This is a genomic window from Phytoactinopolyspora limicola, from assembly GCF_011320225.1.
GTDB classification, from domain to species: Bacteria; Actinomycetota; Actinomycetes; order Jiangellales; family Jiangellaceae; genus Phytoactinopolyspora; species Phytoactinopolyspora limicola.
Window position 1 is genome coordinate 486,644 of record NZ_JAAOEN010000004.1, and the last position, 86,027, is coordinate 572,670.

An 86,027-nucleotide genomic window follows, 5' to 3' on the forward strand; every position below is an offset into this window, starting at 1 on the left:
ATCCTCGGCTGGGCGCAACAAGCTTCCTTACGGCACGCTGCTGTGTGCAGTAGGCCTCCTTGTTGTTGCCCTGGCGACAGTAAGCGTCCTTGTGCCCGGGGCGAGTGCCGCAGTAAGCCTCCTTGTTGTTGCCTTGACGGCGCCACGCTCCCCCCTCAGCGAGAACGGTGCTGCCTAGCCCCGCACTTCGCTACCGCCAGATGGCGTTAAGCGCCAGTTTCGGGCGTGAACACCATCTGGCGGTAGCGAAGTGCGCGATGTCGCACCAGGACCTGGCAATCATCCGGTTCAACATCGCGCACTGTGTGGCTCTCGGCCGTCGTCGGCACCCCTGAACGGGTGACGGGGCAGCTCGCCCACCCTGAGGAGTGACAACGGGCGACGCGGTACATGTCACACAGCGCGACGCATGTATTTCACCTGACGGCTGTCCCAGCCCGCATCACCAATCCCACGCTCACAGATCGTTTCGGTGGCAACGATCAGATGCACAACGCAGCACAAACCGCAGATGAATGCATCTGATCGTCCGACGTTCACATACCGAGACGCGATCAGATGCACCCCGGTAGGCCGTCGCCCACGCTCAGCACACCTGATCGTCCCCACGCAAACGATCAGGTGCACAAACGGAGATCAGGTGCACAACGGGGGAGCTGCGTGGGGCTGAACCGTTGTGGACGCCGCCGGGAGAGGAGGATCAGGCGTCCGGCGGACTGTCCGGGCCGGGCGAGCTGCTCGACGGCGCAGCCTTCTTCACCGGCGCAGCCTTCTTCACCGGCGCAGCCTTCTTCACCGGCGCAGCCTTCTTCACCGGCGCAGCCTTCTTCACCGGCGCAGCCTTCTTCACCGGCGCACTCTTCTTCACCGGCGCACTCTTCTTCACCGGCGCACTCTTCTTCACCGGCGCACTCTTCTTCACCGGCGCACTCTTCTTCACCGGCGCACTCTTCTTCACCGGCGCACTCTTCTTCACCGGCGCAGCCTTCTTCACCGGCGCAGCCTTCTTCACCGGCGCAGCCTTCTTCACCGGCGCAGCCTTCTTTACCGGCGCAGCCTGGACGTCGGCATCGGTCGGCGAGAGCTCGGGCGATCGGTCGGATTCACCGGCACCCCGGACGGCATCGGCGGCGGCCCGCGCCGCTGACGACGCCGCGCGGGTGGCGGTTTCGGCGACATGGGCGGCCTGGGCCGGAATTACCGCCAGCGACTTCACCGCACGCTTCCGCGCCTTGGCCACCCCAGCAACAACATCGCGCAACTCGTCCGTGGGATCGAACGTCGGCACACTGACTTTCCGGGTCTTCTTACTCTTGCCTTTACCTTTGTTCTTGCTTTTGCTTTTGCCTTTGTCTTTGCTCTTCTGCTCGACCTCGGCGGTGGCCTGTTTGAAGACCCCGAAGCCTTTGATAGCGACCTTCTCACCGGCCGCCAACGATCGGGTGATGCCGTCGACGACGGAGTCGAGCGCGTGCTGCGCTACTTCGCGGTTGCCGTCGAACCGTTCGGCAACCCGATCGACCAGCTTCTTCTTGCCCACCGTAGCTCCCTCGTGACGTCCGGTTTGATGGCTATCCGGGCCGCGCCGAATACACCCACGGTTCCGTGTCGGCTCCGCGTCTCCCCCGACAATACGCACCCCTGCCTGCCGGTTCCACACGCTCGGCCGGATCCGCGACCGCCGAGATCAGACGAGGGTGCGTGGTTTGTGGGACGGGCGGCTGGTCTCGAAGTCGTCGATGTCGTCCGTGTGCCGGAGGGTGAGCGCGATGTCGTCGAGGCCCTCCATCAGCCGCCACCGGGTGTACTCGTCGACCTCCATGGGGGCAACGATGTCGGCGCAGCGGACCTGGCGTTGTTCAAGATCGACGGTCACCTCGGTGCCAGGCTCGTTTTCGAGCACCTTCCAGATCTGCTCGATGTCGTCCTGCGCGAGTTGTCCTGTGACGAGCCCCTGTTTACCCGAGTTGCCGCGGAAGATGTCGGCGAATCGGGCCGACAGCACAGCTTTGAAGCCGTAGTCCTTCAGCGCCCACACGGCGTGTTCGCGCGACGAGCCGGTGCCGAAGTCGGGGCCGGCGACCAGGACCGAACCGGACCGGTAAGGCTCCTGGTTGAGGATGAACGACTCGTCGTTGCGCCACGCGGCGAACAGGGCATCCTCGAATCCGGTACGGGACACCCGCTTGAGGTAGACCGCGGGGATGATCTGGTCGGTGTCGACGTTGCTGTGCCGCATGGGCACTCCGACGCCGGTGTGCCGGATGAACTTCTCCATGGGTGGGTTCCTCTGTTGGTTGGCTCGATCCACTGATCATGAACACTTTTCCGGGCGATAGCCCGGAAAAGTGTTCATGATCATCGGGTGGGGGTGGCGGGCTCGAGGTCCGCGGGTGACGACAGCGTGCCGCGCACACCGGTGGCGGCGGCGACGAGGGGGCTGACCAGGTGGGTACGGCCTCCCTTGCCTTGGCGGCCCTCGAAGTTCCGGTTGGACGTCGACGCGCTGCGTTCCCCTGGCGCGAGCTGGTCCGGGTTCATCCCGAGGCACATCGAACAGCCGGCGTGCCGCCATTCGGCACCGAACTCGGTGAAGATCGCATCAAGGCCTTCGCGCTCGGCTTGCTCACGTACCCGGTGGGATCCGGGGACGACGAGGACCCGCACGCCATCGGCTTTGCGACGACCCTTGACAACGGCGGCGGCCGCCCGGAGGTCTTCGATCCGCCCGTTGGTGCACGAGCCGATGAACACCGTGTCTACCGGGATGTCGCGCAGCGGTGTGCCCGGCTCCAGGTCCATGTACTGCAACGCGCGCCGCGCGGCGGCCCGGGCGGACTCGTCGGCGAAGCTGTCCGGATCGGGCACCGCTGCCGACAGCGGCAGCCCCTGGCCGGGGTTGGTGCCCCACGTGACGAAGGGTTCCAGCGCACCGGCGTCGATGGTGACTTCGGCGTCGAACTCGGCGTCGTCGTCGGTACGCAGGCTCTTCCAGTCCTCCAGGGCGGCGTCCCATTCTTTGCCCTCGGGCGCGTGTGGCCGGCCTTTGATGTACTCGAAAGTGGTCTCGTCCGGGGCGATCATGCCTGCCCGGGCGCCGGCCTCGATCGACATGTTGCAGATGGTCATTCGGGCTTCCATCGACAGGGACCGGATGGCTTCGCCGCGGTACTCCAGCACGTAGCCCTGCCCGCCGCCGGTGCCGATCTTGGCGATGACGGCCAGGATGATGTCCTTGGCGCTGGTGCCGGGCCTGAGCTGACCTTCGACGTTGATGGCCATCGTCTTGAAGGGCCGCAGCGGCAGCGTCTGGGTGGCCAGTACGTGTTCAACCTCAGAGGTGCCGATGCCGAAGGCGAGCGCACCGAAAGCGCCGTGGGTCGATGTGTGCGAGTCGCCACAGACGACGGTGAGCCCGGGTTGGGTCAGGCCGAGCTGCGGGCCGACGACGTGCACGATTCCCTGCTCGACGTCGCCGAGCGGATGGAGCCGGATCCCGAACTCGGCGCAGTTGCGGCGCAGCGTTTCGATCTGGGTGCGACTGGTGAGGTCGGCGATCGGCTTGTCGATGTCCAGCGTCGGCGTGTTGTGGTCTTCGGTGGCCAGGGTGAGGTCTGGGCGGCGCACCGGGCGCCCGGCGAGCCGCAACCCCTCGAACGCCTGCGGGCTGGTCACTTCGTGTACGAGGTGGAGATCGATGTAGAGAAGGTCCGGCTCGCCCTCGGCTCGGCGCACGACGTGTGCGTCCCATACCTTCTCAGCCAGGGTCTTCCCCATTGCCGTCTCCTCTAGTCCATGGTTATGTGTTTGATGTCGCTGGAGATCTCGGACGGGCGTGAGAGATCTCGGGGGCGGCTCACTTGCATCTCGCATTTTGAGATGGCAATATCGAGTCATGGACAACTCTAGCGGAGTTGGCGTCCTTGACAAGGCCGCCTTGGTGTTGTCGGCACTCGAGGCCGGCCCAGCGACATTGGCCAACCTGGTCGCCTCCACCGGCCTAGCCCGGCCGACGGCCCACCGCCTAGCGGTAGCGCTAGAGCACCACCGCCTCGTCTCCCGCGACCTGCACGGCCGGTTCGTCCTCGGCCCCAGGCTCGGTGAACTGGCCACCGCGGCCGGCGAAGACCGCCTGCTCGCCGCCGCCGGCCCAGTGCTGGCCCGGTTGCGGGAAGCCACCGGCGAGAGCACACAACTGTTCCGCCGCCAGGGTGACCAACGTATCTGCGTCGCCGCCGCGGAGCGGCCAAGCGGCCTGCGCGACACCATTCCGGTGGGTGCAACGGTCACCATGCTCGCCGGCTCCGCGGCCCAAGTCCTGCTCGCCTGGGAAGAACCCGAACGGATGCACCGCGGACTGCAGGGTGCCCGCTTCACCGCGACGATGCTCGCCGCCGTCCGCCGCCGCGGCTGGGCGCAGAGCGTCGGCGAACGCGAACCGGGCGTCGCGTCGGTGTCCGCCCCGGTCCGCTCCTCCAGTGGCCGCGTCGTCGCCTCGGTGTCGGTCTCCGGCCCCATCGAGCGGCTCACCCGCCAGCCTGGACGGGTACACGCACCGGCCGTACTCGCCGCCGCCGAGCACCTCACCGGAGTGTTGAAGAACGCCGAAGAAGGCTAAGAACCCGCGGCGACACCACTCTTCCGATCAGTCGGCCGTCAAGCCCACGATAGGCACGGTGTTGTATGTCGGCACGGCCAGCTCCCCCACGTAGATCACCCGCTCGCCACTGACCCCACCCCAGGTTCGATGGCGTTCGCGCTCGACGACGAGGATCCGCAGCGGCCGCCCAGCGCTGACCGCACCGGACAGATCCATCGTGCCGCTCCAGTACCCGTCGTCTCCGGTCAGCGCCGTTTCGTCACCCCCGTCCACCGGCTTCCAGATGTCGGCATCGGATGAGTCCGCGGTGAACAGGCGACACCCGACGTACGGCTTCCGGTCCTCGTTCGCCGTCCAGTACGACGCGCCGTGGAGGCTCACGGTGATGCTGGGTTCGTCCCCGTTGCGAAGGATCATCAGCGTACGGCCCGGTAGTGGTTGCACGATGTCGACGGTCGACACAGGAGAGAGGCTGAGGTCCACACCCAACGAGTTCGGCTGATAACGAGCGACGGCGAGTCGGACGAACGGCATATAGGCCGCTCCGACCCATTGCACGTCGACGTACCAACACTGGCTCGCCTCGTCGTACCGCGGTTCGTAGCCCAGCACTGTCACCGGCACCGACGCCGCGCCCGTGCCCTCACCGACGGCCGCCACCGGCAGCACCGAGAACGACTCCCGATGGTGTGCTCCGGCCAGGAATTCGCGGGTCAGCGGGCGGACTCCATGGGTCTGATGGATCGGATCCTGCCCGGCCTGCGAGCACCACGGCGGCAGCGAGGTGAGCCGCCACGCGTTGTCCTTCAACGTTCCAGCGGGCGGCTCCGAGTCTGCGACGACGACGCCCAGCAGTTCACCTTCACCGGTGAGATGCCAGGGCCGTTCCAGGTACACCCGCAGCCAGCCGCCATGGCGCACCCGTTTGGCCCGCAGCCAGCCGGGACCCGGCAGCGGCTCGGTGGTGAGATCGCCGACGGTCATCGGACCTGGGTCGTGATCCATGTCGATGACCGGCGGATCGACCACCTGGAGGGGCTCGACCGCCCGGACGACAGGTGGCGGTGGGACCTCGGTGTTCGGCAACACCACCTCGACACCGTCGCCCACCGCCTGCTCGAGTGCACCGTCCGGGTAACAGTCGCCGAACCGGCCCGTCGCCACCAGCGCGTACGTCACCCGGCGTGCACCCGTGGAGGCGAACTCGTGTGCGGGTAGATCGTCGGTGCCGGTGTCCAGGTCGAAGAGCCGGCGGCCTTGATCGTCAGTGCCTGCGCGGATACACGTCACGGCCTGGTGCCTGATGTCGGCCAGCCGGGCCGGTCCGATCCCGGGGATACGTTCGAGGTCATCGATGGATCCGAACGGGCGGCGACGGCGGATCTCGAAGGCGCGTTGATACCCGACGTGGATGATTCTAAAGAGCTGGCCGACGTCGCCGGTGTTGACGTTGACCTGTCCGGGGGCACAAACCTCGGCCGCATCGGCGAGCGACTCGGCCGCGTCGTCAGCTGGCAGGTGCCAGGTGAAAACCTCCGCGCTACGGGTCACCTCGCCGGGCCAGCTCTCGGTTGTGTCGTCGACGTGTTCGCGCCAGGTGGCACGCAACGTCACCGACTCCGTCGTGGCGGGATCCGCCGCGACGTCGATCCGGCACCTGGCGGCACTCTCCCCAGGCTGTCGGGTGATCTCCGGTGGGCTGGTGAAGTCAGCGGTCACCGGCCGGTGGGTGGCATACACGAGCTCCAGTTCCTGCGCCGGTGTCACCATGGGATGCAGGCCTTGGGCGGCCAGGGCCGCGACCTGCGCGCCCTCGCCGGCGGCACGTCGCCGCGCACAGTCGTCCACGACGGCCATCAGGTCGACGTCGCGCGGGACCGACGACGCCCACACCGTGCATCGCTGCCCCTCCTTCAGATACACGGTGAGAGTGTTCGAGCCCGCGTCGTACTGTGGGGCTCGTTCGCCGGCGCCGCGCTGGTCAGCGGATTCCAGCCGGAACCGAACCGGCCGTGGTGTATCCCACGAGTCGCCCTCGAACCGCACGGTGTACACCTCCCCCGCCGGAAGACCGGGCAGGCCGACGAGCGCCACCCCGGCCGCCATCGAATCCGGCAGATACGGCACGACGTCTCCGACGGGGTAGATGAGGTCCACCGTCGAACGGTGCGCCAGCTCCAGCGTGGCCGCGCGCGCATCATTCTTGCCGTTGCCCATCGCTGCGTCGAACATGCCGTGCTGCTCCGCCAGAGCCGCGGTGCCTCGTGGGGGTAGCAGCAACCGCTCGCTCGGCACGACGTCGACGCGGGGAGCCGACGAGTCCGACCCGGCGGGTGCTCGGAGCACGAGCCGATGGGTGGTTTCACCTTCGGCGAAGACGTCGGTGTCTCCGACGGGCGCCACCACGGGCGGCGGGACGGGCTCATAGCGCAGACAACGCAGCGGCGCGGTAGAGATGTCAGGTGCGTGGCCGAGGTCGACGCCGTGCCCAGCCAGGTCGACGGTACGCATCCGCAGCCGGTACGAACGCCCGTATCGAAGCTTCGGCAACGTCCCCGGCCGAACCTGGTTCTCCACGTGGGTATGGAGAGCGTCGAACGGACTCGTGGCCGGTTCGTCAGTCTCCGTCGGGTCGAGTATCGCCGCATACGGCGGTGGTACCGACAGGCTCCAGCCCCGCCAGGTGACCACCCGCTCGTCGACGTAGAGCTCGCCGTCGCCGGCTACGCATTCGGTGATCCAGCCTTCGTCCTCGATGAACTCGCCGGCCGCCGGCACCGGGCCGAAACCGTCGACGTCGTAGCGCACCCGGCGGGCGTGCAACGAGTGGAAGCTGTTGGTCTCGTCATCCCAGACGTCCACCCGGTGCCCGCGGGTGATGTCCTCGGCCCACAACGTCAGTTCGTCGTCGCTCATGCCGTTGCGCATCTCTCCGCGGCCACGCGACGCATGAACCATCCGCTCATGTACCTCTCGGGCTCGCCCGCTCTGCATCAGTGCGATGCCATCGTTGCGGAGAGACGGGACCCGTTGTTCGGCCTCGCGGACGGCCGGCTGGCTGGCGAGGGCGACACCTTTGTGGACCGCGCCGTCCACGTCGAGTTGATCGAGCCGGAAGGCCGGATGGTCCAGGGGCAGCACGCCGTGTGTCAAGGCTGGGTCCCGCGCCGTGGCCACGAATTGTCCCTGTTCCCGGTCCAGGGTCGCCTGCGTCCACGGGTGACCGTGGACGAACTCGTCGGGCAGAACGGACTCCGGGGACAGCCGGATCCGGGTGATACCGTCGTCCACCGCGTCGAGCGGGACGGTGAGGTCGACCAGCAGCCCCAGCCGGCGCAGCATGGCCGGATGTTCGCCGAGCAGGGTGAACATCTGGTGCAGGTCGAGGCCTTCCGCGGCCCGAAGTCGCATGCTGTCTCCAGCGCGCTCCCCCGCTCCTCGCTGGAGCTGTTGCATGGCGTACGCACGCCGGATCGGACCGTCGCGCCCGTCCGGCATAACCTCGACGAGAGACCGGTCGTCGGGGCCGTGGGCGGCACACAGCGCCCGCGACCGCGCCAGCCGGCTCGACAGGTCGCCCTGGAAGTCCGCCAGCGGACCGACGTCGAACGCCCGGCACAAGGTCTGCACCGCCGGGTCCGCCCCGGGTGGGCCAACCGCACCGTTGCTGGGTACGGTCATGGCGACGTCGGCGTAGACGTCGCGCACGGCCTCGGCTGCCTCCGCCGCGGGGTAGGAGACCACTGGGATGTTCGTCTGGTCCGGTACGGCGTCGAAACTCCGCACCGGGGTGCCCGAGGTGAAAACCGCCCGCCACAGGTCGGGGTCGGGGTCCGGCCCGGCTACCTCGGCCGGGGTTCCACCGCCGGGGCCGATCTCCACCACCCAGCGCACGTGGCGCAGCCGCGCGGGCCAATCACCGAGGCCGGTGTTGTTCTCGACGGTGGCGTCGATCCGATCCGGAAGGACCCTCGGCGCCACCAGCACCGTCACCATCAGATCGGTGGCCGTGACACCGGCCGGGCAGCACACCCAGACGATCTCCTCGACACTCATGCCGCTCACGCTCCTCATCAGGCGAAGGCGTCGCACAGCTGGTTCCAGGCGGTCTCATCGACCCCAGTGGCCTGGTTCCGGGCAGTGCTCCGAGTAGAGAACGACTTTTCGACACCGAAGCTGACCGACTTGCTCACGAAAGCGATCGAGACCCCAACGGTGACCGTGGCGCGACCGTAGATCCGTCCGCCGGACTCGTCGTGGGTGTAGCCGAGAGCGATCAAGAACTCGACGCTCACTCCGATGATGCCGCCCAACACCTCGATCAGTCCGCCGCACCGCAGGTACCCCTCGATAGTGACGGTGTCGCCCCGGACCAGGGACACCCCACCCATCGCGTGGACCTGTCCCCTGGCCGCCACCAGGGAGATCGAGAAGAAGCCACCGAACTCCAGTGACGCCTCGATCCGGGTCAACTCCTTGGTCGTCGCTGTTATGGCGACGAACCCACCACCACCGAAGATGGCGACACCAACGGTGAAAGGTGCGTGCCGCTCGGCGAAGTTGAACCGGACCGACGCCGGCTCATCGGTGAACGGGACCGACACCTGGGCGCCGAGCGCAAGGTTGGTGATGCTGAACACGCCGAAACCCACCGGCGGCAGCGGCAGCGAATACCGCAGTGAGACCCCGTTGGCGTCGGCGTCCACCGGGCTACCGTCGGGGAAGTCCCCGATCAGCTTCGCGAGCGCGGCCAGGGCGCGCAGATCCCCCTGGAAGCCCACCGTCACCCCGGTCGCGGTCAAGGATGGCGGCCGACCGGTAGCCGTGTGGAACTCGAGCCGTCCTATCTCCACGGTGATCACGTTGAGGAACGCCAACGTCGCCCCCGTCAGCACCCCCCTGACCTCGGTGGTCGCCGCCGGGGCGGTAGCCAGTGCGTCGACCGATTGGAGTGGCTGCGTCACCGTGGCCGACAGGTCCAACGTCGCCCCCGGTGTCAGGCGTAGCTGCCCGGACGGGCTCTCGCGGAGTTTGGGCCGCCAGGTGTAGGTGGTGACGACGGCGTCGGCCCGATGTTCGGTGCGGAGCACGGGATCGGTGGACTGCTGATCGGCGAGGAGTTCGGTCAACGAGACACCGAGCAGCTTCGCGCCGGCGAAAGCCGCTTCGGGTGGCTGCGTTGGTACAGCCCCATTCTCGATGTTGAGCGCGCCCAGTTGCATCGTGGGGGCGGCCAAACCACCAGCCTGTTCGGCCCCAATGCTCGCGGTGAACTCCGGCTGGAGGGTGAGAAAGTTGCCGTCGGCGGAGATGCCCGCCGCATCCACGGTGCAGCGCGCCAACGCGGGCCGATCCGTCAACCGCCCCACTGCCTCCAGCGACACCGTCACCGCCTCCGGTGCGATGGCGGCGTGCCCGCCCCGCGTTGTCCCGGTCAAGGCCAGGTCGATGGCGTGGACCGGCACGGTCACGTCGGCAGCTGAGATACCCGGCCGTTCAGACCGATCGGCCAGCGCCATCCGCACCCCGGGGAGCCGGACGTGTCGCCGGCTCCCGTCCCCGCCGTTGAACACGCGGTCGATTTCATCGCGGCCCGTGGTATCGAGCAGGAACATCAGCGGGACCGAGAAGCTGGTCTCCCTGCCCTCCCAGTCGGTCGCGACCAGGGTGAAGTGGACGTCCTGCCCATCGCGGGTGACCCAGGACGGTGCGTCGCCGTGGTCGATCCTGTGGATCGTCTCGTCGACGAGCCGCAGCGTTCGGAACGGCGATTCTCGCCCGGCCATCGTCACCACGGGGTCCAGAACGGTCAGCGTCCGGGTCTCGATCAAATGTGCGGCCACATAGGTCGTGCCGCCCATGTACGGGTCACGCGCACTGTCGCCAGCGCCGATCGCGATGTCGGTGATGACAGGGGCCGCGGACGTGCGCACGTGGCGTTTCGAGGTGAACTCACGGGTGGTCTCCGAGTCCAACCGGACCGGATGCCCGGAGGATAGCCGGCCCACCACCTGCCACCGAGCCTCGGTGGTCCGACCGAACCGACTGGCATGAGAGAACGACGTGATCGCGGGCATCGTCGGCTGAAACGCATCCGGGCGCCAGTGCGGACCGTTGCCCCACCCGGATGCGCCGAGCATCGACAGGCGCATCCGGGTTTCGAACAACGAGCCCCGCATCGACCGGTACTCGGTGTACGGGAGCATGGCGAACCCCCACGGCTCGAACCCCCGTTCCTCGGTCCAGTTGACCCGCATGAGGGGCCTGTCCAACCCGTCGAATTCGCCGCTCGTCGCCGCGAGTTCCGCACCCCAGACGGCCGTCCGGCCACCCGTCGAACCGGGTGGCGGACTGAAGGTCCACCTACCTGTGTCGTACGGTGCGAGCTGGATCAAAGCCGGAAACTCGATGGACCCCGTCGCCCACTTCTCCTCGAGCCATCCGAGCAGGTCTCCCATTCGTCGCCGGGCTTCGTCCACGGGGACGGTGTAGCTGAGTGAGTCACCACCGATACCTCCGGACGACCACGACTCCGCCGAGGCCCCGACCGATGCCCAGAACCCGCCCACAGGTGGAGGCAGGTAGCCGTCGGCATCCACCTGGAAGGTCTGTTCCAAGACGTGCTGTGCGGGGAACACCAGCTGGAGCATTCCCTGATCGGGATGGAGGCTCACCCGCAGGTACAGCAGATCCTCGGATCGCGCCAGCAGGTAGCGATCCGGCCCGATCTCGTAGACGGTCACGTCCGGCTCCTAGAATCCGGCGCCCAGGCGAGACAGCGCGGTGCCGAACAACCGGTTCGCGGCGTCGTGGAACGGCTCGTGCAGGGCTGGATCGTCGGCGTTGGCGAAATGATTACCCAACCGCTGCAGTTCCGCCCCGACGATAAATAGCTCTACCACTCGGCCGGGTTCGGCGACGAGGTCGTCGACGACGGTACCGAGGTCCGGCTGCGTATCCGGGGTCGTGGGGACCGTGATCGAGTGAGCTGCGTTCCGGCCGAACCAGTGTGGCTCGATATCCGGTTCTACCCATTTCAGATACCAAACCCCCGTGACCGGATCCTGCACAGGCACCGGAACAAGTTCACCCGTTGTTTCCAGCGCCAGATTCGTGATCTCCATCAGGTCGTCAGCAGTGACGTCGAACTTCATCGTGGTGGCGAATTCTTCTGGCATGAGAGTCCCTCTTCTCGTCAGCCGAGATCGAAATGCATGATGTCGCCGCTGGCGCGGGCGCCGAAGTCACTGGCCCCCCACCGCATACGTCCGGTCCGAACGAGCTCGCAGACCACCTCACCGCGCAAATCGAGAAAGCCGCGCGCCGGGTTTCGGGTCTCCGTGATGGGGCGTCTCGGATCGCCGCGCAGCATGGGGATACGGACCATCTCGTAGTCCCGCAACATCTGCCAGTACTGTTCTTCCGCCGACATCCAGCCGGGGTGCGCTTCTTGCCAGTGCGGATCGGAGAACAACGTCTCGAACTGAAACACCGCGTGGTCTTTATCGACGCTGATCTCATTGGCCCTGATCTGCTGGAATGCGGGATCACCATCGAACAGAGTGTGTACCCGCGGGATCGGTGGCCGCCTGATGGTGGTCAGATGATCGCTGAAGATGTAGGCGAAGTAGTCCACAAGGCAGTTCGATACCGTCGCGAACCGGTTATAGGTGGTCTCGATACTGTCGTTGACTCGGATGCTGAGATCCGCCCGATCCGATGAGGTAAACGCCAATCGCACGGCCCGGTCACACACCTCGATCGCCCGCTGCCGCATCTCCGGCTGATCGTGCGCGGCTGCTTCACCGCCCAACGTCTGGCCCGTCCTGGTCACGATGTACGGGTTGGTGTCGTAGTTGAAATCGATGGCCCGCCCGGTTCCGTGGTGTCCGCCGCCACGCCGATATCCACGGTGTGGCTCATGAAAGCCGCACCATTTCTCGAACGGCTCGATGGTGTCATCGGCCGCGTGGATTTCGCGCAACCTCACCTCGACCTCGGCGAGTCTGGAGGCCATCTCCGGGCTTACACCTCGCCCGGGAAGGAATCGTTGGCCCCCGAATTCGGGATAAACAAGTTCCGGCGACATCGTCCTCACCTCGGTCCAGCCGGAGACAGTTCTCTTCTCGAAGTCTCGCCGCCCGGTTCCCGTGGTTGACATCAGTTGACAGAAAAGGACAGAAGAATCCACCGGCGGCGGTGCCATACTTGTGACGGGATCGTTTGCCCGGTGGGCTCCGGGAGGGGGGACGATGGGCGAGCTTCCGAGGCCTACCGTCGCTGACACCGCGTTGGCGGCGCTGTTCGACGCCCTGCACCGGCTCCATCACGAGGCTGGCTGGCCGAGCCTGCGCACCATGGCGCGTGAGGTCGGATGCAGCCACACGACGGTCGCGGCCGCCTTTTCCGAGCCCAGGGCGCCTCGGTGGGGTCTCCTGGAGCTCATCGTCGAAACCTTGGGCGGCGACACCAGCTACTTCCATCGGCTGTGGCTCGACGCCACCACACCACCGCATCACGTGGCCGACCTCCAGGCATCCGGAAGCGGTGGCGTCGTGGGCGGCTCGCCTCCCCCACACGACCTACCGGCCGACGTGTCCGCGTTTACCGGCCGCGCGGATCAGCTCCAAGGGCTCGATCGCCTCCTCGAGCCCGACGGCGCGGCCGCGTCGGTTGGGGTCTGCGCTATCTCTGGGACCGCTGGCGTCGGCAAGACGGCGCTGGCGGTGCACTGGGCGCACCGGGTAGTTGATCGCTTTCCCGATGGCCAGCTGTACATCAACCTGCGTGGCTACGATCTCGACCGGCCGGTGCCGCCCGGCGAGGCACTCGGCGCGTTCCTGCGGGAACTGGGCCTGGCCGATTCTGCGGTGCCGTACGACGTCGCCGAGCGGGCGGCGAAGTACCGGACCCTGCTGGCCGGGCGCAAAGTGCTCGTCGTGCTCGACAACGCCTCATCGGTCCAGCAGGTCGCGGATCTGCTACCCGGCGCATCCAGCTGCTTTACCGTCGTGACCAGCCGCGACACCCTGCCTTCGCTGATCGCCCGCTACGGCGCGGTGCGGCTCAACCTGGATCTACTCACACTGGGTGAATCGATCGACCTGTTGCACCGGCTGGTCGGCGACCGGGTCACCTCCGACCCTGAACGCGCCATCCGGCTAGCGGCCTTATGCGTCCGGCTGCCGCTGGCGCTGCGGATCGTCGCCGAGTACGCCATCACCCGCCCGAGAGCCGCGCTCGCCGACCTGGTCACCGAGTTGGAGGACGAGACACACCAGCTCGACATGCTCGCCGCCGGCGACGACGACCGCACGTCGGTCCGGTCGGTGTTCTCCTGGTCGTTGCGCTCGTTGCGCCCGTCCAGCGCCCACACCTTCGCGTTGCTCGGCCTGCACCCGGGCCGCACGTTCGACGTCGGTGCGGTGGCCGCCCTCACCGCGGGCACCGCGGGCGATGCCCGCGACGTCGTCGCCGAACTCGTCCGCGCCCACCTCGTCAACGAACTCTCCCCGCATCGGTTCGGCCTACACGATCTTCTCCGTGTTTACGCAGCCGAACGTGCGGCCGGGCTGTCCGACAACGAACGCCAAGCCGCCACCATCCGGCTGTTCGACCACTACACCTCGACCGCGGCGGCCGCGATGACAGTCGCGTATCCGCAGGGCAACGCACATCGCCCGGTCGTCGACACCGGTGGGCACCCGGGGGTGTCGTTCGATCGGCCGGACTCCGCGCGCGGATGGCTCGACGTCGAGCGGCAGAATCTCCTGGCCACCGCCCGGGCCGGCGTCGACCGCAGCCCGAGCCATCCCGGCCAGCTCGCCGCGGTGCTGCCGGACTATCTCGACGCGCGAGCTCATTTCGGTGAGGCGCTCGAGCTGCAGAACGTGGCGATCGAAGCCGCGCGGAAGCTGGACGACCGGCCCGGCGAGGCCACCGCCCTCGATGCCAAGGGACACGTCCTGCGGCGAATCGGTCGGTATCACGACGCCCGGGAACACCATCAACGGGCGTTGTCGCTGTTCGAGGAGCTTGGTGACACGGTGCGGGCCGGGCATGCGGAACACGGCCTGGGTATCGTCAGCTGGCGCCTCGGGCACTACGAGTCGGCCCGTCATCACCTCGGACGAGCGCTGGCCACCTACCGTGAAACCGGCGATCACGCGGGAGAGGGCAACGTGTTGCAGGGGCTCGGCGTCGTCTATCGGCGGCTGGGAAGGCTCGACGACGCCGTCGACCACTACACGCGGTCCATCGACGTCCACCGTCGCATCGGCGATCGGCAAGGCGAGTGCCGAGCCACCAACAACCTTGGCATCGTCATGCTCCGGCTGGGCCGGTACGACGATGCACACGAGCTGTACCAGGGCACGCTGGCCACCTACCGAGAGCTGGGCGACCTGGTGGGCGAGGGGGTGGTGCTCACCAACATCGGCCTCACACTGGAACGGCTCGGACGGTTCGAAGCGGCCATCGAACGGCATCGGGAGGCCATCTCGATCTATCAGAAGGCCGGATATCGAGTTGGACTCGGTGACGGGTATCAGGGCATCGGCGTGGCGTTCGCCGGCCTCGGCGACTACACGCGGGCGGAGGAGCATCTCCGCAAGGCGCTCGCGATCAGCCATGAGCTCGGCGAAGCGAGCCTGGAGGCGGGCACACTCAATGAACTCGGCCGGGTGTTCCAGGCAACCGAGCGACCGGAAGAGGCCCGCGAGCACCACACCATGGCCCTCGACATCGCCATCGACAACGGCGACCAGTATGAGCATGCCCGCGCCCTCGACGGGCTCGCCCGGCTCTCCGCCGCCGGCGGCGACCCGGCCGAAGCACGGCGGCAATGGCAGCTGGCGGTCGAGATCTTCGCCTCGCTGGGTCTTCCGGAAGCCGACGCGCTCCGCCCACTCGTCCAGTGATCAGGCCAGGCCCAGCGCACGCAAGGACAGCCACACCGTGGCCGCCGCATCGGGGTCGCGGAGGTCAACGCCGAGGAGCCGTTCGGCGGTGCCGACCCGGTAGCGCACGGTGTTGCGGTGCAGCCCCAGCTCGCGCGCCGCGGCCTCCCAATGTCCACGCTGGCGCAGGTAGGCGGCCACGGCGGCCACAACCTTCGGCCGGTCGAGCTCGACGAGAGGTGCGACGAGCCGGTGCGCTCCGCCAGCATCCACCAGGCCGTCGCCGCCGGCCTCGCCGATCCACGGCACGGGCCGGCGGCTGAGTTCAGCGGCCAGCCGGGTCCGCATCGACGCCAGGTCGTCGAGTTCGAGCGGCGCCCCGACCACACAGCGGACGTCGCTACCGAGCGAGCTCAGCGAACGTTGCAACTCCGGCCAGGCCAGCCCATCGGCGGCCACGACACACCACGTCACCTCCCGTTCTTGGGTCCGGTCCGGGGGCGGGTCGTCGGATACTCCGAGCACGGTGCCCCGGCATGCCGCTGCGATCACGTCGAGGCCGGTGTCCGCCGGCACACCGTCGAACACGACGAGGCGGGCCAACCCGTCGGGCACGTCGATCCCCAGCCGCTGGCCCAGCCGGCGCGCCGCCTCGGCCTGGCCGAGGTCGATGAGCTGGGCGATCGACGCGCGGGCGGCGCGGACCGCGGCGGTGGCCCGCCGGCTGCGCACGGCGTCGAGGCTGAGGAGTGCGGCCGCCATGAGCACGACGTGGCGATGGGCACCGGAAATCGTGCTCCGCGCACTCCTATGCTGGCCCGGGCTGGCGTCTGCGGCCACCGGCGGGGCACCGGTGGCGAGATAGCCGACGACGCGGGCCCCGTCGGCTAGAGGGTGGACGACGACGTCGTCGCCGTCGACGGGGAACGTCGCCGCGGCCCGCATACCCGCCATCCGCAGCCGTGCCGTCTCGGCGGCGAGCCGCCGAGCGGTGCTCAGCCGGTCGTCCGGCCATACGTCAACCGCCGTACCGAGCGGGTCCAGCAGCGCCGCCCAGCCGGAGACCGTCTCGGCCAAGGCGCGCAGCAACCCCGGCACTGGCCGTGGTCCGGTAGCCGCCCGGGCGAGCTGTTGATACGCGCTCAGCGCGGCCGAGAGTTCGTGCCGGTCAGCCCGGGAGACCGCCGACCAGAACGCTCGGCTGATAGTGAGGAACGGAGTTGGCTCCGGGACCTCCAGCAGGCCCAATCCAGCCTGCCGGCACGCATCCACCAGACGCGGAGGAATCGCCGGATGCACCGGGCCGACCCCGAAGGCCAGGGCGGCCACACCTCCACGCACCAGCCGGTCGACGTACCGGCGGCATTCCTCGGCCCGGCGCGGCAGGGCAAGGCCGGTGGTGAGCAGAAGTTCGCCGCCGTCGAGATACACAACCGGATCGAGCAGCTCGCTGACGTGGACAGCGCTGATCGCCGCCGCGGGCGGTACGGGTGGATGAACCGGGCGGAGGTCGTCGGGCAGGGTGCGGCACAACTCGGCGACGGTGACCGCCGTCATTCCACGTTCACCTCCACACTCCAGCTCTAGCAGCTTCACGGTTTGGTCATATTATCCACGACTCGACGTTTTGTTTGGATGAATCATCCCACGACCGTTCCCTCACCCGCCGCTACCGTAGCCACGCGACGCCTGACACGTCGCAACAAGCGGTGGGTGGAGCGCGCACCACGACGTCCGTCAGCAGAAAAGGGGAACGACGATGCCTGAGCAGCGACGAATACTCCGTACGGCGATCCCGGGGCCACAATCGAAGGCGTGGCACGACCGTCGCCAACACAGCGTCGCCACCGGATTCGCGGCAACCCTGCCCGTCTACGTCGAACATGCTGGCGGCGGCATCATCGTCGACGCCGACGGCAACCACCTCATCGACTTCGCTTCCGGCATCGCCGTCACCAGCGTCGGCGCCAGCGCACCCGCGGTTGTCTCCCGAGTACAGGAGCAAGCGGCTCGATTCACCCACACCTGCTTCATGGTCACCGGCTATGACGGCTTCGTCGAGGTCGCCGAGGCTCTGAACCGGCTCACGCCGGGCGATCACGCCAAGAAGACCGCACTGTTCACCACCGGCGCCGAAGCCGTCGAGAACGCGGTCAAAATCGCCCGAGTGGCCACCCGTCGCCCGGCCATCGTGGTCCTCGACCACGCCTACCATGGCCGCACCCTGCTCACGATGAGCATGACCGCGAAGAACGTGCCGTACAAGGACGGCTTCGGCCCGTTCGCGCCGGAGGTATACCGGGCGCCGTTCCCCTACCCCTACCGTTGGCCGGGCGGTCCCGAACAGGCCGCCGAACAGGCGCTTGACCGGCTGCGGGACATCGTCACCAGTCAGCTCGGCCCGGACCGGGTCGCCGCGGTGGTGGTCGAACCCATCCAGGGCGAAGGTGGATTCATCGTGCCGCCAGCCGGGTACCTCCCGGGCCTTCGTGAGTTCACCGAACACCACGGGATCCTCCTGATCGCCGACGAAGTACAAACCGGGCTGGCCCGCACCGGCGACCTGTTCGCCTGCGACGACGAGTCCGTCGTCCCCGACCTGATCTGCACCGCCAAGGCCCTCGGCGGCGGGTTGCCGATCTCCGCCGTCACCGGCCGGGCGAGCCTGATGGATGCGGTCCCACCTGGCGGCATCGGCGGTACCTACGCCGGCAATCCTCTGGCCTGCGCAGCCGCCCTCGGCGTCCTGGAGACCATCGAGCAGCAGGACCTCACCGGCCGGGCCCGCGCCATCCAAGCCGCAGCCCTCCCCCGGCTTCGAGACCTCGCCAACCGGCGCCCGGCCATTGGTGAGGCGCGTGGCCGCGGCGCGATGCTCGCCGTGGAGTTCGTCCAGCCCGGCACCACCGCCCCAGCCCCAGAGCTAGCCCGGCAGGTGGCTGAACGCTGCCACGCCGAGGGTGTTCTGGTGCTGGTGTGTGGCACCTACGGCAACGTCATCCGACTCCTGCCACCACTGGTGATCGACGACGATCTCCTCGCCGACGGATTGTCGGTCCTCGAAGCCGCCGTGGCCGCGACGGACGGCTGACTCCTTCCCGCCGCCTGCCCCGTTCGGGCGACAACGGCTTTGAGACGCTATCCCTCGGACCCACGGGGCCATCCCATCCGGGCCACTCCCCCTCCGGGCCACTGATCGTGGAGGTATCCATGTCCGACACCGCCGTGCACAACACCCTGGTCAGCATCAACCCGCGCACCGGTGAGTCCAACGGCGCCACGTCCGTCACCCCGTCCGAAGGCGTTGACGACGCGGTGGCCCGGGCCGCCGAGGTCGCAGAGTCCGTCGGTGACCTCCAGCCGCGGGTGCGTGCCGACTGGTTACGGGCGATCGCCCACGCCGTCGACACCGAGCCCGGCCTCGTCGAGCTCGCCGACCGGGAGACCGCCAAAGGCACCGACCGGCTGACGGCGGAGCTCACCCGGGCCACCGACCAGCTGCGCTTCTACGCCGACGTCGCCGCCGAAGGTTCGTGGCTCGGCGCAGTGGTGGAAACCACCCAGGTCGGAGGCAGCTTGGCCCGGATGCGCCAACCACTCGGACCGGTGGCCGTGTTCGGCGCCAGCAACTTCCCGTTCGCCTACGGGGTCCTCGGCAACGACACCGGTTCGGCACTCGCCGCCGGCTGCCCGGTGGTCGCCAAAGCCCACCCGGCCCATCCGCTGCTCAGCGAGCGGCTCGGGCGGCTCGCCCGGGAGGCGCTCCAGCGCAGTGGAGCCCCGGACGGGGTGTTCGCCGTGGTAGCTGGCTTCGACACGGGGCCGCGGCTGGTGACCGCCCCGGACATAGCGGCGGTCGGGTTCACCGGCTCACAGGCCGGCGGCCTCGCGTTGTGGCGGCTCGCCGCGGAACGGCCGGTGGCTATCCCGGTCTTCGCCGAGATGGGCACGGTCAACCCGGTGGTGGTCACCCCGGCGGCTGGGGCACGGTTCACCGACGTCGCCGACGGACTAGCCGGCGCGTTCACCCTAGGAATGGGCCAGTACTGCACGAAACCCGGGCTGGTCCTCGCCCCCCGCGGATACGACGTCGCCGTGCTCGCCGGTCAGGCCCTGCTCGCGAAGGCACCCGCCGGCTGGCTGCTGACACCAGCTATCGCCGAGGCGTACCACTCCGGGCTGCGCGACCTGGGCGAGGCCGGAGCGGTCACCGTGGCCACCGTGCCCGGTCCGGGTGGTGGGGCATCCGTGCCGGCCGCGGTGCTGTCGGTCGACGCCGACCGGCTGCGTCGTGGTTCGCGGCTGCTGGAGGAGTGTTTCGGGCCGGTCCTGCTGGTAGCCGAGTACAACGACGACGCCCACCTCGAGGCGATCATCGGCGAGCTGCAGGGCGCACTGGCCGCGAGCGTCATCACGTCGGGCGCGGACGACCCCGACGTCAGCGGGCTGGTTCGGCGGTTGTCGCGGATCGTCGGCCGGGTCGTCGTCGACGGGTGGACTCCGGGCGTGTCGCTGGCATGGGGGCAGCAGCACGGCGGACCGTGGCCGTCGACCACCGCCCCGTCCACCACGTCCGTGGGTGCGGCCGCTCTGGACCGGTTCACCCGGCCGGTGGCCTACGAGGGAGCGCCGGACGGCGCCCTGCCACCGGCGCTACGCGCCGCCAACCCGTGGCGGATACCGCGTCGGGTCGTGGCACCGGCGGCCCAACGATGACGGCCCCGCTCGACGGGGTGTTGGTGGCGGATTTCAGCCGGGTCCTGGCCGGCCCGCTCGCCACCATGACCCTCGCTGACCTCGGCGCCACCGTGGTCAAGGTGGAACGTCCGGGCACCGGAGACGACACCCGCGCCTGGGGGCCACCGTGGACGACGTCGGCCAGCTCCTACTTCGAAGCGGTCAACCGGTCCAAGTACAGCGTCGCCCTCGATCTCACCATCGACGACGACCGCCGCGCCGCTGTAGAGCTGGCCCGTCGCGCCGACGTCCTGATCGAGAACTTCCGCACCGGCACCATGGAACGGCACGGCCTCGGTTATGCCGACGTGGCCCGGGGCAACCCCGGCATCGTGTACTGCTCGATCACCGGGTTCGGGAGCGGCGTCGGCGCCGACCTGCCAGGTTATGACTTCGTCGTGCAGGCCGTCGGGGGGCTCATGAGCATCACCGGGGAGCCCGATGCCGAGCCGCAGAAGGTCGGTGTGGCCGTCGTCGACGTCCTCACCGGCAAAGACGCGGTCATCGGGATCTTGGCCGCGCTGGAGTCGCGGCGGCGCAACGGCCACGGCCAGCACGTCGCCGTGACCCTGCTCAACAGCCTGCTCGGTGCCCTGGCCAACCAGGCGTCCAGCTATCTCACCACCGGTGCGGCGCCCGGACGGATGGGCAACCAGCACCCGTCCATCGCCCCGTATGAGGTGTTGCGCTGCCGGGCCAGCCACCTCGCCGTAGCGTGCGGCAACGACACCCAGTTCCGCCGCCTCACCGGTGTCCTCGGGGTGCCCGGACTGGCCGACGACGCCAAGTTCGCCACCAACGCCGACCGCGTCGCCAACCGGAACGCCCTCGTCTCCGCCTTGGAGGCCGCCCTGGCCAGCGACGACGCCGCCGGTTGGGAACCGAAACTCCTTGCCGCCGGGGTGTCGGCGGGACAGGTCGGTGACATCGCGGCCGGTATCGACCGGGCCGCCGAACTGGGGCTGCGGCCGACGATGTCCGTCGGTGGCGATCACCCGGAGCAGATCACCCATCCGGTTCGTTACTCCGCTCCACCCGGCCACGGCGACAGTGGCAGTGCGTCGTCTGGGTCGGTCCCGTCGGCCCCGTTGGTCCCCGGCCCGCGGTCCGTACCCGAACCGGTACCCGTGCCGCCGTCGGCTCCGCCCACACTCGACCAGCACGCCACGCTGATCCGGTCCTGGCTCGCCCGCGACGGTACCGAACCGCTGCCACATCCGGGCCGACCCACCTGACCTGTCTCAACGGGCCGATCATCTGCGCGGGCAGATCCGCGCCGCCCGACAGATCCGCGCCGCCCGACAGATCCGCGTCGCCCGACAGATCCGGTATCTCGCAGAAAGGCACCACATGACGCTCAGCTCGACGGCCGAGGCCAACGTTCCGGCTCTCAGCCCCCTCGATCTCGCCGGCCTCGACGACCTCCTCACCGATGACGAGCTCGCCGTCCGCACCGCCGTGCGGCGACTATGCACCCACCGGATCGCGCCCCACGTCACCGACTGGTTCGACACCGGAACGGCACCCGACGTCCGGGAACTCGCCCGGGAGCTGGGCACCCTGGGAGTGCTCGGCATGCACCTAGACGGCTACGGCTGTCCCGGCATGTCCGCCACCGAGTACGGCCTGGCCTGCTTGGAGCTGGAAGCGTGTGACTCGGGGGTACGCTCACTCGTCTCAGTGCAGGGCTCACTCGCGATGTACGCAATCTGGCGGTTCGGATCCGAGGCACAGAAGGAGCAGTGGCTCCCAGAGATGGCGGCGGGCACCGCGATCGGCTGTTTCGGACTGACCGAACCCGACCACGGCTCCGACCCGGGTAGCCTCCGAACCCGAGCCCGCCGGGACGGCACCGACTGGGTGATCGACGGACGCAAAATGTGGATCACCAATGGCTCGATCGCCGACGTCGCCATTGTCTGGGCGCAGACCGACGACGGACTCCGGGGCTTCGTCGTCGATACCACCACACCCGGCTTCTCGGCCCCGGAGATCACCAAGAAGATGTCGCTGCGGGCATCGGTCACCAGCGAGTTGGTGCTCGACGGCGTTCGGGTTCCCGACGCCGCGGCGCTGCCGGAGGTGACCGGCCTGGGTGGCCCGCTGTCCTGCCTGAACGAGGCCCGGTTCGGCATCGTCTGGGGCGCGATGGGAGCTGCCCGCGCGGCGTGGGAAGCGGCGCTGAGCTACGCGGCCGAACGCGAACAGTTCGGCCGGCCGATCGCGGGTTTCCAGCTGACCCAGGCCAAACTCGCCGGCATGGCCGCCGAACTGGTCAAGGGACAGCTGCTGGCTCTTCATCTGGGCCGACGCAAGGACGCGGGAACGCTGCGGCATGAGCAGGTCAGCCTGGGCAAACTGGCCAACGTGCGGGCGGCGCTCGACATCTGCCGGACGGCCCGCACGGTGCTGGGCGCGAACGGCATCTCACTGGAGTATCCGGTGATCCGCCACATGACCAACCTCGAGTCGGTGCTGACGTACGAGGGCACTGAGGAAATGCACGCCCTCGTCGTCGGTCAGGCTCTCACCGGTCATGCCGCGTTCCGCTAACCCGTGTGCACCTGATCTCCGTTTTGTCACCTGATCTTTTTCCCCGGGGCGATCAGGTGTGCGAACGGCGTGTGGCGGCGCGGTGGGTGCATCTGATCGTGTCTTGGAGTGTGGACGCTCGGCGATCAGATGCACGGTCAGCCGCTTAGGGGCGAGTTGTGCATCTGATCGATCAGGGTCCGACAGGCCTGCCGGTCAACTTGTGGCGAAGGACGACTTGAGGGGCGTACGCCGCACCGCGTGTTTACCCGACGTTATTCGACGCCAGACCCTGTCGATCAGATGCATCAACCGACCAACACGCCCTGTTCATGCATCTGATCGCCACGCGTCCACATCTCGGGATGCGATCAGATGCACCCAACTGCGCCGTCACGCGCTTTCAGCACACCTGATCGCCCCGGGGAAAAAGATCAGGTGACAAAACGGAGATCAGGTGCACACGGGGGTTAGATCGTTTGCCAGGTGTCCGGGGTGATGTCACACGGCCCGCCCCGGTGCACCGCCATGCGGCGAGCGGCTACGTCGAGACTGACCGTGGCCAGCGTGACCGAACGGGTGGGCAGCGGTTCGTCCGGCGCGGCATGGCAACACACCGGTGCCTGGCCGTCGGCGGAGTGGCCCAGCATGGCGCTCGCGCGCTCCATCACCCCCGGTGATGCCAGCTCGTCGCGCCGGTCCTGGAGATGCCGCAACCGGTCATAGGTGCCGGGTCGTTCGAGGCCAAGCCGTTCGCCGCCGCTCAGTTCCGGCGCAAGGAAGTGGTTGGTGTGTGCGTAGAAGCCGTCGGCGGCCCGCACCACACCAACGCCGGCGGGTGAGAGCTCGAGTCCGGCCACGTCGCCCAGCCCGTCGCGGTAGGTCACTACTGTGACCACCGACGAGGCGGACAGCCGGGCGGATCGGGCGATCTCGATGGCCTCGTCGATGGTGGTGGCCTCGTCGAGGATCCGCCGGGCGACGGCGTGCACCGGCACACCGATCCCGGAGTGGTCGCTCGCATGCCACAGGATGTTGAAGTGCACCCCGAGTCCGGCGCTGTTCAGGCCGATCTTGCCCAGTACGCCGAATTCGGTGAAGCCGCGTACCTCGTGGTCGGGCCGGGGGTGGTACGTCCAGACCACCGGGACATCGCGTAGCGTCTCGTTCCAGTCCCACGTCTGGATTGTGCGCGGCCCACCGCCGTCATCAGGTAAAACAACAGCTGTTGAGCATTCCGTGGGGCCCGCGATTCGGGCCGCGGCGAGCACCTCGGTGCGGGTGTTGACCGCTGCTACCTGCCAGGCTTCCAGGGCAGCACCGTCGGCTAGGCCGGTGATCTCAGCGGCCAGCCGCGGAGCCCATTCACCGAGTTGGTCGAGGGCCCGGGCACCGGAGTCCTGAACCTGCTGGTCGCTGACGCCGACGGCGTGAAACAGTGCTTGATATCCGGCGTACGCCGCCTCGACACGTGGCCGCCACGCCGTACCGAACTCCCGGCCCCGCGCCGCCGCATCCGACACGTTGGAGGCGAACACCGGGACTCCCACCATCTCTGTCTCCTTCGCCGTGCCGCCGTGGTCTTCGACTTCAGCCATGCCCCTACTCCATCACAAGCGGCCATCCCGTCGCCGGCCCGCCGTAGACCGTGCGAATTGCCCTGCCGACCGTCACACCGCGGCGCTGAGCACGGCATCCCACGCCACCTCGGAGGCGATGGTGCCCAGCCCGGTCGGTACCGTGCCGGGCAGCTCGATCTGGTCGGTGGTCAGCGCGAACAAGACGTCGCCGTCGTTCTCGGTGTGGAACGGCTGGATACCCCGATGCATCGAGCTATGCACCTGCCGGGCGAGCTGGTTGAGGCTGTAATCGGACAGCTTCACGTTGGTGACCAGCACGGTCAGCGTCGTGTTTCCGCCGACCGGAGCGGCCGGCCCACCGGCTCGAAGCGCGGCTTCATAGTCGGTCGCCGGGTGGCGTCGCTCGGCGCGTTCAGCATCGTAGTTGCCACGGACGACGGTTCCGGCGCGGTCGACCACCACCCCGATCGCGTTGGGCACGGTGACGACCAGGACTCTGACGTCGCCGACGGCCGCGAACGCGGCACCCTGCCCCGCGAACTCGGCCCGGCCGAAGTTGACCTTCCCCACGGTGGCGCTGCGACCGGCGCCGCACCGGCCCACCGGCACCACACCAGGGACGGCCTGGCGGACGGCGGCGCGCCCCAACGTCGCATCGGGCACGATGGCGTTGTCTCGGCAGGAGAAGTCGTAGATGACGGCGCCGGACACCAGGCGCAGCTCCGTCCATCGGGTCTGTCGCTGGTGCCGTTCCATCAGCTCGTCGGTGACCCCGGCCGCCGCCCCCAGACCGTGCACCGATCCTCCGGCCAGGCAGATCGCGTGGTTGACGTCGTAGCCTCCACCGAGCCCGACTGCGCCGCCTCGGGCGTCGACCGCGGTGCGTGCCCCGTCCGGCACCAGGACCACGGTGCAGCCGGTGGGGCCTTCGGCGTATTCGGCGGTGCCAACCAACACGCCGGGCAGGTCGAACTCGACGTTACCTCGCCCGGGGCTCACCTGCGGCGCCAGCGCCGTGTCGGTGTTGGTCAGGCCACCCGCGGCGAATGCCGATACGGGACTCAGCCGCACGTCGCCGTTCAGAGGGGCGGTTCCGCTGGTCACAGTGCCTCCAGGAGTTGTCGCGAATACTCGTGTTCCGGGGTTCGGTAAAACGTCTCGGTGTCCGCGGTTTCGACGACGCAGCCGTGCCGCATCACCGCGATGCGATGTGCGACGTACCGCACCGCACCGAGATCGTGGGAGATGAACAGTGCGCCGAAGCCGTATTCGGCTTGTACGTCGACGACGAGGTTGAGGATCTGGGCCTGGACCGACACGTCGAGGGCGCTGACCGCCTCGTCGAACACGACGAACCGCGGCCGAGTGATGAGCGCTCTGGCGATGGCGACCCGTTGCCGCTGACCTCCGGAGAGTTCATGCGGGTGACGTTTGGCCACACTGGCGTCGAGGCCCACCTTCTCCAGCATCACGGCCACCGCGTCGGTGATAGAACCGCTGCTGGACCCGTTGATAGCGCCCGAGGTTGTGTTGGCGGCACGACGGGCCAGCCGCTCAGCCACTACGAGGGGTTCGGCGACGCTTCGACCCACCCGCATCCGTGGATCCAGCGACCACTGCGGGTGCTGAAGCACCACCTGCATCCGCCCGGCGAGCGCCCGACGGCGGCGTGGCATCGACGCCCCCTCGAACCGCACCACACCGGTGGTGGGCCGGCGTAGGCCGAGAGCCACCATCGCGGTGGTGGTTTTCCCCGAACCGGACTCTCCCACCACACCAAGGGTCTCCCCGGCGGAGACCTGCAGGGTCACCTCGCGCATCGCTGGAACCCGCCGCCGTCGCCACGGTGGGCCGGACGGGAAGACGACGCTGGCCCGATCGAGCTCGAGCACCGGCGTCGGCGTCGGCGTCGGCGTCGGCGGCTCCACGCTCCCATCGCGGTGAATGGACATCTGATTCATCGGCCGCCACCTATCTCTGCCGGTATGTCCGTCGGCCGGGCTGGTAGTGGCAGGGCGGCCGTCGACCGCAGCTCTTCGGCCCGGTGGCACAACACTGCCTGCCCGTTCACCCGTGCCAGCGGCGGCCGTTCGGTAGCGCATCGGTCGACGACGAACCGGCACCGTTCGGCGAACGCACAGCCCGGCGCCGGACCAGCCAACAGTGGCGGCCGCCCCGGGATCGGCGTGAGCCGCTCCCCGGGCCGGGCATGGCTCGGCGCTGACGAGGCCAGCGCGTGGGTGTAGGGGTGCGCGGGCCGGGCGAGTACAGCGTGGGCGGGACCGTCTTCGACGACGCGTCCGCCGTACATCACCACCACCCGCGCACAGCGCCGAGCCACCGCGTTGAGGTCGTGGCTGAGCCAGAGGACGGTGGTGCCTGCTGCCCGGGTCAGGGCGAGGATGGTGTCGAGCACCTCGTCGCGGACCTGGCTGTCGAGCGCAGCGGTAGGTTCATCGGCCACCAGGACCCGCGGCTGCACGGCCATCGCCATGGCGAGCGCCACCCGCTGGGCCATTCCTCCGGAAAGCTGGTGTGGGTAAGCCCGGGCGACCCGGGCCGGATCGCGTAGCCGGACCTGATCCAGCAGGGCCGCCACGGCGTCTCGGGTGGACCGCCGTGGACTCGGCTGGCGGCCACGCAGCGCCCGTCGTACCTGTGCCCCGACCCGCATGGTGGGGTCGAGTGCACCGATCGGGTCTTGGAAGACGAAGCCGAGTTGGTCCCGTCGCAGCTGCCGGAGCGGCTGCGGGGCCAGATCGAACACCGAGTGACCTGCGACGTGCATCGAACCATGCCGCCGCTCGGCCCTGCTGGGCAGCAGCCGGCCGAGGGCCGCTCCCAGGGTCGACTTGCCGGATCCGCTCTCGCCGACCACACCAACCGTCTCGCCCGCGTCAACGGCCAGGTCGACGCCGTCGAGCGCCCGTACCGGCCCATGGGCGGCCAGGTAGTCGACCACGAGGTCGCGGGCGACGACCACCGGCTCCGCCGGCGTCAGCTGGTTCATGTCAACGACCTCGCTTCCCGTGGTTCGAGCCGATCTCGCAGCCCGTCACCCAGCACGTTGATCGACAGGATGGCCAGGACCAGCACCACCCCCGGCGCGATGACCAGCCACGGCGCCGCCACCATATAAATGCCGCCCTGGGCGATGAGCACGCCGAGCGACGCCTGAGGTGGTTGCACACCGAGGCCGAGGAAACTCAACCCGCCTTCCACCAGGATGCCGATGGACAACGCGTACGTCCCCTGCACCGCGATGGTGCCCCCGACGTTCGGAAGCACGTGTCGCACCAGCATGGTGGGCATTCCGACCCCGCTGACAACGGCCGACGTGATGTAGTCGCGGCTAGCCACGGTGGCGGCCGCGGCCCGGACCAGCCGGGTCATCAGCGGAATGGTGACGAGCACGATGGCGGCCATCGCGGCCGGCCGGCCGGGTCCAACAACAGCTGCCACCAGGATCGCCAGCACGATGGACGGAAAGGCGTAGAGGACCTCCACCAACCGCAGCACCGCCTCATTGACCGCACCGCCGACGTACCCAGCCACGATGCCCAACGCCGTACTAACTACCGCCGTGACCAGCACCGCGAGCGATGACAGCAGCAGCGTCGCCCCAATCCCTTCCAGCAGCCGCGGCAGCAACGATCGGCCCAGGTCGTCGGTGCCGAGCCAAGCGGCGGCGCCGGGGGGCCGCAGCCGGTCGCCGTCGATGGCCGCCGGATCGCCCGCCAGCCCAAACCAGCCGGCGACGGCGGCGGCGACCAGCACCATCAGGCAGATCAGCCCGCATCGGGACAACCAGTCGAGCCGCTTCATGTGCGCCTCCCCGCGGTGGTGACGCCAAGGCGTGGATCGATCAGCCCGACGACGAGGTCAACAACGACGTTGAGCACGATGAACAGGGCGGCTGCCAGCAGCACCCCGGCCTGGACCACCGCGTAGTCGCGCCGGCCGACCGCATGCACGACGTAGGAGCCCACACCGGGCAAGTTGAACAGGTACTCGACGATGATGGCTCCCCCCAGCAGGTAAGCACTCACCGTGGTGAGCAAGACGAGTACCGGCGGCGCAGCGTTGCGCAGGATGTGCTGGCGGATGACCGCCCACGGTGTCTCTCCTCTGGCTACCGCCGCCGTCACATACGGCTCGACCAACACGTTCAGCACGGCGTCGCGGGTGGTCCGGGCGGTCGCCGAGATGGCGAAGACGGACAACACGGCGGCCGGCAGCAGCATGGCGCGCAGGTTGCCCACGGGGTCATCACCGAGCGGCACGTAGCCCCCTACCGAGAGGCCCAGCGCATACCGCGAGAACAGGTACACCACGATGCTGCCGAGAACGAACTCCGGAAGGCTCACCCCGAGCCCGCCGGCCAGCCGGCCCACCACCGCGCCGCGTCCGCCCGCGCCAGGCCCGCCGGCCCGCACCGCCGCCAGCACCCCCAGGGGCACTCCGATGAATGCCGCGGCCAGGATCGCCATCACGGTCAGCTGAGCGGTGACGGGGAAACGGCTGGCCAGTTCAGCGCCGACCGGCTGCTGACTGACCATCGACGTGCCGAAGTCGCCGCTTAGCGCCGCGGTGAACCAGTTCCAGTACTGCACGAGCACGGATTGGTCCAGGCCGTACCGCTCGGCCAACTCGGCCCGCTGTTCCTCGGTGGCGAAGGGGCCGAGAATCGTCTCGGCGAAGCCGCCCGGCATGGCCCGCACCGCGATGAAGATCAGGATCGAGACCCCGACCAGCGTGCCCGCACCGCTCAGCGCCCGCCGCAGCCACCAGGTGAACAGTCTCATCGTCTCCCCGCCGCCCCCGGACCTACTGTTGCCCGGACCGGGTCTCGGCGAGCCGCCGCAGCGGGTTGCCGTACCCCTCGGTGGCATACACCGTCGGGCTGATGGCGTCGGCCCGGTAGCCGACCGCGATCGGCCGGGTCACCAGCGGCAGCATCTGAGCGTCGGCCTCGACGGCCGCACACAGGTCGGCCATGAGCTGCTCCCGGTCCGGGCCCGGAGGTGCGGTGTTGACCGCGTCGATCAGGCTGCTCAGCTCGTCGTCGGCCGCCATGAAGCCAAGGTTGAACCCAGCGACGTCCGGGTTCCACCATTTGGTGACCATGCCCGGGTCGGCATAGCCGGCGAACCACGACAACGCGGCGTCGAACTCGGCCGGGGCGGCGCCGTAGACCTTACCCGCCCAGCTCGCCTCCTCCAGCTGTTCGATCTCCACCGACACCCCGATCTCGCGCAAACTCTGCTCGATGACCTGGGCCACAGCCGGCGCCGGCTCGGTCGAGAAGATACTCAGCTGGAACGTGAGGTCGTCCGCGCCCGCCTCGCTGAGCAGCGCACGTGCGGCGTCGAGATCGCCGGTGGCGGACGGGAGGTCGCCGGGTTCGCAGGCACCGGGCAGTCCCACGGGGGTAACTCCAGTGGGGTTGACCAGACCGCCGAGCGCGGCGTCGGCGATCCGCTGCCGGTCGACGGCGAGGTTGATCGCTTGGCGGACCCGCGGGTCGGCGAATGGTGAATCCGGAGCCTGCGAGTTCAGCATCAGGTAGTAGTAGTCAGTGCTGGCCTGGGATAGAACCTCCACCTGGGGTACACCACCCAGTACCTGCGGGGCGTCGACGTTGCCCAACGTGATCATCGACGCGCTACCGTCGCGCAGGGCCGCGATCCGGGACCCTTCCTGCGGGACGATCGAGATGTCGATACCGTCCAGGGCCGGCTGGTCCGGGTGCCAATACCCCTCGTTGCGGGCGAACCGCCACGACACGTCCGGGCGATGATCCTCCACCACGAACGGGCCGGTGCCCAGCATCGTGGTGTCGAGGTCGACTGTGCCGTCGGCCACTTCCCGCATAGGCAGGATGGCGGCTGGCACGTTCGCCAGCGCAGCCAGGAACGGAGTGTACGGCTCGGCGAGCACCACCTCCACCGTCGCGTCGTCGGTTGCGCTGACCGATTCGACCGGCCCGAGCTGACCGGTCCACACCGAGCCGAGTTCCAAGAGCCGTTCGAGGCTGCCAACGACGTCGTCGGCCGTCATCTCCCGCCCGTTGGAGAACTCCACTCCCGACCGCAGATGGAAGACGTAGGTGGTGTCGTCGGGCTGCTCCCAGCTCTCCGCCAGCATCGGCTCGACCTCGAAGTCCGGTCCAACGGTCACCAGAGTTTCGTATACCAAGCCCATGACCTGCCACGACGATGCCAGGTCGGCCCACTGCGGGTCGAGGCCGGTGGCGCCTACGGCATCAATGTGCACCTGTAGGTCCAAGGTTCCGCCCGGTGCGAGCGACTCGTCGACCGTGGACAACAGCCCGGGCGCGGCCTCCGCGGCCGGGACTTCTGGATCCGCTTCGGATGTCGGATCGTCGGCGCCGGATCCACCACCGGCGGACCCGCACGCGGCGACGACCAGGGCGGTACATGCCACCCCGCAGGTCATCCACGCGCGCCGTCCCACCGCCACTGTGTTTCGGGTTAAGAGCTTCCGCCAATAGATCGGTGGAGCTGAGCCAGTGGAGGAGCGAGTATGGCGAGGCGGAGGAGGAGGTCGATACGGAGCCATCGATCGACGACGACAGCGAAGCCAGGCGATGCTCATCCGCTGGCTCAGCCCGCCAGCATCTATTGGCGGAAGCTCTAAGCCCATGGTTCTCTCCTCGAACGGATCGGGTCCGGGCCCCGGCGGGCCGGGACGGTCAGGAACAGGAGCAGTGATGCGAAGGCGACCTATGGCCGGTAGAACGGTCGGATGCCGGATGTGTGGTGTGCGGCGTGCGGTGAGCCGTGGGGTGAGCGGCGGTGCTACTGGTGTGGCACGCCGCACCTGATCCGATGCTGGGTGGTACGTCGAGAGTCGGGTTGCGGTCGAAGAAACCTACCGGGCGGAGGGTGAAGCCACACCGGTCCACCGGCATGATCGGCCAGTCCTCCGGTCTTGGAACATGGGTGAGGCCGAAGGTGTGCCACAACACGACGTCCTGACCGTTCAGGCTCCGATCGGCCGCCGTGTAGGCGGGTAGTCCGGCGCCACCGGGATGCTGGTTCACCAGATCACCGGCGGGATACCGTTCGGCCGGGTGGTATTGGGTGACCCACAGATGGTGGGTGGCGAAGGTGGCCCGTCGGCGAATCGACGAACCCTCCGCTGCCATGAGGGTGGGGCTACTCTCCGGGTACAGCGTGTACCCGACAGGCTGACCGAACCGGTTGGGTGCGGTCGGATTGCTCACCCGCCACGTTCGGCCGGTGCTCCCGTCGGCATCCCTGACCGCCTCCGTCTCGGTCTCCAGCCGGGTGATCACCTGCTGGAAGGCGGTGCCGAACGGGTTGTCCGGGCCGGCCGCACGGGGCACCATGTCGACCTCGTCGACCGCGTTGGGCACCCCGTCCACCATCATGTCCAGCCGCGCGCCGAACAGGTGCTGATGGTATGGAGCCGCGAGTCCTGGTGCCAGCTCGGAAGCGTACGGCTGGGCTCGCTCGTCGTACACCCCGGTGAACACGATGCCGGTGGCTTTGACCTCCAGTTCGATGGTGCCGTCCAGGTAGAGGTACCAGTAGAACCCGTAGTCGTAGTTGCCGACGGTCACGAAGAAGGAGATCACCAGCCGGCGCTGACGGCGGGTCTCGGCCGAACCGTTGGCCGGGTCGGTATGTTTCCAGAGGACGCCGTAGTCCTCCTCGTGCATACATACGGCATTGCGGATGGTGCGGGGCGAACCGTCGTCGTTGGCGACGGTTACGTCGAAGTACGTAATCTCGCCCAGGCAGTCGCAGCCCAGCTCGAGTGAGTTCGCGAGCTTGCCGAGCTGGTACTCGCCGGTGTCGAAGTAGTTCTGCCAGAACCGGACCGGGCTGGGGTCCGCGTACGGGACCAGCATCTCCGCCACCGACGCGCGGTACACGATCGGCCGGATGCGGCCTGCGTCGTCGAAACCGATCTGGTGTAGCACCAGCCCCTCGCGCATGTCGTATCCGAGCCGGACGCTCCACTTCTCCCAGGTGACGACGTTGCCGTCGATGTGGAAGCTCGGCCCGTCCGGCTGGCTGATCTCGATCGGACGCTGTGTCGTCCGGTAAGGGCCGAACGTGCCGGGCAAGTGGTAGTCGCCGGTCTCCTGCGGCACGGGGAGAACGCCGCTGTCGATGATCTCCAGCACCCGCTCCTCGATCAGATCGACATAAGCCACCAATCCGTCGACCGGATGTGCCCACGGCAGGCTCGTCGGTGTGGGCTGGTGATGCGCCAGCACCCGGGCGAGCCGGCGGCCGTGCTCGTTCGGGTGGTCGAAGTGGCCGGCGGTCAGCGCCGCCATGTAGACCGTGTCCATGTCGGTGATTCCCCGCTCGGCCAACGCCTTCATCCACTGCGGGTGTTCCTTGAGCACCCGTCGCACCAGCGCGTGGTCACCGTCGAGCAGTGGAACCTGACCTTCCGTCGACGGGTCGATGACCCGGCGCGACTCCACGCGCCGGTCGGTCAGTGAGACCACGACGTCGTGTGCCGTCCCCAAGCTCAGATCCAGCAGGAATACCCGAGCCCGCCGGGCCGGCGCGGTGCCCCGGCCCGTGTCGAAATCCAGGACCGCACATTTCGCCGGTTCCTCGAGGCCGAGGTACGCCACCCGGGTTGTGTCACCGACCTCTAGCAGCGCCGCCACGTCGGTGATCTCGGCCGGGGACAGCGGGTCGAGCGGGTGCCGGACGGCCGCGGGGCCAAGGCGACGGGCGTCCGCGCTGTTGGTGCTGTCCACGTCCCGGACGTTGTCGGGCTGTACGGTCACAACACTCCTCTGCTCGACTGGGCGAACCGGCGATGCCGGAACGTTCCGGCATTGCCGGACAACGTACCGGGGCGATCCGTCGTACACAACCCCTCGCCGCAATCCGATACCGGCCGTTAACAAACCCACCGTCACCGACTCCGCTACCGCCACATGGCACTCACCGCCTCCCGAGCCGCCTTAACACCACCTGGCGGTAGCGGAGTCGAGCGGCCACCTATGATCGAGACGTGCGCACGGAGCAGCCGGTCACCATCGTCACCGTGGCTCGGCACGCCGGCGTATCCAAGACCACGGCGTCAGACGCCCTTCGTGGATCCGGCCGGGTCTCCGAACAGACCCGCCGACGCATCGAAGACGCCGCCCGCAAGCTCGGCTATGCCCCCAACAACTCCGCCCGGCACCTACGCCAGGCCCGCACGGGCACCATCGGCCTCCACCTACCCGAGGTGCTCCCCCGGTCCGATTACTACATGTCCTTCGTCTTCGGCGTCGTCCAGGCCGCCACCGGCCATGACTACGACGTCACCCTCATGACGTCCCGACATGGCCGCGGCAGCACCCTGGCATCCAAGGTCGACGGACTGATCATCGGCGACCCACTGGCCGGCGACCCCACCGTCGAAACCCTGATGACATCGAACGTTCCGGTCGTCACCTGCGAGCGATATCCAGGTGACAAGACCCCCGACGGCGTCGTCCGCTCGGAGCACCGCGGCGCGGTCCGCGAGTTGCTCGATCACCTCCGCACCGCCGGCGCCCGACAACCCGGACTCATCGTCGCCGGCGACGAGAGCGACTGGGCCGGCAGCGTCCACAGCGCCTATCGGGAATGGTGTGCCGAGCACGGCCTCGAAGCAGCCAGCTCCACCGTGCCGTTCGACTCCACCACCGACGTCATCCGCACCGCGGCGACCAACCTCCTACGGGGAGAACCGGCCATCGACGCGCTGGTCTGCGCACCCGCGGGCGCCGCGGCCGAACTGGGCCCGGTGTTGCGTGGTGCCGCTTCTACACTCCGGCCGGGTTTTCTGGTGGCCTCGTGTGTGGACACCCCAGCCACCAAATACGCGGACCCACCGATCACCGCTCTCGACCTAGCCCCCCAAACTGCCGGGGCGAGCTGCGCGGACCTGCTGTTCGACTTACTCACCGGTGCCGCGGAGCCGGGCACGGAGCGCCTTCACCCAGTGCGCCTGACGATCCGCGCATCAACCCAGCCCTGACCGTGTTGTCCGCGGGTTCGGCCGGAAGCACGCTGGCGCCACCAAGACCCCACTCACGGCGAGCCTGGTGGGCGAGTACGTCGTGTTCCTCCCTCTGGGCTGGGTGCTCAGCCGGTGTACGACCTCGCCATCACCGGGCTGTCCATCGCCCACCACGCCGACCGGTTCACGTTCTTGATCATCGGGGCCTGGTACATCTACGACGCACCACGGCCGAGCTGTCCGACGCCGCGGCCCATCCGCTCGCCGGGAACAAGCCCACCACGGGTTCTGGTTAACCCAGACATGCCACTAACCGGAGAATACGCACCAAGCACCTCTGACTGGGCCCGCGAACAGGCCGAACTCTATGAACGCACCGGCGGCGCCGAGGGCGGCTCCCTGCGCGGGCGCCCGGTCATCGTCTTGACCTCGGTCGGCGCCAAGACCGGAAAACTGCGCAAAACCGCCTTGATGCGGGTGGAGCACGACGGCGAGTACGCCGCGGTGGCCTCGCTCGGCGGCGCTCCCCAGCACCCCGTCTGGTATCACAACCTGGTGGCCAATCCGCACGTGGAGGTGCAGGACGGCCCGGTCAAGCGAGACTACATCGCCCGAGAGGTGTCCGGCGAAGAACGGGAGACGTGGTGGAAACGTGCCGCCGCCGTCTGGCCGGACTATGACGAATACACGAAGAAGACCGACCGAGTGATCCCGGTCTTCGTCCTCTCCCCCGTCCCCGACGCAGCCCACTAACCTGCCCGTTCAACCTCAAACCAGGCCGAGTGATCGGTGCCGGATCACTGAGATGCGGGCGGGTTGACCGGGCAGGTTTTGGGCGCCGACGGATGCTCCAGTGCGGTTACGACGAGTCCGCGGCCTTCTCGGCACGGCGGCTCATCAGGCATCCGACGATCAATATGGCGCCGACGAGCAACGCCCCGACGCGCAAGGCGGTCAGTGCGCCACCGTCGGCCACGTGCACGAACAGGCCGAAGCCGTCCGAGACCAGCCCGCCCAGGCCGTTGATGACCAGGATGATACCGATCACCTCCAACGTGGTTCGCATTGTCTCTCCCTCCTCTCCATGGTTCGGTCGTCACCGGCCGTCACAACAGCTCCGGCAACGCGTTGAGCAGCAAGAGCGCCCCGATGATGCCGGCCATCCACGCCACCGTCTCGGCAGACCCGCCGCGCAGCCGTTCCCGCCACCGCAGCATGCGGGGCTCGATCCACCCGTGCAGCAGCCGGTGGGCGGCGTACAACAGCAACGGCGGGGCCACCATGATCACGTTGTAGGTGGCCATCAGCGGCACCCACTCCGTCGCCGGCAGATCGGCGACCGTCATGATCCCGATCGCCGCCATGTAAGGCAGGACCATCCCCACCTCGAGCACGCCGGCGCCAAGGCCGAGCCCGATCATCACCGGTGCTCGCAACTCACGATCGGTGCCAGGCTCCCGGCGCCGCGCAGACCCACGTGTCCGATACCGCTTGGGTAGGAAGCTGAACGCCAGCAACGCGGCCCCCACCACCGCCTGCCCCCAGGTGACCGCCCGATTCTCCAGGATGTCGTCGACCCGGCCGAGCAACACGTCCAGGCCAAGCATCAGGGCTACCCCGACGGCGAAGTAGAAGAGCGCCACCGTCGTGAGGAACACCAGCAACGGCGCCGCGATCCGGCGCCGCCCACTGAGCAGCACGAAGAGGCTCACTCCGATCACCGCTGGGCTCAACGTGTCGAGCAACGCGAGGCCAAGCACCGGAAGCACGACGTCCAGCGGCACCGGTACCCTCCGTTCTCCGTTGACCTGGTGCGCCCCGCCGGAGCACTAGTGCGCTCCGCGTGGACCTTCCACGCCAGGCTTGGGCTACCCGACCACTGTCGCCGGCGGCGGCAGCTCACGACGTCGGCCAGACGACTGATCCTGGCCGTTCGGAGCCAGCGGGCGGGTACAACTTTCGAATGACGTGACCGCTGCGCGGGTTGTGCTGAGATGATGTCGTGGTGGTCGACGATCCCGGCCGCGTGGCCCGCTCCGGCACCGGCGCCCGTAGCGCCGCCCGCCGGCCCTGGGCGGGCCTCGTAGACGTGATTTCCGTTGGCATTGCCGGGGCGTCGAACCAGCGCGCGGTTGCCAAGGGGGCACTCACGCTGTTCGGCATCGGAGCCCTGCTGTGGGGCATGGGCATCACCACTATCTGGCCGGCGGCCGCCAACTGGTTGTGGCCCGAGCGCCCGGACGGCTGGTGGCACCTCGTCACGCTGGCGATCGCCTGTGCCGCGGTCCTCCTGTACCGCACCCGTCTCTGGCTGGCCCTCAGCGTCGCGGTCGCCGTTGCGGCCGTCGACCTCACGCTGGGCGGCAGCCTCGGTGTGGTCATCGTGTTGTGGGAGTTGCTGTTCGCCGTCGGGCTGTCTGGCTCGGTCCGGCTCCGCCAGGTTGTCATCCGCACCGTGTTCGTCATCATCAGTGCTGCGACGATCGCCGCCGGCATCGCAACATCGGATCTCCGGATCGGTGTCTACACCGCTCTGCAAGTCGGTGCGGTGCTCGCGTTGCCGCTGTGGTGGGCGTCGAACGTCCGGCAGAAGAGTGAGCTGGCCGAACTGGAGTCGCGCCGGGCGGCTGACCTGGAACGTATCGGCGAGCTACGGCGCAGCGAGGCCGTGCAAACCGAACGCAACGCCATCGCCCGCGACCTCCACGACGCCATCGCCTCCCGGCTGTCCACCGTGGCCATTCAGTCAGCAGCCGCCCTGGCGACGCCGACAAGTGATCACTCCGCCGCCCTGAACACCATCCGTTCCGAAGCCGTCGGCGCGTTGCAGGAGATGCGGTCCATGATCGTCGTTCTCCGCTCCGCCCCGCCATCGACGGCGAGCCACATCACCGATACCGGTACCGGCACCGAAGTGGTGGTGCGCGGTATCGAGCAGATCGACGAACTCGTCGCGGCTGCCCGGCGGGCTGGCCTGCGGGTTGACCTCCACTCCACGGTGGATCCGGCCGACGACGGACCCGATCCGGCCGACGACGAAACTGATCCAGCCGACGAGGGATCCATGAACACGCCGATCCCGGTCGCGGTCGCTCAAGCGTGTTACCGCATCGTGCAGGAGGCCCTCGTCAACGCTGCCAAACATGCCCCCACATCGGACGTTCAGGTCCGGCTGAGCCGCGAGCCCGGCGAAGTCCACGTCGTCGTCGAGAACACTCTCACCGGTGCGGCCGAGCTGATCGATCCGGCGTTGAGCGCAGGCACCGGGCTGGTCACCATGCGGGAACGGGCAGAGGCCCTCGGTGGATGGTTCACGGCCGGGCCGCCCGTGCGCGCCGGAGACCACCCCGCCGACGTCTCCACCTGGCGGGTCGAGGCTAGGCTCGCGGTGCCCGCGGACAGTTCGACACCTGGAGGCCGGCCGTGATCAGGGTCCTGCTCGCCGACGACCACGAGCCGATCCGGACCGCTCTACGCTTCGTCCTCGATGCCGCCGACGACGTCACTGTTGTTGGTGAGGCGGCCGACGGTGATGCGGCCATCACCAATGCCCGGGCGCTGCGCCCGGATGTCGTCCTGATGGACGTCCGGATGCCCCGCGTCGACGGTATCGAAGCTACCCGCCGGATCACCGCTGAGCGGCTCGCCGACGTGCTCGTGTTGACCACCTTCGACCTCGACGAGTATGTGTTCGGCGCGTTGCGTTCAGGGGCGGCGGGATTCCTGCTCAAGACCGCCGAGCCGGCCGAGATCCTCACTGCCGTGCGTCGGGTCGCGGCCGGCGACGGCGTCGTCGCACCCGAGGTCACCCGGCGCGTACTGGCGCACTTCGTCGCCCCGGCGACACCCGCCGACGCCGACGCTGCCAGCGCCGACGCCGCCAGCACCAACGCCCGGGCGCTGGTGGCCGCGCTGACTCCCCGGGAGCGCGACGTGCTCGCCGCCCTCGGTGCCGGCATGTCCAACCACCAGATCGCCGCAGACCTGGTCATCACCGAGGCCACCGCCAAGACCCACGTGTCGCGGATCTTGGCCAAACTCGGGTGTGCCAGCCGGGTTCAGGCGGCGATCATCGCCCGTGAGGCCGGCGCCTGATCAGCAGGCAGTAGCCGCTCGATACGGGGCGAGGATAAATCCGTTGCGCGAGTCGCGCCGAGCCGGCACAATCGTCCGCGTGTGATCGTGATCCAGTCTCGAGCCGATGACGTGACACCACTGGTGTCGCGCCGGCCCGCCGTCTCCGATCTCACCCAAAGGACTGGATCATGGTCGTGCACCACTTGCCCAACCCGCCCCCACGTTCGCGGTATCACGCCGTGGCTGACGCCATAGCCGACGCAGGATTTCCCGCCTACCGGTACCGCCAACTACTTCATGCCGTGTTCCACCGCGCAGTCCTCGACTTCGCCAGCATGCACGAGCTGCCGATCCGGCTCCGTGACCTTCTCACCGCCCGGTTCGGTCCCCGGATCACCGCCGTGGAGCCGCTCGCTACTCAACGGTCGCCCCGCGCGACCAAGACGCTGCTCGCCGCTCCTCGCGGCGGCCGCATCGAATCGGTCCTACTGTCCTACCCCGCCGGATGGTCGTCGCTGTGTCTGTCGTCGCAGGTGGGCTGCGGACTGGGCTGTACGTTCTGTGCCACCGGGACCATGGGTCTGCGCCGCAATCTCGACGCCGACGAGATCACCGACCAAGTCCTGCTCGCCGGAGCCCGGCCAGACAGCGTGGCGTTCATGGGTATGGGGGAACCCCTGGCCAACCCGCACACCCTGACCGCTATCGACCTGCTCGTCGACCCGGCCTACTTCGGATTCTCGCCGCGCCGGATCACTGTCTCCACGGTCGGCTTCCTACCCGGGATGCGCCGGCTCCTCGACCGGCATCCCGGCGTGGTGCCAACGGTCTCGGTTCATTCCCCCTACCCGGACCAGCGCCGGGAGCTGATTCCCCTTGAGGACCGCTATCCCTTGGCCGAGTGCCTGGACGTGCTGGATGAGCACGCCGCACACAGCAACCGCCGGGTCTACCTGGCCTATCTTCTGATCGACGGGGTCAACGACTCCACGGCACACGCCGACGCATTGGCCCGGCAGATTCTCGGCTACCGCCGGCCCGACCTCCTGGTGCTCAGCGTCATCCCGTTCAACCCGGCCCCCGGGCTGCCCGCGGACTACTCCACGCCGAGTGCCGAGGCCACGACGGCCTTCCTGCGCCGGGTCCGATCCCGCGGCATCCGCGCGGTACGGCGCAATCAGTTCGGCGCCGACATCGACGCGGCCTGTGGCCAGCTGGCGGCACGCCGCCCTGGGTTCGTCGGTGTCGAGGAGATACTGCGGGCCGACGGTGACCCACGTCGACGTCGAGGCGATGCGGCCAGCTCTGGGTGAGGCCACCCGTGGTCAACTTCCCGCGGGCAACACCGCGGGCCGGCACGCCGGGCCCCGCACACGCCGTTCATTCCTCGATGGCGCCACCGATCGCCCGCAAATGCTCGCGGAACGTCAGCGACGGTTGTTCGCGCCGCTTGGCGAGGTATTCGTCGAACCGGACCTGTTCCCGCAAGGAGGTCCCCGCCCGGATCAGCTCGGCCTGGCGTCGTTCGGTGTCGCGGATCCCCTCGGCCAGTGTGAGCACCTCGTCGACCCGATCCGCGGGGACGAACAACACACCGTCGTCGTCGCCGACGACGATGTCGTCGGGCCCGATCCGCCATTCCCCGACGACGGCCGTCACCAGCGCGTCCGCGGGCAGCGGATTGAGCCGGAGTGGACCCGTCGGTGTCGCCCCAAGGCTGAACACCGGCAGCCCGATACCGTCGATATCGGCGGTGTCGCGGTGCAGGCCCCAGATCACGATGCCCACGACCCCGGCCGCCGCGGCCTCCAAGACCACCAGGTCACCGACACAGGCCTCGTCGACGCGCCCGCCGTTGTCGACCACCAGCACACCACCGTCGGCGCCGCGATCGAACACTTCGAGGAAGACGTCGACACTGCCGGTGTGGCGCGCCGGGCGGGCCGGACCCACCAGCCGGCTGCCGGGTGTCATCGGGCGGACCGCGGCCGGGGCACACCGTACCGGGAGGTTGGCGCGGATACACCCGTCAGCCATGTGTGCGGTGGTCAGTGCCGCGAACCGGGCGCGGAGATCGTCATGGTCCATAGGTGTCCTTTCCTCGTCAGGACGAATTCTGCCCGCCCGGATCCGCCCGCGCCGCCATGTTCCGGCCGGATGCCCCACCATTCCGGACACCACGCGGCACCACCTCGGGAGGACCGCGTCGACCTATGATCGGTAGTCCGGCCTTCAAGAGGTGAAAAATCGCCCCCACCGCCGATACCTTTCCGCACCCCGACACGTCTCACCCTGCAGGAGACGCCGTCCGGCGTTCGCCGACGTTGTCACCGGCATCGGCCATGATGCCGGTGGAGACCAGCAACTCGACCCACCAGCAACTCGACCCACCAGCAAGGAGATTTCCATGACCTCCGCCGCTCCCGGCACCGAACCTTCGTCTTCGGAGGTCGACACCACGGTCCAGCGTCGGCACCTCGCGGACAGCCACGAAGTCATCGAGGTCCGGGGAGCCCGCGAGAACAACCTGACCGACATCTCGCTCGACATCCCCAAGCGGCGGCTGACCGTGTTCACCGGCGTGTCCGGGTCTGGCAAGTCGTCGCTGGTGTTCGGCACCATCGCCGCTGAATCGCAACGGCTCATCAACGAGACGTATACCGCCTTCATCCAGTCCTTTATGGCTCCGGTCAACCGGCCGGACGTCGATCGGCTGCGTAATCTCAGCGCCGCCATCGTCGTCGATCAGGAGCGGATGGGGGCCAATGCCCGTTCTACCGTGGGCACCGCCACCGACGCACACGCCATGCTGCGGATCGTCTTCAGCCGCGCCGGCAGCCCGCACGTCGGCACCTCATCGGCGTTCAGCTTCAACAAGGCCGAAGGTATGTGCACCGAGTGCGAGGGCCTGGGGCAGGTGTCCGACGTCGATGTGTCGGAGCTCGTCGACGTCGAGAAGTCGCTGAACGATGGTGCGATCACCGTACCCGGCTTCGGTGTGGGCACCTGGTACTGGGAGACCATCGCTCGTTCCGGTTTCGTCGACCCGGATATCAAGGTCCAGGACTACACCCCACAGCAGTGGGAAGATTTCCTCCACAAGCCGTCGACGAAGGTGAAACAAGGCACCTTCAACGTCACCTACGAGGGGCTGCTGGTCAAGGTCCGACGGCTCTACTTGAGCAAGGATCGCGAGTCGATGCAGCGGCACATCCGCGAGTTCGTCGACCGCGCGGTCACCTTCACCGCCTGCCCGGCGTGCGGCGGTAGCCGCCTCAACTCCGCGGCACTCTCCTCCAAGATCAACGGGCGTAATATCGCCGAATGCGCGTCCATGCAGATCAGCGATCTCGTCGAGTTCGTTCGGGCCATCGACGATGCTTCGGTTGCCCCCATGGTCCGCGCGCTAGGAGAGATCCTCGATTCGCTGGTGGAGATCGGCCTGGGGTACCTCAGCCTCGATCGGGAGTCCGGCACGCTGTCCGGAGGTGAAGCTCAACGGGTCAAGATGATCAGGCACCTGGGCTCGAGCCTCACCGACGTCACCTACGTGTTCGACGAGCCTACCGTCGGCCTGCACCCCCACGACATCCAACGGATGAACGACCTGCTGAGCCGGCTGCGCGACAAAGGCAACACCGTACTCGTGGTGGAGCACAAACCCGAAGTGATCCAGATCGCCGACCACGTCGTCGACCTCGGGCCGGGGGCGGGCACCAACGGCGGTCAGCTGTGTTTCGCCGGGTCGCTGGACGGGCTGCGCGCGTCCGGAACACTCACCGGCCGCTACCTCGATCACCGGATCACCCTTCGGGAGAAGGTCCGTGAGCCCAGCGGGCACCTGTCGGTCACCGGTGCCACGCTGCACAACCTCAAAGACGTCGGCGTCGACATCCCCCTGGGTGTGCTGACCGTGGTCACCGGCGTGGCCGGCTCGGGCAAGAGTTCTTTGATCCACGGCTCGGTGGCCGGCCTGGACGGGGTCATCGCGGTCGACCAATCACCCATCCGTGGGTCGCGGCGCAGCAACCCGGCCACGTACACGGGTCTGCTGGATCCGATCCGCGCGGCCTTCGCCAAAACCAACGGCGTCAAGCCAGCCCTGTTCAGCGCCAACTCCGCCGGCGCCTGCGCCAACTGCAAGGGCAACGGAGTCATCTATACGGACCTGGCCATGATGGCCGGGGTCGCCACCGTGTGTGAAGAATGTGAGGGCCGTCGATACACCCCCGACGTCCTCACATACCAGCTGCGCGGCAAGAACATCAGTGAGGTCCTCGACATGTCGGTGGCCGAAGCCGGCGAGTTCTTCACCGAACGCGCTGCTCGCACCATCCTGACCAGGCTCAACGACGTCGGCCTTGGGTATATACGCCTCGGGCAGCCGTTGAATACGTTGTCCGGCGGTGAGCGGCAACGCCTCAAGCTGGCCATTCACATGGGTGAGAAGGCGTCCACCTACGTGCTCGACGAACCCACCAACGGCCTACACCTGGCCGACGTCGACCAACTGCTGGCGCTGCTCGATCGGCTCGTCGACGACGGAGGCACCGCCATCGTCATCGAACATCACCAGGCGGTGATGGCCCATGCCGACTGGATCATCGATCTCGGACCCGGCGCTGGACACGACGGCGGGCAGATCGTGTTCACCGGAACACCAGCCGAGTTGATCGAGCGGGGCGATACCCTCACCGCGCACCATCTACGGCAATACCTCGGTGGCTGACCCGTCGGCACCTGGGTGAGTAGGGACCCTCGACGCAGCGGCGGACGCTGGGGTCTGTGCGTCGACTGACGATCAACGTAGGTAGTTTCGATCAGCCGGCATGGCCGATTCCGCGAGCCCAACGACTTCCTACTCGCGCGGCCGCTGAGGGTGCTGCCTGCCCCTACCCTCCCCGGTGATCGTTGCCAGGTCTGTGCCCTTACCTCCCGGTGATCGTTGCCAGGTCTGCGCCCTACCTCCCGGTGATCGTTGCCAGGTCTGCGCCCTACCTCCCGGTGATCGAACCCCACATTGGGTCGCTATGGCGACACAAAGGCGGCAACGATCACCTGGGGTGAAGGCAGGGATCCGGCAACGATCACTTGGCATGGCTGGTGGCCGACACCGGTAGTGCCGCACCTGTGAAGGCAGCGTGGCACGCGCCAGAGTGTCCACCTTGGCGGCACGACCCCAGCGAATTGCATGAACATGCGAAGGCGTGCATAATATTGCATGTGTCTAAGGTGATCACCTCTCTGCCCTCCGGTGAACGGATCGGCATCGCCTTCTCCGGAGGCCTCGATACGTCGGTCGCGGTGGCGTGGATGCGCGACAAGGGTGCGGTGCCGTGCACCTACACCGCGGACCTCGGACAGTACGACGAAGCCGACATCGGCACCGTCCCGGAACGCGCCATGACCTACGGGGCCGAGATCGCCCGCCTGGTCGACTGCCGCTCCGCCCTCGTCGAGGAGGGGCTGGCCGCCCTGGCCTGCGGGGCTTTCCACATCCGCTCCGGCGGGCGCACCTACTTCAACACCACGCCGCTGGGCCGGGCCGTCACTGGCACGCTGCTCGTCCGAGCCATGCTCGAGGACGACGTCCAGATCTGGGGCGACGGTTCGACGTTCAAAGGCAACGACATCGAGCGGTTCTACCGCTACGGGTTGCTGGCCAACCCCAACCTGCGCATCTACAAGCCGTGGCTCGACCCGGCCTTCGTCGGTGAGCTAGGCGGCCGGCGAGAGATGAGTGCCTGGCTGCTCGCACACGACCTGCCCTATCGTGACAGCGAGGAGAAGGCCTACTCCACCGACGCGAACATCTGGGGAGCCACTCACGAGGCCAAGACCCTCGAGCACCTGGACACCGGTATCGAGACGGTCGAGCCGATCATGGGAGTCCGGTTCTGGGACCCGGCCGTCGAGATCACCCCGGAGGACGTCACCATCGGCTTCGAGCGAGGCCGGCCGGTGACCATCAACGGCGAGAAGTTCAGCTCGGCCGTCCACCTCGTGCTGGCCGCCAACGCCATCGGGGGCCGCCATGGCCTCGGGATGTCCGACCAGATCGAGAACCGGATCATCGAGGCGAAGAGCCGAGGTATCTACGAGGCACCCGGCATGGCCCTGCTATACGCGGCCTATGAGCGCCTCGTCAACGCCATCCACAATGAGGACACCGTCGCCACCTATCATGCCGCCGGCCGCCAATTGGGGCGGTTGATGTACGAGGGACGCTGGCTCGACCCCCAGGCTCTGATGCTGCGTGAATCATTGCAACGCTGGGTCGGTGCCGCGATCACCGGCGAGGTGACCCTCCGGCTGCGCCGCGGCGAGGACTACTCGATCCTCGACACCACCGGCCCCGCCCTGAGCTATCACCCCGACAAATTGTCGATGGAGCGTACCGACGACTCCGCCTTCGGCCCGGTGGATCGCATCGGCCAACTCACCATGCGCAACCTCGACATCGCCGATTCCCGCGCCAGGCTCGAACAGTACGCGGGCCTCGGCATGGTGGGTACCACCCATGCCGAACTCCTCGGCACCACACCCACCGAGCTGATCGGCGAGGTCCACCAAGGCGGCGCCGAAGCCATCGCCTCCCGCGGTGAGGTCGACCCGGCTGAGCTGCTTGACCGGGCCGCGATGGAGTCCGGCAACGACTAAGCCACCACTCCATTCACCTTCGACGTATCGATCTTCGAGCTGTTCTTTCCCTTGGCTACGGGTGGCACCCTCATCCTCGCCGACGACGAACAGCGGGCCGACCCCGACGCGGTGGCGGCGCTGATGCACCATCACGGCGTCGGCTGGATCACCGAGACTCCGACCTGGTTGCGGCTGTTGACCTCGACCAACTCCCACAGTCTGCGCGACGTGTTGGTGATCACCATCGGCGAGGCGCTCGACGCCGACCTCGCACGTGTGCTGCTGTCCGGGGGCGCGATTCTTTGGAACGCCTACGGACCTACGGAGACCACCATCTACTCGACGATGTACAAGGTCACGGATGTCGGCGGGATCAGCGGGATCGGCGTCGCCATCGGCTCGCCGCTGCCCGGTGAGCAGGCCTACGTGCGCCACGACGACGGCCATGAATGCCGGGCCGGTGAACCCGGCATGTTGTGGATCGGCGGGAGCGGGGTGGCCGAAGGGTACGTCGACGCGCCCGGGCTGACCGCCGCCGCGTTCGTCGACGATCCGGTGGCCGGCAGGATCTATCGCACCGGCGATCGGGTGGTGCGGGACACCACGGGTGTTGTATTTCCTCGGCCGGGACGACGATCAGGTGAAGGTGCGCGGGTTCCGGATCGAACTCGGCGAGATCGAGTCCTGGGCCCGGGAACACCCGGGAATCCTGCATGCCGCCGCATGGGTGGACGACCATGCCGTCTTGGGCGCACACATCACGTTGGCGGTGCCCGGCCGACCCGGCGACGATCTCACCGCGGCGGTCCGCGAGTTCCTGTCCGCGCACATCCCGAGTTACATGCAGCCGAACCGCGTGGTCCAGGTGACGGACTGGCCGCTGAACAGCAACGGGAAGACGGACAAACGTGCGCTCCGCGCCCGGCTCCGGGTCGAGCCGGCCGAACCTTCCCGATCACCGTAGATCCCGAGGTCCCCTGGAGGTCGCATGAACGAGATCGGCGACATCCGCTACACCGCCGTGGTCAATGGCGAGGACCAACACTCGCTGTGGACCGAGGGGCGGCCTCTGCCGGCGGGTTGGGCGGAGGTCGGGTTCACCGGCACCCGTGACGAGTGTCTGGCCGAGATCGACCGTATCTGGCCCGACATCCTCCCGCGTAGCGTCCGGGACGCCCTCTCCCCCTGCCCCCTGCCCCCTCCCTCCTCTCCTCTCTCCTCTCTCCCCTCTCCCTCCAAGCCCGGGGGGGGGTAGGGGGGTGGGGGGGGGGGGGGGGGGGCCACCCCCGCCGTCGCTGTTTCGTTGTTGGTGTTGGGGGCCCCTCTGCCCCCCCCAACCCGCTAACGATCACCGGGAGAGGGGAGAGGGATCACCGGGGACCACCGAGCACGTCGAAACGGGTCTTGCGAAAGAGTTCCTTCAAAAGATATCCTTCGAGACATGATCGACGACGGTCCCCAAGAGGCGAGCGCCACCACCACGGCCGAGCCAGACCCGGCTCCAGCCACCCTCGCGGAACCGCGTGAACTCCGGGATCCGGCGGAGCTTCGAGCCCTGGCCCACCCCGTCCGCCTGGCGATCCTCGAACTACTCATCACCAACGGCCCGTCCACCGCTACCGAGTTGGCCGAGCAGCTCGGCGACGAGTCACCCGCCAATTGTTCATGGCACCTGCGGCAACTCAACCGGTACGGATTCATCGAAGAGGCCGGCACGGGGCCGGGTCGGCAGCGCCGCTGGCGCGTCATCCCACAACCCACCTCGTTTGGCCCAACCTCCGACGACACCCCGGAGCTCACGCATGCCATCGACGCCGCCGACGAAGTCATGCTGGGCCGGGAGATCGCCGTCCTCCGCGCCTGGCAGAGCACCCGGCGAGACGAACCGGAGCAATGGCGGGACGCGAGTTTCGCCCTCAACAGTCACGCCTGGTTGACGGCAGACGAGATGGCAGCCTTCCAGACCGAGTTCAAAGAACTTCTCGCTCGGCACTCGATCCCCCAGGCTGATCGGCTCGATCCGGCCACCCGTCCCGCCGGCGCCCGGCACGTACGACTCGTCACCTGGCTCATCCCCCACCAGCCGGTTCACTCACCGGGCCCGGACCCGGACCACCCAGAACGGGTCACCCCCAGGAACACGGAGGACAGATGAGCGCCGCACCCGTTCTGGACGTCGAGAACGTCACGAAGATCTATCACAAGAAGGTCTGGGCTAATGATCATGTCTCGCTGACCATCTCCGCCGGCGACGTCTACGGCCTACTAGGGCACAACGGGGCCGGCAAAACTACCCTGCTCAACCAGGTGGTCGGCCTGGCCAAACCCACCGAAGGAAAAATCACCCTCAACGGTCGGGACGCCGTCGCCGACCCAGCGTATGCCCGCAAGATGTGCGCGATGCAGCCACAGTCTCAAGCACCTCTGGACGGCGTCACACCAAAAGAGGCCATCGAGCTGATGGCCCGGATCCGCGGCGCCAGCCGCCGAGACGCACGTCGGCGCACTGCCGACCTGATGGCCGCACTCGACATCGAGCCGTGGGCCGACACCAAAGGCGAGAAGCTGTCCGGCGGAGTACAACGTCTGACGGCCTTCGCCATGGCCGCCGCCGAACCTGGCCGGCTGGCGATGTTCGACGAACCAACCAACGACGTCGACCCCGTCCGTCGCCGCCTGCTCTGGGCGCAGGTGCGCGAACTGGCCGACCAGGGATGTGCGGTCCTCTTGGTCACCCACAACGTCATCGAAGCCGAACGCACCGTCGACCGGTTGGCGATCCTCGACCACGGAAGAGTGGTGGTCCACGGCACCCCGACCGAACTGCGCGGTGAACACGCTCACCAACTCCGCCTCGAGGCGGCCGCGATCAGCCACGCCGTGGCACAAGACCTGGCGCACGAGTTCGACAACGCCCGCTCCGCCGTCGCGATCGGCCGGCGGATGATCGCCCCCGTCGCCGCCGACGACTGCGCGACGGCACTGCAATGGGCGCAGCGCCACCAGCAAACCGGCCGGATCGACGAGTTCTCGTTCAATCCGGTCAGCCTCGAAGACATCTATATACGCCTCGTCGGGTCTCCCGACGACAACGTGGACGAGAGTGACGATGCGCTCCTGGCTACATAGCTACAAGCTCCTGCTGAAGTGGAACGCCCTACGGATGCGGGCCGAGATTCCCGTGTTCCTGGCCTTGCAGACGGTGATCGCATCGGGCATCGTCATCGGTTTCTCACTGCTGATCCCGGAGATCGACGCCGTCTCCGCGCTCTACTTGACGACCGGAGCCATGACCGTCTCCCTGATCACCGTCGGAACGGTGCTCGCCCCCCAGATCGTCGCGCAGCAGAAGGAGCGTGGACTGCTGGACTACCAGCGGTCGATGCCGGTCCCCAGGCTGGCCATGCTCGCCGCCGATGCCACCATCTGGATCTTGGTCGCCCTGCCCGGCTTGGTGGCGACCCTCTTCGTCGCCATCCTCCGGTTCGACCTCCAGGTATCGATGAGCCCATGGCTAGTGCTGGCCGTCCCGCTGGTCAGCGCCGGTAGCGTGGCGGTGGGGTACTGCATCGCGTACACCGTCAAGCCGGTGCTCGTCGGGCTGGTGACGAACATCGTCATGATCGCGGCGCTGATGTTCGCCCCGGTCAACTACCCGGCCGAGCGGCTGCCCGAATGGGCCAGAACGGTCCACGACTGGTTGCCGTTCCAATACATGGCGCAAGCCATCCGCGACACCATCGACGTGCCCGCTGGCGGGACGCCACTGCTCCCGTTCGTCGTGCTCGTCGCCTGGGCGATTATCGGCCTGGCGATCACCTCCCGCGTTATGACGCGACGCATCTGAGGCCCGCCGCCTCACTCCCCGCTTGCCAACCTTCCGGTGAGGGTGCGGTATGCCCCAAGCAAGAGGCCAGGCGCCAACCGCCGATGCACCGCGGACATCGGCCTCCACAACAGCGCGGCCGGGATGCGGTCGTAATACACAAACGTCGCCAGCGAGATGTCGTCGGCGCCGACCCGGACCACCAGCTGCGAACGTATGAACCACGACTCCGCTTCAAGCCGAAGCCAATCGTCACCGCGGTCGGCGATAGCCCACCCAGCCACATGATCAGCCGAGACGCCGCTGGCTAGTTGGAGACGGAGCAGGACCCGCCAGATGAAGATCTCAGCCCGATCCGGAACGTCGCCCAACATCGCGCGCGCCCATTGTTCGGGTGACCAGCTATTCATACGCGGCCAGCTGAGCGTGAAGACATCAACATAGTCGACCTTCGCCAGAGTGCACAGGCTGCTGATCTCCTCGGGGATCGGTTGCTGACGGCGCACGGCGAAACGGGTGGCGCCGCGGTCCGCATCGGCCGGGCCCGCCTTGTCCTGTGTACCCATCCGTGGCTCCCTTCGTGTGCCGCATCGTGTCGCGGTGATCGCTACACGTCTAACATACAGACACGAATGCATGTATCTAGAGCGGACCCCCCTTCGTGAGGCAATACCCGCCGCCGCCGTTAGTGGATGACGACTACCGACCGGCCGCCAACTCATCCGCGAGACGCACCTCGACACTGTCGAGAATCAGCCCGAGCCCGTACTCGAACTCGTCGCCGAACGAGTACCCCTGCCCTTGAACGTGGTCGGTGATCAGCTCGACGAGATGTGGGTATGTATCGCGCGGCAGCGTGGGCTGGACCTCGTCGACGAACTCCTCGAAACCGCCACTCACATCGAAAGGTAGGCTCAACTCGGTCAATACGAAGCCGTAGATGTAGGCATCGACGGCCGAGAAAGCGTGTACTGCCAGCGCCGGCGAGAACCCGTTGTGCCGCAGACATCCCAGCATGGTGTCGTGATGTCGCAACAGGGCAGCTCCGGGCGCCCGTCGCGATTCGATGAGCCCCAGCGCCCACGGATGCTGCCCCAAAGCTTGACGGGCCGAAGCGGCCCGCTCGGTCATGGCAGGTCGCCACGGCTGTTGCAGCCCGGGCAGCTCGATCTGGGTGAAGACCCAGTCCGCGAGGCCGTCGAGGAGTGCATCCTTGTTGGCGACGTGGTGATAGAGCGACATCGCCTCGACGCCGAGCTCCTTGCCGACGTTGCGCATGCTGACCTGGGTCAGGCCGCCGTCGTCGGCCACCCGGACCGCAGCCTCGATGATGCGGTCGTGAGTGAGCGCTGGTCGTCTCGGCATCGTGATCCTTTCTCGTGCGAGCCTTGTCAGCTTACAGATGTAAGGCTACCGTTGTCTCGATAGCCATACACCTGTAAGGAGATTCTCGTGCGGGCAGCAATCGCGGACCACTACGGCGCCCCCGACGTCATCCGTATCGTTGACCTGCCGGACCCCACACCACGCAAGGACGAGGTGCTGGTCCGGGTCTCCGCGGCAGCCGTGACCTCCGCCGACTCACGCATCCGCGCCGCCCGCTTCCCCACCGGATTCGCCATATTCGCCCGGCTGATGTTCGGCATGTTCCGGCCTCGACGAACCATTCTCGGCGGCGCATTCTCTGGCCAGGTAGCCGCGGCGGGCACCAGCGTGCACACCTTCGCCCCTGGTGACGACGTGTGCGGCATGACCGGGACGAAGCTCGGCGCACATGCCGAATACGTCACCGTCCCCGCCACGAAGCTTGCGCGGAAGCCGGCTGCGGTCACCCATGAGGATGCCGCCGGACTGTTGTTCGGCGGCACGACGGCGTTGTTCTTCCTCCGCGACAAGGTGTCCGTCGAGCCCGGCATGTCCGTCTTGGTCAACGGCGCCTCCGGGGCGATCGGCACGAACGCCGTCCAACTGGCCGCCCACTTCGGCGCGACGGTTACCGGCGTCACCAGCACCTCGAACGCCGATCTCGTCGCCGATCTCGGGGCGGCGAGAGTCATCGACTACACCCAACATGACCTTGCCTCCGTCACCGACCGATTCGACGTCGTCCTCGACACCGTCGGCAACCTCACCATCCAGTCCGGCCGACGGCTACTCGCGCCTGGAGGGAAGCTGCTGCTCGTCGTCGCGGGCCTGGCCGACATGATCCGAGCCCGCGGCAACGTCGTCACCGGTACCGCACCCGAACGCGTCGCCGACATCGAACATCTCCTCGGGCTCGTCGCGGGCGGACAGCTCACCGTAGTACTGGAACAGGTCTATGGCCTCGACGACATCACCACTGCGCACCGCCGAGTCGACAGCGGCCGCAAGGTTGGCAACATCGTCGTCCACCCCTAACCTCCCCCACCCCCACCCCTCCCATGATCATTGGCTTTTGACTACCGGATCCGGGAGGCAAAATCCAAATATCCAGGGACGATCGGCGAGATGCGAGCGGTCTACCTCCGGCCAGTCGGAGTGCAGAGCTGGTCGGCGCGGGAACTCATGGACCGGCTAGACACCTTCGCAGACTCCGGCATCGACACGATCGTGACGAAATTGCGGGCATCCACAGGTCGATTCGCCGCGGAGTGCCGGGCCAGAAACATCCGCCTCGTAGGTTCGTTCGGCTGCTTCATCGATCACGCCCTACCCTCCGACGTGCCACCGGAGCTGCGGCCGGTGGACGACCATGGCCGGGTGTTCGAGCCGATGCGCTGGTATCACGGCGTGATCCCGACGAGCGAACGCTACCTAGAAGCGCTGGCCGCGGAGCTGTCCGCCGTCCTCGATCACACCGACACCGACGGCGTACTCCTCGACTTCATCCGCTGGCCATGTCACTGGGAGCGGGAACTACGCCCGGGAGCCACCTGGCGGCGATCGTCGTTCGACCCGATCACCCTGGCCCGGTTCAACACGTACCTCGACGGGCGCGACGACAGCCCGCACCTCGCCGTCGATCCAGGCGACCCAGTTCAGGCCGCCGCGGCCGTCCGCGATCACCTCGCCGAGCAGTGGATCGAATTCCGGTGCGACGTCGTCAACGACGCCTGCCGACGGCTGGGCGACGTGGTGGCCGCGGCGGGACGCTGGACCGGTGCGTTCGTTGTGCCAACGACGGACCGCCTGCGACGCGAGGTCGTCGGCCAAGACACTCGAGCGCTGGCCGAGATCGTCGACCTACTCCTGCCCATGACCTATCACGCCGCCCTGCAACGGCCGGTGAGCTGGCTGGATTCGGTCAGTGCGGACGTTAAGGCGACGACGACCGGGACACCAGGCGGCGCGCCGGTTGTCGCCATGGTGCAGGGTCCCGCCACCGAAGACGGCTGGGGAATCTCCCCGGGCTCACCACAATTCCGGGACGCACTCACCGCGGCCACGACCTGGCCCGGCTCCGGCGCCGGCTTCTGCGTGTTTCCCGGCGACGAGTTCGGCCCCGACGAGTTCGTCGCCCTCAGGGACGCTCCACAACCGACCCCCTGACCAGCGGCGCACCCATCCTCGACCGCCTCGGGAGTGCACGTCGGCATGCCAGGAACCCGCGTCGACCCGCGACGCCACCACGGCCCACCACCATTGGGAACCCGAGTGCTACAGTTACATACATATCTGTACGTATCTATTTCTTGGGACAGTGCGACATGACAACCCAGCAGCACACCCGGCTGACTCAGGCCGAGCGCCGCATACGCAGCCGCAACGCCCTGCTCGAGTCCGCCGCGCGGGGCATCGCCCAACACGGGTACGCCAACCTGTCACTCGAGCGCGTGGCTACGCAGGCCGGATACACCCGCGGCGCCCTCTATCACCAGTTCGCCGGGAAAGACGAGCTGGTGCTGGCGGTTGTCGGATGGGTGAAGGAGACCTGGGCGGCCGAGGTCGGACAGGTCTTGACCGATCACGGCAATCCCGCCGACGCGCTGCTGGCTCTCGCCCGCAACCACGCTATCTACTGCCGGCGCGACGTCGCCGCCGTTCTGCTCAACCTGCGGATCGAGTTCGATAGCCAGGACCATCCGGTCGGCCGACTCATCGCCGAGAGCATCGATCACATCGTCACCGACTGTGCACGCCTCATCGAGGCCGGCCGGACCGACGGCTCCATCCCCCAGGGACCGCCGGCCCGAACCACCGCCGACGCCTTACTCACCGCGCTCGAGGCCGTCGCCATCGAACTAGCCGGCCAGGCACCCCACGACATCGACCTCGCCGAGCGGGCGGTTCGCGGCGTTCTCGGCCTTCCGCCGCACTGACATCCGCCTCGAGGAGCACAACCATGAAACTGCCCGCCACCGCCCACACCACACATCCGTGGCGCATCCATCAGATCGCCCCCGACTTCCGGGTCGAAGACGTGTGGGCACTGCCCACCCCCGGGGGACCGGACGATTTTCACCGGCTCATCGCCAACTTCGCGTCCTTGTCCTTTCCCGACGGTGCCCCGTTGATCGTGCGCGCTCTGTGGGCCGCGCGCTGGAGGCTCGGCACCTGGTTCGGTTGGGACGAACCCAGCACCGGCACGGCCGCACGGGTCGACTCCCTGCGCGACCGGCTGCCGGCCGACATGAGTGCCACACCCCGCCCCGATCTCGGCGACGACCACCCGTTCGCATCGGTGTACCTGACCGGCAACGAGTACGCGGCCGAACTGGCCAACAAGACCGTCCACACCATCCTCCACCTCTCCTGGGTACCGGACGGTGCTGGCGGACATCGCGGTCAAATGGCGGCCTTGGTCAAACCGAATGGAGCCCTCGGGTCGGTCTACATGGCAGCCATCAAACCCATCCGGTATCTGATCGTCTACCCGGCGCTCCTCCGCGCCTTCCAGCGTGACTGGTCGGCTCCCGGTTCCCCTTCCCCATGATCATTGGCTTTTGACCACCGAATTCGGTGGTCAAAAGCCAATGATCATGGGGAAGGGGAACCGGGGAGTCAGCGGTGGTGAAGATGGTTGAGCAGGTCCGGTGTGAGCGCCCCGAATCCGGTCGACGCCCACGGCTCCGCGCCGGAGTCCATGTAGTGCACCACCGTGTCCTCGGTGGGCAGGTCGAGGATCTCGGGTTCGCGGCGGCGACCGATATGGCGGCGACACGCGCGGCAGCACGGCACCTCCCGGCTTCCCGCACTCGTCTCCCACGGCGCTGTGGTGGTGGCCGGACCGTGCAACGGATTGAAGAAGCAGGCAACCGTCGGTGTCCACTGCCGACCGGCCACGGCGTGTTCGAGGGCATCGTCGCCCCGGCGGCTGAGCACCATCGCCCCGATCGAGTCGGCCGCCTCCTCGGACCGGTCCAGGATGGCGGTCGCGGCCTGGTAGTGGTCTAACGCGGCACCCCACGCGGTGCTGTCCGAGCGTTGGTCGATCTCCAGCTCCCGGATCCGCTCGCCGAGCGCCGCACACTCGGCCTCGGCGCGGCGTCGCCATTCCAGAGTCTGCGCCGACGAGATCCGCTGCAACGCCCTCCGCTTCAGCCGGACGCCTAGCCGGCGGCGACGACGCCGATGTAGGCCAACCAGGACCGCGACGAGCACCGCCGCAACCCCGATGGCAACGGGCACGTCCATACCGAGAACCTGGGTGGGCTCACCGTCCCCGGAGCTCTGCGCCGTGCCCGACTCGGCCCGATCCGGGAAATGCTCGAAGTACACAGCCTCTGCCTCGCCGCTGGTATAGATCTCCAGCGTGTCGCGCACCTGCAAGCCGAGGTCACTCGGGTAACGGTCGGCCGCCACCGATCGCGCGAACAGGTCCGAATTGTCGGAACGCACACCGTAGCTGGTGGACTCCAGCGACCAGTTGTACTCGACCGAGCCACGAGACACGAAGAACGTCCCGTCTTCTTGGAGCTCCCGGTTCACCAGGGTGACAAGCTGGTTCGGCGACAGATCGGCGCCGTGCGCCAATGGCACCGCGACGACGAAGATCGGTGAGTCCGCGTCGGCCACCAGAGCTGTGATCTGGGCCAGTTGGTCATCGGTGATCACACCGTCCAACGCCGGGTCTACGTGGACCCCGTCGTCGGCGAGGTCAGCCGCGATGACCGCCGGATCCGGCTCGAACACGTCAGCATCACTCACCGTGCCGCCCTCCGTCGCCGCGCGAGGAACCAGCCGGCGAGGCCGACGCCTCCAACCAACCCTCCGCCGAACAGTCCAAGGAGCAGACCCGCCGAGACGACACCTGCGGTACCTCCCCAGTCGCTGCTTTCGGTGCTCTCACCGAGTGTGTAATTACGTCCGTCGTTTTCCTCGATCTTGTCGAGCAGGAGCGTCGTTTCGCGGCGGCTCGACCATTCGTCGTCTGGGGTTTCGTAGACGGAGAAGCGTTCCCCGTCGATCCCGACATCCACACTGTCCAACGCACTACCTGGACTGACCTGGAAGTACACCCCGGGCCGAGCCAATCGCAAGCCGATCTGCCGCAGCACTTCGCTGCTGGACCGGTAACCGGCCTGCCGGCTCTCCGGCCAGACCACCACGAACACCTCCGGGTCCGACGAGGCAGCTGCCGCCTCGATCCGGGCTAACTCGTCGTCGGTGAAAGCGCCGTCAAGACCGGGGTCGACGTAGACGTTGGACTCCCCCAACGCGTCGGCGGCGGTCCGAGCGCGCTCTGTCGTCGCCGTCTCATCCGGAAGGTTCGACGACATCACCCCCCAGGCGGCAGCTCCACCCAGGACCGCACACACCAGAGTGGCCACCGTCCCAATGATCATTTTCCTCATCGGCGCACGCTCCGATCCGCCAAGACCTGCTCGGTCAGATCTCCCACCAATGCGCCGTAGCCGGTGCGTGCCCAGACAGTAGAGGTGTCGACGTAGGGCTCCCACCCCCGCATCCGCTTACGGGTGGACAGGAACGCTCCTTGCCGCCGGCCGCACGCCGAACAGACCGGTGCGTCGATCGAGGAGCCGTCCAGCCGGACGGTGTCGCTCGCCTCGCCATGCAGTGGATTGATGAAACATGGCTGGTAACGGCGGCGCTCGGGGTCGTGCAGCCGGTCGATCTCGCGGTCCGCGATCCGCGTGAGCACGTCGGCTCCGACGAGGTCCAGCTCGTCGCCCGTGTCGATCACCCGCTCCGCCGCTTCGATCGCCGACGTCGCCCGCTCACCGGCCGGCGAGGTTAGCTCGTCACCAGACAACGCGTCACGACGGCGCCGCACGCCACCGAGGCGTTTGTGGACCCGGCGGTCCAGGCCGTCCGGCACCGCCTCGTAGGCGGGAGGCCGCGCTGCCGAGCGGCCCCGCGCGAGCGGTTTGGCCCGGGCTATCCCCGCCGTGATGATGAGGCCGGCGACCAGCACCCCCGTCACCACGATGAGGGTCGCCACCCAGCGGTCGGCTCTGGCGTCGGCGATGGGTTTGAGGCGTTCGGGGAGGAACGCCCACGGCTGGCTGGCGTATTCGTCGACAACGGACGACGGCAGCTCCGCCCCGGGGGTGACGGCCGCCTGCACCACGAGGACCGCCTCGAACAGCGCCGACGGCCGCGGGTATTCACCCGAAGCGCGCTGCTCGGCGGCTCTCAAGGCGATGTACGCGGGGCGGAAATCGAGCTCGTCCGGGACTCCCCAGGCACCCGTATACGACGACCCCTCAAGGAAATCCACGTGGTAGATGCCGTCGCCCAATGCTTCCCGGAAGAGGACGGCTACCTGCTCGGCGGGCCGCTCCATCCTGGCGAGTTCCTCCGGCATCTCCGCGAGCACGACGTAGACCGGCACCCCGGCGTCCGCTACGGCCTGGCTCAGCACCTCATGGGCTAGCCGGGTGTCGCCCATACCCATCGACGGCTGAACGAGGACGGGGTCGGCGCGCAGCTGCTCGACCATCTCGTCCACGGTCGCGGCGTGGGGTGGCGGCTCGTCGCTGGCCGGCGTCGCCGCCGCACCGGGGGCGACGAGGGCGGCCAGCACAGCTGCGAACACGCATCCAACAACCAGGGTGGTCGCCGATGGAAGGAGGCGACGGGCCACCGATCCAGTTCGTGCGGTGAGGGCTACGGTCACCAGCAGAGCCTAAGGGCAGCGCGGCCATCTCGCACGACGGGACCACCCCCGCCCCCGCTCGCCCCCCTTCCCATGATCATTGGCTTTTGACTACCGGATCCGGTAGTCAAAAGCCAATGATCATGGGGAGGGGGTTATCGGCGCTGGCCGCTGAGGAAGTCGTCCCGAGCCATCATGGCGGTGTCCGGGTTGTCCGCCCACACACCTTCGACACCGGCCTCGAAGAACGCCTGGAACTCGGCGAACGCATCACCGTAGTCGCCGGGGTTGTCGCCCCAGCGCAGATCGGTGGGCAGGTACTGGTTCTCGTTGCGGAACGTCCACGCCATGACGTCCAGACCTGCCGCTTTGGCATCGGCCACCAGCGACGTGGGTTCGCCGAGGGTGCCGTCGCTGGTCCGCGGAATGACCAGGTTCTTGTTCGGCCCGATCCAGTCGGCGTAGGTGGCGATCTCGCGCAGGCCGTCCGGTGTGACCATGTCGGCGTAGGTGGGACCTTCGCCGTTGGCGATCGTGTCATACGGTGCACCCGATGTGGTGATGGCCTGCACCACCGGCACCTTTAGGGCATCGTCGAGAATACGCAGACTCGTCGGCTCGAACGACTGGACGAGCACCGGCCCGTTGGCCCGATTCAGTCCGTTGCGCTTGATCGCCTGGATGAGCGGCTCTTCGAGCGGCAGGCCGATCGACCTGAAGTACGTCGGGTGTTTGGTCTCCGGGAACACGCCGATCTGTCGCCCACCCCGGCTCGCCCGCTTGGCCAGGTCGATGATCTCCTGGAACGTCGCGATCTCGAAGCGGCCGTCATAAATGGTGTTGTGCTGGCGGATGTCCTGCAGCGGCTCCACCGCACGCAACGTCTTCAACTCGGCGAGGGTGAAGTCTTCGGCAAACCACTCGTCCTGGATGAGCCGTCCGCTGACGGTCTTCGTGGTCTGCCGGTCGGCGAACTCGGGGCGCTCCGACACGTCGGTAGTGTGCCCCAGCCATGGTTCGTGCCGAGCGACCAGCACACCGTCCTTGGTGGACACGAGGTCGGGTTCGATACCGTCGGATCCCATCTGGATCGCGAATTCGTAGGCCTCCAGAGTGTGCTCGGGGCGGTAGCCGGAGGCGCCGCGGTGAGCGAAGACGATAGGACGTACGTCCATCGCTGCCCCGCTGGATGACGCCTGCTTCGATGTGACGGCGGCGCTGGCCGGGTCGGTGCCGGTATTTGCCAGTGGTGCGGCCAGTGCGATCACCGCGGCACCCGCGATGACGGCATGGACTGGTCGGCTGAAGGGCATTGTGTGCTCCTCTCCGGCGGCGCCGTTCGGGGAAGGATGACGTCGGGCCGCCGATGTTCGTGAACGTACTCAATCGATTTAGTCGCCGTCAATGGATCACGGATGTCGAATCGACGAACGGCTGATGACGCGTCCCGGCGCCGCCACAAGGATCCTTCCTGCCCGCCCCGCGCGCCACAAGGAAGCGCACTGTCGCCATAGCCACCACAAGCCTCCTTATGGCGCCCACCGCAGCACGCCCCGACGCCCGCCGCGGCGTGCCCACGCACGCACCCGGACCGTGCTCACCCGGACCGTGCTCACCCGGACATCTGGGTGAGCAGCCGGGCCGGGTTGTGCTGGAGCATCGTCGTCATATCCGCGTCCGTCACGCCGTGCTGCCGCAGCAGATCGGCGAAAGCCGCGCCGAGGTAGCTGTAACCCCACTCACCGTGGGTGGTGGAGTTCAGATAGACCTCGACACCCGTCATGTCCTGCGCGAGCAGGAGGCGATCTCGGTACCCATCCGCCACGAGCGCAGCGATCCGGCGCGCTCGGCTGTGGTCGGAGCGGAAGTACGCCTGCTTGGTGAATTCACCTTCGGGAAGATCGTCGGGCAGTGGTTCGACGACGAAGTCCCAGAACTGCTTGCCGATGGTGTCGAAGGCGATGTTGACCCCGGTGTCGAGCACAGCGCGATCATAACCGGCGTCCGCCTGGGTATCCATGTGCCCGATCACCACCCGGCTGAGGTCGGCTCCTTCCTCGGCCAGGATCTCGACCTGCTCCAGAGCCATCGTCCCGTGTGTTGTGTGAGTGATCAGCGCCAGCCCGGTCTCGCGCTGCGCACGAGCGGCCGCGCGCAGGCACTTCTCCTCATGCGCGGTGATGACGCCCAGCCCGGTCGCCTGCTCACCCAGGATGCCGGCTTTGACGGTGGTATCACCGATGCCGTCGATCACGTCGGCGACGAAACGTTCGGCCATCTCGTCGAGGGTCGCCTCGATGGCCCAGTCCGGACTGTACGGCTCCAGGTAGACCGCCGTCCCGGCGACGACGTGGACACCGCTGCGCCGGGAGATCTCCTGCAGCAACGCCACGTTCCCGCCGTGTGTATCCCGTCCGACCACACCGTAGGGGCTGAGATCGACGACGGTGCCGATCCCCAACTCCGCCAGCCCGCCTAGTGCCGCGACCGCAACCTCCACCTGCGCCTCGTCGCGGGCGCGCATGTCAGCGCCGTCCGGGGTCGGGGCGTCGGATCGCGCCCGGGCGGGCGGCCCACCGGACAGCCACGGACCGGGGGTCAGCGACAACAGGTGCTCATGGTGCATGATCCCACCAAGCTCACTCGTCGCGACGGGACCGAGGACGGTCTGCACGTGGGCCATCTTGACGCTCCGTTCATGCTCGTTCGTCCGCCGCCTGCAGACCGGTGATCATGGATACGATCTCGTTCTTGTCGGTCTGCTCCGTCATCCGGGTCCCGACGTGGACACCACGGCGGAGCACGGTGATCCGGTTGGCGAGCCGCATCACCTGGTCGAGGTCGTGGCTCACCAGCAAGATGGCAAGATCGCGCCGCCGTAGCCGGTCGATCAGCTCCTCTACTTTCGCGGTCTCGGCGACACCGAGCGCGGCCGTGGGTTCATCCATGATGATCAGCTGCTTGGCCCACTGGGTCGCGCGGCTGATGGCGATACCTTGTCGCTGCCCTCCGGACAGGTCGCGGATGATGGCCTTGGCCGAGGGGATCCGCACGTCCAGTTCATCCACCAGCGCTTGGGTCTCCCGCGCCATCCGCTTCTTGTCCAGCCGGCGGAACGGGCCGGTGACCAGCTCCCGTCCCAGGAACAGGTTCATATAAACCGGCTGGTGATCGGCCAAGGCGAGGTCCTGGTAGACGACCTCGATGCCCAGCTCGCGGACCTGCCGCGGATCGGTGGCGGTGACCTCCTCGCCGCTGATCCGGATCTGCCCAGCCGTTGGACGGTGGACACCGGCGACGAGTTTGACCAGGGTCGACTTTCCGGCGCCGTTGTCCCCAACGAGCGCGACGACCTCGCCGCTGTAGACGGACAGGTTGAATTCCTGTACCGCCACGACGCCGCCGAACTCCTTACGGACGCCGTCCAGTTGCAGCACAGGCTCACTGGTGCGAGTGGACTCGGTGGTGGTCATTGGTGCGCTCCTTTCCCGCCGGCCGGATCGGGCGACCAGGTCGGGGTGCCGTCCGCTGACCAGAGCCCCGCCACCCGCGGGCGGCCGCTGCTCACGCCGGTGACGCCGGCGGTGTAGGCCCGGGTGACGAAGGCCTGGAAGCGGAAGCCGAAGACGACGCTGTCGCCGGCGTCCACCGTCCGTCCCGCTCCACCCGGCCGGCTGGTGAGGTCCAGTTGGCCGTAGTAATCGATCGCCTGCGGTGGTGGCAGTTCGGCCGGAACCAGGTCGGTCGCCTCCGGCGCGCGGCCAACGACGGCGCGCACGTCGTAGTCCGGGAACACCGGGTCGACGTACATCCCGCCGCCGAAACAGTACGCTCGGCCGCCGTAAACGTGGCTCACCTCGGACAGATAACAGCCGGCCGGGAGCTCGACGAGGTCGTGCCGGGCATGTAAGGGAGTTGTCCCGGTCAGGCCGTGTCCTGGCTCGACGTGAGTTGCGCCGCTGTCGGCCAGCCTGGCCAGGGTGGCGGCGGACGTCGTTCCCGGTGCGTTGACGTGGACATCCCCGTACCCAGCCGCCGCCAGCTCTGCGGCGGCCCGTTCCAGTGTGGCCAAGTTGTGGGTGGGCACCACCGCCGCGGACCGCTGGTCGAACAGCAGGGCCGGGAATGTGGTGATGCCGGCGAAGTGGCCTCCATCGAACGAGTTGAGCGCGTCGGCGACGGCCCGGATCTCCGCCGCGGGGAATCCGCCCTCATGGCCCGGGTAGAACTGGTCCGCCGGATCGTGGATCCGCGCCAGGAATGCCTGGTCTCCCCCGATGGCGGCCGCCGCAGCGGCAGCGCCGCGGGCCTTCTCGTGGCTGAAGACGGTCCAGTGATCTGGTGCGAGAGCGGCCGCCTCGCCGGCCTCGGCGGCCGGAACCTGAACCAGATGCCCGAGGTGGCCCAGACGCATCCCGGCCCGCGTGGTGGCGCGCGCACAGGCCATGTCGACGGCCACACTGGCCTCGATACCACCGGCCAGCACCGCCCGGCAGACGTCCGGGTTGCGGCCGAACTGTTTGGTCATGGCCAGTGGGGTCAGGCCCAGCCGGCTAGCCTCGGCGGCGATCGCGGCGGCATTCGCGGTCACCGCGTCGAGATCGAACACATAGGTGTTGGCCGGCAGCTCACCCTGTTGGTGCAGCACGATAGCGGCGTCGATCAGCGCCGGGTTGCGCCGTCGGAGCAGGTCGAGGAACACGGGATCGGTACCTTCCAGGCGGAGGCGGGGTCGTCAGGTCTTCTTTTCGCGCAGCGTCAGGACCACCGCGACGAGAATGATCAGGCCGCGCGCGATCTGCTGCTCAGCCGGGGTGAACTGGGCGAGGATCAGGCCGTTGTTGAGTAGTCCCAGGATCAGCGAGCCGACGACGGCTCCGACAACCGTGCCGACCCCGCCTTTCAACCGGGTCCCCCCGATGATGACGGCGGCGATGACGGTCAGCAGGTCCGCCGACCCCAGGGTGTAGGTGGCGCCGTGTAACCGACCGGTGTAGAGCATGCCGGCCAGGGCCGCACAGGCACCACTGGCGACGAGCACCCCGATCCTGATCCGGTCGACGTTGACGCCGGCTACCCGCGCCGCTCCCACGTTGTCTCCGGTGGCCAGGACGTGTGCGCCGGCGCGGGTGTGCCGGAAGATGCAGTGTCCTGCGACGGCCACCGCACCGGACCAGAGAATCAGGGTCGAGACACCGGCGAGGCTACCGGCGCCGAAGAGTCCGTTGAAGACCTCGTTGGTCGACGGCACCGGCTGAAGCCGGGTGATGCGTTCCGATAGCCCGGTGACCAGGCCCATCATGCCCAACGTGATGAGGAACGACGGCAACCGCAGCTTCGCCACCAGCAAACCGTTGATCAGTCCGATCGTCATGCCGGTCAGCAGTCCGCCGGCGATACCGGCGACGAACCCGTGGTCGCGCAGCAGCACCGCGGACACCAGTGCGGACAGCGACACCACCGAGCCGATCGACAGGTCGATCTCACCCGAGCTGAGGACGAAAACCGTGCCGACCGCCATCACGGTGATCGGTGCCGTCTGTTGCAGGATGAGCAGAAGATTGCCCGACGTCAGGAACCCTTCGTCGCGAAGCGTCACCGCCATCACGAGGAAGATCAAGACGAACCCGATGTAGACCAGGTAGGGCCGGAAGTCGTACGAGCCGAGGCTGGTACGCCGGCGCGCCGCGGTCTCCGTGGTGGTTGTGGTCATCGGACGCGCTCCCGGTCATCACCGTGCGGAGCACGGGCGAGCGGTGTCATCCGCACTCCTCACAGTTGCTCAGGGCGTCGGCGACGGCCGGAGGAAGGTCGCTGTTCAGGGAGTCGCGGTAACCCTGCTCGACGTTCTCCTTGGTCACCGTGAGCACGCCGGTGATGGCGAAGGCCGGAGCTTCCTTGCCCAGCAACGCGTAGCCGGCCGCGGCCGCCATCCCTTTCCCCAGGTTCCAGGCCTCGTCGGCGACGATCGCCAGCGTCTGGCCACCACCGAGCATGTCGACGGCGACAGTGTCGTCCAGATCCAAGGTGACGATCTTGGTCGTGGTGTTGCCCGCGGTGCGCAGCGCGGCCAGCGCCCCCTGCGCTGGTTCGGCCCAGCTGGTGTAAAGCCCGTCCAGCCCGGGGTTCTGGGTCAACATCGCACTGGCGATGCTCTCGGCCGTGTTGGGGTCGGTGAAGCCCTGCTCGGCGACGATCTCGATGTCGGGGAACTCCGCCAGCAGGGTCTGTTTGAAGGCGGCGTCGCGCTGGTTGGTCACGTAGTACTCGGCCTCGTAGTACATGATCCCGACCTCCCCCGTCCCGCCCAGGGCGTCGCCGAGGGCCACCGCCGCCTGGCGGCCCATCTCGACCAGGTCGTCGGTGACGATCGAGGTGTAGTGCTCGCCCCGGGTGAAGCCCTCCGGGACGTTGGAGAGGAAGATCAACTCGGTGCCGTTGTCCACAGCCGCGCGGAACGCCGTCGCCGCCGTCGTCGGATCGACGGGGAGGCTGAGTATGACGTCCGGCTTGCGCACCATCGTCGTCTGGACTTGATCCGCCTGGGTTCCGGCGTCGAACTTGGCGTCCGCCGTGGCGATGACGTCGATGCCGAGCCGCTCGAACTCGGCCTGCGCACCGGCCTGGACGGCGGCCACGAACGCTGACGACGTGTGCCAGAGCATCGCCGCCTTGTAGTCGCCAGCTCGGAGCTCGGCCACCTCGTCGTCGGTGAACGTCAGGTCGGCGACCGGCGTGGCCGCCTCGCCGTTCGGTCCCTCCGTGTCGTTGACCTCGCGGTCGAGGATGACGTTGCCCGAGGTGGTGGAGCCGGGCGACTCGTCGGCGGTACTGGCGGTGTCGCCAGCGCCGGTGCTACATGCTGCGAGTGCCAGGATCAGGCACATGCCGGTGGCCGCACCGGCCAGCGTTCTGCGCGGCATGAGGACTCCCTTCAGATGGTTTCGCGGGAAACGTGAGTTCGGGCTGAATCCAGCGCCAGTGCGACGGCGCCGTGCAACGATGCGTCTTCGGTGAACGTGGCGGGTAGGACGTCGGGCGGAAACGGCACGGCCTGGCGGACGTGGTGGGACACGATCGGCAGGATCACGTCGGCGTGCGCCATCATGCCCCCGCCTATCACGACCCGTTCGGGGTCGACGAGCACCGCGATGTTGGCGATGGCGGTGGCCAACTCGCCCAATGCCTGGTGTACGACGTGTTGCGCGGATACGTCTGAGCTGGCCAGCACTGCCGCGGCATCGAGGTCTACGCCGAGAAACCGACCCGCCGCCGCACCGATGGCCTTGCCGCTCACCATTTCCTCGAAGGCGGCGTGCCCGTTGTGCAGCACTGCCGGATCCGTGGTGCTACGGGTCAGGTAGCCGATCTCTCCTGCTGCCTGATGGGCGCCGGCTACCACCTGCCCGCCGATGGTCAACGCGGCGGCGACGCCGGTGCCCAGACTGATGTAGACACCTGGATCGCTGCCCCGCAACGCACCAAAACGCAGCTCGGCAAGGGCGCCGGCGCGGACGTCGTTGGCTACGACGACATCCGCCACGGCAAGTTCGGCCCGAAGGCTGTCCGCCAGGGCCAGCCGTTCCCACCCGGGCAGGTTGGGCGCGAAGAGGATGCCGTCGGATCGGACCACCCCGGGGCTGACGGCGGCGTAGGCGACGACCGAACGACCATGCTCGGTGGCTACCGGCCCGGACAACCGGGCTACCGCCGCCGCGATGCGGTCGAGTGCCTGCGCGGGGCCCTGTTCGGCGAAGGTCGGGAACCGGACCCGGTCGAGCACCGCCCCCGTCGCCGCCGCCAAGGCGACGTCGATCTTGGTGCCGCCGATGTCGACCGCGATCACTGCCGCGTCGCCGTCGAGCTCAACCGCTGGTGCTTCGATGAACATTTTTAGGATTCTTTATTAAAGACTCCTAAGTGTCAAGCATTCGGTCGTTATGATCGGTCTCATGGACTCCTCCAAGCGGCCGCCCGGTCCACGCTCAGCAGCGGTCGCGCCGTCCCTGCTCCGCGAGATGAACCAACGGCTCCTCCTGGATCGGCTCTTCGTTCACGGCCCGGCCACCCGCCCAGAGCTCGCCCGCGACTGCGGCCTGTCGCAACCCACCGTCTTCGCCGCTCTGGCCGACATGGAGAAGTCCGGTCTGGTGCGCCCGTGCGGCCGGTCGGAGGTCCCCCAAGGACGCCCCGCCATGCAGTACGAGGCCAACCCCACCATCGGCACCGTGGTAGGCGTCGACATCGGCCATGACTGGCTGCGGCTCCTGGCCACCGACCTCGCCGGCAACCAGCTCAGCAGGCTCGACGTACGCAACACCGCCCGCAGTGCACGCGCGCTGGTCGAACGGGTCAGCCAGGCGGTCGCCGACGTCACGGCCGAGGCCGGCCAGCAGCCGTCCGCGGTCACCCACACCGTCATCGGGTCGCCCGGTGTCTATGACCCGCAGCACCGCCGCGTCATGTACGCCGCCAACCTCCCCGGCTGGCAGCGCGCCGGACTCGCCGACGCACTAACCGAGAAGCTGGGCACCAATCTGACCATCGACAACGACGCGAACCTCGCGGCGCTGGGCGAACTCACCTACGGCGCGGCCAGGGGTGTCCAACAATTCGTCTACCTGACGATTGGCACCGGCCTCGGGCTCGGGCTCGTCCTGGATGGCCAGCTGTATCGCGGCTTCACCGGGGCCGCCGGTGAGGTGGGTTACCTACCGATCGGCGACGAACCCACGACGGCACCTGCCGAGAATCCACAACGCGGCAAACTCGAAGAGGCTCTCGCCGCCGACGCCGTCGTGCGCCGTGCGGTGTCGGCCGGAATGACCTCACCCATCACCGCCGAACAGGTCTTCACCGCCGCCCGGCAGGGCGATCCGAGAGCCCTCGACGCAGTGCGGGCCGAGGCGACGAAGCTCGCCCAGCTGGTCGCGGGTATTCTCGCGTTCCTCGATCCGGAGCTGATCGTCGTCGGCGGTGGTGTCGGGCAGAACCTGGACCTACTGGAACCCGAAATGACCGCCGCTCTCGCGCAGCTCACTCCCCTGCGTCCCACGATGACCACTGGTGACCTGGGCCGCGAGGCGGTGGTCCGCGGGGCCATCGCCATCGGCGTCGAACGCGCCCGGGAAACCGTGTTCAACGCCCGCCGCAACGGGCATCAGGCGTCCGCGACGAAGGCCACCAAACGCACGTCGTCCTGAATCTGTAGGAGAGGATGACGTCGGCACCTCGGATGGTTGACACCACCATGTCGACTACTGATGTACTGCCCGACGAAGCGACGCCGTTCGGCCAACGGGTACGTGAACGGCTACGCAACGAGCGGATCATCTGGCTCACGACGGTCGGCCGCGACGGCACCCCGCAACCCAACCCGTTGTGGTTCGTGTGGAGCGGCGACGACACCATCGTCATCTACACTCCCCCGGACGCTCACCGGCTCACCCACATCGCGGCCCGCCCCACCGTGTCGTTGCATTTCAACGGCACTCCCAGCGGCGGCGACATCGTCGTGATACGCGGGACCGCCGAACGCGCCGACGACCTCCCCTCGCCGGACGATCACCCCGAGTACCTGGCCAAATACGACGACGACATGGTGACGGTGGTCGGCAGCGTCGCGCAGTTCGCAGCCACGTATCACGTTCCCATCCGAATCCGGCTGACCGGGACGCGCGGCTTCTGATCCTCATCCGACGACGCGCCTCGGACGAACCACCGGCGACTCTTCGCGCCGCTGGTTATGGCCGGGGGTGCGTAGTGACAGGGTCCACGCACCCCCGGCCAGCGCGACAACCGCGGCCACCCCGAACGCCCAGGGAAGTCCCATCGCCGTGGCGACGAACCCTAAGAGGATCGGACCACCACCGATACCAAGGTCGAGGAAGACACTGGCGGTGCCCGACGCGGCACCACGTTCGGACGGCTCGGCCGTGGCGAAGATCGCGGCGAAGAACGCCGGCGTGCTGAAGGTGACACCAAGCGCCAACAAGACCGCTCCTAGAACAACCCCCGCCGGGGCCGCCCAGAGGGCGATCACCATCAGGCCGGAGGCGATCGTCACCAGCGCGGCGGCCCCGAGGATGAGCGGCGGGAAGCGGTCGTGGACCCGCGCGAAGGCGATCCGGCTCACCACGACGACACCACCGTAGACGATCAGCGGCGTGCCCGTTCGGGCCATTCCCACGTCGTCGGCGTGCAGCGCGGCGAACGCCAGAAAGACCCCCATGGCCACCACGGAGGCGAAGAACCCCAAGGCCGGCGGCAGCGCCTTCACGTGGATGAGTCGGGGCCGATGCCCCGGGACCGGCTGCCCGACCCGAGTCTCGCCGACGTAGAGGGCCGCCACCACCGCGAACAGGGCCAGCCCGGCGGCGGCGTGCCAGGCCGTGGTGAATCCCCATCTGCCCATAACGAACTCGCCCAGCAGCGGACCGCCCGCGATGCCGAGGTAAAGCCCCAGCGAGTTGTAGCTCAGTGCTTCACCGACGCGGCTGGGTGGTGCCAGGTCGGCCACCGCCGCGAACGACGCGACGAAGAACGCGGCCTCGGCGACGCCGAGAAGAAGCCGGATCGCCACGACCGCCGCCAGCGTGTCGACGTGTGCGGTGGCGACCATACAGATGGCACACAGGGCGGCACCCGCAACCAACAGGGGTCGCCGGCCGACGGTGTCGGTGAGCCGGCCGGCCACCGGGCGCAAGGCGAGCGCGGTGACCGCGAACGCACCGAACGCGATGCCGGCACCGGCGGTGCCGGATCCGACCGGGCCGGTGACGTAATGCGGCAGCAGCAGGAAAGACATGCCGATAGCGGTGAAATACGCGAGGTCGGCGACGGTCAGCCCGACGAACGCCGGAGTGAACAGACGCTCCGGCGCCGAACCGACGGGACGCCGCGAGGAGGTGGTCGAGGTAGCCATACCCACAGGTTCCGCCGTGTCCCGGTGCCGGCACCTGAGTAGACCTACCTATTTAGAGGCCTCTTACGACGACGTTCCCGCCAAGCCGTGCTCCATGGCGAACATCGCCGCGGCCGCCCGGGTCGACACGCCGATTTTGGTGTAGACGTCCTGCACATGGTTCTCGGCGGTGCGCCGGGAGATCACCAGGCGCTCGGCGATCTCCCGGTTCGACAGTCCGTGGGTAACCAGGCGCAGCACCTCGACCTGCCGATCGGTTAAGCCGGCCGGGCGGACCCGACGAGACCGACGCTCGTGCCCGGCCGCCTCCAGCACGGCTTGCACCGCGTCGCCATCGAGGCATCCGGCGCGCGCCTCGTCTCTGAGCGACCGCGCCGCTTCGGCCGCGGGTATAGCCGCCGCGCGGGGCCGCTCCTCGACCGCGGTCTGGTACGCGTCGGCAGCGGCGAGGACCCGTGCGGCCATGGTCATCCGATCTCCGGTGAGACCCCGGTGGTAGCCGCTGCCGTCACACCGTTCGTGGTGCTGTCCGACCAAGGATGCGGCGGCCGCCAGCATCGGCACCCGCGCCAGGACACGTTCACCGTGATAGGGGTGGAGCCGGGCCTGATCAGCTTCGGTCAGGCTGAGCGGCTCGGTCTTGTCCCAGATCTGGCTCGACACAGCCACCCGGCCGATGTCGTGTAGATAGCCGGCGACCCGAACGTCGCGGACACCGTCGCCGAGGCCGAGAACCGCGGCGGCGGCCCCGGCCAACTCCCCGACGGCGGACGAGTGTCCTTGTAGCCACGGGCTCTTCAGGTCGGCAAGATCGCCGAACGTCCGGGCCACGGATTCGAGGTCTGGCTCATCAACCATGAACACCGGGTCGGGTTCGCTGTCGAGGACGGCCTGGTAGGCGTCGACGGCCGCGACGTCGGCTAGTCCGTCCACCCCGCGCGACAGAACGAGTTCGGCCAGGTGCGGATCCAATGAGCTGCCACTTCGACGTCGCACTTCGGCCAAGGCCCTGTCTACTCCGTCGTACATCAGGAACAGCACGGCCACCGACGCGACGTGCATGATCCGGGTGCTCAAGGGGATGTCCGGGCCAGCTACCTTCGGGTAACCCTTGCCGTTCCACATCGACACCGTGTGGCCGAGGCCGTTCTGAACCGACGGCGGAAGACCGAGCCGGCGCGCCGCTTCACGGGCGACGTCGCAGGTGGCCGCCGGCGCGTTGGCGTCGACCCGCCGCACGGACCGGACGGTGGCGGCGAACATGTGCGCCCGCGACCACCCCGTCGCCGCGGCCATACCCGGCACCCAGACCCGGACCAGATCGCGCGGGTCGGCGGCGTTCATCACGAAAGCGAACCGGTTGGCCGCGACGTCGTCACCCCAGACGCGAGCCAGCTCATGGGCGTAGGCCGTACAGCCGAGGTGCTGGAGCAACGAGACGTAGACGACCTCACGGACCCCCTCGTCGGCACAGCCTGCCTCCCGGGCCAGCCGGGCCGCCACGACGCAGCGCCGCAGCGACTCGTCCGGTGCGGCGCCCGTTCCCAGGTCCGTGACGGCGGCTAGTCCCCCGAGCAGCCCGAGCAGACGGAACACCCTCATATGGTGACGCTCAGACCGTGGATCCGCCAGTGGATCGTGGAGGACTCGTCGCCGAAGGAACCGACATATCGGTGGCGGTGGCCACCACGATGTCGGACTCTTCCCCACGCTGCTCGGTGAAATGGGGCGGGGTTACTTCAGGCCGGAGATCCGGATGCCGCCGATGATGTACCGCTGGAAGAACAGGAACAGGATGATTACCGGCAGCGCCGCCAACGTCGACCCGGCCATCAGCAGGCCCAACTCGGTGGATCGCTCGGACCGGAACGTCGCCAGGTACTGCTGCACCTGATACAGATCCGGGCTGGTGATCGTCATGATGGGCCACACGTACGAGTTCCAGAACGCCAGGAAACTCGTCATCCCGACGACGACGAACACCGGTTTGCTCATCGGCAGGAAGATGTATCGGTAGATCTGCCACCGGCTGGCCCCGTCGATCAACGCCGCCTCCTCCAACGCCAGTGGAATCCCCAGGTAGAACTGGCGGAGGAAGAACACGTGCGCCGCCGACGCCGCCGCGGGCAGCACCAGGACGGCCAAGGTGTCCAGCATCCGCAGCTTCGTCACGACGATGAAGCTGGTCAGCAGGATCGCCATCCCCGGGATGAACATCGTCGTGATGACCAGCGCCCACAGCGTCCGTTTGAAGGCGAACTCCAGCCGGGCGAACACGTAGGCACCCATCGAGTTGACGGTCAGGCTCAGCGTGGCGAACAACACGGCACCGCCGAACGTGACGAGCATGGTCCGCACGAACGCGGGGTCGTCGAGGATCTGCGCGTAGTTCTCCCAGAGCCACACCTCGGGGAAGAACTGGAACGGGGTGCGGACCACCTCGGTTTTGGCCTTGAACCCGGCGATCGCCATCCAGGCCAGCGGGAACAGCGCGGCCAGCACGAACACCAGGCCCGCGACGCCCCGGGAGGCCGCCCCTCGAACCGACCGGCGACTCCGCGGCGGGTCCAGGGCTGGCCTGCTCACCACCCGACCGGCCGCCGGCCGGGCCGACATCCGCTGCGTAATGGCCATTAGCCGTCCACCGCCTTCTCGGAGTTGAGTGCCTTGAAGATCAGCGCCGAGATCGACCCGAGCACCAGGAACAAGAGGAGCGCGGCGGCGATCGAATAACCAACGAACAGGTCGTCGCGGAAGTGGTTGAAGATGAAGAGGTTGGGCAGGAGGGTCGAGTCCAGCGGCCCGCCGTCGGTCATGATCAGCGGCAGCTCGAACTGCTGGATCGCCAGCGTGAAGCCGGCGATGAGCAGGTACAGGAAGATGTTCTTCATCAGCGGCAGGGTGATGTACCAGGTGCGCTGGAACCAGTTCGCGCCCTCGAGTTCGGCCGCCTCGTAGTAGCTCTCCGGAATGTCCAGCAACCCGGCCAGCATGATCAGCGCACTGATCCCCAGGCCCATCCAGATGGCCGGGACGGCGATGGCCGGCAACGCCAACCGCACATCACCGATCCACGCCTGCGCCTCGATGCCGAACCATCCGACCACCCAGTTGGCGATGCCACCGGAGTAGTCGTAGATCAACACGAAGATGATCGACGCGATCACCCCGGAGATCACCGTCGGGATGTAGATACTGACCTTGAGCAGGGTCGCGGCCCTGCGCCCCATGGTCTTGACGAGGCTGGCGAACAGGAACGCGATCACCAGGATCGACGGCACCACCATCAGCGCGAAGCGCAAACCACGCAGGATCGACTCGACGAACTGCCGGTCGGTCAACACGTTGGAGAAGTTCCGCCAGCCGACGAACTCCGACGCCTGATAGAAACTCCAGTTGAAGAAGCTGAGGTACCCGGCATAGATCAGCGGCCAGATCACGAAGATGCCGAGCAGGATTACCAGCGGTGCCAGCATGAGGTAGGCCAGCCGGTTGTCCTGGCGGCGCACCCCGGCTCCAGGCGCGCGCCGCCCGCGGCCAGTTATAACGGTCATCCACACCCTCCTCGCCATCCGGTTGTGCCGGGCGGCTGACCGCCCCGCGGGAATAGGTCTGCGCGCCGCCGGACTAGTGTCGTGTCTCCGCGACGTCCAGGTCGGCGGTGAACCAGAAGACGTTGTACGGCCCCCAGAGCGAGAGCATGAAGTAGATGGTGCGGCCGTCGTCGGAGACGTATTTCGGGTGGAGGTACGGCGAGTACAACCCGGGATTCTCCGCCTGAGTGGTCATGACGAACGCCTCCGACCACGGCCCCCACGGCGACAGGCCCTCGCGGATCACCGCGTTGCCGTCCGTCGAGTAGGTCATCAGCCAGCGGTCCAGCTGCTCGTTGTACATCACCGACAGCTCGCCCACGGTGTCGTCGACGATGGTGACCGCCTGCTCCAGGTCATCGACCCAGATCGGCGTACCGTCACCGTTGGTTCCGGCGAAGTAGCGGTACGCGTCGAGGTCCTCCACGGCGTCGCGGTTCGCGGGGACCTTCATCAGCTGCGCGCCGCCGAACCGGCCTGCGGGAATGGACCAGAAGTAGACGAACTCCTCACCGCCCTCGCGCACGTGCGCGGCCGAGACCTGGATGAAGTTCGATTCTCCGGGCCATTGGGGTTCGTCCAACACGTCCCACGTCTCGCCGTCGTCGGTGGACCGGGCCAGCCCGGCGTAGTTCGCGTCCCAGACCCCGGGATCACCCCAGTGGTGCACCGACATGTAGTTGAGATACATCGCGTCGTCGACGGCGAACCCGTGGGTCGGGATCTTCGTTACCTCACCCGCGCCGTTGGGTTCGTGTAGTCCGGGGACGATCTCCGCGGCCAGCCCGTACTCGTCGGTGATCCACCCGTCGAAGCTGATGCCGTCCGAAGGGTCGGTGTCGGTGGTGTACGCCATGACGTTGGAGCGCCAGTTGCTGCCCTGACCCCCGTAGGAGTCCGGGGCGCGGACGCCGAAAGTGTCGCCGAAGACGACATACGTCCGCCCGCCGGCGTCGAACATCGATCCGAGATCGGTCCCGGCGACGGCGACCGGTTCCGTATCGTTGATCGCCTCCGGCCCGGTCAGCTTCGCCACCTGCGTCGCCTCGCCAACGCCGGTCAGGATGAACGACGACGCGACGTCGGTGCCGTCGCCGATGTCCACCACCTGTCCGTGATCACCCCAGCTCACCCGGCCGTCGTCCCCGGACGAACAGCCCGACACCACCAACGACACCGCACCGGCCACGGACACCGCGCCGGAGGCGACCCGGGCGCTGGAACGGGTCCGGCCCGGTCCGGGTGCACCCATCACCCAATCCTCGGAATGCGCTGGTCGACCGGCGGCAGGGTCAACGCCGTACTCACGTGCTCCTGGTACCAGTAGGCGACCGACGAGAGGTCGTCGCTGCGGTGGTTGTTGTGCCCGTGTTCGATCGTCACCTTGATCGAGGTCGTGAAGGTGACCGGGTCCTCGACGTGGAACCGGTACGTCGAGATCTGCCCACTCCAGTTGGGGCCACCCGGCAGCGTGAGGCCGTGGTACGGCGCGTGGTAGGTCTGGCTCGGGCACCACGCGGTGTTGAAGTAGTCCTCGGTGCCGGTGCCGTGCAGCGACGGCGGGAACGGCTCACCGTCGACGAAGATCATGTCGTCGCCCTCGCCGTACCAGTTCCACTCCTGGGTGTGCCGCAGGTTGGTGATGTTGAGGACACACCCGACGTAGTGCCCACGGCCTTCGGTGTCGAGGATGACGTAGTTGCCGTCGCCGGTGAGGTTGTGCCCGCCGAACTCGAACTCGGCGTTGGACATACCTGTCTCGTCGACTCCGTCGGTGGGGCACTGCCGGTTCCACGAGGCGTGGAACCGGCCGAGGCCGTCCTCCAACTCGTCGAACGCGTCGTAGTCGATGTAGTAGTAGAACCGCATCTGGGCTTCGGTGCACTCGCTGGTCAGCTCGAACCTGGCGCCGTCGGCGAAGGGCATGTGGAAGAACGAGTTGAAGCCCTTGCCGTCCTGCGGGCTCATCTGCAGCGGCGCGGAGACGAAGTTGGTGGTGCGGGCGTGTCCGACGCCGAAGAAGTCACCCAGGGGCACGAGGACGCTGGGCCGCTCGGCGCCGTCCCAGTACACCCGCAGGACAAGCTTGCGCAGGTAATCATTGTCGAGGTTCTCGGGGTGTGCGCCGGCCATGTCGGCCACCGTCATCCAGATGTGGTTGATCGAGCCGGCGCCGGAGAGGTCGGCGAGGGTCGCCGTCTCCCCCGGATGGACGGTGACGAAGTCCTGGTTGCCACCGGTGCGGTCCCAGCTGGACTCGCGGCGACGGCGGGTGGTGCGGAGCCGGGGAAGGTCTCGGAGGCTGCTTCCGTAGCTTCCGTAGCGGGTACCCGTCACGTGTTCCTCCTTGCGCAGTAATCGATTTCTCGAATGTAGGGGTCCACCGCTGTCCTGTCAAAGGTCCCGGCCGCCACGGCTCGCGACGGCGTGCATCGCCGACGGCCGGCCACGGTGAAAAACCGCAAGCTCGCTGATGGCCGAGTAGGAGTCGAAGCCACCGGGTGCCCCCACCAGCCGAATACCATCCGCCTGCACCGTGGCGAACTCGAACACGTACTCCCGCCCACCCGTCGCCCGCGAGTCCGGCGGATACTCCGGGCCGATCCGAGCACCCGGGTCGATCCATCTCCCGTCCACCCTGACCTCGACCCGAGGCGGCCGCGCGAACCATCCACCGTTGGCGTCGTACGGCCCGCTGACGTAGACCAGCTCGTTCATGCGCAATGGCCGCGCCCACGTGTATCCCCAGTGGTCAACCAGCTTGGCGGTACCGTTCCAGCTGTCCTCGCCCACGTCGGTGCGGCCGTCGTTGAGCACCTCCAGCCGGCCGGACCGGCATGCCGTCGCCACTGGATGTGCTCCCATGCCGGGCGTGGCCAGGTTGGTACCGTCGGGCGGCTGGGCCCTCGGCCGGGCACCGACCACCCACGACGCGGGCTCCAACCGCAGCCGGCGCAGCGCGTAGTGGTAGGTGCGGCCCTCGAACGTCGACGCCCGCCAGAACCAGTTCGACTGCAACCACAGATCGCGGCCGTCATCACTGATGAACTTCGACGGAATGGTGGTGCCGTAGCCGCCATGCCGCGGCACCGCGCCAGCCGGGCCTACCCATGGATAGGGTCCGAAATCGCGGCTCATCACGTGCCGCCACCGACCCCACGGCAAGGGCGCCTCGTAGAGTTCGATCGTGTACTCCGACCAGCTCGAATAGAGAAACCGGTCGAGCGGCGCGTTGTAGACGACACCACCCTGCGAGAGCACCGTCGCCCCGCTCGGGCCGGCTACCGTCAGCCCGACATGGCGGCGGGACCGGTCAGACAACACCGGCACCCGGTCGGCGATGTCCGCGCTCCACGCCGAGCCGGTCCGGCCGGTGAAGAACTCCCACGCGCGACGGTCCTGAATGGCCGCTGCGGGAACCCGCGCCAGGTAAAGGTGCTCAGGGTCGGGTACACAGCCGTCATACGACGCCCGCCAGTTGTGATCCAGGCCGTACGCGTACACGTACCGCGCGGGACCGAACCGGCCCGACGCCGCGTTGCTGCGGCCGAAGTCCAGGAACATGACCGTGGTGAACGTGTGATCGGTGAACATCGGCCGTGGTGGCGCGTGCCACGTGCGGCCGTAATCGTCGGACCGGACGATGCCGGCCGCGGGCGCCTCGTTGAAGGCGCTCGCGTCCGGCCCGAACCGGAGGTCCTGCACCGCGAGGTAGAGCTCGTCGCGGCCGTCGCCGTCTCCATCGACCGCGACGATGCCGGTCGGTTTGCTGTTGAACCGTTCCGGGTCGGTCCAGACCGGTGACACGTCGCGCCCGGCGGCGAGCCGGGTCCCGGTCAGTCCCGTCTCCGGGGTGCCCTCGATCCGGTTGACGACGATGTCCGACCACGGCGCGGCCAGGTCGAACCCGAGCCCGTCCCCGCACGCGGCATACAGGTGGCCGTCGTCGGCCCAGGTGCTCGGCCATAGATCGCCGTCGCTGGCCGACCCGACCGATGCGGCCACCTCCAGGTCGGCCACGGCGAAGAAGTCCCAGCCTTCGGTCGCGGCTGGCGGATCGAGCGGCGGATCCGGTGGCACCGCGGTCACGGCACCTCGACGATGGCCACGTCGTCCAGCTGCAACCACATGTCGCCGTTGTTGGTCCAGATCCCGGCGAACACCTCGACCGAACTGTGCTGTGCGCTGTTGAACGACACGGTATACCTCGTCCACGCACCCACCGAGGTGAAGTTCGCCTCGGCTATGGGCGGGCCCCCAACGGAACGGACCCCGACGAAGCCGTTGTCGTTGTTCGGCGACGTCCGCAACCAGGCGGTCAGCTCGTAGTTGGTATTCGGCGTCACCGACACGACCTGATGGAGGTCATGCCAGCCGGAGTTGAACCGCACGAAACCGTTGCGGTCTCCGCTCATCCCCCAGATGTTCGCGTCGATCCCGCAGTTGCCCTGGCAGGCCCAGGGCGCCGACACACCCGATCCGGTCTGCCGTTCGAAGCTTGGATCGGCCACCAGGTTGGGCCGGACGACGTTGGCGTTGCCGTCCAGCGTCACTCGCATGAGGTAGACGTTGTACGGGTTCCACTGCGACAACGCGAAATACAGGTCGTCGCCGCTGGACCACGGATGGATGAACCCGCCGTACGGCCCCGGATAGTCCGCGTCGCTCACCACCACCTGCGGTGAACTCCACGGACCGGTGGGAGTATCCGCGGAGCGCAACACGATGTCGGTGCCCCGCATGTACACGGTGATCCACTTCTGCCGCTCCGGGTCGTAGCGGACCGACAGCTCCGCCACTGGTCCGTCGATCACCGGCACCGCCTGGGTGTCCGCACCACTCACCCATGCCGAGCCGTTCCAGTAGGTGTAGGCGCTCTTGGTGAGGACCGAGTTCTCCGATACCCGCGCCACATAGGCGTCGTCGTTGCGGCCGTTCGGGGTCGCGAACAGGTAGACGTAACCGCCATGCCGGACGAAGGCACCCATCTGGAACGGGTTGTTGCCGGTTGGGTTGTCCCATTGCGGCCCGCCGGCGGTCACCCAGTTCTCACCGTTGTCGTCGGAGTAGGCGATCGCCGCGTAGTTGGTGTCCCACTCCCCTGGCGGCCCCCATTGCCGCACCGACATGTACCCCAGGTACTGGCGCGAGCCGACCGACACCCCGGCCGTGGGGATCACGGTCATCTCCACACCGTCGATCTTCTGGCTCGGGATCAGCTCCTTGGCATGCCCAGGGAAGTCCTCGGCCGCGCTACTGAACGTCATGCCGTCGGCCAGGTTGGTATCCGTACTGCGCAACAAGACCTGGCTACGCCAGTCGTTGCCGTTGCCGCCAGGTGGCGTCCACGCGTTGCCGAACGTGTCACCCAGCGCGACGAGCACCTCCCCGGCGCCGTTGTCCCACATCACACCCAGATCGGTGCCGTAGATACCCCACGCGGTGTGGGTGTTGCTCAGCGATCCCGGGCCGGTCATCTTGCTGACGACGACGGCCGGGGTGGGCGCCGTCGTCGCCGTCGCTGGTGCACCCCCGGATGCGAGCGCGAGCACCAGGCCGCCGCTGACGGCGAGCGCCCCAGCGCCCACCGACCATTCCCGTCGTGTCATGACTGCCTCCGATCGGCCAGCCCGAGATCGGCGATGAGCTTGGTGATGTCCGCGTGTGCGGTCTCGAGTGCGTCCTCGATGTCCTGGCCCTGCAGCGCCTTCTCCATGGCGGCGCCGAAGGCGAGGCTCACTTCCCAGTCGTACGTGGGTTCGAGCACCTGATAGGGCACCACCTCTTCGGTCATGACGTCGAGCCACGGGTTCACCGACGTGTCGCGCTCGGCGATGGCCTCGGTCACCGAGACTCGCGGCGAGAACTTGGTGTAGTTGGTGCCGTCGAAGTAGTCCAGTGGGACGTCGACGTCTTCCGCGAGCAGCCACGAGATAGCCCGGGCGGCTTCAGTCGGGTGCTCGGACTTGGCGTCCACCCCCAGCGACCAGCCACCCAGCGTGCCGGTGGTCTTCGTCAGGTCGCCGTCCAGTGACGGGAGCGGCGCGACCTGGATGTCGTCGATGATGTCGGGGTAGTCGAGCAGCAGTTGGCTGATCGCCCATGAGCCCGTGGCCATCATAGCGAGTTTGCCCTCACCGAGTGGTTGAGCGTCGCCGTACGGCGAGAGCGGCTGTTTGGCTAACAGGCCATCCGCGGCCAGCCGCTGGTAGGTCTCCAGCAGCTGGCGGTAGCCGTCGTCGTCCGCGAGAGACGTCGACCAGTCGTCGCTGATCGGGAAGTGTCCGGTGGCGTTGATCTGCAGACCCCACGTCGACCACGACAGCTCGATCCCGGTCTGGGCGGTCTGGAACGCGACGATGCCGGAATGGGCCGCCTTGAGCGCCGTCGCGGCGTCGATCAGCTCCGCCCACGATTCCGGTGGCGAGTCCGGATCCAGCCCGGCCTGCTCAAACAGATCGGTCCGGTAGAACAGCAATGAGCTGGGCTCGTACAGCATCGGATACGCGTAGTGCTCCGCTCCTTCGGTGACCGCATCGAGGAAGCGCTCGTCGAGATCCGCCCACCGGTCGGCGTCGATCAGGTCGGTGATGGGGGCCAGCTCACCATTGCGGGCTTTGGGGAGAACCGCGGAGTAGTTCATCGTGTAGAGGTCTGGTGCGTTGCCGGCGGCTTGGGCGGCTTTCAGCTTCTGCTCCCACGCGTCGCCGGGTACCACGGTGAGCTTGACCTGCACGTCGTCCTGGGCGGCGTTGAATGCGTCGACCTTCGACTTGTACCAGGCGTTGTCCGCCTCGCTGAACTGGTTCTGCCACATTTCGACGACGACCGCCGTCGCGGCATCGTCGCCGCCGACATCACCGTCGCTGGTCGGATCGTTGCCGCCGCTGGTCGGATCGTTGCCGCCGGCCGGCTGGCCAGGCGTGCCGCTCCCGCAAGCCGCGAGCACAAGCCCCGCGCCCACGGCCAGGGCGACGCCCACTCTTCTCCGGTGCCTTCTCCTCACGCCCATCCTCCTTTGATGATTCCGTGCACGAGCGGGACGCCGGCTGGGTCGCCCGGATACCCGATCTAGATGTCGAGTAATCGATTACTGAGATGACAGAGTAAGGGCAATCGAGCCGACCTAGCGATACCGACACCGAATCGTGACCACCGCAGCGGCGCCCCTACCCCGGCGCCACCACCCCGCCGCCCCTACCCCGGCGCCCCACCCACCGCCACCGCCCCATCGCCGGCAGCAAGCCTCCTTACGGCCCCCACCCGGGCGCCATAAGCTTCCTTACTGTCGCCCTGGCAACCACAAGCCTCCTTACTGCTCAACCCCGGTCGCCATAAGCTTCCTTACTGTCGCCCTGGCAACCACAAGCCTCCTTATGGCCATCACATCGGCGCAGCACGCCTCCTTGTGGCGACGAGTACCCATAGGCTTTGCGCGAGAACGCGAAGGAGTGATCCGGCCATGACACGCATCGCTGACGTCGCCCGCCGGGCAGGTGTCTCTACCGCGACGGTCTCGCGGGTACTCAACGGCAAACAGGTGCGTGACGATCTGGCCGTCGCCGTACGCCAAGCCGTCGACGAACTGGACTACTCCCCCGACCGCACCGCGCGGTCCCTGCGCCGGCGGCACAGTGACGTCATCGCCCTGGTCCTGCCCGACATTGAGAACCCGTTCTTCACCTCGCTGGCCCGCGGTGTCGAAGATGTCGCCCAGGATGCCGGGTACTCCGTCGTGCTGTGTAATACCGACGACGTCCCCGCCAAAGAAGAGCGCTACCTCACCATCGCCGAGAGCGAGAACATGGCCGGCGTCGTCATCGCACCCGCGAGCACCAGTCCACGACTCGGGGCGCTGATGAGTCGCGGGCGTGGCATCGTTGTCGTCGACCGCAGAGTGCCGGACGCGGTTGATCAGGTCACCTTCGACAACGTAGGGCTGGCCTGCCGCGCCACCCGCGACCTCATCGCCGACGGCCATACTCGCATCGCCTGCGTCACCGGCCCGGCCACCACGAGCACCGCTGCGGATCGTGCCGCCGGATGGCGCCAGGCCATGGCCGAAGCGGGGCTCACCGCCGACGACGAGTTGCTGGTTCATGCCAACTTCCGGGTCGACGGCGGCCAGGCGGCGATGCAATCCCTGTTGGCCTTGGACCCGCCGCCGCATGCCGTGCTGGCCACCAACAACCTCGTCGGGGTCGGCGTCTTGAAGACCCTCGCCGAACACAGCGCCGCCGACCAGTTCGGCGTAGGCATCATCGGCGATCTACCGTTCGCGACGTCGCGAACCACGGACATTTCGTTGACTCCGCTGCACCCACGGGAGATGGGCCTGACGGCGGCCCGAATGCTCGTCGAACGCATCCGCGGACTCGACGCGCCACCTCGTATCGTGCAACCCGAGCCGCCCCCAGCGCCCCAGTGATGGTTGCCGCATTCTGCCGCTGATTCCACTGGTCAGCGGGCACGAAACTGGCAACGATCACCCGACCAGTGCGCAGGATCCACCAGACCTCGGAGCGGCACGGTTGCCTTAGCAATCGATTTCTGACATTCTGAGCGCGTGCCGCAGCTCGCCTTCCGCGATCTCCTACCCGGCGACACGAGGCGGGGCGCACGCCTCCGCGGCACGGCCCTGAGCCAACAAAGTGACGCCCATGACATCGGACCTGGATCCCGTATCCACGGACCGATCGGACACACTCGAGGAGCCGCATGTCCCCTTACGCCGTGCCACAGTCGCCCCCGACGCTTGCCGCTCCCGCGCAGACGGCGTACCTGATCGCCAGCGGCGACCTGCGTGAGTCCGCGAACATCGCCGGTTGGCCAACGCAGGTCGCGTTGGAACGGATCCTGACCGATACGTTCGCGACGCACGGCTGGAAGATCGTCCGCGCCAACGACGTCGATCCCGCAACCGGGCATGGCTTCATCAGTAGCCAGCGCATGGGCCTCGAGGTGTTCCGCGCCATTCCCCCGGACGCGCCGTTGATCGTCGCCGAGGCGGTGTGGCAATACAGCCATCACGTCCTGGCCGGGTTGCGCACCCACCGGGGCCCGATCCTGACCGCGGCGAACTTCGCCGGCGACTGGCCCGGACTCGTCGGGCTGCTCGGGCTCAACTCCGGGCTGACCAAGATGGGGCGGGATTACTCGACGATCTGGACCGTCGACGGGACCGACCAGTGGTTCCAGGACGCCATCCGCTCATGGATCCAGACCGGCACGATCACCCACGACGACTCCCATGTACATCCGCTGCCGCCCCTACCGGCCAGCCCGGAGAGAGAACTCGGCTACACGCTGGCCGACCAGCTCCTGCGGGAGAAGGCGATCATCGGCGTGTTCGACGAAGGCTGCATGGGTATGTACAACGCGATCTTCGACGACGAGTTGCTCAACCACACCGGCATCTACAAGGAACGGCTGTCGCAGAGCGCACTGTGGGCGGAGATGCAGACCGTCCCCGACGCCGAGGCAGACGCCGTCGGCAACTGGCTGGCCGACGCGGGGATGACCTTCCGGCTCGGCACCGACGAGGCCACCGAGCTGACCGAGACCCAGCTGCGCTGGCAGTACAAGATGTACATCGCTGCGCTGCGCATCGCCGACGACTTCGGACTGGATGCGGTAGGCATCCAATACCAACAAGGGCTCAAAGATCTCGCACCAGCATCGGACCTGGCCGAGGGGTTGCTCAACAACGTCGAACGGCCACCGGTACGCAGCCGCGACGGCCAGCGAGTGTTGTGGGAAGGCCGCCCGCTGCCCCACTTCAACGAGGCCGACGAAGGAGTCGCCGTCGACGCCCTGGTGACCAACCGGATCTGGACCGCGATGGGCTTCGACCCGGCGACCACGCTGCACGACGTGCGCTGGGGCGAGGATTACGACGGCCAGTTCGTGTGGGTGTTCGAGATCTCCGGGTCCGTCCCGCCGTCACACTTCGAGGACGGTTACGCCTCCGCGGAGGGCTGGCGGCAGAATCCGGTCTTCTTCCCCGCTGGTGGCAGCACCATCAACGGTGTCTCTAAGGCGGGCGAGATCGTCTGGTCCCGCGTGTACATCGCGGAGGGAGTGCTCCAGGTGGATATTGGGCGCGGTTCCGCTGTGTCGCTACCCGACGACGAGACCCGCCGGCGTAAGGACGCCACCAACCCGGAGTGGCCCATCATGCATGCGGTGTTGCATGGCGTGTCGCGGGACCAGTTCATGGCCCGGCACAAGGCCAACCACATCCAGGTCGCCTATACACCCACCGCCGAGGCGGCCGACCGCGCCATGACCGTCAAGGCCGCCATGTTCGACGCCCTCGGTCTGACCGTCCACGTGTGTGGCGACACCACGCTCAGCTAGGACGGAGTGGAGTTGGTGCACCGGCGGAGTGATGGATGTGTTGCCAGGGCGACACCTACTCCGCTCCGCCGGTGCACCAACTCCATTACAGCTGCCGGTTGCGAAGCCGGACCCGCCAGCGGTCCACCAGGAGAATGGCAGCCGTACTGGTGAAGATGACGATGACGGTCATGGCCATCGCCTGCGGCCGGTTCCCCTGGTCGAACTGGTTCAGGATCCACGGCGAGACGAGGTTGACCGAGGGCGGCCGCACGAGGCTCGACGCCACCAGTTCGCGGATCCCGATCACGAACGCCAGCAACCAACCAGCCACCACACCCGGCATGAGCAGCGGCAACAACACCCGCCGGGTGCTTGTCCACCCGCTCGCGCCGGAGACGACGGCGGCCTCGAGTAGCCGGTCGCTGATCTGGATCCGGACCGCTTTGACGTTCTGGATCACCAGCGGCAGGAAGATGACGACGTAGGCGAGGATGAGTATCCCGTAGGTGTTGTACGGGCTCCACGGCATCCACGGGGCGTTCCACAGGAAGATGAATCCCAGCGCGAGCACGATGGTCGGCACGGTGTCGGGTGCCACGGACAAGAAATCGATGCCCCGCGCTGTCGCCGTCCGCCGCCGGTTGGTGAGCAGCGCGAACATCGTACCGAGGATCGTCGTGACGGTCGCGGCCACCAGCGCGAGCCAGACACTGGTCGTCAGTGCGTCCATGCCACCCCCGCCGGGAGTCAGGACGTCGGCGAAGTGGTCGAGGGTGAGGTTGTCCCACGCCACACCGCGCGAGCGGAGGTTCGTCAAAGCTCCGGTGACGACGACGAAACCTGGCAGCACCGCGGTGACCACCATGGTGGACCCGATCCAGCACCAGGCGACGGCCACCGCCCACGGCTTCAACCCAACGGTGGTCATCCGCTGCGCCCGGATGCCGACCGTCCGATCGGCCTGCCGCGCCACGAACCACTGCTGGACTGCCCAGACGGTGATCCCGATCCCCAGCAGGATGCTGGCCATCGCGGCTGCGTGCGGAAAGTTCAGCGGATCGATCGTGACGTCTTCGTGGATCTTGCTGACCAGGACCGGAAAGCCGATCTGGTTGCCCAACGTCACCGGCGTCCCGAACTCCCCGGCGGCGCGGACGAAGACGAGCAGGATACCCATCGAGTAGCCGCTGGAGATCAGTGGCACGAGGACTTTGCCGAACCGGCGCCACACCGAGGCCCCATGGACGGATGCCGCCTCGTCCATAGTCGCTCCGACCCGGTCCAGGCTGTTGCGCAGGATCAGGTACAGGAAGGGAAAGACCTCCGACCCCATAACGATGGCCATCCCCGCAGGAGTGGCGAAGACGTCCTGCACCAGCCCACCGACCGGACCAAGCCAACTCTCGGCCAGGCCGCCGCGCCGGGTGAACTCCATCCACGCCAGCGCGCTGATGTACGGGGGCGTCATGAACGGCACCAGGACGGCGACGTCGATCCACCCGAACCGTCGGAACCGGGTACGCGACATCAGAAACGCCAGCGGTGCGGCCAGCAGCGTCGCGACGACGATGACCATCAGGCCGAGCACAACCGTATTGGTGACGACCTCGAGGTTGCTGGACTCCAGCAGCGCGCCGAGCTCACCCGGCTGGCCCCGGTGCCCGGTGACGGCCCGCACCACCACCAGGAACAACGGCCAGGCGACGAGCACCCCTAGAAGCAGCAGCGACGCCACCGAGGCGAGGCCGACCGGCGACCTCCAACGGCTACCCGGCCGGCGGCCGCCGCCCGCCCCTGAAGCTGGGGCGGGCGGCCCGGTTGCACTTCTCCTGGTCGACGCGGGCGGCATCGTTGGTCGACCCCTCCGCGCTACAGGTAACGCTCGACGAACTCGGCGAGGACGTCGGCACCCGCGGCCCCGACCTCGTCCCACGTGAAGTTCAGCTGCGCGACGTCGTCGAAGGCGACCATGCCGCCACCGACCGGCACATCGGGCCGCGCGGGGATCATGTAGTGGCCAACCGAGATCGCCTGTCCTTCCGCGGAGAACATGAAGTCCACGAAGGCCTCGGCGGCATCGGCGTTCTCACTCGACTCCATGATGAACACCGGCCGCGGGGTCACCGTGGTGCCGCTCTCGGGGAGGACAACCGCGACCGACTCCCCGGCGTCCAGCGCGGCGTACCCCGAGTAGTCGACCCCACCCAGCACGGCCGCGTACGAGCCGGCCAGCACCCGGTCCAGAGCGGGGCCGTTGGCGCCCTCGACGTGCAGGCCGTTGGCGAAGAGGTCATCGAACAACGCCCACGTGTCCTCCTCGCCCCAGTCGGTGATCATGGCGGCGATCAGGTCCCGGGCGGTGCCGGACTCACGTGGATCCGGCATGGTCACGAGCCCTTCCCACTCGGGGCCGGCGAGGTCGGCCCAGTCGGTAGGTTCACCGTCGGCCAACTCGGTGTTGACGACCAGTCCGAGCGCCGAGCCGTCTCTCCCGGTGAACCGTCCGTCGGGATCGGACCAGCCGTCGTTGACCTCCGACGCCGTCGCAGGAACATAGGGGCGCACCTGGCCCTCACCGGCATAACGGGCGACGGGCCCCCAGGAGGCCAGGTATACGAGATCGGCTTGCGGGTTGTCCCATTCGGCGTCCAGCCGGGCGGTGATCCGGCCCGAGACGTCGGCGTACTTGTCGACGGTGACGTCGGTTTTCGCCTCGAAGGCGTCGATCAGCTCGTCGGTCAAGCCTTGCGGGTTGGCCGAGTAGAGCGTGATCGATCCGGATAGGCCCTCCGGCGCCACCCATTCGTCGACGTTGGAGACCGTCGTCGTGTCGTCGTCCGTCGTGGATTCCGCATCGGACGACGAGCCGTCGTCGCCGCCGCACGCGGTCAGGGCGACCGCTACGGCCAGGCCACCGGCGACAACGCCGGCAAAACGGGCACGGATGACCGGCTTGAATAGCCTCACGGAGTGTCCTTTCGTGTGTGGTGAGATCGCTAGTCGGCGAGCTCGATGAGGTCGTCGTGGCTGATGTGGAGAGTGACGACGTCGCCGGGTGTCCGGCCGGACGTCGCATACACCAGCCAGTCCGGTGTGTCCGGCACCGAACACCGCAGCTCGTATCGGCCCCCGACGTAGCTGCACGCCTCGACCTGCGCCTTGATGTCGATGGTGTCGGCCTCGCCGGGGCCATCAGCGATGCCGACGTGTTCCGGGCGGACGCCGACCACCCGCCCACTGGCGACGGGGGTACGTGTGCTGTGTGGTGGCAACGTGTTGAAGCGTCCAACGAACCGAGCGACGAACGTGTCGACGGGCCGCTGATACAGCGTCTCCGGAGCGTCGGCCTGGACCAGCCGCCCGTCGTACATGACGAGTACCCGGTCGGACATCGACATGGCTTCGGTCTGGTCGTGGGTGACGTAGACCGTCGTAATCTGGAGCTTTCGGGTCAGTGCCGCCAGCTCGGCGCGCAGCTCGACCCGCAGCGACGCGTCGAGTGCGGACAGAGGTTCGTCCATCAGCAGGAGATCGGGCCGGCCGACGACGGCCCGGGCGAACGCCACTCGCTGCTGCTGCCCGCCGGACAGCTGGTGTGGCCGGCGGTGCGCCAGCGCGCCGAGCTGGACCAACTCCAACGCCTGGGCTACCGCGGCGTCAAGGTCGGACGTCTCGCGGCGGGCGCGGAGCGGGAAAGCGACGTTCTCGAACACCGTCAGGTGCGGCCACAGGGCGAGGTCCTGGAAGACCATGCCGAGCCGCCGCGCCCGCGCCGACACCATCACCTTGGCGGTGGCGTCGACGACGACCTTCGACCCGAAGGTGATCCGGCCGCGTTCCGGTGTCTCAAGCCCGGCGAGACAGCGCAGCAGCGTCGATTTCCCACACCCGGAAGGACCGAGGATGCTGACGAATTCACCGTCGGCGATGGTGACGTCCACCGGATGCAGTGCAACGACGTCGGCGTACGACTTGCCCACTCCCGTGAGCTCGATATGCACGCCGCCTCCTGGCCGTTGTTCGGTGGAGCGCGTCGTTGGGCCCCGTGGGGCCGCTGCCCCTCGACTCAGGAGTGTTCCGGCGCTGGTTGAACGGCCGTCGAACACGTGGCGAGCCGGACACGAACAACAACCGCCGTCTCCCTCATCCCCGGTGATCGTTGTTGGTTTTCGGCCCTCATCCCCGGTGATCGTCGCCGGTTTCGTGTCGCCATGGCGACACGAAA

The 86,027-nt window shown here is 67.8% G+C and carries 69 protein-coding genes and 1 pseudogene; 27 read left to right on the forward strand and 43 right to left on the reverse strand.

Annotated elements, in window-relative coordinates; genetic code table 11:
• Positions 1–700 precede the first annotated feature (700 nt).
• The 3 genes from G8760_RS13665 to leuC form a co-directional block, all read right to left on the reverse strand.
• Positions 701–1,540: an HU family DNA-binding protein gene (locus tag G8760_RS13665; RefSeq protein WP_166351874.1), complete on the reverse strand. Its 840-nt coding sequence runs from the start codon at positions 1,538–1,540 to the stop codon at positions 701–703.
• 147 nt (positions 1,541–1,687) lie between these two features.
• Positions 1,688–2,278: a 3-isopropylmalate dehydratase small subunit gene (gene leuD / locus G8760_RS13670; RefSeq protein WP_166351876.1), complete on the reverse strand. Its 591-nt coding sequence runs from the start codon at positions 2,276–2,278 to the stop codon at positions 1,688–1,690.
• An 80-nt stretch (positions 2,279–2,358) separates the two neighbouring features.
• Positions 2,359–3,777 carry a 3-isopropylmalate dehydratase large subunit gene (leuC, locus tag G8760_RS13675; RefSeq protein WP_166351878.1) on the reverse strand — a complete coding sequence of 473 codons (1,419 nt, stop codon included), beginning with the start codon at positions 3,775–3,777 and terminating at the stop codon, positions 2,359–2,361.
• Positions 3,778–3,895: 118 nt separating this feature from the next.
• Between leuC and G8760_RS13680 the strand changes: the two genes are divergently transcribed.
• Positions 3,896–4,618, forward strand: coding sequence for an IclR family transcriptional regulator (locus tag G8760_RS13680; RefSeq protein ID WP_166351880.1), 723 nt, complete (start codon positions 3,896–3,898; stop codon positions 4,616–4,618).
• A 27-nt stretch (positions 4,619–4,645) separates the two neighbouring features.
• Here G8760_RS13680 and G8760_RS13685 read toward each other — a convergent pair whose 3' ends face one another.
• From G8760_RS13685 to G8760_RS13700, 4 genes are read right to left on the reverse strand one after another with little or no spacing between them, the layout of a single operon-like run.
• Positions 4,646–8,656: a ComEA family DNA-binding protein gene (locus G8760_RS13685; RefSeq protein ID WP_166351882.1), complete on the reverse strand. Its 4,011-nt coding sequence runs from the start codon at positions 8,654–8,656 to the stop codon at positions 4,646–4,648.
• Positions 8,657–8,673: 17 nt separating this feature from the next.
• The gene (locus tag G8760_RS13690) at positions 8,674–11,343 is read right to left on the reverse strand and encodes a hypothetical protein (protein ID WP_166351884.1); all 2,670 of its coding nucleotides are present in this window, start codon (positions 11,341–11,343) and stop codon (positions 8,674–8,676) included.
• A 9-nt stretch (positions 11,344–11,352) separates the two neighbouring features.
• Entirely contained in the window at positions 11,353–11,778 is a 426-nt protein-coding gene (locus tag G8760_RS13695; protein ID WP_166351886.1) for a hypothetical protein, read from the reverse strand.
• Positions 11,779–11,795: 17 nt separating this feature from the next.
• Complete coding sequence (locus G8760_RS13700; RefSeq protein WP_166351888.1) at positions 11,796–12,617, reverse strand: hypothetical protein; 822 nt, start codon at positions 12,615–12,617, stop codon at positions 11,796–11,798.
• Between the two features lie 235 nt (positions 12,618–12,852).
• Between G8760_RS13700 and G8760_RS13705 the strand changes: the two genes are divergently transcribed.
• Complete coding sequence (locus G8760_RS13705; RefSeq protein WP_166351890.1) at positions 12,853–15,519, forward strand: ATP-binding protein; 2,667 nt, start codon at positions 12,853–12,855, stop codon at positions 15,517–15,519.
• On the opposite strand, the gene G8760_RS13710 is transcribed toward G8760_RS13705, so the two are convergent.
• Positions 15,520–17,094 carry a PucR family transcriptional regulator gene (locus G8760_RS13710; RefSeq protein WP_166351892.1) on the reverse strand — a complete coding sequence of 525 codons (1,575 nt, stop codon included), beginning with the start codon at positions 17,092–17,094 and terminating at the stop codon, positions 15,520–15,522.
• Positions 17,095–17,257: 163 nt separating this feature from the next.
• On the opposite strand from G8760_RS13710, the gene gabT reads away from it, so the two are divergent.
• The 4 genes from gabT (at position 17,258) to G8760_RS13730 (ending at position 22,788) form a co-directional block, all read left to right on the forward strand.
• On the forward strand, positions 17,258–18,589 hold the full coding sequence (gene gabT, locus G8760_RS13715; RefSeq protein ID WP_166351894.1) for a 4-aminobutyrate--2-oxoglutarate transaminase: 1,332 nt from the start codon (positions 17,258–17,260) through the stop codon (positions 18,587–18,589).
• A 119-nt stretch (positions 18,590–18,708) separates the two neighbouring features.
• Positions 18,709–20,214 carry an aldehyde dehydrogenase family protein gene (locus G8760_RS13720; protein WP_166351896.1) on the forward strand — a complete coding sequence of 502 codons (1,506 nt, stop codon included), beginning with the start codon at positions 18,709–18,711 and terminating at the stop codon, positions 20,212–20,214.
• Positions 20,211–21,470, forward strand: a complete 1,260-nt coding sequence (locus G8760_RS13725) for a CaiB/BaiF CoA transferase family protein (RefSeq protein WP_166351898.1) — start codon at positions 20,211–20,213, stop codon at positions 21,468–21,470. The genes G8760_RS13720 and G8760_RS13725 overlap by 4 nt, the downstream gene beginning before the upstream one ends.
• Before the next feature lie 115 nt (positions 21,471–21,585).
• Entirely contained in the window at positions 21,586–22,788 is a 1,203-nt protein-coding gene (locus G8760_RS13730; RefSeq protein WP_166351900.1) for an acyl-CoA dehydrogenase family protein, read from the forward strand.
• 449 nt (positions 22,789–23,237) lie between these two features.
• Here G8760_RS13730 and G8760_RS13735 read toward each other — a convergent pair whose 3' ends face one another.
• The 8 genes from G8760_RS13735 to G8760_RS13770 form a co-directional block, all read right to left on the reverse strand.
• Positions 23,238–24,365: a C45 family autoproteolytic acyltransferase/hydrolase gene (locus G8760_RS13735; protein ID WP_207782331.1), complete on the reverse strand. Its 1,128-nt coding sequence runs from the start codon at positions 24,363–24,365 to the stop codon at positions 23,238–23,240.
• A 72-nt stretch (positions 24,366–24,437) separates the two neighbouring features.
• A complete protein-coding gene (locus G8760_RS13740; protein ID WP_207782332.1) occupies positions 24,438–25,451 on the reverse strand; it encodes a P1 family peptidase in 1,014 nt (337 codons plus the stop codon).
• Positions 25,448–26,299: an ABC transporter ATP-binding protein gene (locus G8760_RS13745; protein WP_166352132.1), complete on the reverse strand. Its 852-nt coding sequence runs from the start codon at positions 26,297–26,299 to the stop codon at positions 25,448–25,450. Before G8760_RS13745 ends, G8760_RS13740 begins: the two co-directional genes overlap by 4 nt.
• A 5-nt stretch (positions 26,300–26,304) precedes the next feature.
• Positions 26,305–27,357, reverse strand: a complete 1,053-nt coding sequence (locus G8760_RS13750) for an ABC transporter ATP-binding protein (RefSeq protein WP_166351902.1) — start codon at positions 27,355–27,357, stop codon at positions 26,305–26,307.
• Positions 27,354–28,172 carry an ABC transporter permease gene (locus tag G8760_RS13755; RefSeq protein WP_166351904.1) on the reverse strand — a complete coding sequence of 273 codons (819 nt, stop codon included), beginning with the start codon at positions 28,170–28,172 and terminating at the stop codon, positions 27,354–27,356. Before G8760_RS13755 ends, G8760_RS13750 begins: the two co-directional genes overlap by 4 nt.
• Positions 28,169–29,152, reverse strand: a complete 984-nt coding sequence (locus G8760_RS13760) for an ABC transporter permease (RefSeq protein ID WP_166351906.1) — start codon at positions 29,150–29,152, stop codon at positions 28,169–28,171. The genes G8760_RS13755 and G8760_RS13760 overlap by 4 nt, the downstream gene beginning before the upstream one ends.
• A gap of 22 nt (positions 29,153–29,174) precedes the next feature.
• On the reverse strand, positions 29,175–30,806 hold the full coding sequence (locus G8760_RS13765; protein ID WP_166351908.1) for an ABC transporter substrate-binding protein: 1,632 nt from the start codon (positions 30,804–30,806) through the stop codon (positions 29,175–29,177).
• 256 nt (positions 30,807–31,062) lie between these two features.
• Positions 31,063–33,120 (reverse strand): primary-amine oxidase, encoded by a 2,058-nt coding sequence (locus tag G8760_RS13770; RefSeq protein WP_166352134.1) that lies wholly within the window; start codon positions 33,118–33,120, stop codon positions 31,063–31,065.
• A 260-nt stretch (positions 33,121–33,380) separates the two neighbouring features.
• Between G8760_RS13770 and G8760_RS13775 the strand changes: the two genes are divergently transcribed.
• A complete protein-coding gene (locus G8760_RS13775; protein ID WP_166351910.1) occupies positions 33,381–34,376 on the forward strand; it encodes a LacI family DNA-binding transcriptional regulator in 996 nt (331 codons plus the stop codon).
• Positions 34,377–34,661: 285 nt separating this feature from the next.
• A complete protein-coding gene (locus tag G8760_RS13780; RefSeq protein WP_166352136.1) occupies positions 34,662–35,111 on the forward strand; it encodes a nitroreductase family deazaflavin-dependent oxidoreductase in 450 nt (149 codons plus the stop codon).
• Positions 35,112–35,217: 106 nt separating this feature from the next.
• On the opposite strand, the gene G8760_RS13785 is transcribed toward G8760_RS13780, so the two are convergent.
• Both G8760_RS13785 and G8760_RS13790 read right to left on the reverse strand, forming a co-directional pair.
• The gene (locus tag G8760_RS13785; protein WP_166351912.1) at positions 35,218–35,424 is read right to left on the reverse strand and encodes a hypothetical protein; all 207 of its coding nucleotides are present in this window, start codon (positions 35,422–35,424) and stop codon (positions 35,218–35,220) included.
• A 40-nt stretch (positions 35,425–35,464) separates the two neighbouring features.
• Positions 35,465–36,142 (reverse strand): GAP family protein, encoded by a 678-nt coding sequence (locus G8760_RS13790; protein ID WP_166351914.1) that lies wholly within the window; start codon positions 36,140–36,142, stop codon positions 35,465–35,467.
• A gap of 221 nt (positions 36,143–36,363) precedes the next feature.
• On the opposite strand from G8760_RS13790, the gene G8760_RS13795 reads away from it, so the two are divergent.
• From G8760_RS13795 to G8760_RS13805, 3 genes are all read left to right on the forward strand, one after another.
• A complete protein-coding gene (locus G8760_RS13795) occupies positions 36,364–37,785 on the forward strand; it encodes a sensor histidine kinase (RefSeq protein WP_166351916.1) in 1,422 nt (473 codons plus the stop codon).
• Complete coding sequence (locus tag G8760_RS13800; protein ID WP_166351918.1) at positions 37,782–38,453, forward strand: response regulator; 672 nt, start codon at positions 37,782–37,784, stop codon at positions 38,451–38,453. Before G8760_RS13795 ends, G8760_RS13800 begins: the two co-directional genes overlap by 4 nt.
• 170 nt (positions 38,454–38,623) lie before the next feature.
• Positions 38,624–39,748: a radical SAM protein gene (locus G8760_RS13805; protein WP_166351920.1), complete on the forward strand. Its 1,125-nt coding sequence runs from the start codon at positions 38,624–38,626 to the stop codon at positions 39,746–39,748.
• A 67-nt stretch (positions 39,749–39,815) separates the two neighbouring features.
• Here the strand turns inward: G8760_RS13805 and G8760_RS13810 are convergent, their stop codons facing one another.
• A complete protein-coding gene (locus G8760_RS13810; protein WP_166351922.1) occupies positions 39,816–40,523 on the reverse strand; it encodes an RraA family protein in 708 nt (235 codons plus the stop codon).
• 319 nt (positions 40,524–40,842) lie between these two features.
• On the opposite strand from G8760_RS13810, the gene G8760_RS13815 reads away from it, so the two are divergent.
• The 8 genes and pseudogenes from G8760_RS13815 (at position 40,843) to G8760_RS13850 (ending at position 48,924) form a co-directional block, all read left to right on the forward strand.
• A complete protein-coding gene (locus tag G8760_RS13815) occupies positions 40,843–43,164 on the forward strand; it encodes an ATP-binding cassette domain-containing protein (protein WP_166351924.1) in 2,322 nt (773 codons plus the stop codon).
• Between the two features lie 494 nt (positions 43,165–43,658).
• Positions 43,659–45,095, forward strand: coding sequence for an argininosuccinate synthase (gene argG, locus G8760_RS13820; protein ID WP_166351926.1), 1,437 nt, complete (start codon positions 43,659–43,661; stop codon positions 45,093–45,095).
• A 51-nt stretch (positions 45,096–45,146) separates the two neighbouring features.
• Positions 45,147–45,527: pseudogene (locus G8760_RS31120) on the forward strand (AMP-binding protein); the annotation flags it as partial.
• A 157-nt stretch (positions 45,528–45,684) separates the two neighbouring features.
• Complete coding sequence (locus G8760_RS13830) at positions 45,685–46,041, forward strand: amino acid adenylation domain-containing protein (RefSeq protein ID WP_166351928.1); 357 nt, start codon at positions 45,685–45,687, stop codon at positions 46,039–46,041.
• A gap of 24 nt (positions 46,042–46,065) precedes the next feature.
• Positions 46,066–46,332, forward strand: a complete 267-nt coding sequence (locus G8760_RS30840; protein WP_166351930.1) for an MbtH family NRPS accessory protein — start codon at positions 46,066–46,068, stop codon at positions 46,330–46,332.
• Positions 46,333–46,518: 186 nt separating this feature from the next.
• Positions 46,519–47,232 carry a winged helix-turn-helix domain-containing protein gene (locus tag G8760_RS13840; RefSeq protein ID WP_166351932.1) on the forward strand — a complete coding sequence of 238 codons (714 nt, stop codon included), beginning with the start codon at positions 46,519–46,521 and terminating at the stop codon, positions 47,230–47,232.
• Positions 47,229–48,206: an ABC transporter ATP-binding protein gene (locus G8760_RS13845; protein WP_166351935.1), complete on the forward strand. Its 978-nt coding sequence runs from the start codon at positions 47,229–47,231 to the stop codon at positions 48,204–48,206. The genes G8760_RS13840 and G8760_RS13845 overlap by 4 nt, the downstream gene beginning before the upstream one ends.
• Positions 48,187–48,924: an ABC transporter permease gene (locus G8760_RS13850; RefSeq protein WP_166352138.1), complete on the forward strand. Its 738-nt coding sequence runs from the start codon at positions 48,187–48,189 to the stop codon at positions 48,922–48,924. The genes G8760_RS13845 and G8760_RS13850 overlap by 20 nt, the downstream gene beginning before the upstream one ends.
• An 11-nt stretch (positions 48,925–48,935) precedes the next feature.
• Here the strand turns inward: G8760_RS13850 and G8760_RS13855 are convergent, their stop codons facing one another.
• Together G8760_RS13855 and G8760_RS13860 are read right to left on the reverse strand one after the other, a co-directional pair.
• Complete coding sequence (locus tag G8760_RS13855) at positions 48,936–49,469, reverse strand: hypothetical protein (RefSeq protein ID WP_207782334.1); 534 nt, start codon at positions 49,467–49,469, stop codon at positions 48,936–48,938.
• A 133-nt stretch (positions 49,470–49,602) separates the two neighbouring features.
• The gene (locus tag G8760_RS13860) at positions 49,603–50,268 is read right to left on the reverse strand and encodes a TetR/AcrR family transcriptional regulator (protein ID WP_166351937.1); all 666 of its coding nucleotides are present in this window, start codon (positions 50,266–50,268) and stop codon (positions 49,603–49,605) included.
• Positions 50,269–50,355: 87 nt separating this feature from the next.
• Here G8760_RS13860 and G8760_RS13865 point away from each other — a divergent pair, with 87 nt between their 5' ends.
• The 4 genes from G8760_RS13865 (at position 50,356) to G8760_RS13880 (ending at position 53,818) form a co-directional block, all read left to right on the forward strand.
• On the forward strand, positions 50,356–51,303 hold the full coding sequence (locus G8760_RS13865; RefSeq protein WP_166351940.1) for an NAD(P)-dependent alcohol dehydrogenase: 948 nt from the start codon (positions 50,356–50,358) through the stop codon (positions 51,301–51,303).
• Positions 51,304–51,393: 90 nt separating this feature from the next.
• On the forward strand, positions 51,394–52,434 hold the full coding sequence (locus tag G8760_RS13870; protein ID WP_166351942.1) for a glycoside hydrolase family protein: 1,041 nt from the start codon (positions 51,394–51,396) through the stop codon (positions 52,432–52,434).
• A 158-nt stretch (positions 52,435–52,592) separates the two neighbouring features.
• Positions 52,593–53,204 (forward strand): TetR/AcrR family transcriptional regulator, encoded by a 612-nt coding sequence (locus G8760_RS13875; protein WP_166351945.1) that lies wholly within the window; start codon positions 52,593–52,595, stop codon positions 53,202–53,204.
• A 23-nt stretch (positions 53,205–53,227) separates the two neighbouring features.
• Entirely contained in the window at positions 53,228–53,818 is a 591-nt protein-coding gene (locus tag G8760_RS13880; RefSeq protein WP_166351947.1) for a DUF2867 domain-containing protein, read from the forward strand.
• 68 nt (positions 53,819–53,886) lie between these two features.
• Here the strand turns inward: G8760_RS13880 and G8760_RS13885 are convergent, their stop codons facing one another.
• The 10 genes from G8760_RS13885 to G8760_RS13930 all read right to left on the reverse strand — a co-directional run bounded on the left by G8760_RS13885 (position 53,887) and on the right by G8760_RS13930 (position 64,835).
• A complete protein-coding gene (locus G8760_RS13885) occupies positions 53,887–55,032 on the reverse strand; it encodes a hypothetical protein (protein ID WP_166351950.1) in 1,146 nt (381 codons plus the stop codon).
• A complete protein-coding gene (locus G8760_RS13890) occupies positions 55,029–55,679 on the reverse strand; it encodes a flagellar basal body-associated FliL family protein (protein ID WP_166351952.1) in 651 nt (216 codons plus the stop codon). Before G8760_RS13890 ends, G8760_RS13885 begins: the two co-directional genes overlap by 4 nt.
• Positions 55,676–56,965: a hypothetical protein gene (locus G8760_RS13895; RefSeq protein ID WP_166351955.1), complete on the reverse strand. Its 1,290-nt coding sequence runs from the start codon at positions 56,963–56,965 to the stop codon at positions 55,676–55,678. The genes G8760_RS13890 and G8760_RS13895 overlap by 4 nt, the downstream gene beginning before the upstream one ends.
• A gap of 134 nt (positions 56,966–57,099) precedes the next feature.
• Entirely contained in the window at positions 57,100–58,257 is a 1,158-nt protein-coding gene (locus G8760_RS13900; RefSeq protein ID WP_166351957.1) for a glycerophosphodiester phosphodiesterase, read from the reverse strand.
• Positions 58,258–58,556: 299 nt separating this feature from the next.
• Positions 58,557–59,627: a phosphotriesterase family protein gene (locus G8760_RS13905; RefSeq protein ID WP_166351959.1), complete on the reverse strand. Its 1,071-nt coding sequence runs from the start codon at positions 59,625–59,627 to the stop codon at positions 58,557–58,559.
• Positions 59,628–59,640: 13 nt separating this feature from the next.
• On the reverse strand, positions 59,641–60,417 hold the full coding sequence (locus G8760_RS13910; protein WP_166351962.1) for an ATP-binding cassette domain-containing protein: 777 nt from the start codon (positions 60,415–60,417) through the stop codon (positions 59,641–59,643).
• Positions 60,414–61,646 (reverse strand): alanine racemase, encoded by a 1,233-nt coding sequence (locus G8760_RS13915; protein WP_166351964.1) that lies wholly within the window; start codon positions 61,644–61,646, stop codon positions 60,414–60,416. The genes G8760_RS13910 and G8760_RS13915 overlap by 4 nt, the downstream gene beginning before the upstream one ends.
• 33 nt (positions 61,647–61,679) lie before the next feature.
• Positions 61,680–62,657 (reverse strand): ABC transporter permease, encoded by a 978-nt coding sequence (locus G8760_RS13920; protein WP_166351966.1) that lies wholly within the window; start codon positions 62,655–62,657, stop codon positions 61,680–61,682.
• Between the two features lie 46 nt (positions 62,658–62,703).
• The gene (locus G8760_RS13925; protein ID WP_207782335.1) at positions 62,704–63,867 is read right to left on the reverse strand and encodes a substrate-binding domain-containing protein; all 1,164 of its coding nucleotides are present in this window, start codon (positions 63,865–63,867) and stop codon (positions 62,704–62,706) included.
• A gap of 11 nt (positions 63,868–63,878) precedes the next feature.
• Positions 63,879–64,835: an ROK family protein gene (locus tag G8760_RS13930; RefSeq protein ID WP_166351969.1), complete on the reverse strand. Its 957-nt coding sequence runs from the start codon at positions 64,833–64,835 to the stop codon at positions 63,879–63,881.
• A 61-nt stretch (positions 64,836–64,896) separates the two neighbouring features.
• Here G8760_RS13930 and G8760_RS13935 point away from each other — a divergent pair, with 61 nt between their 5' ends.
• On the forward strand, positions 64,897–66,147 hold the full coding sequence (locus tag G8760_RS13935) for an ROK family transcriptional regulator (protein ID WP_166351972.1): 1,251 nt from the start codon (positions 64,897–64,899) through the stop codon (positions 66,145–66,147).
• Positions 66,148–66,194: 47 nt separating this feature from the next.
• Complete coding sequence (locus G8760_RS13940) at positions 66,195–66,632, forward strand: TIGR03667 family PPOX class F420-dependent oxidoreductase (protein WP_166351975.1); 438 nt, start codon at positions 66,195–66,197, stop codon at positions 66,630–66,632.
• Positions 66,633–66,635: 3 nt separating this feature from the next.
• On the opposite strand, the gene G8760_RS13945 is transcribed toward G8760_RS13940, so the two are convergent.
• From G8760_RS13945 to G8760_RS13985, 9 genes are all read right to left on the reverse strand, one after another.
• The gene (locus tag G8760_RS13945) at positions 66,636–67,868 is read right to left on the reverse strand and encodes an MFS transporter (RefSeq protein ID WP_166351977.1); all 1,233 of its coding nucleotides are present in this window, start codon (positions 67,866–67,868) and stop codon (positions 66,636–66,638) included.
• Positions 67,869–67,931: 63 nt separating this feature from the next.
• The gene (locus tag G8760_RS30130; protein ID WP_166351980.1) at positions 67,932–69,470 is read right to left on the reverse strand and encodes an HD domain-containing phosphohydrolase; all 1,539 of its coding nucleotides are present in this window, start codon (positions 69,468–69,470) and stop codon (positions 67,932–67,934) included.
• A gap of 132 nt (positions 69,471–69,602) precedes the next feature.
• On the reverse strand, positions 69,603–70,502 hold the full coding sequence (locus G8760_RS13955; protein ID WP_207782336.1) for a carbohydrate ABC transporter permease: 900 nt from the start codon (positions 70,500–70,502) through the stop codon (positions 69,603–69,605).
• Complete coding sequence (locus tag G8760_RS13960; protein WP_166351983.1) at positions 70,502–71,422, reverse strand: carbohydrate ABC transporter permease; 921 nt, start codon at positions 71,420–71,422, stop codon at positions 70,502–70,504. The genes G8760_RS13955 and G8760_RS13960 overlap by 1 nt, the downstream gene beginning before the upstream one ends.
• A gap of 73 nt (positions 71,423–71,495) precedes the next feature.
• Entirely contained in the window at positions 71,496–72,713 is a 1,218-nt protein-coding gene (locus tag G8760_RS13965) for a glycoside hydrolase family 183 protein (protein WP_166351986.1), read from the reverse strand.
• Positions 72,713–73,798 carry a glycoside hydrolase family 172 protein gene (locus tag G8760_RS13970; RefSeq protein WP_166351988.1) on the reverse strand — a complete coding sequence of 362 codons (1,086 nt, stop codon included), beginning with the start codon at positions 73,796–73,798 and terminating at the stop codon, positions 72,713–72,715. Before G8760_RS13970 ends, G8760_RS13965 begins: the two co-directional genes overlap by 1 nt.
• Positions 73,799–73,855: 57 nt before the next feature.
• Positions 73,856–75,550 carry a DUF4185 domain-containing protein gene (locus G8760_RS13975; RefSeq protein ID WP_166351991.1) on the reverse strand — a complete coding sequence of 565 codons (1,695 nt, stop codon included), beginning with the start codon at positions 75,548–75,550 and terminating at the stop codon, positions 73,856–73,858.
• Entirely contained in the window at positions 75,547–77,070 is a 1,524-nt protein-coding gene (locus G8760_RS13980) for a glycoside hydrolase family 183 protein (RefSeq protein WP_166351993.1), read from the reverse strand. The genes G8760_RS13975 and G8760_RS13980 overlap by 4 nt, the downstream gene beginning before the upstream one ends.
• The gene (locus G8760_RS13985) at positions 77,067–78,467 is read right to left on the reverse strand and encodes an ABC transporter substrate-binding protein (RefSeq protein WP_166351995.1); all 1,401 of its coding nucleotides are present in this window, start codon (positions 78,465–78,467) and stop codon (positions 77,067–77,069) included. Before G8760_RS13985 ends, G8760_RS13980 begins: the two co-directional genes overlap by 4 nt.
• Before the next feature lie 456 nt (positions 78,468–78,923).
• On the opposite strand from G8760_RS13985, the gene G8760_RS13990 reads away from it, so the two are divergent.
• Positions 78,924–79,889, forward strand: coding sequence for a LacI family DNA-binding transcriptional regulator (locus G8760_RS13990; RefSeq protein ID WP_166351997.1), 966 nt, complete (start codon positions 78,924–78,926; stop codon positions 79,887–79,889).
• 290 nt (positions 79,890–80,179) lie between these two features.
• Positions 80,180–81,820: a fucose isomerase gene (locus G8760_RS13995; RefSeq protein ID WP_166351999.1), complete on the forward strand. Its 1,641-nt coding sequence runs from the start codon at positions 80,180–80,182 to the stop codon at positions 81,818–81,820.
• Between the two features lie 85 nt (positions 81,821–81,905).
• Here the strand turns inward: G8760_RS13995 and G8760_RS14000 are convergent, their stop codons facing one another.
• The 3 genes from G8760_RS14000 to G8760_RS14010 form a co-directional block, all read right to left on the reverse strand.
• Positions 81,906–83,537 carry an ABC transporter permease gene (locus G8760_RS14000; protein WP_207782337.1) on the reverse strand — a complete coding sequence of 544 codons (1,632 nt, stop codon included), beginning with the start codon at positions 83,535–83,537 and terminating at the stop codon, positions 81,906–81,908.
• A gap of 134 nt (positions 83,538–83,671) precedes the next feature.
• Positions 83,672–84,769, reverse strand: a complete 1,098-nt coding sequence (locus tag G8760_RS14005; RefSeq protein ID WP_207782338.1) for an extracellular solute-binding protein — start codon at positions 84,767–84,769, stop codon at positions 83,672–83,674.
• Between the two features lie 29 nt (positions 84,770–84,798).
• Complete coding sequence (locus G8760_RS14010) at positions 84,799–85,803, reverse strand: ABC transporter ATP-binding protein (protein ID WP_166352003.1); 1,005 nt, start codon at positions 85,801–85,803, stop codon at positions 84,799–84,801.
• Positions 85,804–86,027: the final 224 nt, after the last annotated feature.

What these genes read in the sequence shown, in the direction of transcription:
- leuD (WP_166351876.1), bottom strand. Translation starts at nt 2,278, where the DNA reads ATGGAGAAGTTCATCCGGCACACCGGCGTCGGAGTGCCCATGCGGCAC.
- leuC (WP_166351878.1), bottom strand. Translation starts at nt 3,777, where the DNA reads ATGGGGAAGACCCTGGCTGAGAAGGTATGGGACGCACACGTCGTGCGC.
- G8760_RS13680 (WP_166351880.1), top strand. Translation starts at nt 3,896, where the DNA reads ATGGACAACTCTAGCGGAGTTGGCGTCCTTGACAAGGCCGCCTTGGTG.
- G8760_RS13685 (WP_166351882.1), bottom strand. Translation starts at nt 8,656, where the DNA reads ATGAGTGTCGAGGAGATCGTCTGGGTGTGCTGCCCGGCCGGTGTCACG.
- G8760_RS13695 (WP_166351886.1), bottom strand. Translation starts at nt 11,778, where the DNA reads ATGCCAGAAGAATTCGCCACCACGATGAAGTTCGACGTCACTGCTGAC.
- G8760_RS13700 (WP_166351888.1), bottom strand. Translation starts at nt 12,617, where the DNA reads ATGGCCTCCAGACTCGCCGAGGTCGAGGTGAGGTTGCGCGAAATCCAC.
- G8760_RS13705 (WP_166351890.1), top strand. Translation starts at nt 12,853, where the DNA reads ATGGGCGAGCTTCCGAGGCCTACCGTCGCTGACACCGCGTTGGCGGCG.
- gabT (WP_166351894.1), top strand. Translation starts at nt 17,258, where the DNA reads ATGCCTGAGCAGCGACGAATACTCCGTACGGCGATCCCGGGGCCACAA.
- G8760_RS13720 (WP_166351896.1), top strand. Translation starts at nt 18,709, where the DNA reads ATGTCCGACACCGCCGTGCACAACACCCTGGTCAGCATCAACCCGCGC.
- G8760_RS13725 (WP_166351898.1), top strand. Translation starts at nt 20,211, where the DNA reads ATGACGGCCCCGCTCGACGGGGTGTTGGTGGCGGATTTCAGCCGGGTC.
- G8760_RS13730 (WP_166351900.1), top strand. Translation starts at nt 21,586, where the DNA reads ATGACGCTCAGCTCGACGGCCGAGGCCAACGTTCCGGCTCTCAGCCCC.
- G8760_RS13735 (WP_207782331.1), bottom strand. Translation starts at nt 24,365, where the DNA reads ATGGCTGAAGTCGAAGACCACGGCGGCACGGCGAAGGAGACAGAGATG.
- G8760_RS13745 (WP_166352132.1), bottom strand. Translation starts at nt 26,299, where the DNA reads ATGTCCATTCACCGCGATGGGAGCGTGGAGCCGCCGACGCCGACGCCG.
- G8760_RS13750 (WP_166351902.1), bottom strand. Translation starts at nt 27,357, where the DNA reads ATGAACCAGCTGACGCCGGCGGAGCCGGTGGTCGTCGCCCGCGACCTC.
- G8760_RS13755 (WP_166351904.1), bottom strand. Translation starts at nt 28,172, where the DNA reads ATGAAGCGGCTCGACTGGTTGTCCCGATGCGGGCTGATCTGCCTGATG.
- G8760_RS13760 (WP_166351906.1), bottom strand. Translation starts at nt 29,152, where the DNA reads ATGAGACTGTTCACCTGGTGGCTGCGGCGGGCGCTGAGCGGTGCGGGC.
- G8760_RS13765 (WP_166351908.1), bottom strand. Translation starts at nt 30,806, where the DNA reads ATGACCTGCGGGGTGGCATGTACCGCCCTGGTCGTCGCCGCGTGCGGG.
- G8760_RS13780 (WP_166352136.1), top strand. Translation starts at nt 34,662, where the DNA reads ATGCCACTAACCGGAGAATACGCACCAAGCACCTCTGACTGGGCCCGC.
- G8760_RS13785 (WP_166351912.1), bottom strand. Translation starts at nt 35,424, where the DNA reads ATGCGAACCACGTTGGAGGTGATCGGTATCATCCTGGTCATCAACGGC.
- G8760_RS13805 (WP_166351920.1), top strand. Translation starts at nt 38,624, where the DNA reads ATGGTCGTGCACCACTTGCCCAACCCGCCCCCACGTTCGCGGTATCAC.
- G8760_RS13810 (WP_166351922.1), bottom strand. Translation starts at nt 40,523, where the DNA reads ATGGACCATGACGATCTCCGCGCCCGGTTCGCGGCACTGACCACCGCA.
- G8760_RS13815 (WP_166351924.1), top strand. Translation starts at nt 40,843, where the DNA reads ATGACCTCCGCCGCTCCCGGCACCGAACCTTCGTCTTCGGAGGTCGAC.
- G8760_RS30840 (WP_166351930.1), top strand. Translation starts at nt 46,066, where the DNA reads ATGAACGAGATCGGCGACATCCGCTACACCGCCGTGGTCAATGGCGAG.
- G8760_RS13840 (WP_166351932.1), top strand. Translation starts at nt 46,519, where the DNA reads ATGATCGACGACGGTCCCCAAGAGGCGAGCGCCACCACCACGGCCGAG.
- G8760_RS13845 (WP_166351935.1), top strand. Translation starts at nt 47,229, where the DNA reads ATGAGCGCCGCACCCGTTCTGGACGTCGAGAACGTCACGAAGATCTAT.
- G8760_RS13850 (WP_166352138.1), top strand. Translation starts at nt 48,187, where the DNA reads ATGCGCTCCTGGCTACATAGCTACAAGCTCCTGCTGAAGTGGAACGCC.
- G8760_RS13855 (WP_207782334.1), bottom strand. Translation starts at nt 49,469, where the DNA reads ATGGGTACACAGGACAAGGCGGGCCCGGCCGATGCGGACCGCGGCGCC.
- G8760_RS13860 (WP_166351937.1), bottom strand. Translation starts at nt 50,268, where the DNA reads ATGCCGAGACGACCAGCGCTCACTCACGACCGCATCATCGAGGCTGCG.
- G8760_RS13870 (WP_166351942.1), top strand. Translation starts at nt 51,394, where the DNA reads ATGCGAGCGGTCTACCTCCGGCCAGTCGGAGTGCAGAGCTGGTCGGCG.
- G8760_RS13875 (WP_166351945.1), top strand. Translation starts at nt 52,593, where the DNA reads ATGACAACCCAGCAGCACACCCGGCTGACTCAGGCCGAGCGCCGCATA.
- G8760_RS13880 (WP_166351947.1), top strand. Translation starts at nt 53,228, where the DNA reads ATGAAACTGCCCGCCACCGCCCACACCACACATCCGTGGCGCATCCAT.
- G8760_RS13890 (WP_166351952.1), bottom strand. Translation starts at nt 55,679, where the DNA reads ATGAGGAAAATGATCATTGGGACGGTGGCCACTCTGGTGTGTGCGGTC.
- G8760_RS13900 (WP_166351957.1), bottom strand. Translation starts at nt 58,257, where the DNA reads ATGCCCTTCAGCCGACCAGTCCATGCCGTCATCGCGGGTGCCGCGGTG.
- G8760_RS13905 (WP_166351959.1), bottom strand. Translation starts at nt 59,627, where the DNA reads ATGGCCCACGTGCAGACCGTCCTCGGTCCCGTCGCGACGAGTGAGCTT.
- G8760_RS13910 (WP_166351962.1), bottom strand. Translation starts at nt 60,417, where the DNA reads ATGACCACCACCGAGTCCACTCGCACCAGTGAGCCTGTGCTGCAACTG.
- G8760_RS13920 (WP_166351966.1), bottom strand. Translation starts at nt 62,657, where the DNA reads ATGACCACAACCACCACGGAGACCGCGGCGCGCCGGCGTACCAGCCTC.
- G8760_RS13925 (WP_207782335.1), bottom strand. Translation starts at nt 63,867, where the DNA reads ATGCCGCGCAGAACGCTGGCCGGTGCGGCCACCGGCATGTGCCTGATC.
- G8760_RS13930 (WP_166351969.1), bottom strand. Translation starts at nt 64,835, where the DNA reads ATGTTCATCGAAGCACCAGCGGTTGAGCTCGACGGCGACGCGGCAGTG.
- G8760_RS13935 (WP_166351972.1), top strand. Translation starts at nt 64,897, where the DNA reads ATGGACTCCTCCAAGCGGCCGCCCGGTCCACGCTCAGCAGCGGTCGCG.
- G8760_RS13940 (WP_166351975.1), top strand. Translation starts at nt 66,195, where the DNA reads ATGTCGACTACTGATGTACTGCCCGACGAAGCGACGCCGTTCGGCCAA.
- G8760_RS13945 (WP_166351977.1), bottom strand. Translation starts at nt 67,868, where the DNA reads ATGGCTACCTCGACCACCTCCTCGCGGCGTCCCGTCGGTTCGGCGCCG.
- G8760_RS30130 (WP_166351980.1), bottom strand. Translation starts at nt 69,470, where the DNA reads ATGAGGGTGTTCCGTCTGCTCGGGCTGCTCGGGGGACTAGCCGCCGTC.
- G8760_RS13955 (WP_207782336.1), bottom strand. Translation starts at nt 70,502, where the DNA reads ATGGCCATTACGCAGCGGATGTCGGCCCGGCCGGCGGCCGGTCGGGTG.
- G8760_RS13960 (WP_166351983.1), bottom strand. Translation starts at nt 71,422, where the DNA reads ATGACCGTTATAACTGGCCGCGGGCGGCGCGCGCCTGGAGCCGGGGTG.
- G8760_RS13965 (WP_166351986.1), bottom strand. Translation starts at nt 72,713, where the DNA reads ATGGGTGCACCCGGACCGGGCCGGACCCGTTCCAGCGCCCGGGTCGCC.
- G8760_RS13980 (WP_166351993.1), bottom strand. Translation starts at nt 77,070, where the DNA reads ATGACACGACGGGAATGGTCGGTGGGCGCTGGGGCGCTCGCCGTCAGC.
- G8760_RS13990 (WP_166351997.1), top strand. Translation starts at nt 78,924, where the DNA reads ATGACACGCATCGCTGACGTCGCCCGCCGGGCAGGTGTCTCTACCGCG.
- G8760_RS13995 (WP_166351999.1), top strand. Translation starts at nt 80,180, where the DNA reads ATGTCCCCTTACGCCGTGCCACAGTCGCCCCCGACGCTTGCCGCTCCC.